The sequence below is a fragment of the Streptomyces sp. NPDC104371 genome (genome assembly GCF_055583785.1).
In genome coordinates this window covers 494,182-606,230 of record NZ_JBVJNF010000004.1, presented here as the reverse complement: position 1 = coordinate 606,230, position 112,049 = coordinate 494,182, and the positions used below count along the sequence as shown (strand labels likewise).

Here is a 112,049-nt window from a genome sequence, read left to right as displayed (position 1 = left end):
GGCGTCGTGGTGCGGTTCGTGGACCGGCCCGAGGAGCTGGCCGACGCCGACCTCGTGATCGTCCCCGGCACCCGGGCCACCGTCCGAGCCCTTCAGTGGCTGCGGGAACGCGGTCTCGCCGACGCGCTCGTCCGCAGAGCCGCCGAGGGGCGGCCCGTCCTCGGGATCTGCGGCGGCTTCCAGATCCTCGGTGAGCGCATCGAGGACGAGGTCGAGAGCGGGCTAGGGGTGGTGGCCGGGCTCGGCATGCTGCCCGTACGGGTGCGGTTCGCCCGGGAGAAGACCCTCGCGCGGCCCGTCGGCGAGGCGCTCGGCGCGCCCGTCGAGGGGTACGAGATCCACCACGGGGTCGCCGACGTCACGGGCGGCGAGCCCTTCCTGGACGGCTGCCGGGTCGGCTCGGTGTGGGGCACGCACTGGCACGGCTCGCTGGAGTCGGACGACTTCCGGCGGGCGTTCCTGCGCGCGGTGGCCGCCACCGCCGGTCGCCGCTTCGTCCCGGCCGCCGACACCTCGTTCGCCGGGCTGCGCGAGGAGCAGCTCGACCGGCTCGGCGATCTGATCGAACAGCACGCGGACACGGACGCGTTGTGGCGGCTCATCGAGTCCGGCGCACCGCTCGGTCTGCCCTACCTTCCCCCGGGAGCGCCTGTATGAGCACGGTGTTGTTGCTGTCCACCGCCGACACCGATCTGCTGGCCGCCCGTGCCTGCGGCGCGGCCTACCGGATCGGCAATCCGACGCGGGTGGATGTCGGCGCGGACCTCGCCGAGCTGGTCGAGGGCGCGGACGTGGCCGTCGTACGGCTGCTGGGCGGCAAGCGCGCCTGGGAGGACGGGCCGGCCCGGCTCAGGGCCCTCGGTATCCCGACCGTGCTCCTCGGCGGAGAGACCGTCCCCGACGCCGAGTTGATGGCGGAGTCGTCCGTGCCCGCGGGCGTGGTGGCCGAGGCGCTGCGCTACCTCGTGGAGGGCGGCCCCGCCAACCTCGCGGAGCTGGCCCGGTTCCTGTCCGACACCGTGCTGCTGACCGGTGAGGGGTTCGAACCGCCGCGTGCCATGCCCGAGTTCGGGGTCCACGGTGAGCGCGCGTCCGTCGCGGGCCGCCCCACCGTGGGCGTGCTCTTCTACCGGGCCCATGAACTGGGCGGCAACACCGCCTTCGTGGACACCCTGTGCGACGCGATCGAGGCGCGGGGCGCCAACGCCCTTCCGGTGTACTGCGGTTCGCTGCGCGGCGCGGACGCCGGACTGTACGAGCTGCTGGGCCGGGCCGACGCTCTCGTCACCACCGTGCTGGCCGCCGGGGGCGCGCACGCCGCGGAGGCGTCGGCGGGCGGGGCCGAGGAGTCGTGGGACGTCGGAGCCCTCGCGGAGCTGGACATCCCGGTGCTGCAAGGGCTGTGCCTCACCTCCTCGCGCGCCGCGTGGGAGGCCTCCGATGCCGCGCTGTCCCCGATGGACGCGGCCATGCAGGTCGCGATCCCGGAGTTCGACGGGCGGCTGATCACCGTGCCGTTCTCCTTCAAGGAGGAGGGCCAGGGCGGCGTACCGGTGTATGTCGCCGACCCCGAGCGGGCCGCGCGGGTCGCCGGGATCGCCGTACGCCACGCCCGGTTGCGGCACACGCCGAACGCGGACAAGCGGATCGCGCTCGTCTTCACCGCCTATCCGACCAAGCACTCACGCGTCGGCAACGCGGTCGGCCTGGACACCCCGGCCTCGGCGGTCCGGGTGCTGGACGCGCTGCGGGCGGCGGGGTACACGCTGTCCGACTACCCCGCCGAGGGCGACGAGTTGATCCACCGGCTCATCGAGGCCGGAGGGCACGACGTCGAGTGGCTGACGGAGGAGCAGTTGGCCGCCGCGCCCGCGCGCGTGCCGCTCGCCGACTACCGGGCGTGGTTCGAGACGCTGGATCCGGGGCTGCGGGAGGCGATGACCGAGGCGTGGGGCGAGCCACCGGGCTCCCTGTACGTCGACGGGGACGACATCGTGCTGGCGTCGCTGCGGTTCGGGAACGTCGTCGTGATGATCCAGCCGCCGCGCGGCTTCGGCGAGAACCCGATCGCGATCTACCACGACCCCGACATGCCGCCCTCGCACCACTATCTGGCGGCCTATCGCTGGCTGGAGAACACGTTCCGGGCCGACGCCCTCGTGCACATGGGCAAGCACGGCACGATGGAGTGGCTGCCGGGCAAGGGGCTCGGGCTGAGCCGGGGCTGCGCGCCGGACGCCGTGCTCGGTGACCTCCCCCTGGTCTATCCGTTCATCGTCAACGACCCCGGCGAGGGCACCCAGGCCAAGCGGCGCGGCCACGCCACCGTCGTGGACCACCTCGTGCCGCCGATGGCGCGCGCCGAGACCTACGGCGACCTGGCCAAGCTGGAGCAACTCCTCGACGAGTACGCCCTCGTGTCCGATCTGGACCCGTCGAAGGCGCCCGCCGTACGGGCCCAGATCTGGACGCTCGTCAAGGCCGCGGAGCTGCACCACGACCTGCACATGGACGAGCAGCCGGACGACGCCGAGTTCGACGAGTTCGTGCTCCACATCGACGGCTATCTGTGCGAGATCAAGGACGTGCAGATCCGGGACGGTCTGCACATCCTGGGCGAGGGCCCTGTCGGTGAGCCGCGGGTGAACCTCGTGCTCGCCGTGTTGCGCGCCTCGCAGGTGTGGGGCGGGCGGGCCCACGCGCTGCCGGGGCTGCGGGCGTCGCTGGCCGCGTGTTTCGGGCTGGTGGAGAAGGAGTTGCTGGCCGAGCCGGGGGCGCCGGTGAAGGTGCCGGTGGAGCTGACGGACCTGGTCGCGGGGCCGGCGCGTACGGCCGCCGACGCCGTCGACCTCCTGGAGACGCTGTGCCGTCGGCTCGCGGAGGGCATGGAGGAGCGCGGCTGGGACAGCGCGAGCGCCCCGGCCCTCGTCCGGGAGGTCCTCGGCGTCGAACTCCCCGACGCGGTCGCCGTGTTGGAGTTCGCCTGCACGGAGGTCGTGCCCCGGCTCACCCGGACCACCGACGAGATCGGGCACCTCCGTACGGCACTTGAGGGCGGTTACGTCCCGGCGGGCCCCTCCGGCTCCCCCACCCGCGGCCTGGTCAACGTCCTGCCGACCGGCCGCAACTTCTACTCCGTCGACCCCAAGGCGATCCCGTCGCGGCTGAGTTGGGAGGTCGGCCAGTCGCTCGCGGACTCGCTGGTGCAGCGGTATCTGAGCGACACCGGCGCCTACCCGAAGTCCGTCGGACTCACCGTCTGGGGCACGTCGGCGATGCGCACCCAGGGCGATGACATCGCCGAGATCCTGGCGCTGCTGGGCTGTTGCCCGGTGTGGGACGACGCCTCGCGCCGGGTGACCGGCTTCGAGGTGGTCCCCCTGGCGGAGCTGGGCCGCCCGCGCATCGACGTGACGGTCCGCATCTCGGGCTTCTTCCGGGACGCGTTCCCGCATGTCGTCGCGCTGATCGACGACGCGGTACGGACGGTGGCCGAGCTGGACGAGCCCGCCGAGGCCAACTACGTACGGGCGCACGCCGACGAGGACACCGCCCGGCACGGCGACCGGCGGCGGGCCACGGCCCGGATCTTCGGGTCCAAGCCGGGGGCGTACGGCGCCGGTCTGCTGCCGCTGATCGACGCGCGCAACTGGCGCTCGGACGCGGACCTCGCCGAGGTGTACGCGGTCTGGGGCGGCTACGCCTACGGGCGCGGCCTCGACGGGCGGGCGGCGCGCGGGGACATGGAGACGGCGTTCAAGCGCATCGCGGTGGCGGCGAAGAACGTCGACACCCGGGAGCACGACCTCGTCGACGCGGACGACTACTTCCAGTACCACGGCGGCATGGTCGCCATGGTCCGGCATCTGACGGGCGCCGATCCCCAGGCGTACGTGGGCGACAGTGCCGTACCCGACCAGGTGAAGACGCGGACGCTCGGCGAGGAGACGCACCGTGTCTTCCGGGCGCGCGTGGTCAACCCGCGCTGGATGAGCGCGATGCGACGGCACGGCTACAAGGGCGCCTTCGAGATGGCGGCCACCGTGGACTACCTCTTCGGGTACGACGCCACGGCCGGGGTCGTGGACGACTGGATGTACGAGCGGCTCAGCGCGGAGTACGTCTTCGACGCCGAGAACCGGGACTTCATGCGGAAGTCCAATCCATGGGCGCTGCGGGGCGTGACCGAGCGGCTGCTGGAGGCCGCCGAGCGCGGGCTGTGGGCCGAGCCGGACCAGGAGACCCTGGACCGGCTCCGGGCGACATACCTCGAACTCGAGGGAGATCTGGAGGGCGACGAGTGAGTTCGTATCCGTTCACCGCCATCGTCGGGCAGGACGACCTGCGCCTGGCCCTGCTGCTGAACGCGGTCTCGCCGCAGGTCGGCGGGGTTCTCGTACGCGGCGAGAAGGGGACCGCGAAGAGCACCGCTGTGCGCGCGCTCGCCACGCTGCTGCCCGCGGTGGACGTGGTCCCCGGGTGCCGCTTCTCCTGCGACCCGGCCGCCCCCGACGCGGGGTGCCCGGACGGGCCGCACGAGCCCGGGGCCGGGGCCGAACGACCCGCGCGGATGGTCGAGTTGCCCGTCGGTGCCTCCGAGGACCGGCTCGTGGGGGCTCTCGACATCGAACGGGCGCTGGCCGAGGGGGTGAAGGCCTTCGAGCCGGGGCTGCTCGCCGCCGCGCACCGGGGCATCCTCTACGTCGACGAGGTCAATCTGCTCCACGACCACCTGGTCGACCTCCTGTTGGACGCCGCCGCCATGGGTGCCTCCTACGTCGAGCGCGAGGGTGTCTCCGTACGGCATGCCGCGCGGTTCCTGCTCGTCGGGACCATGAACCCCGAAGAGGGCGAACTGCGACCGCAGTTGCTCGACCGCTTCGGGCTCACCGTGGAGGTGGCCGCCTCGCGCGAGCCCGACCAGCGGGTGGAGGTGGTCCGGCGGCGGCTCGCCCACGACGACGACCCCGCCGGTTTCGCGGCCCGCTGGGCCGACGAGGAGGCCGCCCTGCGGGCGCGGATCGTGGCCGCGCGTGACCTGCTGCCGTCCGTACGGCTCGGGGACGGGGCGCTGCGGCAGATCGCGGCGACCTGCGCGGCGTTCGAGGTGGACGGCATGCGCGCCGACATCGTGATGGCGCGTACGGCGACCGCGCTGGCCGCCTGGGCCGGGCGGACCGACGTCCTCGCCGAGGACGTGCGCCAGGCCGCGCTGCTCGCGCTGCCGCACCGCCGCCGACGCAACCCCTTCGACGCGCCGGGGCTCGACGAGGACACGCTCGACGAGGCCCTGGAGCGGTCCGGTGGCGGCTCGGACGAGGACGATCCGGATCCGGATCCGGACGGGCCGGGTGGCGGCGGTGGACAGCCGTCGCCCGACGACGGCCCGCAGGGCGGTGACACCGCGGCGCGGCCCGAGGCCGGGGAGAACGGGCAGGCGCAGGCCGCCGGTTCCGGGGAGCAGCAGCCCGTACGGGCGTCCGAGCCGTTCCGTACGAAGGTGCTGAGCGTGCCCGGCGTCGGCGAGGGCGCCGCCGGACGGCGTTCGCGCGCCCGGACCGAGCACGGGCGGACCACCGGGGCGCGGCGCCCGCGAGGGGCGCTGACCAGGCTGCATCTGGCGGCGACCGTGCAGGCGGCGGCACCGCATCAGCGGGCGCGCGGGCGGTCCGGGCCGGGGCTGGTGATCCGCCGGGACGATCTTCGGCAGGCGACGCGGGAGGGGCGCGAATCCAATCTCGTCCTGTTCGTCGTCGACGCCTCCGGCTCGATGGCGGCGCGGCAGCGGATGAGCGCCGTGAAGGGCGCCGTGCTGTCGCTGCTGCTGGACGCCTACCAGCGCAGGGACAAGGTGGGGCTGGTGACCTTCCGGGGGTCGGCGGCCGAGGTGGCGCTGCCGCCGACCTCGTCCGTGGACGCCGCGGCGGCCCGGCTGGAGTCGCTGCCGACGGGCGGGCGGACCCCGCTGGCCGCCGGGCTGCTCAAGGCCCATGACCTGCTGCGGATCGAGCGGCTGCGGGATCCCGCGCGCCGTCCGCTGGTCGTGGTGGTGACGGACGGACGGGCCACCGGCGGTCCCGAGCCGGTCGCGCTCGCCGGGCGGGCCGCGCGCCTGTTCGCCGCCGCGGGCGTCGCGTGCGTCGTCGTGGACTGCGAGTCGGGGCCCGTGCGGCTGGGGCTCGCCGGTCAACTCGCGCGGGATTCGGGCGGGTTGGCGGTGACGCTGGACGAGCTGCACGCGGACCGTATCGCGGGCCTGGTGCGGGACGTACAGGGGATGAGGAGGGCCGCGTAGTGCCACAGGGACAGCCGAGTGTCGTACCGGACGACGGCCTGACGACCCGTCAGCGCCGCAACCGTCCGCTGGTCGTCGTGCACACCGGGGTCGGGAAGGGCAAGTCGACCGCGGCCTTCGGGCTCGCGCTGCGCGCCTGGAACCAGGGGTGGCCGATCGGGGTGTTCCAGTTCGTCAAGTCGGCGAAGTGGAAGGTCGGCGAGGAGAACGCGCTGCGGGTGCTGGGGGCGTCCGGGCAGGGCGGCAGCGTCGACTGGCACAAGATGGGCGAGGGCTGGTCGTGGGTGCAGCGCGACGAGCAACTGGACAACGAGGAGAAGGCGCGGGAGGGCTGGGAGCAGGTCAAGCGTGACCTGGCCGCCGAGACGTACCGGCTGTACGTCCTCGACGAGTTCGCGTATCCGATGCACTGGGGATGGGTCGACACCGACGAGGTCATCGACGTCCTGCGCCATCGGCCCGGTACCCAGCATGTCGTGATCACGGGGCGGAACGCGCCGGAGGCGCTGCTCGGCTTCGCGGATCTCGTCACCGAGATGTCCAAGGTCAAGCACCCGATGGATGCCGGTCAGAAGGGGCAGAGGGGCATCGAGTGGTGACACCCTCCGCCTCCCCCGTCCCCCGGCTGGTCATCGCGGCGCCCGCGTCGGGCAGTGGCAAGACCACCGTCGCCACGGGGTTGATGGCCGCGTTCGCCCGGCGGGGGCTGACCGTCTCCCCGCACAAGGTCGGACCGGACTACATCGACCCCGGGTATCACGCGCTCGCGACCGGGCGTCCGGGGCGGAACCTCGACGCGTGGCTGTGCGGGCCCGAGTTGATCGCGCCGCTGTTCCTGCACGGCGCGCGCGGCGGTGAACTCGCCGTGGTCGAAGGGGCGATGGGGCTGTACGACGGTGCCGCCGGGGCGGGCGAGCTGGCCTCCACCGCCCAGGTGGCGAAGCTGCTGCGGGCACCCGTGGTGCTCGTGGTCGACGCGTCCTCGCAGTCACGCTCGGTGGCGGCGCTGGTGCACGGCTTCGTGTCCTGGGACCCGGAGGTGTGGATCGGCGGCGTGATCCTCAACAAGGTGGCGTCCGACCGGCACGAGGCCCTGCTGCGCGAGGCCCTGGAGTCGACCGGGGTGCCGGTGCTCGGGGCCCTGCGCAGGAGTGCGCCCATCGACACGCCGTCGCGCCATCTCGGTCTGGTGCCGGTCGCCGAGCGGCGGGCGGAGGCGGTGGAGGCCGTCGCCGCGATGGCGGCGCGGGTGCGCGAGGGCTGCGATCTGGAGGCGTTGCTGGCGCTGGCGAGGAGCGCGGGGCCGCTGTCGGACGCGCCCTGGGAGCCGCCGGTCGCCCCCGCGAAGGCGCGGGCCGTGGTCGCCGTCGCCGGGGGCGCGGCGTTCACGTTCTCCTATGCCGAGCACGCCGAACTGCTCACCGCCGCGGGGGCCGAGGTCGTTCCCTTCGACCCGCTGCGCGACGAGCGACTCCCGGAGGGCACCCGTGGGTTGGTGATCGGCGGCGGCTTCCCCGAGGTGTACGCGGCCGAGTTGTCCGCCAACGAGCCGCTGCGCGAGGCCGTCGCCGAACTCGCGCGGAGCGGGGCTCCGGTGGCCGCCGAGTGCGCCGGACTGCTCTATCTCTGCCGGGAGTTGGACGGGCGCCCGATGTGCGGGGTGCTCGACGCGCGGGCCCGTATGGGGGAACGGCTCACCCTCGGCTACCGGGACGCGGTGGCCGTCGGCGACAGCGCCCTCGCCCCGGCCGGGACGCGGATGCGCGCCCATGAGTTCCATCGGACGGTCGTCGCGCCCGGTGCGGGAGCGGCTCCCGCCTGGGGGGTGCGCGGCCCCGAGCGGCGCGTCGAAGGCTTCGTGCAACAGGGCGTGCACGCCAGCTACTTGCATACGCACTGGGCCGCCGCGCCCGGTGTCGCCCATCGGTTCGTGGAGAGGTGCCGGACGTCATGAGCAGCAGGCTGATCGGGGTCGGGGTGGGGCCCGGCGACCCCGAGCTGGTGACCGTCAAGGGCGTCCGCGTGCTGCGGGACGCCGATGTCGTCGTCGTCCCCGTGATGGACTCCGGCGAGCGGGGGCGCGCGGAGGCGACCGTGCTGCACTACGTGCCCGAGGACAAGGTCGTACGCGTCGTGTTCGCGCTCAACGAGCGCACCGACCGGGCGCGGCGCGAGGCCGCCTGGGACGCGGCCGGGGAACGGGTGGCCGAGCTGCTGCGGCGGCACACCACCGTCGCCTTCGCCACCCTCGGCGATCCCCATGTGTACTCGACGTTCACCTATCTCGCCCAGACCGTACGGGAATCGGTGCCGGGGACCGAGATCGGGACCGTGCCCGGCATCACCGCGATGCAGGATCTCGCCGCGCGGTCCGGGGCGGTGCTGACCGAGGGCACCGAGCCGCTCACGCTGGTGCCCGTCACCGCCGGGGCCCATGTGCTCAGGGACGCGCTCGACGGGCCCGGCACCGTGGTCGCGTACAAGTTCGGGCGGCAGGCGGGCGAGGTCGCCGAGGCGTTGCGCGCGAGCGGGCGGCTCGAGGACGCGGTGTGGGGTGCGGCGCTCGGGCTGCCCGAGGAGTCGATCCGCCCGGCCGCCGATCTCGACGGCGCGCCCCTCCCCTATCTGTCCACCCTCATCGCGCCCGCCCGCCGCGACGGCACCCGCGGCGGCAAGGTGTGACCGCACCGCCGACTCCCCCGTCTCACACCCCCGTTCGTAGGAAAGGACCCGTTCCCATGGCCGACGCCCCCACCGGCAAGGTGACCTTCGTCGGTGCCGGTCCCGGCGCCGCCGATCTGCTGACCTTCCGTGCCGCCCGCGCCATCGCCGAGGCGGACGTCGTGATCTGGGCGGCCAGCCTGGTGCGGGCGGAGGTCCTGGAGCACGCGCGCGAGGGTGCCGAGATCCTCGACTCGGCGGCCCTGTCCCTGGAGGACGTCGTCACCGTCTACCGGCGCGCGCTGCGGGAGGGCCTGCGGGTCGCCCGTATCCACTCCGGGGACCCGGCGCTGTGGGGCGGCACGCAGGAACAGCTCGACCGGTGCGCCGAGATCGGCATCGAGACGGAGGTCGTGCCGGGTGTCTCGTCGTTCTCGGCCGTCGCCGCCCTCGCCGGGCGGGAGTTGACGATCCCCGAGGTCGCGCAGTCCGTGGTGCTCACCCGGCTCGGCGGCGGCAAGACGCCCATGCCGCCCGGCGAGGAGGTGCGTGAGTTCGCCCGGCACGGCACCACCATGGCTGTCTTCCTCTCGGCGGCCCGCAGCGGGCAGTTGGTACGGGAGTTGCTGGAGGGCGGGTATCCCACGGCCACCCCGGTCATCGTCGCGCACCAGGTGACCTGGCCGGAGGAGCTGGTCGTGCGGTGCACGATCGGGACGCTGGAGGAGACCGTCAAGCGGCACCGCCTGTGGAAGCACACCCTCTTCCTGGTCGGCCCGGCGCTCGACGCGCACGGCACGCGCTCGCATCTGTACCACCCCGGCCACTTCCACGGGCACCGCAAGGCCGACCCCGAGGCCCGCAAGGCCCTGCGCGCACGGGGTGCGGGCACATGATCACGGTCATCGGTATGGGTACGGGCGCGCGTACGGGTACGGGGGCGCCGCTTCCGGCGGACGTTCTCGCCGGGGCGGACCTGGTGGTGGGCGGGCGGCGGCATCTGGACGCCGTACGCCTGCCCGAGGGGGCGCGGCATGTCGTCCTCGGGCGGACCGCGCCCGCGCTCGACGCGATCGAGCGGTCGCTCGGCGAGGGGCGGCGGGTCGTCGTCCTCGCCTCCGGGGACCCCGGGTTCTTCGGGATCGTCCGGCTGCTGGCCGAGCGGTTCGGGCCCGAGCGGCTGGACGTACGGCCGGGCGTCTCCTCGGTGGCCGCCGCCTTCGCGCGGCTCGGGCTGCCGTGGGACGACGCGGTGGTGGTGAGCGCGCACGGACGTGACGCGCGGACGGCGGTGAACGTGTGCCGGGCGCATCCGAAGGTCGCGGTGCTGACCGGGCCCGGTGCCGGTCCCGCCGAGCTGGGGGCGGCGCTCGCGCGGGAGCCGGGTGAGCGGGTCCTCGTCGTGGCGAGCGCGCTCGGCGATCCGGAGCGGGAGCGGGTGGAGCGCGTGACGCCCGCCGAGGCGGCGGTACGGGACTGGGGTGCGGCGGTGAGCGTGGTGCTCTGCCTCGACCCGGCGCGGGCGCTCGGGCCGGTGCGTACGGTCGCCGGGCCGCCGCCGGGTCCCGCGGGGTGGGCGCTGGAGGAGAGCGCCTTCGCCCACCGCGACTCGATGATCACCAAGTTCGAGGTGCGCGCCCTGGCGCTGGCCCGGCTCGGGCCCCGGCGCGGGGAGCTGGTCTGGGACGTCGGCGCGGGCTCCGGGTCGGTGGCCGTCGAGTGCGCCCGGCTGGGCGCGGCCGTCGTCGCGGTCGAGCGGACGGACGACGGGGCGGAGCGGATCCGGGCCAACGCGGCGGCCCACGGTGTGGACGTCCGGGTCGTGCACGGCGCCGCGCCGGACGCGCTGGCCCCGCTCCCCGACCCCGACGCGGTGTTCGTCGGCGGCGGTGGACGCGAGCTGCCGGACATCGTGGCGGTGTGCGCGCGGCGCGCCCGGCGGGCGGTGGTGGTCGCCATGGCGGCGCTCGACCGGGTACCGGCGGCGCGTGCGGCGCTCGTCGCGGCCGGGTTCTCCTGCGACGGCGTGCTGCTGCACTCCTCGCGCCTCGCGCCGCTGCCGGGGGACGTGACCCGGCTCGCGGCGACCAACCCTGTCTTCCTGCTGTGGGGCACGCGGCCCCCGGCGCGTCATGAAGGAGTCGTTCAGTGATCGGCCTGATGTCCGCGAGCGCGGCGGGGGCGGTGGCACGCGACCGGCTGGCCGCGGCCTGGCCGGACCGCACCCGGGTGTACGACGGTCCCGTCGGGGACGCCGTACGGGCCGCCTTCGCGGAGTGCGAGCAGGTGGTGTGCTTCCTGGCGACCGGCGCGGTCGTCCGGCTGATCGCCCCGCTGCTCGGGGACAAGGCGTCCGACCCGGGCGTGGTGTGCGTCGACGAGGGCGGACGCTTCGCGGTGTCCCTCGTGGGCGGCCACGCGGGCGGCGCGAATGAACTCGCCCACGCGGTGGGCGAGGTGCTCGGAGCACACCCGGTGGTGACGACCGCGACGGACAGCGCGAACCTGCCGGGCCTGGACACCCTCGGCTTCCCGGCGGAGGGCGCCGTCGCGCCGGTCTCACGGGCGCTGCTGGACGGGGAACGGGTCGCCCTGCGGGCAGAGGTGCGGTGGCCGTTGCCGCCGTTGCCGGTGAGCGGTGTGGAGGCTGTCGGCGGCGAAGGCGCCGAACCCCCGTACACAATTCGCGTCACCGACCGTGTCGTTCGGCCCGGTGCGCGGGAGGTGGTCCTGCGGCCTCCGACTCTCGTCGTGGGGGTCGGGGCGTCCAAGGGGGTTCCGGTCGCGGAGGTGCTCGCGCTCGTCGACGGGGCGCTGCGGGATGCCGGGCTCTGTGCGCGTTCGGTCGCCGAGTTGGCCACCGTGGACGCCAAGGCCGACGAGCCCGGTCTCGTGGCGGCGGCGGAGCGGCTCGGGGTGCCTCTGGTGACGTACCCCGCCGGGGAGTTGGCGACGGTCGACGTGCCGAACCCGTCCGCCGCGCCGCTGGCCGCTGTCGGTACGCCGTCCGTCGCGGAGGCCGCCGCGCTCGTGCGCGGAGGTGAACTCCTCGTCCCCAAGCGGAAGTCGGCCATGGCCACCTGCGCCGTCGTACGCCGCCCCGGCCGCGGCCGGCTCGCGCTCGTCGGGCTCGGGCCGGGCGCGCGGGACCTGCTGACCCCGCGCGCGAAGGCCGAACTGCGGCGCGCCTCCGTACTCGTGGGCCTTGACCAGTACGTCGACCAGATCCGCGATCTGCTGCGCCCCGGCACCCGCGTCGTGGAGTCGGGGCTCGGCGCGGAGGAGGAGCGGGCGCGCACGGCGGTCGCCGAGGCCCGCGCGGGGCACGCGGTCGCGCTGATCGGCAGCGGTGACGCGGGGGTGTACGCGATGGCGTCGCCCGCGCTCGCCGAGGCGGCCGACGACATCGACGTGGTCGGGGTGCCCGGTGTCACGGCCGCGCTGGCGGCGGGCGCGCTGCTCGGCGCGCCCCTCGGCCACGACCATGTGTCGATCAGCCTCTCCGACCTGCACACCCCCTGGGAGGTCATCGAGCGCCGGGTGCGCGCCGCGGCCGAGGCCGATCTCGTGGTGACCTTCTACAACCCGCGCAGCCGTGGCCGCGCCTGGCAGTTGCCCATGGCCCTCACGATCCTCGCCGGGCACCGGACCCCGACGACGCCGGTCGGTGTCGTACGGAACGCGTCGCGCCCCGACGAGTCCAGCTGCCTGACGACCTTGGCGGCGCTGGACCCGGCGACGGTCGACATGATGACGGTCGTGACCGTGGGCAACACCGCCACCCGCGAGATCGCGGGCCGCATGGTGACGCCGCGCGGCTACCGCTGGCAGGAGGCGGAGAAGTGAACCGTACGGTCCATCCGATCGAGCAGGAGTCCTACCGGCGGCTGCGCGCCCGCCTGGACACCTCGCATCTGCCGCCGCTGACCCGGGCGGTGGTGGAGCGGGTCATCCACTCCGCCGCCGACCTCGCCTACGCGAGCGACCTCGTCCTGAACGAGCGCGAACTCGCCGCCGCACACGCCGCGTTGCACGCGGGCGCGCCCGTCGTGGTGGACGTGGAGATGGTCGCGGCGGGGATCACCCGGCGGGAGACCGTGTGCCGCCTCGAGGACGCCACCTCCGGTCCCGGACGGACGCGTTCGGCGCACGCGGTCCGGCTGGCCTACGAGGAGGTCGGCCCCGGAGCGCTGTGGGTGATCGGCTGCGCGCCGACCGCCCTGGAGGAACTGCTGCGGCTGGACGCCGCGCCCGCGCTGGTGATCGGGCTGCCGGTCGGCTTCGTCGGCGCGGCGGAGTCCAAGGCCGCGCTGCGCGCGAGCGGGCTGCCCGCGGTCAGCAACGTATCGGAGAAGGGTGGTTCGGCGGTCGCCGCCGCCGCGCTCAACGCCCTTCTCTACCACCCCACTTCGAAGGAGACCCCGTGATCACGCCGCCGCCCGCCCTGCTCGTCGCCGGTCATGGCACCCGGGACGAGGCCGGAGCCGAGGCATTCCGCGCCTTCGTACGGGAGTTGGGGCGCCGCCGTCCCGAACTGCCCGTCGCGGGCGGCTTCATCGAGCTGTCGCCGCCGCCGCTGGGCGAGGCGGTGACCGAGCTGGTGGAGCGCGGGGTGCGCCGGTTCGCGGCCGTACCGCTGATGCTGGTGTCCGCCGGGCACGCCAAGGGGGACATCCCGGCGGCGCTGGCCCGGGAGAAGGAGCGGCACCCCGGGATCTCGTACACGTACGGGCGCCCGCTCGGCCCGCACCCGGCGCTGCTGACGGTCCTGGAGCGGCGGCTGGCCGACGCGCTGGACCCCTCCTGGGAGCGGGGCGAGGTCACCGTCCTGCTGGTGGGCCGCGGCTCGACCGATCCGGACGCCAACGCGGAGGTGCACAAGGCGGCGCGGCTGCTGTGGGAGGGGCGCGGGTACGCGGGCGTGGAGACGGCGTTCGTGTCGCTGGCGGCGCCGGATGTGCCGAGCGGCCTGGACCGGTGTGCGCGGCTGGGCGCGCGGCGGGTCGTCGTCCTTCCGTACTTCCTGTTCACGGGGATCCTGCCGGACCGGGTGCGGCGGCAGACCGAGGAGTGGGCGGCGGCGCACCCGGACACCGAGGTGCGCTCGGCCGATGTCATCGGCCCGGAGCCGGAGTTGCTCGACCTGGTGTGGGAGCGGTACGAGGAGGCCGCGGCGGACGGGGTGCGGATGAACTGCGACGCGTGCGTGTACCGGATCGCGCTGCCGGGCTTCGAGGACAAGGTGGGCCTGCCGCAGCAGCCGCACTTCCATCCGGACGACGAGGGCCACGGAGGTCACGGGCACGGCCATGGCGGCCACGGGCATCACCACCACGCCGGGCACGCGCACTGAGATGGGCGACCACGACCTGCGGCACCACGGGGACGCGGAGATCCGTGACGACGGGGCGGCGCTGACGGACCTCGCGGTGAACGTCCGCGCGGGCACGCCGCCGGTGTGGCTGCGCGAGGTGATCGCCGCGTCGCTGGGCGACCTCGCCGCGTACCCCGACGGGCGGGCCGCGCGGGCGGCGGTGGCGGCCCGGCACGGGCTGCCGACCGAGCGGGTCCTGCTGACGGCGGGCGCGGCGGAGGCGTTCGTGCTGCTCGCCCGCGCGCTGAAGGTACGCCGACCGGTCGTGGTGCACCCGCAGTTCACGGAGCCGGAGGCGGCGCTGCGGGCCGCCGGGCACACGGTCGACCGGGTACTGCTGCGCCCCGCGGACGGCTTCCGCCTGGACCCGTCACGGGTCCCGGACGACGCCGACCTGGTGGTGCTGGGCAACCCGACGAACCCCACGTCCGTCCTGCACCCGGCGACCACGCTCACCGAACTGGCCCGCCCAGGACGGACGTTGGTGGTGGACGAGGCGTTCATGGACGCGGTGCCGGGCGAACGCGAGACCCTGGCGCACCGAACGGACGTACCCGGCCTGGTGGTTCTGCGCAGCCTGACCAAGACCTGGGGCCTGGCGGGCCTGCGCATCGGCTACGTCCTGGCCGCCCCGGACACGATCACCCTCCTGGAACAGGCGCAGCCCCTGTGGCCGGTCTCCACCCCCGCCCTCACGGCGGCGGAGGCATGCGTGTCCCCCAGGGCACTCGCGGAAGCGGCCGACGCGGCGGACCAGTCGGCGACGGACCGGGCGTATCTGGTGGCAGGGCTACGGGAGTTCGCGCCGCACGGCCTGACGGTGACCGAACCGGCGGAGGCCCCGTTCGTCCTCGTCCACCTGCCCGAGGCGGCGGCGCTCCGCCACCACCTCCGAGACCTCGGCTTCGCGGTCCGCCGCGGCGACACGTTCCCGGGCCTGGACCACCAGTGGCTACGGCTGGCGGTACGGGACCGGGCGACGGTGGACCGGTTCCTCGGGGCACTGGGCCGGTCTCTCACCCTCCTGCGAGCGCGACGAGCTTGATGAAGACCACGTCGGGATCGACGGTGAGATCCACGGTCTCGTCGAGGTCCTCGACCTGGCGGTCACCGGCCAGCATGAAGAACCCGTTGGCCAGGAAGGCACGCTCGGCGATCTCCGCCTGGCGCTCCCCGTCGATGCGGCGGGGCTCGCGCAGGCGGTAGCCGTTCATCTCCGTCTCGGCGTCGAGAGGACGGACCAGGCCGTTGAAGCGGTCGCTCGGGCGGGCGTTGTGCCGGGCGACCTCCTCGCGGACCCGGAGCCTGATCAGCTCCCGTACGGTCATCCGTTCCGGCAGCCCGGCGACCTCCCACTCGGTGACCGCCCTGCCCGACGCGGTCTCGTCCCGGAATGTCACAGTGGCCATCAGAGTCCTCGCTGGATCTGCGTGAGGATGGATACGTCGGTGATCTTCGTGTCGTCGGCGAGCAGGAGGGCCTTGCTGAGGATCAGGGACAGCCGTTCGTCCTCGAACGGCAGGAACACCCTGCCGTCCTTCGAGCGCCGGTCCGGGACGATGCACAGGTAGCTGTCGTCCGGTCCCATCAGGATGTTGGCCGAGCCGAGGTGGATCCTGTAGGTGCGCAGATCGCCGCGGACGATCAGGAAACGGCCGTCGAGCGAGCACCGGTCGGCGATCTTCAGGCGCGGCAGGATCCGTTCCAGGGCGTCACGACGGATCTCGGCGCTCTCCGTCAGCGCACCGAACGTGGTCGTCCGCCAGTACCCGGTGAAGCGGTCCTCACCGTGGTCGATCCACTCGGGATCGGCGGCGATCGAGGTCACGCCCACGAACAGGTCCACATCGCGCATCGCCTCGCTGAACACCAGCGGCGGCACGTCGGCGAGCGGCGCCTCGCGCCAGGCGCTCCCCACCCGGCGGTCGAACCGCACCTGATCGGTGGAGGCGAGTTCGTCCTCCCCGGCCCGGTCGGCCCAGGTGTGGAAGAAGCGGACCCGCCACTCCCCCGCCGCGAAGGCGCGCTCGGCCTCGTCCCCGTCCTCGCCGTCCCAGGGGCCGATCCGGCGGCTCTTCCACCCTCGGGCCCGGAACAGGGCGGACATCCTGAGGTAGTGGACGAGGTGGGCGGCGAAGCGGTTGGAGTAGACGCGGGTCTGCTCCTCGGCCGGGGTGAGGAGGTAGATCTCGCGGAACGCCTGCTTGAACGGCTGCCGTAGGCACCGCTCAGTGAGCAGGTCCCGCCAGGCCCGTACGGTCTGAGGGTCGGAGCGGAGGGGGTGCCAGAGGCGTACGGAGGCGTGGTCGGGCGCGTCGGGGAGGTGCTCGTCCGTCTCGGGCAGCACGGCCCGCCACTCGCCGGGTGCGACCTCGACCTCCCAGATCAGCCGGCGCACGAGGGTCCGGGCAAGGGGGTGCCCGGCCAGCTCGGTACGCCACCAGCCGTAGGGGTGCACGGCCTCGGCGGTGAAGCCGCCCTCCAACGCCCCCAGCAGGGTGGCGAGTTGGGCATTCACCCGCTTCACCAGGTCGCGCAGTTCCTTGACCACGGCGGCGTGGTCGCGGCGGACCGGCGCCGGGACACCGCGCAGCGGGCGGCCGTCCTTCTCCCAGGTCAGCGTGGCGGTCTCGGCGACCGTGACGACGGCCTCGTAGTCGCCGACCGTCCGGCGCAGGACACCGCCCGCCGCGGAGCCGCTGACGGGTGCGGTCTCGAACTCCAGCCGCGGTAGCCGCAGGGCCACGTCGGTGCGGTCGGCCAGGGCCACATCGACCTTCTTGAGCATCTTGTCGAGCTGCCGGTGCACCCCGGCGTGCCGCACGGTCCGGCGCACGGTGCGGATCGCGGTCACCAGCTCGGGCGTCGGGAACTCCTGTGCCGCGCGGACCACTTCGTACAGCAGCGCCTGCGACGGAAGCGTCTTCGCCCCGGTCGGGGCGAGAGTGACGCCGGGCAGCAGCCGTTCGAACAGCTTCGGCAGCCAGGGCTCGTCGCGCAGCAGCGCCACCCGCAGAGCCTGTCCGAGCGAGGTGATCTCCCGGTCCATGAACGCCTTGTCCGGCCGGTAGGGGATCGCGCCGTCCCGGATCGCGTCGGTGCGGTCGGCCGCCGCCTCCAGCGCGCGCCGGGCGAACGCCACGTACGCGGGGTTGTCGGCCGCCCTGCGCCAGACGTGGGCGTGCGGCGAGTCGACGAACCTGTGGTCCCGGTCGATCTCGGACAGCAGCGCCCGTTCGGCCGGAGCGAGGCCGGCGATGACCGTCATCTCCTCCGCGATGATGGGGCCCACGTCACGGGAGAGGTGTTCCACGGCCGCGCGCAGTGTCTCGTCGCCCGCGAGTCCCGCGATCGCGAGCAGCGCGTACGGCTGGCGTACGGGAGCCTGCTCCAGCCACAACCCGACCAGGGTGCGCACCGGTTCGGACACGTCGGGCAGCGGTCCCGTGCAGTGCTCCAGCGCGTCCAGGCCCTGGGTGAGGTCCACCCAGCCGTGCTGCTCGCACCTCTCGGCGAGCGCCTCGAACATCCGGCGGCACGCGTCGGGCGTGTACCGCGGCTGTCGTCCTGTGGCCACTTCCGCCACGAGCGCCTGGTGGACCACCCTGGTCGCGTGCGTGGCCGAGAGATCCACCCGGTGGTCCGCCACGAGCAGGTCACCGAGGTCCTCGTCGGAGACCCGCGACAGATCGGGGCGCGTGGCCTCGTCCTCGAACGTGAAGTCCGGGTCGGTCAGCGCCCGCATGAGCTGGGCTACGAGGTCCATCAGGCGCCCCTCTTGATCTGCCGGAGGATCGTCCTGTCGGTGATCTTCGTGTCGTCGGCGAGCAGGAAGGCCTTGCTGAGGATCAGGGAGAGCCGGTCGTCCTCGAACGGCAGGAACACCTTGCCGCCGCCCTTGCCGTGTGCCGGGACGATGCACAGGTAGGCGTCGTCCGGTTCCATCAGGATGTTGGCCGAGCCCAGGTGGATCCGGTACGTGCTCAGGTCCCCGCGGACCACCAGGAAGCGGCCGTCGAGCGAGCACCGGTCGGCGATCTTCAGGCGCGGCAGGATCCGTACCAACGCCTCGCGACGGACCTCCGCGCTCGCCGTCAGCTCGCCGAACGTGGTCGTCCGCCAGTACCCGGCATAGCGGTCCTCGCCCCGGTCGGTCCAGTCGGGATCGGCGGCGATCGAGGTCACCCCCACGAAGAGGTCCACATCGCGCATCGCCTCGCTGAACACCAGCGGGGGCACGTCCGCGAGCGGTGCCTCGCGCCAGCGGCGGCCGTTCCGTCGCTCGAAGCGGACCTGGTCCGTCGCGGCGTACTCGGGCGCGTAGCCGCCGCCGTCGTCCGCGGCGGGCTCGTGGTGAAAGCAGACCCGCCACTCGCCACCGCCGAACTCGGCCCGGGTCGCCGCGCGTATCGCCTCTATGCGCTCGTACTCCCCGGGTCCCCGCGCCGCTGCGGCGGAGTCCCACACAGGATCCGTCCGCTGACGCTCCAAGAGGTCGACAAGCCAGCGGACGCGATCGAGCGCGGCGCACCTCACGTCGTCCAGCGAGTCGTTCCTGCGGGATTCGGCCATCAAGGCGTCGTACACCATGGCGGGATGATGGCAGGGGGGACTGACAACGCATGCCGGGCCGCTGATCGGCCGGGGCGGGCTCGGTCGTCACCGGGCCCGCCCCTGCCGGGTCGCTCAGCTACGGCGGCGGCGTGCCAGTACCACCGCTCCTCCGCCCGCCGCCAGCAGAGCCACCGCTCCGCCCGCGATGTACGGCGTCATCGAACTCGAGCCGGTCTCCGCGAGGTTCGTCTCCTTCGCGGGCTCGCCCTGCTCGCCCTGGGCCTTCACGTCGCTCGCGGGTTCCGCCTTCGGCTTCGTGCCGTTCGTGTCGTCCGTGGAGGACTTCTCCGGTGCCGTGGACGCCTCCGGTTCGGTGGCGGCCTGTGAAGGCGACGACGCGGACGGTGCGCCCGCCGGGCTCTCGCAGGTCGCGCTCGCGAGGGTCACCTTGCCCTCGACCTCCGCCACGTTCAGCTTCAACGGGTTGACGGACACGGTGAGTTCGAGGGCGGAGGCCGCCGCCGTGCGGGTGGTGGTGTGGGTCGGCGACAGGGCGAGTCGTACCTCGCCGACGCCCGGCACCTTCACCTCCGTGGTGCCGCTCGCGGACACCGTCACCTTCTTGCCGAGCACGGTCACCGGGCCCAGCAGGTCCGCCGAGGCGACCGGCTTCTGTCCGGCCGCGCAGACCGCCTTCGACGTGACGCCGTCGACCTCGATGAGCGAGAGCAGCGGCAGACCGGGGACATGGACGCGGGCGTGCGCGAGGCGGGTGGTGGCCTCGGCGCGGGTCGCGGTCACCGTGGCCTTCGTCGAGGCGACGTCGGCCTGCAACACGCTGAACGGGCGCCCGCCGTCGACGCCGTCGAGGTGGACCGAGAGCGCGGTCCGGTCGGCGCTCTGCGGTGCCTGGACCTCGTTGAGGGTGACCGCGAGCGGCACGTTCACGCTCTTGTTGAGCAGGGACACATCGAGCCCGGTCCGCAGGACGACGGCACCGGCGCGACCGTGCTCGGTGGTCGCTCCGGCGGGCCCGGCGCCGGCGAGCACCGCGGGACCGGCGGCGAGGGCGGTGGCCACCGCGATGGTGGCCAGACGGCGTGCGGGCATACGGAAGTTGGTGTTCAAGGTGGTGGGACCCCCAGTGAGGACATGCTTGGGACCCCGAAAGAATCACCGGCCGCCGAACACGGCGTCAGCGATATGGCAGCGCTTCACTCCTTCGTGGCGCTCTCGCGAACGCGTTCGGAATTCGCGGCACGCTTGTTCCCGCTCGCCGTCCTCGGCTCACCCGCACCGGGGGCGTACGCAGCGCGTGGTTGACCTGCGGCGCACGGCGGGGCACGCGGCGTGCGCCGCCGCCCGCCTACCCGATCACCCTGCCGTTCACCACCACGAGCCGCGGTGCCGCCAACACCCGTACGTCCGCGCGCGGATCCGTCTCGTACACCACGAGGTCCGCCGGGGCGCCCTCCTCCAGACCGGGACGGCCGAGCCAGGTGCGCGCGCCCCACGCGGTCGCCGACAGCGCCGCGAGCGGCGGGATCCCGGCGGTCACCAGCTCCGCCACCTCCGCCGCCACCAGACCGTGGGGCAGCGAGCCGCCCGCGTCGGTGCCCACGAACACCGGGATCCCGGCGTCGTACGCGGCCCGCACGGTGTCGTACCGCCGCTCGTGCAGCCGTCGCATATGGGCCGACCAGCGCGGGAACTTGGTCTCGCCGCCGTCCGCGAGCTTCGGGAAGGTCGCGATGTTCACGAGCGTCGGGACGATCGCCACGCCCCGCTCGGCGAACAGCGGGATCGTCTCCTCCGTCAGCCCGGTCGCGTGCTCGACGCAGTCGATGCCCGCCTCGACCAGGTCCCGCAGCGACTCCTCCGCGAAGCAGTGCGCGGTGACACGCGCGCCCAGGCGGTGTGCCTCCGCGATCGCCGCCTGGACGGCCTCGCGCGGCCAGCACGCGGACAGGTCCCCGGCCTCCCGGTCGATCCAGTCGCCGACGAGCTTGACCCAGCCGTCGCCGCGCCGGGCCTCCTGGGCGACGTAGGCGACGAGGTCCTCGGGCTCGATCTCCCAGGCGTAGTTGCGGATGTAGCGCCGGGTGCGCGCGATGTGCCGACCGGCTCGGATGATCTTCGGAAGGTCGTCGCGGTCGTCGATCCAGCGGGTGTCGGACGGCGAGCCCGCGTCGCGCAGCAGCAGCGTTCCCGCGTCGCGGTCGGTCAGCGCCTGCTTCTCGGAGACGTCGTCGGGCACCGGGCCGTGGGCGTCGAGGCCGACATGGCAGTGCGCGTCGACCAGGCCGGGCAGGACCCAGCCCTCGACGGTACGGACGTCGCGGGCGCCGACCGGGCGTTCGTAGGCGATCCGGCCGCCGACCACCCACAGTTCGTCGCGGACGTCCTCGGGCCCGACGAGCACCCGCCCCTTCACCTGCAGCACCACGTGATCGCTCATGTATCGCACCCTAGTTCCGCCCCCGCCGGTCCCGTCCACCCGTCGGAGGCCTCTTCTCGGCGGCGGGACGGGCGCCGGATACCCTCGACTCCGTCGAACCCATGACTGAAGAGAGCACCGTCGTGACCCACCCCTTCCTGGACCTCGCACCGCTGAGCGCCGCCCGCTTCGCCTCGATCGAGGACCGCGTGGCCCGGCTGCTCTCCACCACGCAGGACGTCGTGATCATGCAGGGCGAGGCGCTGCTGCCGCTGGAGGGCGCCATCCGCGGGTGCGCCGGGCCCGGTACGACCGCGCTGAACGTGATCACCGGTCCGTACGGGCAGACCTTCGGCGACTGGCTGCGCGACTGCGGCGCCACGGTCCACGACCTTGCGGTGCCGTTCCACACGGCGGTCACCGCGGACCAGGTCCGCGAGGCGCTGGCCGCGCACCCGGAGATCGACTTCGTCTCCCTGGTGCACGCGGAGGCCGCGACCGGGAACACCAACCCGGTGGCGGAGATCGGCGCGGTCGTACGGGAGCACGGTGTGCTGTTCTACCTGGACGCGGTCGCCTCGATCGGCGCCGAGCCGGTGCTGCCGGACGCCTGGGGCGTGGACCTGTGCGTGATCGGCGGGCAGAAGGCGATGGGCGGCCCGGCGGGTGTGTCGGCGGTGTCGGTGAGCGAGCGGGCCTGGGCCCGGATGGCCGCGAACCCGAAGGCGCCGCGCCGCTCGTACCTGTCGCTCCTCGACTGGAAGGAGCGCTGGGTCGACGGCGGTCGCAAGGTCCTGCTGCACGCTCCGGCGCAGTTGGAGATGCTGGCGCTGGAGGCGTGCGTGGAGCGGATCGAGGCGGAGGGCCTGGAGACCGTGATGGCCCGGCACCGGTCCGCCGCGGCGGCGACACGGGCCGGTGCGCTCGCGCTGGGCGGGGGCCTGGAGCCGTACGTGTACGAGGCGACGGAGGCGGCACCGGTCGCCACGACGCTGCGGACGCTGTCCGGCGTGGTCGCCTCGGAGCTGGTCGCGAGCGCCCTGAAGACGGACCCGGCGCTGCCCCTGGCCGCGGGCGGAGGCGCGCTCGCACAGGAGATGATCCGCGTCAACCACTACGGCCCCGACGCGACGCCGAAGACCGTACAGGCATGCCTGACCGCCCTGGGCACCGCACTGGGCGCGTACGGGGTGACGGTGAACGCGGAGGCGGCCCAGGAGGCCGCCGCGGCAGCCTGGAAGTAGAACACGCGGGGGCGGGACCGAAGGGTTCCCGCCCCTGGGAACCCCTGCGGTACACGGGGGCGGGACCAACGGGCCCTCGCCCCCGGAAAACCCTGCGGTGCACGGGAGTTCGCGGCGCGGACGCTCGCCGGGCGGAACCTCGCCGCCCCGCAGCCCGCCGCAGGTGAGTTCGCCGCGCGCTGAACTCGCATGCCCGGCGCCTCCGGATGCCATGCTCGGCCCATGAGTACCCCCACGCCCATGACGCTTCCCGACGGCCGTCGATTCCCCCTGCTGACCGGTGGTGAGCGGCCCATGCTCGAGAGTTGGCTCGACTTTCAGCGGGCCACGCTGGAGTTGAAGTGTGCGGGGCTCGACGACGCCCAGCTTCGGTGCGCTTCGGCCGAGCCCTCGACGTTGAGCCTGCTGGGGCTCCTCCAGCACCTCACCGAGGTCGAACGCAACTGGTTCCAGCGGGCGTTCGGGGACACCAGGATGCCCCCGGTGTTCGAGGAGCAGACGGGCTACCGGCTCAGCCCGGAGCGCGGGATCGAGGAGACGCTCGCCGTGTGGCGGCGTGAGATCGCCCGGGGGCGCGAGGTCTGCGCGGACCGCTCGCTCGACGACGTGGGGCGGATCCCCGACCACAACCCCTGGGCCGGGACGGAGGTCAGCCTCCGCTGGGTGTACGTGCACATGATCGAGGAGTACGCCCGCCACAACGGCCACGCGGACATCGTGCGGGAACGCATCGACGGAGCGACCGGCGTCTGAAATCGGCATTACCCGGCGAGCCCCTTTCCCGTAATTCTCGAATTCCCTTCAGCGTAGCTCCCCGCATTCTTCTGCCCGCTTTCCCGTGCCCTAAACACAGAGATTTCAGACGCTCCGAACAGCGTTATCCGGGCAGCCGCCACACCCGCCCCCAAGGTGTGACCGATACCACAGCACGCCCTGATTGCCGGTTATCTACCGGACAAATCACCATCAATCCCCGGGCTCTCGCGTGGCCGTACGCGCCCGCGTGATAACACACGACCCCTTTGCCCGTAACCCCGCCCGACGATGCGATCTCGCATTTACCTCGGTAAATTCCATTCACATGACCGCCGCACAAGCAGACCTGCAAGCGGAATTCCTGGAATTGCCGGGGGACGTACGGATCGACCGTCCGGAGGTATCGGACGGGGCCGCGCTCTGGCGCCTCGCCAAGGACTCCGAAGCCCTCGACCTCAACTCCTCCTACAGCTATCTGCTGTGGTGCCGTGACTTCGCCGGCACCTCGGCGGTGGCACGGACCGGCGACGGGCGACCCGTCGGATTCGTCACCGCGTATCTGCGGCCCGACCGCCCCCACACCCTGCTGGTGTGGCAGGTCGCGGTCGACGCGGCCCACCGCGGCCACGGGCTCGCGGCGCGCATGCTCGACGCGCTCATGGCACGGGTGGGGTCCGAGCACGGGGTGACCGGGATGGAGACGACGATCACCCCCGGCAACACCGCCTCCGAACGGCTCTTCACCTCCTTCGCCACCCGGCACGGCGCACGGCTGGAGCGCGATGTCCTGTTCGAGGCGCGCCAGTTCCCCGACGGACCCCACGACCCCGAGGTCCTCTACCGCATAGGCCTGCCCGCGGCCACCGCCGCCGCGACCGCCTAGCCCCGCGGGCCCGACCCCCGCCCCGCCCCATCCCACGCCCCCCGTCCCACGCACTCCGTACCTCCCCCACATACCGAGGAGCGTTTCCGCGTGACCATCACCCAGCCAGACCTCAGCGTCTTCGAGACCCTGGAGTCGGAGGTGCGCAGCTACTGCCGCGGCTGGCCCACCGTCTTCGACCATGCGCGGGGCAGCCGCATGTACGACGAGGACGGGCACGAGTACCTCGACTTCTTCGCCGGCGCCGGATCACTCAACTACGGCCACAACAACCCCGTACTGAAACGGGCGTTGATCGACTACCTGGAGCGGGACGGCGTCACCCACGGGCTCGACATGTCCACCGTCGCCAAGCGCTCGTTCCTGCGCGCCTTCAAGGAACTGGTCCTGGCCCCGCGCGAGTTGCCGTACAAGGTCATGTTCCCGGGCCCCACCGGCACCAACGCCGTCGAGTCCGCCCTCAAGCTGGCCCGCAAGGTGAAGGGCCGCGAGTCCATCGTGTCCTTCACCAACGCCTTCCACGGGATGTCCCTCGGGTCCCTCGCCGTCACCGGCAACGCCTTCAAGCGCGCGGGCGCCGGGATCCCGCTCGTCCATGGGACCCCCATGCCCTTCGACCAGTACCTCGACGGCGCGGTCCCGGACTTCCTGTGGTTCGAGCGGCTGTTGGAGGATCAGGGGTCCGGGCTGAACCGGCCCGCCGCCGTCATCGTGGAGACCGTCCAGGGCGAGGGCGGCATCAACGTCGCCCGGCCCGAGTGGCTGCGCTCCCTCGCCGACCTGTGCGCACGGCGCGACATGCTGCTGATCGTCGACGACATCCAGATGGGCTGCGGCCGGACCGGCGCGTTCTTCTCCTTCGAGGAGGCGGGGATCGTGCCGGACATCGTCACCGTGTCCAAGTCCATCAGCGGCTACGGACTGCCCATGTCGCTGTGCCTGTTCAAGCCGGAGCTGGACCTCTGGGAGCCGGGCGAGCACAACGGCACCTTCCGCGGCAACAACCCCGCGTTCGTCACGGCCACCGCCGCGCTGGAGACCTACTGGAGCGACGGGTCGGCCATGGAGAAGCAGACCCGGGCGCGCGGTGAGCAGGTCGAGCAGGAGCTGATCTCGATCACCGAGGAGAACCTCGCCGACGTCAGGGAGTACCGCGGGCGCGGGCTGGTCTGGGGCCTGGAGTTCCACGACCGGACGCGGGCCGAGCGGGTCGCGCGGCGCGCCTTCGACCTCGGGCTGCTGATCGAGACCTCGGGCCCGGAGAGCGAGGTCGTCAAGCTGCTCCCGGCCCTGACCATCACCCCCGACGAGCTGGACGAGGGCCTCGCCGTCCTCGCCCGCGCCGTCCGCGAGACCGCCTGACGCACCGTCAAGGAGCGGCAGGCAGCACCGAACAGGACAAGAACCGAGCAGGACAAGTACCGAGTAGGAGGCGTCGCAGCACCGTGATCGTCCGTTCGTTCAAGGAGATCGAAGGCACCGACCGGCATGTGAAGGCCGCGTCCGGCACCTGGGAGAGCAAGCGCATCGTCCTCGCCAAGGAGAAGGTCGGCTTCTCCCTGCACGAGACGATCCTGTACGCGGGCACGGAGACGACGATGTGGTACGCGAACCACATCGAGGCCGTCGTCTGCGTCGAGGGTGAGGCCGAACTCACCGACCACGAGACCGGGAAGACATACACGATCACCCCGGGGACCATGTACCTCCTCAACGGCCACGAGCGGCACACACTGCGGGTCGCGCGGGACTTCCGCTGTCTGTGCGTCTTCAACCCGCCCGTGACCGGACGGGAGGACCACGACGAGCGGGGCGTCTACCCCCTGCTCACCGAGGAGGTGTGAGCGCGCCGTGACCGCCGATCTGTACCCCACCCGCGGCACCGCCGAGGTGTCCGTCCCGCGCCAGGACCCGGTGGTCTGGGGCGCGCCGGGCACCCCGGGGCCGTTCTCCGTCGCCGACCTCCAGGCGTACGAACGCGACGGCTTCTTCGGTGTCGACGCACTGCTCACGGATGACGAAGTCGCCCACTACCACCGGGAGTTGCAGCGACTCGTCACCGACCCGGCGGTGCGCGCGGACGAGCGGGCGGTGCTGGAGCCGAGGTCGAAGGACATCCGGTCCGTCTTCGAAGTGCACCGGATCAGCGAGGTGTTCGCGGAGCTGGTGCGCGACGAGCGCGTGGCCGGCCGGGCGCGGCAGATCCTCGGCTCGGACGTGTACGTCCACCAGTCGCGGATCAACGTCAAGCCCGGCTTCGGGGCCAGTGGCTTCTACTGGCACTCCGACTTCGAGACCTGGCACGCCGAGGACGGCCTGCCGCACATGCGGACGGTGTCCGTCTCGATCGCGCTGACCGAGAACCACGAAACCAACGGCAGCCTCATGATCATGCCGGGTTCGCACCGGACGTTCCTGGGGTGTGCCGGGGCCACACCGAAGGACAACTACAAGAGGTCGCTGCGGATGCAGGACGCGGGTACGCCGTCGGACGCGGCCCTGACCGCGGTGGCGAGCAGCCACGGCGTCAACTTGTTCACGGGCAGGGCGGGTTCGGCGACCTGGTTCGACTGCAACTGCATGCACGGCTCCGGGGACAACATCACCCCGTTCCCGCGCAGCAACGTCTTCATCGTGTTCAACAGCGTGGAGAACGCGGCGGTGGAACCGTTCGCGGCGCCGGTGCGCAGGCCGGAGTTCATCGGGGCGAGGGACTTCACGCCGGTGCGCTGAGGCGGGCACGCGGTGAGCGGGCCGTCCGTCCCTGACGGGGACCGGCGGCCCGCTCGGCTGTGCGCACGGCTCAGTTGGCCAGGACGTCAAGGAGCCGGTCGACGTCCGTCGGGGTGTTGTAGAGGTGGAAGGCGACCCGCAGGTTGCCCGCGCGGTCCGAGACCTCGACGCCCGCCTGACTCAACTCGCCCTGCCGATGCCCCAGTCCGGGGACGGAGACGATCGGGGAGCCCGGGGCGGGTACCGGTGCGACCTCCAGGGTGCGCAGCCCGTCCCGGAAGCGGTCGGCGAGGGCGAGGTCATGCGCGCGGACCCGCTCCACGCCGAGGTGCTCCAGCAGTTCGAGGGAGCGGCGGGCGCCCGCGTACGCGAAGGGGGCGGGGCTCTCGTCGAACCGGCGGGCGGATTGGGCGAGTTCGGTGATCGGCCCGTAGCAACTGTCCCAGGGTTCCGCACCGGCCACCCAGCCCGCGAAGAGCGGCGTGAGGGATCCGAGGTCGTCCGGGACCACCAGGAAGGTCACACCGCGCGGGCACAGCAGCCACTTGAAGGCGACGGCGGAGACGTAGTCGTACGCGCCCGCGTCGAACTCCAGCCATCCGGCGGCCTGGGACGCGTCCACATACGTCCGGGCGCCGTGCTCGCGGGCGGACGCGCGCAGCGCGGTCAGGTCGGCGACACGGCCGTCGGCGGACTGCGCCGCGCTGACCGCGACGAGCGCCGTACCGGGCCGTACGGACTCGGCGATCCGCTCCAGCGGGACCGTACGGACCGTGAGGTCGCCGCGTACATGGAAGGGGTTCACCAGGGAGCTGAAGTCGCCCTCGGCGGTGAGCACTTCGGCGCCCTTGGGCAGCGAGGCGGCGATCAGCCCGGTGTAGACGGCGACCGAGGCCCCCGCCGCCACCCGCCGGACGGGAACCCCCGCCAGCCGGGCGAAGGAGGCGCGGGCGGCCTCGACGTCGGTGGACATGTCGGTGGGCTGCCCGGCGGCGGCCGACTCCAGCGCGCCCCGCATGCTCTCCACGGTGCGCGCCGGAAGCAGCCCGGTGCTCGCGGTGTTCAGATAGGTGTTCTTCGGAGCGAACTCGGCCTGGACGAGGGTCTCGAAGGTCTCCATGGGTCCACTCTGCGACCCACCGAGCCCAAAGTCCATCACCTACTGCTACACCATTCCCCCAAGAGACGCTTATACGTCCAGCGCAGCAGCGCCTACGGCCCTACGGCAGCGCTACGACACGGCACACCCGTCCGGGCCGCACGCGTCCGCGTCTCCCGGCTCGACCGACTCGACCGACTTCGCCGCCGACCGCTCGTCCCAGGCCCGCGTCAGCGCCTGGGTGAAGACCTCCGCGGGCTGAGCGCCGGAGACACCGTAGGCGCGGTCGAGGACGAAGAACGGCACGCCGTTCGCACCCAGCTCAGCGGCCTCACGCTCATCGGCGCGCACGGCGTCGGCGTACGCGGCGGGGTCGGCGAGGACCCCGCGGACCTCCTCGGCGTCGAGCCCGGCCTCGACGGCCAGTTCCACCAGCCGCTCCTCGCCCTCGGCGAAGACGGACCGCTCCTCGGCGAAGTTCGCCCGGTAGAAGATCCCGATCAGCTCGTCCTGCCTGCCCCGCTCCTTGGCGAGGTGCAGCAGGCGGTGCAGGTCGAAGGTGTTGCCGTGGTCGCGGCCCGTGCTGCGGTACCGAAGCCCCTCGGCGGCGGCCTGCGCGCCCAGGTTGTCCTCCCCGGCCTGGGCCTGCGCCTCGCTCATCCCGTACTTCCTGGTGAGCATGGCGAGCACCGGCTCCACGTCGCCCTTGGCACGGGACGGGTCCAGCTCGAAGGAGCGGTGCACCACCTCGACCTCGTCACGGTGCGGGAAGGCCCGAAGCGCCTTCTCGAAGCGGGCCTTGCCGACGTAGCACCAGGGGCAGGCGATATCGCTCCAGATCTCGACGCGCATGTCTTCGGCTTCTCTCCGGTTCGTACGGTGGTGCGGGGGTTTCCGCCGCGACCTGTGGAAACGTTCGGGCGAACGGTTTCATTCCGCGGGGTTCCCGCCCGAGCGGCCGTTGTCAGGAGCGAGGCCGGGGCCGCGGGCCGACCGCCGGGTCGGCCCGCGGTGCGGTCGGGTCAGCCGACGAAGTACGTCGGGTTCGGGAGCTTGTAGCGCTTGTCGGCGTGGCCGCCGTCGAGGTCGGAGTACTGGTCGCCGAAGTTGGCGATGATGTTGTACCCGAGGGACTCGATGTGCGCGCGGGTACCCGACTTGTACTCCACGGTCGTGCACTTCCACGTGCCCGGCGTGGCGCAGGACTTCAGGTAGGCCGGCGGGTTGGCGGCGTCCTTGAGGAAGATGTGCGCGGCGTCGAGGTTGACGTCCGCGCCGACCTTCTTCAGGTTCTCGACCGCGGAGGCGCGCTGCGACTCGTTCAGGCCGGAGTTGTAGAAGACCTCGACGCCCTTGGCCTTGGCGTAGTTGATCAGGTCCGGGGTGCCGGGGACGGCCGGGCGGTCGGCCTTGGCCACGTAGTCGGCCCAGGTGGCCGAGTTGTAGGTGTAGTTGGTCCTCTTCTCGTAGTCGAGGCTGAGCAGCAGGGTGTCGTCGATGTCGAAGACGACCGCGGGCTTCTGCCCCTTGTGCTGCGCCTTGCGGGACGCCTGGTCGATGTACTTCTTGGCGTCCGCCTCGATACCGGTGAGGTCCTTGACGTACTGGCTGTTCGCGGACGGCTGGTACACGCCGTCGCTGTCGAGCGTGGTGCCGTAGTAGGTGTCGATGTCCTGGACCAGGACGCCGATGTTGTAAGGCTCCTTGGTCGAGTTCGCCGTCGACTGACCGGCGGTGGCGGCACCCGCGCCGTACAGGGCGGCACCGGCCACGGCACAGGCGGCGGCGAGGGACACGAGACGAAGTGGCTTCTGCATGACTGGATTTCTACGCGCGTCACCCCCACGCACGCGAGCCCTGTTGCCCGATCGATATCTCCGGACCGGGGATTCACAGGCTCGTTCACCCGTACGTACGGGGCCGTTCACGACGGTGACGGCGACTCAGCCGACGCGCCGTCACCGACCCGACTTCTAGGGCATCTTCCCGATCCGCGCCCCGGGGCCTCAGCACCACGCTTTCGGCCATGACGATGACGAGGACATGGACCGGTGCGCGTGTGCTGCGCGACCGCAACGCGGGGCTCTATCTGGGCGGGGTGGTGGTCTCCGGCTTCGGCACCTCGGCGATGTGGCTGGCGGCCGGGGTGTGGGTCAAGGACCTCACGGGCTCGAACGGCCTGGCCGCCCTGTGTCTGCTCGCCATGTGGGCGCCGTCCCTGCTCGGCCCCGCCCTCGGCACCCTCGCCGACCGCACCCGCCGCAAGCCGCTGCTGATCTGGACGAACCTGGCCCTGGCGGCCGTCCTGCTCGCCCTCTTCGCCGTCGACTCCCCGGGCCGGGTGTGGCTCGTGTACGCGGTGCTGTTCCTGTACGGCGCGGCGGGCATCGTGCACGACGCGGCCGAGTCGGCGCTGGTCGCCGCCGCCGTCGACAGCTCCCTGCTCGGCGACTTCAACGGGCTGCGGATGACGGCCACCGAGGGCATGAAGCTCGTGGCGCCGCTGGCGGGGGCGGGGGTGTACGCGGTCTACGGCGGCCCGGCCGTGGCGCTCCTGGACGCGGTCACGTTCGTCCTGGCCACCGGCCTGTACGCGGCGCTGCGTGTCCGCGAGAGCCGCCCGGAGCCGCCGACCGCGGGCTGGCGCGCGCAGACGGCCGAGGGCGCCCGCTACCTGTGGGCGCACCCCCGGCTGCGGCCCCTGGTGCTGGCGGGCGGCATCACGATGCTCTGCGCGGGCGTCAACGGCGCGCTGGTCTACGCCGTCGTCGACGGGCTCGGGCACGCCCCCTCGTACGCCGGTGTGCTCGCCGCCGTCCAGGGCCTCGGCTCGGTGGCGGTGGGGCTGGCCTCGGGCGCCGCGCTGCGCCGCCTCGGCGCACGCCGCTTCGCGGCCTTGGGCATCGCCGTGGTGGCCGCCGGGGTGGCGCTGCGGGCGATCCCGTCCGACCCGGTGGCGCTGGTGTGCAGCGCGGCGATCGGAGTGGGCCTGCCCTGCGCCCTGATCGCGGTGTTCACCACGGTGCAGCGCGAGACGCCCGGCCCTCTGCTGGGCCGTACGGCCGCCACGGCGAGCACGCTGGTCTTCGCGCCGAACGCGGTCGGGCTCGCGCTGGGCGCGGGGTCGGTCGATCCGCTCGGCCACCGGGTGGTGCTCGTGGTGCTGGGACTGCTTCTGCCCTGGGCCGCGCTCCCGCTGCGTCAACGCCCGGCTTGGGTAAGGGAACGGCAAAGGGGTGTCGCTCGTTGACCCGGCATGACCGCTATGACCCCCGGCTCGAACATCCCTCTCGCCGTCGCCCGCGTGACGGTGGACGTCGCCGCCCCGGTACGGCTCGACGTGTCGGGCCTGCTGCTCACCGCCGACGGCAAGGTGCGCTCGGACGACGACTTCATCTTCTACAACCAACCGTCAGGACCGGGGGTGACCTACCGCTCGGGCGGCGGCACCGCCCCCGACGCGATCACCGTCGACACGGCCGCCCTGCCCCCGGACATCGAGAAGATCGTCGTCACGGCGAGCCCTGACGCCGCGGGCCAGACCTTCCAGGGCATCGAGCCGACGGCCACGATCCGCAGCGCGGACGACCACGGCGTGCTGGCCACGTTCACCCCGCCCCGGCTCGGCCCGGAGACGGCCCTGGTGGTCGTGGAGATCTACCGGCGCAACGGCCAGTGGAAGGCCCGCGCCGTCGGCCAGGGGTATGCCGACGGACTGGCGGGCATCGCCACGGACTTCGGCGTCACGGTGGAGGAACCCACCCCCGCGCCGCAGCCGATGGCGCCCCCGCCGGCCGTGCCGCAGATGCCGGTGACCGCTCCCCCGCCGCCGTCCGCCCCGCCCACGGTCGGTACCGGCACCGGCTCCGGCGCCGGGAAGATCAACCTCGACAAGGGCCGGGTCAGCCTCCAGAAGAACCAGACGGTGTCCCTCGTCAAGGGCGGCCGGCCGCTGCTCTCCCAGGTGCGCATGGGCCTCGGCTGGGAGCCTGCGTTCCGCGGCAAGGACATCGACCTGGACGCCTCCGTCATCGCGTACGGCCCGCAGCGCAACCACATCGACAGTTGCTACTTCGGCAAGCTGTCGATCCTGAACGGCGCGATCAAGCACTCCGGCGACAACCTCACGGGCGAGGGCGGCGGTGACGACGAGGTGATCGTGGTCGACCTCGGCCGCGTGCCGCAGGACGTCACGGGCCTGGTCTTCACCGTGAACTCGTTCTCCGGACAGAAGTTCACGGAGGTCGCCAAGGCCTACTGCCGCCTGGTCGACGCCGCCTCCGACGAGGAGCTCGTCCGCTTCGACCTCACGCGGACCGAGCCCCAGACCGGCGTGATGATGGCCAAGCTCATCCGCACGTTCACCGGCGAGTGGGAGATGACGGCCATGGGCGACTACCTCAAGGCCCGTACGGTACGGAACATGGTGAAGCCCGCGTCGCAGGCGCTGTGACCGGCCGTCCGCGGTAACCCGCCATCATCGAGCGTCGACGCGAAGGGGCCCGCACCATCGTCGTGGTGCGGGCCCTTTCAGCGGTCGGTCGCTCAACTCCCGTGCTGGGAGCGCGCCTTGAACGCGGCCTTCCGGGCCGCCTTCGCCACCTTCTTGTCGGGGTGCAGCCGCCCCATCGCCTCCAGGACCTCCGCGGTGGCCGGGTGGTCCACCCGCCAGGCCGTCGCGAAGAAGCCGCTGTGCTGGGCCGCCAACCCCTCGACCAGGGCCTGTAGTTCCTCGGAGTTGCCCTCGGCGGCCAGTTGCGCGGCCACCGTGTCGACGGTCAGCCAGAAGACCATCGCCTCGGAGGGCGCGGGCACGTCCGCCGCGCCGTTCTCGGTGAGCCAGACCCGCGCGAGACCGCCCAACTCCTGGTCGTCCAGCACCTCGCGCAGCGCGGGCTCGGCCTCCGCGCCGACCAGCGAGAGCGCCTGCTGACAGCGCAGCCGACGCAGCGGCGCGCCCAGGTCCGACCCGCGGGCCGCCGCGAGCAACTCCCGGGCCGCGGCGAGCGGTTCGCGCCGCGCCAGCCACTGCTCCGTCTCCGCCTGCGCCGCGGCGGCCGGGAAGACGGACGTGCTGTCGAGCAGCGCGTCCGCGCCCTTGTCCGCCAGCTCGCCGACCATCGGCGCGCTCACTCCGGCCTCCTCCAGCCGGGTCCGCACCCCGTACAGCCCGAGCGGGGTCAGCCGCACCATCCCGTACCGGCTGACATCGGTGTCGTCCACGGGGGCCGCGGGCTCCTCGTCGATGTCGGCCATCAGCGCCTCGTCCACCGGCTGGAAGTCCACGAGCCCGGTCGGCTCCAGCAGCCGGAACTGGTCGTCGAGACGCATCATGGCGTCCGACACCTGCTCCAGGACGTCGTCGGTGGGCTCGCCCATGTCGTCGGGCACGATCATCGACGCGGCGAGGACGGGCAGCGGCACCGGACCGTCGCCGGGGCCGTCCTCGCTGACGGTCAGCAGATAGAGGTTGGCGAGGACGCCGTCGAGGAACTCGGCCTCCGCCTCCAGGTCCCAGTCGAGGGAGGAGAGGTCGATCTCCCCGTCCTCGTCCACGGCGTCGACCAGGTCGTCGAGGTCGGGCACGCTCGCGTCGGCGAGCACGGTCTCCAGCGCGCCGAGCCACACGCCGAGCACCTCGCCGGGGCTGCCGCTGGTCAGCAACGCGAGGTCGGCGCCCTGGGCGACCGTCCCCTCCTCCTCGTCGACGACCTCGACGAGTCCGGTGTCGATGGCGACGCGCCAGGCCTCGGCGGTCCAGGCGGCGGCGTCCTCGCCGCTCAGCCCGAGCGTCTCGGCCGCGGCGGGCACCTGCTCCTCCACCAGTTCACCCCCGGCGTCGACACGGGTGTCCGGACCGGCCCAGCGGGCGAGCAGGGCGGCGCGGGAGAGCAGCGGTGCGGCAAGCGCGTCCCGCGCGAGCTCCGCTTCGGAGCGCAGCCGAACCGGCGGCAAGGGCGAGCTGTCTGACATCTGCGGGATCTCCTCGGGCCATACGGAGTCACGGGGGCGGCGCCCCGAAGCACACAGGTCAGCCTAGACGGATTTCCGCCCATGCCGCCCGGTTCCCCTCCAGAACCGGCGCCGCAGCGGCCGTGGCGTTGGCAACAGGCCTGACCGCAGCGGCGGTTGACGCCCGCGGCGACGGCGGGATCGCGTCGATCCGGCTTGACCCGGCGCACCCTCGATTCAGCGTTGCTGATCAATACTGTGCAGAAGATGTAAGTAGCGCTTCACGGTCGCGTTGCCGAGACTACTGCCATGACGACACCGGCCCTTCCCGCCCCTCCCTTCGGTCGCGCCCTGTGCGCGATGATCACGCCCTTCACCGACGCGGGCGCCCTCGACCTGGACGGAGCGCAGTCGCTCGCCGACCGGCTGATCACCCACGGCTGCGACGGCCTCGTGCTCTCGGGGACCACGGGCGAGTCACCGACCACGTCCGACGCCGAGAAGTCCGCGCTGGTGCGGGCGGTGCGCGAGGCGGTCGACGGGCGGGCGTCGATCGTGGCGGGGGTCGGCACGTCGGACACCCTGCACACCGTGGAGCTGGCGCGGGCGGCGGAGAAGGCGGGCGCGGACGGCCTGCTGGTGGTAACTCCGTACTACAGCCGCCCCCCGCAGGACGCGGTGGAGGCCCACTTCCGCGAGGTCGCGGACGCCTCCGGGCTGCCGGTCATGCTGTACGACATCCCGGGCCGCACCGGCACCCGGATCGAACCCGACACGATGATCCGGCTCGCCGGACATCCCCGGATCGTGGCGGTCAAGGACTGCGCGTACGACCTGCTCGGCAGCCAGAAGGTGCTGGGGCGCACCGAGTTGGCGTACTACGCGGGCTGCGACGAGCAGGTGCTCGCGCTGTACGCGGTCGGCGGCACCGGATATGTGAGCACGGTCGCCAATGTCATGCCTCACTGGTTCCGCGCGATCCTGGACGCGTTCGACGCGGGCAGGACGGCCGAGGCCGCCCGGCTTCAGCAACGCGTCGTACGGCTGGTCGAGTTGATGATGGCCTCCGGTCTGCCCGGCACGGTCACCGCGAAGGCCCTGCTCGACGGACTCGGCCTGCCCTCGGGCCCGGTCCGCGCGCCGCTGCGCCCCGCGGACCCGGAGACGGTCGACGCGCTGCTGGACGAGTACGAGCGGCTGATGTACACGAGCGACTGAGCGCCGACGAGGCAGTGGGCTAAGCGTCTTGCCTGACGAGGACGTAGGTGCTGCGTGAGTCCGGGTCGCCGAAGAAGAAGTAGAGCCTGAGCGCGTCCTCGTCGTCGCGCTCCAGCTCGAAGGTCCACGTATAGGTCCTGGGCGGCGGAGGAGCGTCCGCCGCGTCGGACGTCTCCCCGGGCTCCGGCTCGCGCGTCGCCACCCCGGTGCGTGCGGTGAGGGACAGCCGGACATGCTGGCCGTCGTTCCACCCGGCCCGCTGATCGGTCAGCTTCCAGCGCCCCTTGCCCGACAGCCGCCACCGGTGATCGAAGTCGAACTCCTGTCCGTCCAGGAGACGGATGTCAGCCGTTCCGTCGGGCCGCAGGACGACGGTCGTCCGGTCGTAGCAGAGCCAGGTCCCCGGCACCTCCGACCGCTTCGCGTCGTACAGCGCGGGCACGGAGTCGTACATGTGCGGATTGCATCCCACGAGCGCGAGCAGACAGGCGACGAACATCGCACGCTGCACTCTGACCAGGCCTGATGTGTAGAGCGGCACGCTTTCCCTCCCCGAAGAAGCAGCACCGAAGCGACCGCGACACGGCCACTCGTCCACCCTGGCCGGTCATCCTTCCAGCATTTCTGAACATGTTCAAATGTTGAGCCGGGGGCGTGCGAGGACTGGATACGCACGAGCGCCCTCCCGGGCCGCCAGGGGCCGCGGAAGGGCGCTCGTGAGGGAAGTGCGCTCAGCCGGTGGTCAGTTGTGGCTGTGCAGGATCTCGTTCAGACCGTCCCACACCGCGTTGTTCGGACGGGCCTCGACCGCGCCCGTCACGGAGTTGCGGCGGAAGAGGATGTTCGAGGCGCCGGACAGCTCACGGGCCTTGACGATCTCACCGTCGGGCATGGTGACCCGCGTACCGGCGGTGACGTACAGGCCCGCCTCCACGACGCACTCGTCGCCCAGGGCGATGCCCACACCCGCCTCGGCGCCGATCAGGCAGCGCTCGCCGATGGAGATGACCACGTTGCCGCCGCCCGAGAGCGTGCCCATGGTGGAGGCGCCACCGCCGATGTCCGAGCCGTCGCCGACGACGACGCCCGCGGAGATACGGCCCTCGACCATGGAGGAGCCGAGCGTGCCCGCGTTGAAGTTGACGAAGCCCTCGTGCATGACCGTGGTGCCCTCGGCCAGGTGCGCGCCGAGGCGCACCCGGTCGGCGTCGGCGATACGGACGCCCTTGGGGGCGACGTAGTCCGTCATGCGCGGGAACTTGTCGATCGAGGTCACCTGGAGGTGCATGCCCTCGGCGCGGGCGTTGAGCCGTACCGTCTCGACGGTGTCCACGGCGACCGGGCCGAGCGAGGTCCAGGCGACGTTGGCCAGGAAGCCGAACATGCCGTCCAGGTTCTGGCCGTGCGGCTTGACCAGGCGGTGCGAGAGCAGGTGGAGGCGCAGGTACACGTCGTGCGCGTCCAGCGGCTTCTCCTCCAGCGAGGCGATGACCGTACGGACCGCGATCACCTCGACGCCCCGGCGGGCGTCCCTGCCGACGGCCTTCGCGGCGCCGGAACCGAGCAGCTCCACGGCGCGCGCGGCGGACAGCCGCTCGGTGCCGGAGGGACCAGGGCCCTCGGCACTCGCCGTGACGAGTTCGGGCGCGGGGAACCAGGTGTCGAGAACGGTGCCGTCGGCGGCGAGCGTGGCGAGGCCGGCGGCCACGGCACCGGTGGTGCGGGGAGCAGTCGTGTCGGTCATAGGGGAAACCTAACGTGGCGCGGGGCGTGCGGCGAAACCACGCCCAGGTCAGGGGGCACTGCCCAGGACGCGCCCGAGCATCTCGCGCGCGTACGCCTCGTCGTACGGCGCCCCGGTCAGCAGTACTTGCAGACAGATGCCGTCCATCAGCGCGAGCAGGGCGCGCGCGGTGACCGGGTCGGTCCGCCGGGCCAGCCGCTCGGCGGTCTCCTCGGTCCACTCGGCGGCGACGGGGCGCAGGGCGGGGCGCCGCAGGGCCGCGAGATACAGCTCGTACTCCAGCTCGACGCCGGTGTGGTCGCCGCCCAGCCAGGTGCCGAGCACGCGGGCGAGCCCTTCCGCGAGGTCGCCGCCGCCCGTGCCGTCCAGCAGGCCGCTGTCGGTGAGGACCCGGCCGAAGCCCTCGTTGGCCTGCCGCAACGCGGCGACCAGCAGTTCGTCGAGGGTCGTGAAGTGGTAGGTGGTGGAGCCGAGCGGTACGTCGGCCTCGACGGCGACGGAGCGGTGGCTCAGCCCGGCGATGCCCTTGCGGCCGACCACCCGGATCGCGGCGTCGATGATCCGCTGCCGTCGCTCGGGGTCGTAGCGCCGTGACATCAGTGCGCGCCTCCCAGGTTGAGGACCACCACGCCGACGACGATCAGCGTGAGTCCGACGATCTTCGCAAAGCTCATGCCCTCTCCGAAGAGCACCAGTCCGATCCCGGCCACGGCGGCCGTGCCGATCCCCGACCAGATCGCATAGGCCGTGCCGATCGACAGCGTCTTCAGGGTCTGCGCGAGCAGCAGGAACGCGAGGACATAGCCGAGCAGGGTGACCAGCGAGGGCCACGGCCTGCTGAATCCCTCGCTGTACTTCATGGCGGTCGTGGCGACGACTTCGGAGGCTATGGCCCCGGCGAGGAAGGCGAATCCCATGTGTACGAGTGTACGCATCGTTGTGTACGCCCGTACACAACGGCTGGCCTGCGACGATGAACGACGAGGACCCCCGGCGCACTGCCGGGGGTCCTCGCACGATCGTGGCGGTCGACGTCTCAGACGTTGAACCCCAGCGCCCGAAGCTGCTCGCGGCCCTCGTCCGTGATCTTGTCGGGGCCCCACGGCGGCATCCAGACCCAGTTGATGCGCAACTCGCCGACCAGACCGTCCGTGGCGGACTTGGCCTGGTCCTCGATGACATCCGTCAGCGGGCAGGCCGCCGAGGTCAGAGTCATGTCGACGGTGGCGATGTTCGCCTCCGCGTCGACGTGGATGCCGTAGATGAGGCCGAGGTTGACGACGTCGATGCCCAGCTCGGGGTCGACGACGTCCATCAGGGCCTCGCGGAGCTCCTCCTCCGAGACCGGCTTCATCTCCACGGTGTCGCTCATGCCGTCTTCCTTTCGGCGTCGGCTCCGCCCAGCACCTGGGCCGTCGCGTCCTTCCACGCCATCCAGCTCAGGAGGGCGCACTTCACCCGCGCCGGGTACTTGGAGACCCCCGCGAACGCCACCGCGTCCTCCAGGATCTCCTCCATCTCGTCGTCGGGCTCGACCCGGCCCCGGGACTGCATCAGCTCCAGGAAGGTCTCCTGGATCCGCTGCGCCTCGGCCAGGTCCTTGCCGACGAGGAGATCGTTCAGTACGGACGCCGAGGCCTGGCTGATGGAGCAGCCCTGGCCCTCGTAGGAGACGTCCTTGATCGTCGTTCCGTCGTACTTCACGCGAAGGGTGATCTCGTCGCCGCACGTCGGGTTCACATGGTGCACCTCGGCGTCGCCGTCCCGAAGACCACGCCCGTGCGGGTTCTTGTAGTGGTCCAGGATGACGTCCTGGTACATGGAGTCCAGCTTCACGCCTCAGCCCCTCATCCGAAGAAGTTCCGTACGTGCTCCAGGCCGTCGACCAGGGCGTCGATCTCGGCGGGCGTGGAGTACAGATAGAACGACGCTCGGGTGGTCGCAGGAATTCCGTAGCGCAGGCAGACGGGGCGGGCGCAGTGGTGGCCGACCCGGACGGCGATGCCCTGCTCGTCGAGGACCTGGCCCACGTCGTGCGGGTGGATGTCGCCCAGCGTGAAGGAGATCGCCGCGCCCCGGTCCTCGGCCGTGGCCGGACCGATGATCCGCAGGTCGGGGACCTCCAGCAGCCGCTTCACCGCGTACTCGGTGAGCGCGTGCTCATGCGCGAGGACGCGGTCCATGCCGATGGAGTTCAGATAGTCGATCGCCGCGCCGAGACCGACCGCCTGGGCGATCGGCGGCGTGCCCGCCTCGAACTTGTGGGGCGCGGGGGCGTAGGTCGAGGAGTGCATCGACACCGTCTCGATCATCTCGCCACCGCCGAGGAACGGAGGCAGGTCCTCGAGCAGCTCCTGGCGGCCCCACAGCACGCCGATACCCGTCGGGCCGCACATCTTGTGGCCGGTGAAGGCCACGAAGTCGGCCTGGAGGGCCTGGACGTCCAGCGGCATGTGCGGCGCGGCCTGCGAGGCGTCGACGCACACCAGCGCGCCGACCTCCTGCGCCCGGCGCACGATCGCCTCGACGGGGTTCACCGTGCCCAGGATGTTGGACACCAGCACGAAGGAGACGATCTTCGTCTTCTCCGTGATGACCTCGTCGATGTTCGACAGGTCGAGGCGGCCGTCGTCCGTGAGACCGAACCACTTCAGCTTCGCGCCCGTGCGCTGCGCGAGCAACTGCCACGGCACGATGTTGGAGTGGTGCTCCATCTCCGTGATGACGATCTCGGTGTCGCGGTCCACCCGGTAGGGCTCGTCGGCCCAACCGAGCATGTTCGCCACGAGGTTGAGCGATTCGGAGGCGTTCTTGGTGAAGACCACCTCGTCGCGGCTCGGCGCGTTGATGAACGCGGCGACCTTGTCGCGCGCGCCCTCGTACAGCGCCGTGGCCTCCTCGGCGAGCACATGCACACCGCGGTGGACATTGGCGTTGTGCTCTTCGTAGTACTCGGAGAGAACATCGAGCACCTGGCGCGGCGTCTGCGAGGTCGCCGCGTTGTCCAGGTACACCAGCTTCTTCCCGTCGTGGACCTGCCGGTCCAGGATGGGGAAGTCCTTGCGGATCGCCTCGGTGTCGAGGAGGCCCGGCAACTGTGTCACGCGGACGCGCCCCCCTTCACGTAAGCCTCGTAGCCCTCGTTCTCCAGCTTGTCCGCGAGCTCCGGACCGCCGGACTCGACGATGCGGCCACCGGCGAACACATGGACGTAGTCGGGCTTGATGTAGCGCAGGATGCGCGTGTAGTGCGTGATCAGCAGCGTGCCGACCTCGCCGGACTCGCGGACGCGGTTGACGCCCTCGGAGACGATGCGCAGCGCGTCGACGTCCAGACCGGAGTCCGTCTCGTCCAGGATCGCGACCTTCGGCTTGAGCAGTTCGAGCTGGAGGATCTCGTGGCGCTTCTTCTCACCGCCGGAGAAGCCCTCGTTCACGTTGCGCTCGGCGAAGGAGGGGTCCATGTGGAGGCGCTCCATGGCCCCCTTGACCTCCTTGACCCAGGTACGCAGCTTCGGCGCCTCGCCGCGGACGGCGGTGGCGGAGGTGCGCAGGAAGTTGGAGACGGAGACACCGGGGACCTCGACCGGGTACTGCATGGCGAGGAACAGGCCCGCGCGGGCGCGCTCGTCGACGGACATCGCGAGGACGTCCTCGCCGTCGAGCAGCACGGTGCCGCTGGTGATCGTGTACTTCGGGTGACCCGCGAGCGAGTAGGCGAGCGTCGACTTGCCGGAGCCGTTGGGGCCCATGATGGCGTGCGTCTCGCCCTGCTTCACGGTGAGGTCGACGCCCTTGAGGATCTCCTTCGTGGCGTTGTCGGCCTCGACGGTGACGTGCAGGTCTCGGATTTCAAGCGTTGCCATGGGGCCTCAGGACTCCTGGGTGAGGGAGACGAGCACATCGTCCCCTTCGATCTTTACGGGGTATACGGGGACGGGGCGCGTCGCGGGAAGGCCGGACGGCTTGCCGGTGCGGAGGTCGAAGCTGGAGCCGTGCAGCCAGCACTCGATCTGACAGTCCTCCACCTCGCCCTCGGAGAGCGAGACGTTCGCGTGGGAGCAGATGTCGTAGATGGCGAACACCTCTCCCTCGGTCCGCACGATCGAGACCGGCGTGCCGTCGAGTTCCACCCGCTTCGGGGTGCCCTCCTCCAGCTCGCTCAGTCCGCAGACGCGTACGAAGGTCGAGTCCGTCATGCGACCGACGCCTCCAGCTCCTCTTCGATCCTGGCGATCAGGCGCTCCTCGATGTCCTGGACGCCGATCTGCTGGACCAGCTCGGCGAAGAAGCCGCGGACCACCAGTCGGCGGGCCTCGTGCTCCGGGATGCCGCGGGCCATCAGGTAGAAGAGCTGCTCGTCGTCGAAGCGGCCGGTCGCGGAGGCGTGGCCGGCGCCGACGATCTCGCCGGTCTCGATCTCCAGGTTGGGGACCGAGTCGACGCGCGCGCCGTCCGTGAGGACGAGGTTGCGGTTCATCTCGTAGGTGTCGGTGCCCTCGGCCTTGGCCTCGATGAGCACGTCACCGATCCACACGGCGTGCGCGTCGTCGCCCTGGAGCGCGCCCTTGTAGGCGACGTTCGACTTGCAGTGCGGGGTGTTGTGGTCGACGAAGAGGCGGTGCTCCTGGTGCTGGCCCTGGTCGGTGAAGTACAGGCCGTACAGCTCGGCCTCGCCGCCGGTGGCGGCGTACTCCACGCGGGGGTAGAGCCGGACCAGGTCGCCGCCGAAGGTCACGACGACCGACTTGAAGTGGGCGTCCCGGCCGATACGGGCGTTGTGCTGGCCCGCGTGCACGGCCTTCGCGGCCCAGTCCTGGACCGAGACGACGGTCAGCTTGGCGCCGTCGCCCACGACGAAGTCGACGTTCGCGGCGAAGACCGCGTCACCGGTGTGGTCGAGGACGACGACCGCCTCGGCGAAGGCGCCCAGCTCGATCACCTGGTGGCCGTAGGCGACCCCGCCCTCGCCGTGCACCGCGATACGGACCGGTTCGGTGAGGACGGTCTCCTTGGGGACGGTCACGACCGAGGCCGTCTCGAAGGCCGAGTAGGCCTGGGCGGCGACGCGGTCCACGGGGACGCCCGCCTTGCCGAGCCGTGCGTCGTCGCGGCCGACGGTCTCCACGAGGACGCCCTCGGGGGCCTCGACGGTGATCTTCACGCCCGTGCCGTTGGCGACGGCGGTGCCGTCGTGCAGACCGCGCAGCCGCTCCAGCGGCGTGAAGCGCCACTCCTCCTCGCGGCCGTGGGGCACGGGGAAGTCCGCGACGTCGAAGGACGGCGGCGCGCTCATACGGGTCGCGACGGTCGACTCGGCCGCCACCGCGATCTGGCCGGCGGTGGTGGAGCCCACCGGGACCGGGTTCTTCTGAGCCTCAGCCATGGCTGTCGTTGTGCTCTCTTCCTACGTCAGTTGTGATCTTCGGCCCGCCCCGTACGGGCGGGCCATGCCGCGGCGGCCATTGCCGCCAGGAAGGGGGCCGGTCAGCCGACCGCGCCCTCCATCTGCAGCTCGATCAGCCGGTTCAGCTCGAGGGCGTACTCCATGGGCAGCTCCTTGGCGATCGGCTCGACGAAGCCGCGCACGATCATCGCCATCGCCTCGAACTCGCTCAGACCGCGGCTCATCAGGTAGAAGAGCTGGTCCTCGGAGACCTTGGAGACGGTCGCCTCGTGGCCCATGGACACGTCGTCCTCGCGGACGTCGACGTACGGGTAGGTGTCGGACCGCGAGATCGTGTCGACCAGCAGCGCGTCACAGAGCACGTTGGACTTGGAGCCCGGGGCGCCCTCGCCGATCTCGACCAGGCCGCGGTACGAGGTGCGGCCACCGCCGCGCGCCACCGACTTGGAGACGATGTTGGACGAGGTGTTGGGCGCCATGTGGACCATCTTGGAACCGGCGTCCTGGTGCTGGCCCTCGCCCGCGAAGGCGATGGACAGGGTCTCGCCCCTGGCGTGCTCGCCCATCAGGTAGACGGCGGGGTACTTCATCGTCACCTTGGAGCCGATGTTGCCGTCGATCCACTCCATGGTCGCGCCCTCGTAGGCGACGGCGCGCTTGGTGACCAGGTTGTAGACGTTGTTCGACCAGTTCTGGATGGTCGTGTAACGGCAGCGGGCGTTCTTCTTGACGATGATCTCGACGACCGCGGAGTGCAGCGAGTCCGACTTGTAGATCGGGGCCGTACAGCCCTCGACGTAGTGCACATAGGCACCCTCGTCTACGATGATCAGGGTCCGCTCGAACTGGCCCATGTTCTCCGTGTTGATCCGGAAGTAGGCCTGGAGCGGGATCTCCACGTGCACGCCCGGCGGCACGTAGATGAAGGAGCCACCGGACCACACGGCGGTGTTCAGCGAGGCGAACTTGTTGTCACCGGCGGGGATGACCGTCCCGAAGTACTCCTTGAAGAGCTCCGGGTGCTCCTTCAGCGCGGTGTCGGTGTCCAGGAAGATGACGCCCTGCTCCTCCAGGTCCTCGCGGATCTGGTGGTAGACGACCTCGGACTCGTACTGCGCGGCGACACCGGCCACGAGGCGCTGCTTCTCCGCCTCCGGGATGCCGAGCTTGTCGTACGTGTTCTTGATGTCCTCGGGCAGGTCCTCCCAGGACTCCGCCTGCTTCTCCGTGGAGCGCACGAAGTACTTGATGTTGTCGAAGTCGATGCCCGACAGGTCCGAGCCCCAGTTGGGGAGCGGCTTCTTCTCGAAGAGCTTCAGGCCCTTCAGACGCAGCTTGGTCATCCACTCCGGCTCGGACTTCTTCCCCGAGATGTCGCGGACGACGTCCTCATTCAGACCGCGCTTCGCCGCGGCTCCGGCCTCGTCGGAGTCGGCCCAGCCGTATTCGTAGTTGCCCAGACCCTCGAGTTCGGGGTGGGCAGTCTCCGTGGGGAGAGTCATGCGGGGTTCCTCCCGGCCGTGCTGGCAGATGCGTTGTGAGTGGTCTTCTTGGGGTGCTTGGCGTGCTTGGCGTTCTCGGCGCTGTGCGGCGCCTTGGGGATGAACGTCGTACAGACGCCGTCGCCGTGCGCGATCGTCGCGAGTCGCTGGACGTGCGTGCCGAGCAGTTCGGAGAAGACCTCCGTCTCGACCTCGCAGAGCTGCGGGAACTCCTCCGCGACATGGACGACCGGGCAGTGGTGCTGACAGAGCTGCTCGCCGACCGGTGCGCTGCGCGCCGTAGCAGCGTACCCGTCCACGCTCAAGGCCTTGGCCAGCGCTTCGGTGCGTTCCTCGGGGGCGGCTTCCTCCATCGCCCGGCGGTACGCGGTCGCCTGCTCGGCGAGCCGGGCACGCGCGAAGGCGACGACGGCCTCGTCCCCGCCGCACTGCTGCTGGATCCAGCGCAGGGCGTCCGCGGCCAGCTTGTCGTAGGACTGGTCGAAGGCGTCGCGGCCGCAGTCGGTGAGCGCGAAGACCTTGGCGGGACGACCACGCGTCCGCGCCCCGTAGACACGCTGCTCACGGGCTTCCACGACGTCGTCGGCGACCAGTGCGTCCAGATGCCGCCGTACGGCCGCCTGAGTGAGGCCCAACCGCCCGGCCAGCTCGGCGACGGTCGACGGCCCGTGATCCAGGATGGATCGCGCGACGCGGTTGCGCGTGGAGCGCTCACCGGTCGCGAACTCCTCCTGCGGGGGCCCCACGGGGGTCTCCCGAGCCTCGCCGACGTTTTTCACAACGCCATTGTTGCGTAATTCCGCGGACCCTGACAAGCGCCGTCCGGGCGGGCGGCGGTGCCGTGCATCACTTAGGTACACCTAACCTGACCTGCGGAAACGATCTACGGTCGGGCAAATCGCTGGCGGCCCGCGGGGCCCGCGCGGCAGACTCCTCGACCATGTCCACACCCCCTGTGACCGGCCCTCTTGTCACCCGCGCCACGCTGGCGGCCGAGCTGCGCACGCTGGGCGTGCACCCCGGCGAGACGCTCCTGGTGCACTCCTCGCTCCGCTCGCTCGGCTGGGTGTGCGGCGGCGCCGTCGCGGTCGTCCAGGCGCTGCTCGACGCCCTCGGCCCGGACGGCACCCTGGTCGTCCCCACCCACTCCGGCGATCTCTCCGACCCGGCGCTGTGGGGCAATCCGCCGGTCCCCGAGGAGTGGTGGGAGCCGATCCGCGCCGCGATGCCCGCCTACGACCCGCTGCTCACCCCCTCACGCGGGGTCGGCGTGATCCCGGAGACGGTCCGCAATTGGCCGGGCGCCCTGCGCAGCGCCCACCCGCAGACCTCCTTCGCGGCCCTCGGCCCGCGCGCGGCGCAGATCACCGACGGCCACGCGCGCGACTGCCGCCTCGGCGAGCACGGCCCGCCGGCCCGGCTGGAGGCGCTGGGCGCCCGCGTCCTGCTGCTCGGCGCGGGCTACGACAGTTGCACCGCCTTCCACCTCGCCGAATACCGCATACCGGCGCCGTCGACAGAGGTGGGCCGTCCTGGGCCGGACGGCTGGGAGAAGGTCACCGAGGTGTCCATCACCTCCGAGCGGTTCGACGACCTCGGGCACGACTTCGAACGGGACCGCCCCGTCGCCCGGGGAACGGCGGGCGCGGCCGACGTACGGCTGTTCCCGCTGGCGGACGCGGTGGCCTACGCGGAGCGATGGCTGGCCCTGCACCGTCCCCGCGAGGAGTAGTTCCGGAACCCGCCCTCCTGAGGCCCCCGGTCGCTCCTTAGACTCTTGAACCATGCGAAGTGAGCCCGTCGTCCAGGTCCAGGCCCTGGTGAAGCGGTACGGCACGAAGACCGCGGTCAACGGCCTCGACCTGGTGGCCCAGGCGGGTGTGACCGCCGTGCTCGGCCCCAACGGCGCGGGCAAGACGAGCACCATAGAGACCTGCGAGGGGTACCGGAAGCCGGACGGCGGCACCGTGCGCGTGCTGGGCCTCGACCCGATCCGCGAGGCCACGGCGCTGCGCCCCCGGATCGGCGTGATGCTTCAGTCCGGCGGGGTGTACTCGGGCGCGCGGGCGGACGAGATGCTGCGCCATGTCGCCAAGCTGCACGCCCACCCGCTCGACGTGGACGCGCTCATCGAGCGGCTCGGCCTCGGGAGCTGCGGGCGGACGGCCTACCGCCGCCTCTCGGGCGGCCAGCAGCAGCGGCTCGCGCTCGCCATGGCCGTGGTGGGCCGCCCGGAGCTGGTGTTCCTGGACGAGCCGACGGCCGGGCTCGACCCCCAGGCCCGCCGCGCCACCTGGGACCTCGTACGGGATCTGCGCGCCGACGGCGTCTCCGTGATCCTGACCACGCACTACATGGACGAGGCCGAGCAGCTCGCCGACGACGTCGCGATCATCGACGCCGGGCGGGTCATAGCCCAGGGTTCCCCCGAGGAGCTGTGCCGCGGCGGCGCCGAGAACACGCTGCGCTTCACGGGGCGGCCGGGTCTCGACGTGGCGTCCCTGCTGAAGGCGCTCCCGGAGGACTGCACCGCGGCGGAGCTGACGCCGGGCTCGTACCGCGTGGTCGGCAAGGTCGACCCGCAACTGCTCGCGACGGTCACCTCCTGGTGCGCCCAGCACGGCGTGATGCCGGACCGGATCTCCGTCGAACGGCACACCCTCGAAGACGTATTCCTGGAGCTCACCGGTAAGGAGCTGCGCTCGTGACGGCCATCAGTACCTACGCGCCGAAGCCGGGCGCCGCGCCCCTGTTCCGCATGATCGGGGCGCAGGCGGCGCTGGAGACGAAGATGCTGCTGCGCAACGGCGAGCAGCTCCTGCTGACGGTCGTGATCCCGACGCTGCTGCTGGTGCTGTTCAGCTCGGTGGACGTCGTGGACACCGGCTCCGGCAAGTCGGTCGACTTCCTCGCCCCCGGCATCCTGGCCCTCGCCGTGATGTCGACCGCGTTCACCGGACAGGCGATCGCCACGGGCTTCGAGCGCCGCTACGGCGTACTGAAGCGGCTCGCCGCCTCCCCGCTGCCCCGCTGGGGCCTGATGGCGGCGAAGACGGTGTCGGTGCTGGTGACGGAGGTGTTCCAGGTCGTCCTGCTGACCGTGATCGCCTTCGCGCTGGGCTGGTCGCCGCAGGGCAACCCGCTCGCGGTCCTGCTGCTGATGGTCCTGGGCACGGCCGCGTTCTCCGGCCTCGGCCTGCTGATGGCGGGCACGCTGAAGGCGGAGGCGACCCTGGCCGCCGCCAACCTGGTCTTCCTGCTGCTGCTCGTCGGCGGCGGGGTCGTCGTCCCGCTGGACAAGTTCCCCTCCGGCGCGCAGGACGTCCTCGGGCTGCTGCCCATCTCGGCGCTGTCCGAGGGCCTGCGGGACGTGCTCCAGCACGGGGCCGGGATGCCCTGGGGCAACCTCGGGATCCTCGCGGTGTGGGCGGTCGTCGGGCTCGCGGCGGCCGGGAAGTTCTTCCGCTGGGAGTAGCCGGAGGCGCGGTCGGCGGGCCCCTCGTACAGCGGAGACGCGCTCGGCGGGGACCCTCGTGAAACCGTGCACAAGCGGCCCCCTACGATGAGAGGCGTGCCAAACGTGACCCGTGCCGACGCGGAAGCCGCCGTGCGCAACCCGCTCGCCTTCATCGCCGATCGCTGGACCCCGCAGCAGAAGACCGTCCAGCGGGCGGCCCTCATCGCGCTCGTCATGGCGGTCATCATCGTCGTCACGGGCGGCGCGGTCCGCCTGACCGGTTCGGGCCTCGGCTGCCCGACCTGGCCCACCTGTACCGACGACTCACTCGCCACCACACGGGCCATGGGCTTCCACGGTGTGATCGAGTTCGGCAACCGCCTGCTGACGTACGTGCTGTGCGCGGCGGTCGGCTGGGCGATCATCGCCGCGCGCGCGCAGAAGCCGTGGCGACGCAGCCTCACCCGGCTCGGCTGGGTGCAGTTCTGGGTCGTCATGGGCAACGCGGTCCTCGGCGGCATCGTGGTCCTCGTCGGCCTGAACCCCTACACCGTCGCCGCGCACTTCCTGCTCACCACGGCGCTGATCGCCGTGGCCACGGTGATGTGGCAGCGCACCCGCGAGGGCGATGGCGCGCCCCGGCCGCTGGTCGGCAAGGCCGTCGTGCAGTTGGTGTGGTTCCTGGTCGCGGCGAGCGCGCTGCTGATCCTGGTGGGCACGGTGGTGACCGGCGCGGGCCCGCACGCGGGCGACTCCTCGGAGGTCTACCGCATCCCCATCGACTGGGAGACGGTCGCCAAGCTGCACGCCGTGCTCGCCTGGGTCGTGGTGACGCTGACCTTCGCCCTGTGGTTCATCCTCAAGGCCGTCGACGCGCCGCGCGGACCGCTGCTGCGCACCCGCGAGCTGTTCCTGATCCTGCTGGCGCAGGGGGCGCTGGGCTACGTCCAGTACTTCACGCATCTGCCCGAGGTCCTGGTGGGCGCGCATCTGTTCGGCTCGTGCGTGATGTGGATCTGGGTGCTGCGCGTCCTGCTGTCGCTGCGGGAACGCCCCGTCGCCGAGGTCGGCCTCGATGCTCCCGCCCTCTCGGACCGGCCGGTCGAGCACGCGTCGAGCTGACCCGCCGCTCCACAGCCCTTGAAGTGCCCGGTGATCTCACCGGGCACTTCGGCGCTCGCGGGCCGGTCGCCCCGGTCGGTTCAGGCCGCCCGGCCGCCGACCTGGATGCCCGCCATGCGCGTCCATTCGTACGGGCCGGTCTTCACCTTGCCCGCGAACTCGCCGTCGAACGTCTCGTGGACGGTGATGCCCGCCCGCCGCACCGCCTGCTCGGCGATCGCGTAGGTCGGTGCGACGAGGTCGCCCCACACGCCGTCCTCGCCGACGAGCACGATCCGGGCGCCGCGCTGTCCGATGTACGCGATCTGGCCCTCGGCACCGCCGTGCGCCTTGGCGAAGGCGCTGATCTCCTTGGCGAACCGGGCCGCCTTGCGCTCGGCCTTCGCGGCCTGCTTGGCGTCGGTGCCCTCGTCAACCTGCTTGGTGTCTCCCATGGTCAGGATGCTACCGACGAGTAGAGGGATCGGCGACGGGAGGGTCCCGTGGCCTACGACACGGACCTGCTGCACGACGAAGCCCCGCACCCGGTACCGGGTGCGGGGCTTCAAGCCTCGCGAGGCCTCAGCGGCTCAGCGGCTCAGCGCAGGAACGGGTCCACGGCCACCGCGACGAACAGCAGGGAGACATAGGTGATGCTCCAGTGGAACAGCCGCATCTCCTTCAGCTTCACGCCCGTCGCCTCCCCCTTCGCGCGGTTCTGCAGCGCGTGCGCCTCCCACAGCCACCAGCCGCCCGCCGCGACGGCGACCGCGGTGTAGAACCAGCCCGTGTAACCGAGCGGGGTCAGCAGCAGCGAGCACAGGACCATCACCCAGCTGTAGATGACGATCTGCCGGGCGACGACCTTGTTGGAGGCGATGACCGGAAGCATCGGCACGCCCACGCGCGCGTAGTCCTCCTTGACCTTCATGGACAGCGGCCAGTAGTGCGGCGGCGTCCAGAAGAACATGACGAGGAAGAGGATGACCGGCGCCCAGGACATCGAGTTGGTCACGGAGGACCAGCCGATGAGAACCGGCAGACAGCCGGCGATGCCGCCCCACACGATGTTCTGCGACGTGCGCCGCTTGAGGATCATCGTGTAGACGACGACGTAGAAGAGGAGCGCTCCGAGCGACAGCCAGGCGGACAGCCAGTTGACGGTGAAGCCGAACAGCAGCGTCGAGACGATCCCCAGCGTGATGCCGAAGGCGAGACACTCCCGCGGGCTGACCATGCCGGTGACCAGCGGTCGCTGCGCGGTGCGGTCCATCAGCGCGTCGATGTCGCGGTCGATGTACATGTTCAGCGCGTTGGCGCCGCCCGCGGAGAGGTAGCCGCCCAGGCAGGTGAGCAGCACGAGCCTGAGACTCGGCACCCCTTGCTGGGCAAGGAACATCACCGGGACCGTGGTGATCAGCAGCAGCTCGATGATCCGCGGCTTGGTCAGCGCCACGAATGCCTTCACCCGGGCCCCAAGCGGCCGCTGGCCCCGGCTGCTGCTGCTCCCGAGCACCCCCGGCGGACGGGATTCGACGGCCGTCACGTACACCCCTGACAGAGACATGTGAGCGAGCCCCGTTGTGAACGCCCAATAAAGGCTCGCGCGTACCCACGCAACTGTAGACGTAGCCTCCGTCCCGCCCTTCGCGGGGGTGGCCGTGTTGGCGGCGGCCCCGTGGCCTGCTCCTAGGGGCGACTCGAAGCTCTTACGAGCACACACGAAAGGGGGATCCCGACCGTCCTGACAGACCCGGCACAACTCGAAAGGACGCCCGCACCGACGAGGGTAGGCTCAGAGCGGCCGGTGGGCGCCCAGTGCACCGGCGTCCCAAATGTGGAGAGGAGCCCTGACCCAGGGTGAGCACCATGCCGACCACCACAGACCTCGAGTGGACCGCGTTGGACCAGCGGGCCGTGGACACCGCCCGCCTCCTGGCCGCCGATGCCGTACAGAAGGTCGGTAACGGCCATCCGGGTACGGCGATGAGCCTGGCTCCGGCCGCTTACACCCTCTTCCAGAAGGTGATGCGCCATGACCCGGCGGATCCCGACTGGGTGGGCCGTGACCGGTTCGTCCTGTCCGCCGGACACTCGTCCCTGACCCTCTACACTCAGCTCTACCTGGCCGGCTTCGGCCTGGAGCTGGACGATCTGAAGGCGTTCCGCACCTGGGGCTCCAAGACCCCGGGCCACCCCGAGTACGGGCACACCAAGGGCGTGGAGACCACGACCGGGCCGCTCGGCCAGGGTGTCGCCAACGCCGTGGGCATGGCCATGGCCGCCCGCTACGAGCGCGGCCTGTTCGACCCGGACGCCGCGCAGGGCACCTCCCCCTTCGACCACTTCGTCTACTGCGTCGCCGGTGACGGCTGCCTCCAGGAGGGCATCTCCGCCGAGGCGTCCTCCCTCGCGGGGCACCAGAAGCTCGGCAACCTCATCCTGCTGTGGGACGACAACCACATCTCGATCGAGGGCGACACCGAGACCGCGGTCTCCGAGGACACCGTCAAGCGGTACGAGGCCTACGGCTGGCACGTCCAGCGCGTCGCCCCCAAGCCGGACGGCGACCTGGACCCGCACGCCCTCTACAACGCGATCGAGGCGGCGAAGCAGGTCACCGACCGGCCGTCGTTCATCGCGATGCGCTCGATCATCGCCTGGCCCGCCCCGCACGCGCAGAACACCGAGGCGGCGCACGGCTCGGCCCTGGGCGAGGAGGAGGTCGCGGCCACCAAGCGCGTCCTCGGCTTCGACCCGGAGCAGAGCTTCGAGGTCGCCGACGAGGTCATCGCGCACACCCGCGCCGCCGTGGACCGCGGTCGTGAGGCCAGGGCCGGCTGGGAGAAGACCTTCGAGGAGTGGCGCGCCGGGCAGCCCGAGCGGGCCGCCGAGTTCGACCGCGTCGCCAAGGGCGAGCTGCCCACGGGCTGGGAGGAGAAGCTCCCGGTCTTCGAGGCGGGCAAGGGCGTCGCGACGCGTGCCGCCTCCGGCAAGGTGCTCCAGGCCCTCGGCGCGGTGATCCCGGAGCTGTGGGGCGGCTCGGCCGACCTCGCCGGCTCCAACAACACCACCATCGACAAGAACAGCTCGTTCCTGCCGAAGGGCAACCCGCTCCCGGGCGCCGACCCGTACGGGCGCACGATCCACTTCGGTATCCGCGAGCACTCCATGGGCGCGGAGATCAACGGCATCGCGCTGCACGGCAACACCCGGATCTACGGCGGCACCTTCCTGGTCTTCTCCGACTACATGCGCAACGCGGTACGGCTGTCCGCGCTGATGCATCTGCCGGTCACGTATGTGTGGACGCACGACTCCATCGGCCTGGGCGAGGACGGCCCGACCCACCAGCCCGTCGAGCACCTCGCCGCGCTGCGCGCCATCCCCGGCCTGAACGTCGTACGCCCGGCCGACGCGAACGAGACCGCGATCGCCTGGCGCGAGATCTTCAAGCGGTACACCAAGGAGTTCGGCAAGGGCGCCCCGCACGGTCTGGCGCTCACCCGCCAGGGCGTGCCCACGTACGAGCCCAACGAGGACACCGCGCGCGGTGGTTACGTGCTGGCCGAGGCCGAGGGCGGCGAGCCGCAGGCGATCCTGATCGCCACCGGCTCCGAGGTGCACCTCGCCGTCGAGGCCCGCGAGCGGCTCCAGGCGGAGGGCGTGCCCACCCGCGTGGTGTCGATGCCGTGCGTCGAGTGGTTCGAGGAGCAGGACCAGGGGTACCGGGACAGCGTCCTGCCGCCGTCGGTGAAGGCCCGCGTGGCCGTCGAGGCCGGGATCGGCCTGACCTGGTACCGGTTCGTCGGGGACGCGGGACGCATCGTGTCCCTGGAGCACTTCGGCGCGTCCGCCGACGGCAAGGTCCTCTTCCGCGAGTTCGGCTTCACGGCCGAGAACATCGCGACCGCCGCACGGGAATCCCTCGCCGCGGCCCGGCGCTGACGCTCATATACGACACGTAGGAGATGCAATTTCCATGACAGACGCACTCAAGCGCCTCTCCGAACAGGGCGTCGCGATCTGGCTGGACGACCTGTCGCGCAAGCGGATCACGTCCGGCAACCTCGCCGAACTGATCGACCAGCAGCACGTGGTGGGTGTGACCACCAACCCGACGATCTTCCAGAAGGCGATCTCGTCGGGCGACGGATACGAGCGCCAGCTCGCCGACCTCGCGGCCCGCAAGGTGACCGTCGAGGAGGCGGTCCGCATGATCACCACGGCGGACGTCCGGGACGCGGCCGACATCCTGCACCCGGTGTTCGAGGCCACCGACGGCCAGGACGGCCGGGTCTCGATCGAGGTCGACCCGCGCCTGGCCCACAACACGCGGGCCACGGTCGCCGAGGCCAAGCAGCTCGCCTGGCTGGTCGACCGCCCCAACACCCTCATCAAGATCCCGGCCACCAAGGCGGGCCTCCCGGCGATCACCGAGACCATCGGGAACGGCATCAGCGTCAACGTCACGCTGATCTTCTCGCTGGAGCGCTACCGCGAGGTCATGGACGCCTACCTCACCGGCCTGGAGAAGGCCAAGGAGCGCGGCCTGGACCTGTCGAAGATCCACTCGGTGGCGTCCTTCTTCGTCTCCCGGGTGGACACGGAGATCGACAAGCGGATCGACGCGCTCGGCACGCCCGAGGCGAAGGCGCTGCGCGGCAAGGCGGCGCTCGCCAACGCGCGCCTGGCCTACGAGGCGTACGAGGAGGTCTTCAGCGGTGACCGCTGGCTGGCCCTCGACAAGGAGCACGCCAACAAGCAGCGTCCGCTGTGGGCCTCGACCGGCGTCAAGGACAAGGCGTACAAGGACACGCTGTACGTGGACGACCTGGTGGCGCCGAACACGGTGAACACCATGCCGGAGGCCACCTTGACGGCCACCGAGGACCACGGCGAGATCACCGGTGACACCATCACCGGCACCTACGAGCAGGCCCGCGCCGACCTGGCCGCCGTCGAGCGGCTCGGTATCTCGTACGACGACGTGGTCCAGCTCCTGGAGGACGAGGGCGTCGAGAAGTTCGAGGCCTCCTGGAACGACCTGCTCAAGTCGACCGAGGCGGTTCTCGAGCGCCTCGCCCCCACGGAGGGCTGAACCCGTGACATCCGTACACGGAGCGAATCCGCTCCGTGACGCCGCGGACCGACGGCTCCCGCGCATCGCGGGGCCGTCGGGCCTGGTCATCTTCGGCGTCACGGGCGATTTGTCACGTAAGAAGCTGATGCCTGCCGTCTATGACCTGGCGAACCGCGGTCTGCTGCCGCCGGGCTTCTCCCTCGTCGGCTTCGCCCGGCGTGAGTGGCAGGACGAGGACTTCACCCAGGTCGTCCACGACGCCGTCAAGGAGCACGCCCGTACGCCGTTCCGCGAGGAGGTCTGGCAGCAGCTCATCCAGGGGATGCGCTTCGTGCAGGGCACCTTCGACGACGACGACGCGTTCGACCGGCTGCGCGGCACGATCGAGGAGCTGAACAAGGCGCAGGGCACGGGCGGCAACTTCGCGTTCTACCTCTCGGTCCCGCCGAGCTCCTTCCCCGTGGTCATCCAGCAGCTCAAGAAGCACGGCCTGGCCGAGCAGACCGAGGGCGCCTGGCGGCGCGCGGTCATCGAGAAGCCGTTCGGACACGACCTGAAGTCGGCCGAGCAGCTCAACGCGATCGTGCACGAGGTCTTCGCCCCCGACCAGGTCTTCCGGATCGACCACTACCTCGGCAAGGAGACCGTCCAGAACATCCTGGCACTGCGCTTCGCCAACCAGATGTTCGAGCCGATCTGGAACCGGTCCTATGTCGACCATGTGCAGATCACCATGGCCGAGGACATCGGCATCGGCGGCCGGGCCGGCTACTACGACGGCATCGGCGCCGCCCGGGACGTCATCCAGAACCACCTGCTCCAGCTCATGGCGCTCACCGCCATGGAGGAGCCCGCCTCCTTCGGCGCGGACGCGCTGGCCGCCGAGAAGACCAAGGTGCTCGGGGCGGTCCGGCTGCCCAAGGACCTGGGCCGGGGCACGGTGTTCGCGCAGTACGCGGCCGGCTGGCAGGGCGGCGAGAAGGCGGTCGGCTACCTCCAGGAGGAGGGCATCGACCCCCACTCCAAGACCGACACCTACGCCGCGATCAAGCTCGGGATCGACAACCGCCGCTGGGCGGGCGTCCCGTTCTATCTGCGGACCGGCAAGCGGCTCGGCCGCCGGGTCACGGAGATCGCGGTGGTCTTCCAGCGCGCCCCGCACTCCCCCTTCGACACCTCCGCCACCGAGGAACTCGGGCAGAACGCGGTCGTCATCCGGGTCCAGCCCGACGAGGGCGTCACCGTCCGCTTCGGTTCCAAGGTGCCGGGTACATCGATGGAGATCCGGGACGTGTCCATGGACTTCGCCTACGGCGAGTCCTTCACGGAGTCCAGCCCGGAGGCGTACGAGCGGCTGATCCTGGACGTCCTGCTCGGTGACTCGAACCTGTTCCCGCGCACCGAGGAGGTCGAGCTGTCCTGGAAGATCCTCGACCCGATCGAGGAGTACTGGGACAGGCACGGCAAGCCCGCGCAGTACCCGGCCGGCACGTGGGGCCCCGTCGAGGCGGACGAGATGCTGCGGCGAGACGGACGGAGCTGGCGCAGGCCATGAAGATAGACCTTACGGACACCACTGCCAGCAAGATCAACAAGGCGCTGGTGCGCGGGCGCCGCGCCGTCGGCACCCCGGCCGTCGGCATGGTGCTCACCCTCGTCATCGTCACCGACGAGGAGAACGCGTACGACGCCCTGAAGGCGGCCAACGACGCGTCGCGCGAGCACCCCTCGCGCACGCTGGTGGTCATCAAGCGCGTCTCGCGTTCCGCGCGCAACCGCACCACCTCGCGTCTGGACGCCGAGGTGCGGGTGGGCGTGGAGGCGGGCACCGGCGAGACGGTGGTCCTCCGGCTGTACGGCGAGGTCGTCGACCACGCCCAGTCGGTGGTGCTGCCGCTGCTGCTGCCCGACGCCCCGGTCGTCGTCTGGTGGCCGGTGAACGCGCCGCTCGACCCGGCCAACGACCCGCTCGGCGCCCTCGCGCAGCGCAGGGTCACCGACACCTACGCGGCCGAGGAGCCGGTGCGGGAGCTGAACGCGCTCGCCCAGGCCTACACCCCCGGCGACACGGACCTGTCGTGGACCCGCATCACGCCCTGGCGCTCGATGCTGGCCGCGGCCCTGGACCAGGTCACCTGCGAGGTCGACGCGGTCGAGGTGGAGGGCGAGGAGTTCAACCCGAGCTGTGAGCTGCTGGCGATGTGGCTCGCGGACCGCCTCGACGTGCCGGTCAAGCGCACGCTGTCGGCGGGCCCCGGCCTCACCGCCGTACGGATGGGCACGAGCTGCGGCTCGATCGCCCTGGACCGTGCGGACGGCGCCCTGGCCACGCTGTCGATCGAGGGCCAGCCCGACCGCGCGGTGGCGCTCAAGCGCCGCGAGACGGCCGAGCTGATCGCGGAGGAGCTGCGCCGGCTCGACCCGGACGACACCTACGCCTCGGCGCTGCGCTACGGCGTGGACCGGCTGACCGCCGCGGCGGCGGCCCCGGCGGCGGAGTCCCCGGTCGAGGAGAGCGCGGACGACGACGCCGTTCCTGCCGAGGCGCCCGAGCAGGACGCCGCGGCGCCGGCGAAGAAGGCCACCAAGAAGGCCTCGGCGAAGAAGGCGGCCACGAAGTGAGCGCGCCCCAGCTCGTCGTGCACCGCGACAAGGAGCTGATGGCCCAGGCCGCCGCGGCCCGGCTGATCACGAAGGTCGTGGACGCACAGAGTTCGCGCGGCTCCGCGTCGGTCGTGCTCACCGGGGGCCGCAACGGCAACGGCGTGCTCGCCGCGCTCGCGGCGGCACCCGCCCGCGACGCCGTCGACTGGGGCCGGATCGACCTGTGGTGGGGCGACGAGCGCTACCTGCCGGAGGGCCATCCGGAGCGCAATGTCACCCAGGCCCGTGAGGCGCTGCTCGACGCCGTGCCCCTGGACCCGAAGCGCGTGCACGCCATGCCCGCCTCCGACGGCCCGTACGGCACGGACGTGGAGGCGGCGGCCGAGGCGTACGCGGCGGAGCTGGCACGGGCCGCGGGGCCGGAGAACCACGGCGCGGTGCCGTCCTTCGACGTCCTGATGCTGGGCGTCGGCCCGGACACGCACGTGGCCTCGCTCTTCCCCGAACTGCCCGCGGTACGGGAGACCGAGCGGAGCGTGGTCGGCGTGCACGGCGCGCCCAAGCCGCCGCCGACCCGCGTCACGCTCACGCTGCCCGCGATCCGCGCGGCGCGCGAGGTGTGGCTGCTGGCGGCCGGTGAGGACAAGGCGCAGGCCGCGGCGATGGCGCTGTCCGGCGCGGGCGAGGTCCAGGCCCCGGCGGCGGGCGCCTACGGCCGGTCGCGCACGCTGTGGCTGCTGGACGCGGCGGCGGCCTCCGCGCTGCCGAGGTCGCTGTATCCCCCGGCGTCCCCCTGAGGGGCGACCCGGATCGAGCGCACCGTCGAACGCCGGACGGGCCGGGACTTCCTCCCGGCCCGTCCGGCGTTCGTCTTCACCGCTGCGGCTGATACGGCGACGCAGGGCCCGGCGCGTACGGGTTGCCCGCGTACGGGTTACCCGCGTACGGGTTGTCGCCGAAGGGGTTGCCCTGCGGAGGCAGCGGCCCGAGCGGGGGCAGGGTCGCCGGGTGCGCGCTCAGCCGTATGCCGTACCGGCGGCGCAGCCGGTTCATCTCCATCAGCGCTATCGCCGTGACCGTCACGGGCGCGCCCAGGATGAAGACGATGCCCAGGGCGAGACCGAGGCCGTGCAGATCGCCGGTGAGCAGATCCGGGAGCGCCATCAGCCAGCTCGTCACGGTGGCGAGCAGCGGCGGCAGACAGCGGTGCACTCCCGCGGTGCCGAAGAAGTTGCCGCACACATGGACGGCCCCGACGCCCACGAACCAGGTGAGCCAGATCGCCGCGAACCCGATCGGCATCATCACGAACAGGCTGATCGATCCGTTCTGCGTCGACCACAGCGTCACCGTCACGACGACCGAGCCGATGAAGAGCAGCAGCAGTTTGAGCGAGTTCGCCAACGAGGTCCGCAACTGGCGGACGGTTCCGGTACGCCGCCAGACGCAGAGCATGGCACCGACGGTCAACGGCGTGACGCCCAGTACGACGAGACACGCCGTCAGCATGTTCTTCAGCAGCGCGTCGAAGGCGAACCCGCCCTGCACGACGGTGTAGACGCCGACCGCCGCGACCGTGCCGAAGATGATCCGGACCCGCTTGAGCCCTTCCACCGTGGGGTCGAGGGCCGCGGGAACCCATGCCGGATGGAAGACCGCGCGTGCCACTAGCTTGGGTTGGAGACACGTCCTCGCGGTCAGTTGCTCACTGAGCCATCCTCTGCGCGCCTCGGCCAATGCCGCCCCCTACCCCTCGCCGTTCATGATCGCCGAAGAGTCTACGGGAGGGGTACGACAGTGCCGCGCCCCTCCCCGGCCAGGCAGGGCCGGGCCTAACGGCCCCGCAGCTCGCGGTACTTGGCGACCAGGGCCCGGGTGGAGGGATCGAGGCCCGGTACGTCGGCGCCCTCGGTGAGGGCGGGTTCGACGCGCTTGGCGAGGACCTTGCCCAGCTCGACGCCCCACTGGTCGAAGGAGTCGATGTTCCAGATCGCGCCCTGCACGAACACCTTGTGCTCGTAGAGGGCGACGAGTTGACCGAGCACCGACGGGGTGAGGGCGCGGGCGAGGAGGGTGGTGGTGGGGTGGTCGCCCTGGAACGTCTTGTGCGCGACCAGGTCCTCGGGCACGCCTTCCGCGCGTACTTCGTCCGGGGTCTTGCCGAAGGCCAGCGCCTGGGTCTGGGCGAAGAAGTTGGCCATCAGCAGGTCGTGTTGCGCCTTCAGCCCGTCGCTCAGTTCGGCGACCGGCTCGGCGAAACCGATGAAGTCCGCCGGGATCAGCTTGGTGCCCTGGTGGATGAGCTGGTAGTAGGCGTGCTGCCCGTTGGTGCCCGGGGTGCCCCAGACGACGGGTCCGGTCTGCCAGTCGACCTCGCGCCCGTCCCGGCCGACGGACTTGCCGTTGGACTCCATGTCGAGCTGCTGGAGGTAGGCGGTGAACTTGGACAGGTAGTGCGAGTACGGGAGGACGGCGTGCGACTGGGCGTCGTGGAAGTTGCCGTACCAGATGCCCAACAGGCCGAGCAGCAAGGGGACATTGGACTCGGCGGGCGCGGTGCGGAAGTGCTCGTCGACGAGGTGGAAGCCGTCGAGCATCTCGCGGAAGCGGTCCGGGCCGATGGCGATCATCAGCGAGAGGCCGATCGCGGAGTCATAGGAGTACCGGCCGCCGACCCAGTCCCAGAACTCGAACATGTTGGCCGGGTCGATGCCGAACTCGGCGACCTTGCCGGTGTTCGTCGACAGGGCCACGAAGTGCCGGGCGACCGCTTCCTGACCGGCCTTCAGCTCGCCGAGCAGCCAGTCGCGGGCCGAGGTCGCGTTGGTGATCGTCTCGATGGTGGTGAACGTCTTGGAGGCGATGACGAACAGCGTCTCGGCCGCGTCCAGGTCCCTGGTCGCCTCGTGCAGATCGGCGCCGTCCACGTTGGACACGAAGCGGACCGTGATGCCACGGTCGGTGAAGGCGCGCAGGACGTCGTACGCCATCGCCGGGCCGAGATCGGAGCCGCCGATGCCGACGTTGACGACGTTCTTGATGGGCTTGCCGGTGTGCCCGGTCCACGCGCCGGAGCGGACCCGGTCCGCGAACTCGGCCATCTTGTCGAGCACGGCGTGCACCCGCGGCACGACGTTCTCCCCGTCGACCTCGACCACCGCGTCGCGCGGGGCGCGCAGCGCGGTGTGCAGGACCGCGCGGTTCTCGGTGGTGTTGATCTTCTCGCCGCGGAACATGGCGTCCCGGAGGCCGAAGACGTCGCGGGCCGCGGCCAGTTCGCGCAGCAGCCGCAGCGTCTCGTCGGTGACCAGATGCTTGGAGTAGTCGACGTACAGATCGCCGACCTGGAGCGTGTACCCGCTGCCGCGTCCGGCGTCGGCCGCGAACAGGTCCCGCATCCGCACCTCGCCGAGCTGCTCGCGGTGCTGGGCCAGCGCGGTCCACTCGGGGGTCTGGTCGAGCCTGGTACGGCTGTCTGCGTTCATCTCGGACTTCCGCCTTCTTCCTGGCCTGGGCTGCTGCGTACTCGTCCCACTGCCGCCCCCAAACTAGTTCATGGGCAGGCGTGGTGACGCAACGTCACGCCGTTGCGGCTGCGGTGCACCACTGATGAAGCGCCGTCCGGCCGGGGCCGACCACGCCGATCCGGGCAGGAGTCATCGGACATACGACCCCTGGGTCACGGAGTCAACTCTTAGATCTCGCCCCGCAGTTTGGCGAGCGCCTCGGCGAGGATCGCCTCGCCGTCCGCGTCGCTGCGCCGTTCCCGCACATAGGCGAGGTGCGTCTTGTAGGGCTCGGTACGCGGCGGGTCCGGCGGGTTGTCCTGGTCCTGGCCGGCCGGAAAGCCGCAGCGAGGACAGTCCCAGGTCTCGGGAACCTGCGCGTCACTGGCGAAGCTCGGCTGGGTCTCGTGTCCGTTGGAGCACCAGAAGGAGATGCGCAGACGCGGCGCGGACTCGCCACGCTCGGCCTCGCCCATCGGCCCCGCCCCGACCCGGCTTCCTCGGATCGCGTTGCCACTTGCCACGGTCGTAACTCCCTGCGTGATGGTGCCGCGAAGCGAGTCGGCGTTCCGCTTCGCTGCGAGCGCCTCAGTCTACGTAAGGCCCAACGCGCGTCCAGCGATGGGAGTTACCCCCGCCTCCAGACGCAAGCCCCATGATAGGCCGCGTCCGAAGACGCGTACCCATCATGGGGCGTTGCGTGATGTACGGTTCCCCGCTTGCCAGGGACTGATGCGAGAGGCGCTAGTGGCCGGTCTTCATGAGGAGGCCGAGCACCACGATGCAGGCGAGCCAGAGCAGACCGATCACCACGGTGATCCGGTCGAGGTTGCGCTCGGCGACCGAGGAGCCGCCGACGGAGGACTGCATGCCGCCGCCGAACATATCGGAGAGGCCGCCGCCCTTCCCCTTGTGCATCAGCACCAGCAGCATCAGCAACAGGCTGAAGACGATCAGGGCGATCGAGAACCCCAAAACCACGGCTGGACCAACTTCCTCGGATTCGGATGGACGACGGGGCCGACACCGTCTGTGAAACGTCGTGTGGTGAAACGTAACGTTCCGCAGCACAGTCTCGGCCCCGCAAGGGTACGACGGATCGCCCCTACCGCATACTCGCGACGTGTCGGATCACCGTCGCCGGGGTTCTCACTGGTCCCGGAAGCGGATGATCTTGACGAACTCGTCCGCGTCCAGCGAGGCGCCACCGACCAGAGCGCCGTCGATGTCCGGCTTCGACATGATCTCGGCCACGTTGCCCGACTTCACGGAGCCGCCGTACTGGATGCGGACCTGGTCGGCCACCTCCTGCGAGTACAGCTCGGCGATCTTGCCGCGGATCGCCGCACAGACCTCCTGGGCGTCATCGGAGCCGCAGACCTTGCCGGTGCCGATGGCCCAGACGGGCTCGTAGGCGATCACGATGGTCTCGGCCTGCTCGGCCGGGATGTCCTTCAGGCCGCCCTCGACCTGCGCGAGCGTGTGCGCGACGTGGTTGCCCGCCTCGCGGACGGCCAGTTCCTCGCCGACACACAGGATCGGCGTCACGCCGTGCTTGAAGGCGGCCTTGACCTTGGCGTTCACCAGTTCGTCGGTCTCGTTGTGGTACTGCCGTCGCTCGGAGTGGCCGATCACCACATAGGTGCACCTCAGCTTGGCCAGCAACGGCCCGCCGATCTCCCCGGTGTACGCACCGGTGTCGTGCACCGAGATGTCCTGGGCGCCGTACTTGATCTTGAACTGGTCGCCTTCGACCAGGGTCTGCACGGAGCGCAGATCGGTGAAGGGCGGCAGGACGACCACCTCGACGGCCTCGTAGTCCTTGTCCGCCAGGGCGAAGGCGAGCTTCTGCACGTGCGCGATGGCCTGCAGGTGGTTGAGGTTCATCTTCCAGTTGCCCGCCATCAGCGGCGTACGTGTGCTCATCAGGTTCAGTCCTCCAGTGCGGCGAGGCCGGGGAGCGTCTTGCCCTCGAGGTATTCGAGAGAGGCGCCGCCGCCGGTCGAGATATGGCCGAATGCCGACTCGTCGAAGCCCAGGGTGCGGACGGCCGCGGCGGAGTCGCCGCCGCCGACCACCGTGAAGCCCGGGGTGTCGACGAGGGCCTGGGCAACCGCCTTGGTGCCCTCGGCGTAGTCGGGGTGTTCGAAGACGCCCATCGGGCCGTTCCAGAAGACGGTGGCCGCGTCGGCGAGCTTCGAGGCGTACAGATTGCAGGTCTCGGGACCGATGTCCAGTCCCAGTCGGTCGGCCGGGATCGCGTCCGCGGCGACGGTGTCGGGGTGCGTCGGGGCCTTCTCCTTGAGGTCCGGGAACGCGGGGGCGACCAGCACATCGACCGGGAGCAGCAGTTCGACGCCCTGCTTCTCGGCCCGCTCGATGTACTCGGTCACGGCCGGGAGCTGGTCCTCCTGGAGGAGCGAGATGCCGACCTCGTAGCCCTTGGCCTTGAGGAAGGTGTACGCCATCCCGCCGCCGATGAGCAGCCGGTCGGCCTTGCCGAGCAACTGGTCGATGACGGCGAGCTTGTCGGAGACCTTGGCGCCGCCGAGCACGACGGCGTACGGCCGCTTGACGTCCTCGGTGAGCTTCTGCAGGACACCGACCTCGGTGGCGATGAGGTAGCCGGCGTAGTGCGGCAGCCGGGCCGGGAGGTCGTACACGGAGGCATGCATGCGGTGCACCGCGCCGAAGCCGTCGCCGACGTAGACGTCCGCCAGGGCGGCGAGCCGGTCGGCGAACTCGCCGCGCGCGCCGTCGTCCTTCGAGGTCTCGCCCGGGTTGAAGCGCAGGTTCTCGATGACCGCGACCTGACCGGGCCGCAGGCCGTCGACCGTGGCCTGCGCGGCGGGGCCGACGGTGTCCTCGGCGAACGCCACGGGCGCGCCGAGGAGTTCACCGAGGCGCTCGGCGGCGGTCAGCAGCGAGAACGCCGGGTCCGGCGCGCCCTTGGGGCGGCCCAGATGCGAGGCGACGATCACCTTGGCGCCCGCGTCGGCGAGCGCCTTGACCGTGGGCAGGACGGCGCGGATACGGCCGTCGTCGGTGATCCGGCCGTCCGCCAGCGGGACGTTCAGATCGGCGCGGACGAAGACCCGCTTGCCGTCCACGCCTTCGGCGAGAAGTTCATCGATCGTCTTCATAGAGGGGACTCCTGGGGGAGGGGCTCCTGGGGAGGGGGCTCTTGATCGTACGAGGGGCGGTCGGTCCGCATGTGAGGCAGGGCTCGGACAACGCGGTCGCGCGCTGCCCGAGCCCTGCCTCACATCGACGTGCCCGGTTCGGTGATCAGAGGTGGTTGCCGACGAAGACCGTCAGGTCGACGAGGCGGTGGGAGTAGCCCCATTCGTTGTCGTACCAGCCGATGACCTTCACGTTCTTGCCTTCCTGGACCATGGTCAGGGAGGAGTCGAAGGTGCAGGACATCGGGCTGCTGACGATGTCCGAGGAGACGATCGGGTCCTCGGTGTAGTCGAGAAGGCCCTTCAGCTCACCCTCGGAGGCCTTCTGGAAGGCGGCGTTGACCTCTTCCTTGGTGACCTCGCGGCTGAGTTCGACGACCAGGTCGGTGACCGAGCCGGTCGGGACCGGGACGCGCATGGCCATGCCGTCCAGCTTGCCCTTGAGCTGCGGCAGGACCAGGGCGGTGGCCTTGGCGGCGCCGGTGGTGGTCGGGATGATGTTCTCGGCGGCGGCGCGGGCGCGACGCAGGTCCCGGTGCGGGAAGTCCAGGATGCGCTGGTCGTTGGTGTACGCGTGCACCGTCGTCATCAGGCCCCTGACGATGCCGAAGTTCTCGTCGAGCACCTTGGCCAGCGGCGCCACGCAGTTGGTGGTGCACGAGGCGTTGGAGATGACGTGGTGCTTCGCCGGGTCGTACTGGTCCTGGTTGACACCCATCACGACGGTGATGTCCTCGTTCTTGCCCGGGGCCGAGATGAGGACCTTCTTCGCGCCGCCCGCGAGATGCTTCGCGGCGTCCTCGCGCTTGGTGAAGACACCGGTCGACTCGACAACGATGTCAACTCCCAGCTCGCCCCAGGGGATTTGGGCCGGGTCGCGCTCGGACAGCACCTTGATGGTGTGGCCGTCCACGGTGATCGTGTCGGCGGTGTGGGAGACCTCCTGCTTCAGCCGCCCCAGGATGGTGTCGTACTTCAGCAGATGAGCGGTGGTCGCGGTGTCACCCAGGTCGTTGACAGCCACGATCTCGATGTCCGCGCCCTGCTCCAGCAGTGCGCGGAAGTAGTTGCGACCGATGCGGCCAAAGCCGTTGATGCCTACGCGGATCGTCACGAAACCGATCTCCTCGTTAGGTACGCCGGTGATCGACGCCGGCGAGGTGTATGGGATGTCCCCGACCGCCTACGACCCTACTCTTCTGAAGCTCACGAGGTGACGTAGACGGTCATACACAACAGTGCGGCCCGTACCCGCCGGTAGGGGTACGGACCGCACAGGTGGAGGCCTTGCCACCCGATCCGGCGACACCGGACAACCGCCGTTGACCGCCGCCGACTCCACGGGCCCGGAGGCCGGGCGCGCGCCGCGTTCCGCGCGGGTCCGGCGCGTCATCCCGCCAGGTTGTCCGCCATCTCCTCGGTGAGGTTGGACTCCGTGCCCGGGATGCCGAGGTCCGTGGCCCGCTTGTCGGCCATCGCCAGCAGTCGGCGGATACGGCCCGCGACCGCGTCCTTCGTCAGCGGTGGGTCGGCGAGGGCGCCCAGCTCCTCCAGGGAGGCCTGCTTGTGCTCCATGCGCAGCCGCCCGGCCGCCGCGAGATGCTCGGGCACGTCCTCGCCGAGGATCTCCAGGGCGCGCGCGACCCGGGCTCCGGCGGCGACGGCCGCGCGGGCCGAGCGGCGCAGATTGGCGTCGTCGAAGTTGGCGAGGCGGTTCGCCGTGGCGCGGACCTCGCGGCGCATCCGCCGCTCCTCCCAGGCCAGCACGGACTCGTGCGCGCCCAGGCGGGTGAGCAGGGCGCCGATCGCGTCCCCGTCCCGCACGACGACGCGGTCCACGCCCCGTACCTCGCGGGCCTTCGCGGCGATCGACAGCCGACGGGCGGCGCCGACCAGGGCGAGCGCGGCCTCGGGGCCGGGGCAGGTGACTTCGAGGGAGGACGAGCGGCCGGGCTCCGTCAGCGAGCCGTGCGCCAGGAACGCGCCGCGCCAGGCCGCCTCGGCGTCACAGGTGGCCCCCGAGACCACCTGCGGGGGCAGGCCGCGGATCGGACGGCCCCGTCCGTCGACCAGACCGGTCTGGCGAGCCAGTTGGTCACCGCCCGCGACCACGCGCACCACATAGCGCGAGCCGCGGCGCAGACCGCCGGGCGCCATCACGATCAGTTCGGAGCTGTGGCCGAAGATCTCCAGGATGTCCCGCTTGAGCCGCCGGGCCGCCATCGCCGTGTCCAGCTCCGCCTCGATCACGATGCGGCCGCTGACCAGGTGCAGCCCGCCCGCGAACCGCAGGATCGCCGAGACCTCCGCCTTTCTGCAGCAGGTCCGGGTGACGGGAAGCCGGGAGATCTCGTCCTTCACCGCTGCCGTCATCGCCATGGGCCGATCCTTCCATGCATCCGAAAAATACGGTCGTACGCGGCGGCCAACAGCTCTGGGTCGTGCCGCGGGGTTCCGTCGGTACGGGCCACCGGCGCCAGCTCGACCGCGGCTCCGAACCGCTTGGCGGCCTCTTCCAGCAAGGCGCCGTCGGGCACGGCGGCCTGATCGGCCAGCACCACGTCCAGGGCGAGTTTAGGGGCGTGTCGTCCCAAAACCTCCAAATGACGCTGCGGGGAGAAGCCGTCCGTCTCTCCGGGCTGAGGGGCGAGGTTCAAGGACAGCACCCGGCGCGCCTTCGTCTCCATGAGGGCGTCGAGCAGTTCGGGCACGAGCAGATGCGGGATCACCGAGGAGAACCAGGAGCCGGGTCCGAGGACCACCCAGTCGGCGTCCAGGACCGCGGCGACGGCCTCGGGGACGGCGGGCGGGTCGTGCGGCACGACGTGCACGGACTGCACCTCGCCGGGGGTGAGCGCGACCGTCGCCTGGCCGCGTACCGTGCTGGTCTCCTCCGGGTGCTCCGGGTCGTGGCCCTTGACCAGCGCCTGGAGCTCCAGCGGCACGGCGGACATGGGCAGGACCCGGCCATGGGCGCCGAGCAGCCTGCCGACCAGGTCGAGGGCCTGGACGGGGTCGCCGAGCTGCTCCCACAGGGCGACGATCAGCAGATTGCCGACCGCGTGGTCGTGCAGATCGCCCTGGGACTGGAAGCGGTGCTGGATGACCCGGGCCCAGGTCTGGCCCCAGTCGTCGTCACCGCACAGTGCGGCCAGCGCCTTGCGCAGGTCGCCCGGCGGGAGCACGCCCAGCTCGTCGCGCAGGCGTCCGCTGGAGCCGCCGTCGTCCGCCACGGTGACGACGGCGGTGAGGTCGCCGGTGATACGGCGCAGCGCGGCGAGCGAGGAGGACAGGCCCCTGCCGCCGCCGAGGGCGACCACCTTGGGCTGGGTGCCGCGGCGGCGCACCCGGCCGCCGCGGGCCTCGGCGGGCCGGCCGCCGCATCCCTCGGGCACCGCCCGGCGCAGCCGCCGCAGCCGCAGCGTTCTTCCGGTCACTCGCGCCCCATGTCCCGGTGCACGACCACGGTCTCCACGCCCTCCGCGGCCAGGCGCGCGGCGAGCTTCTCCGAGGTGGCCACCGAGCGGTGCTTGCCGCCCGTGCAGCCGATGGCGATGGTCACATAGCGCTTGCCCTCGCGGCGGTAGCCGGCCGCGACGAGCCGGAGCAGCTCGGCGTACCGGTCGAGGAACTCCTTGGCGCCGGGCTGGTTGAAGACGTACGCCGCCACCTCCTCGTTGAGGCCGGTGTAGGGGCGCAGCTCCGGGACCCAGTGCGGGTTGGGCAGGAAGCGCATGTCGGCGACCAGGTCGGCGTCGACCGGGAGGCCGTACTTGAAGCCGAAGGACATGACGGTGGCCCGCAGCTCCGGCTCCTCCTCACCGGCGAACTGGGCGTCCATCTTGGCGCGCAGTTCGTGCACGTTGAGGCTGGAGGTGTCGATCACGAGGTCGGCGTCGCCGCGCAGCTCGCGCAGGAGTTCCCGCTCGGCGGCGATGCCGTCGACGATCCGGCCGTCGCCCTGGAGGGGGTGCGGACGGCGGACGGACTCGAAGCGGCGTACCAGGGCTTCCTCGGAGGACTCCAGGAAGACGATCCGCCGGGTGACGTGCTTCGCCTCCAGGTCGGCGAGGGACTCGCGCAGGTTGTCGAAGAAGCGCCGGCCGCGCACGTCGACGACGACCGCGATCCGGGCGACATTGCCCTGCGACCGCGCGCCCAGCTCCACCATGGTGGGGATCAGCGCGGGTGGCAGGTTGTCGACGACGAACCAGCCGAGGTCCTCCAGGCACTTGGCGGCCGTCGAGCGGCCGGCCCCGGACATGCCGGAGATGATCACCAACTCGGGGATGGCCGATTCAGGAACCCCGGGTGCTTCGATACTCACCTGTTCTCCGTTTTCCTGGACCGCCTGCTGTGTACGGTCCTCGCCCGCTTCCTGCTCGGGCGGCCGGTCCTGTGCTGAGCGTTGTTCCGCGCTCCGGTCGTGCTCGGTCATGTGTCCTGCCCCCGTCGTTCGTCCGGGACGCCCGCGGTCACGGGCTCCCCTGAGGAACCCGGCGTCGCCCCGGGCTCCTCCTCTTCCATGATCTCTCCGGTCGCCGTGTTCACGGCGGGTGCGGCCGGGGCCGCTTGGGCGAGGGCCACGGCGATGGTCTCGGCCGTCTTGCGGCCGATGCCGGGAACCTCCTGGATCTGGTCGATTGTCGCGGATCGCAGCTTGCGCACCGAGCCGAAGTGCTTGATCAACGCCTGTTTGCGCGTGTCACCGAGGCCGGGGACGTCGTCCAGCGGGCTCGTACGGATGCGCTTGGCGCGCTTGGCCCGCTGGTAGGTGATCGCGAAGCGGTGGGCCTCGTCCCGGACCCGCTGGAGCAGATACAGGCCCTCACTGGTGCGGGGCAGGACCACCGGGTCGTCGTCGTCCGGCAGCCAGACCTCCTCCAGGCGCTTGGCGAGACCGCAGACGGCGATGTCGTCGAGGCCCAGCTCGTCCAGCGCCCGCTTGGCCGCCGCGACCTGCGGCTGGCCGCCGTCCACCACGACGAGCTGCGGCGGGTAGGCGAACCGCTTGGGCCGCCCGTCGTCCTCCGTCAGGGCCTGCTCCTGCGCCCACTCCCCCGTCTTCTCCTTCTCGGCGAGGTAGCGCTTGAAGCGGCGGGTGATCACCTCGCGCATAGACCGGACGTCGTCCTGGCCCTCGAAGCCCTTGATCTGGAAGCGGCGGTACTCGCTCTTGCGCTGGAGCCCGTCCTCGAAGACGACCATGGAGGCCACCACGTCCTCGCCCTGGAGATGCGAGATGTCGTAGCACTCGATCCGGAGCGGGACGCTGTCCAGGTCCAGGGCCCCGGCGATCTCCTCCAGGGCGCGCGAGCGCGTGGTCAGGTCGGAGGCGCGCTTGGTCTTGTGCAGCGCGAGGGCCTGCTGGGCGTTGCGCTGCACGGTCTCCATCAGGGCCTTCTTGTCACCGCGCTGCGGGATGCGCAGCGACACGCCCGCCCCGCGGCGGCCGGTGAGCCAGTCCTGTACGGGCTCTATGGGGTCGGGCAGGGCCGGGACGAGGACCTCCCTGGGCACGGAGTCGCCGGTCTCCTCGCCGTAGAGCTGCTGGAGGGCGTGCTCGACGAGGGCGCCCGTGGTGACGTCCTCCACCTTGTCGGTGACCCAGCCGCGCTGGCCGCGGATGCGTCCGCCGCGCACGTGGAAGATCTGTACGGCCGCTTCCAGCTCGTCCTCGGCGACGGCGATGAAGTCGGCGTCGGTCGCGTCGGTGAGCACGACCGCGCTCTTCTCCATGGCCTTCTTCAGGGCCTCGATGTCGTCGCGCAGCCGGGCGGCCCGCTCGTACTCCATCTCCTCGGCCGCCTCGCGCATCCGGTGCTCCAGGCGGCGCAGGTACGTTCCCGTACGGCCGGCCATGAAGGCGCAGAAGTCCTCGGCCAGTTCGCGGTGGTCCTCGGGGGAGATACGGCCGACGCAGGGCGCGGAGCACTTGCCGATGTAGCCGAGCAGACAGGGGCGGCCGGTGCGGGCGGCGTTCTTGAGGACACCGGCGGAGCACGTGCGCACGGGGAACACACGCAGGAGCAGGTCGACCGTGTCGCGGATGGCCCAGGCGTGTCCGTACGGCCCGAAGTACCGCACGCCCTTGCGCTTGTGACCGCGCATCACCTGGACCCGCGGGATCTCCTCGTTCATCGTCACCGCGAGGTACGGGTAGCTCTTGTCGTCGCGGTACTTGACGTTGAACCGGGGGTCGAACTCCTTGATCCAGGTGTACTCGAGCTGGAGCGCCTCGACCTCCGTGGACACCACGGTCCACTCCACGGACGCGGCCGTGGTGACCATGGTGCGCGTGCGCGGGTGGAGGTTCGCCAGGTCCTGGAAGTAGTTCGCCAGCCGCTGGCGCAGGCTCTTCGCCTTTCCGACGTAGATCACCCGGCGGTGCTCGTCCCGGAACTTGTAGACCCCGGGGGAGTCCGGGATCTGTCCCGAGGCGGGGCGGTAGCTGGAGGGATCGGCCATGTCTCACACCCTACTGGCGGGGGCCGACAGCGCGGCGAGCCTGTGGACAAGGCATGAGCGGGCCTGCGCGGGCCTGTGGACAAGTCGAGGGGACGCGCTCGTCTCGACCAGGGCGTTCGTCACCAGGGCGTTCGTCGGCCGAGGGGTGGGAGCGCTCTGCGGGGCGCGCTCCCGGGACGTCAGGCCGCCGGGCCCGCCATGATCTTGCCGTTCTTCACCGCTACGGTCAGCTCGGTCAGCGGCACCGTGGCCGGTGTCTGGAGGACCTTGCCCGTGGTGGCCTCGAAGCGGCTGTGGTGGCAGGGGCAGACAAGGGTCGTGCCCGACAGCTTGTTGATGGGGCAGCCACCGTGCGTGCAGATGGTGCTGTACGCCTTCAGGGAGCCGTCCGCGGCCCGGCTCACGACGACGTTCGCGTCCTCGTAGAGCTTGGCCCCGCCCTTGGGCACCTCGTTCTCGGCGCCCAGGTCGACCGGGGCGGTCGGCAGGGCGGGCGCGCCGCTCTCACCGGGCGAGCAGGCCGTGATGGCGAGCCCGGCGACCGGGGCGAGCGCCGCCCCACGCAGGACGGTACGACGGGTCGCGGAGGGTCGGGTGGACATGAGGTCTCCACTGGTCGGGTCCGGTGCTCGCCGAAGCGGCGGCGTACAGCGACGATACCGGGGGCGCATTCGCCGCCGGGGGCCGGGGCAGGGGGCCGCGGGGCACCTGCGGGGACGTAGAGTCGACCACCCGTCGAGGAGCAGGGCGGGCCTGTCCGCGGCTGCACCCGGCCCCCTCTCGAGAAGGGACCCGTCTCGTGATCGTCGTCGCCGGTGAGGCCCTGATCGACCTGGTCCCCCAGGGCACGGGCGCCCTCGCGCCGCTGCGGCCGGTGCCGGGCGGCGGCCCGTACAACACCGCCGTCGCGCTCGGCCGCCTCGGCTCCCCCACCGCCTTCTGCTCCCGCACCTCCTGCGACGCCTTCGGGGAGGCCCTGCTCGCCGGGCTGCGCGAGGCGGGCGTGGACGTCTCGGCCGTGCAGCGGGGCCCCGAGCCGACCACCCTGGCCCTCGCCACGCTCGACGAGAACGGCTCGGCCGCGTACTCCTTCTACGTCGAGGGCACCGCCGACCGGCTGTTCACCGCCCCCGCGGGCCTTCCCGACGGCACCCGCGCGGTGTCCTTCGGCACCTGCTCGCTCGTCCTGGAACCGGGGGCCGGCGCGTACGAGGAGCTGATGCGCGACGCCGCCGCACAGGGCGTGTTCACGGCGCTCGACCCGAACATCCGCGCGGGGCTGATCCCGGACGCCGACGCCTATCGGGCCCGCTTCAGGCGCTGGCTGCCCTCGGTGTCCCTGCTCAAGCTCTCCGCGGAGGACGCGGAGTGGCTGGGCGGCACCCCGCGCGCGTGGCTGGAGGCAGGCCCCTCGGCCGTGGTGATCACCCATGGCGGCGACGGGCTGACGGCCTTCACCCGTGACGGGGCGGAGTACTCCGTACCGGGGGTGCGGGTCGAGGTCGTGGACACGATCGGAGCCGGGGACACGGTGAACGCGGCCCTGCTGCACGGACTGGCCGCCCGCGGCGCGCTCTCCCTGGCGGCGATGGCCGGTCTGGGCGCCGACGGCTGGACGGATCTGCTGCGCTTCGCCGCCAGCGCCGCGGCGATCACCTGTTCCCGGGCCGGTGCGGAGCCGCCGTACGCGGCCGAGCTGACGGGCCCGTGACGCCGCGCGCCACCCAGGGGTGGCCCGGCCGGTCCGAGGACACGCTCTGAATCGAACGTACCAACGCGCTGTGGGCTGATCGTGGCCGTGTCGCTCCCGGCGTCGGCGTGGTCTCCCCCGCCGTTCCCCGCTTCCCGGACGGTGGACGCATGACTCAGGACATCTCCCCGGAGACCACCGCCGCCCCCGCGCTCCCCCTGTCCCCCGGCGTCTGGGCGCTCGACCCGCTCTGTTCGTCCGTCGGCTTCACCGTCCGCCATCTCGGGATCGCCAAGGTGCGGGGGCGCTTCACCGTGGCGACCGCGGACCTGTACGTCGGGGGGACAGCCGCCGACGTGGTGGTGAGCGCGGAGATCGCTCTCGCCTCCCTCGACACCGGGAACCCCGACCGTGACGCGCACCTCCGCGGCACCGGACTCCTCGATGTCGAGCGGCGTCCGACGATGACGTTCCGCTCGACCAGGATCCGCGGTGAGGGCGCGGACTGGTCGATGGAAGGGGAGATGACCCTCGGGGGCGTGACGCGTCCGGTGACGTTCGCCGTCGGGTTCGGCGGGCTGGTGGACTCTCCCGTGGACGGGAGGAGGCGTGCCGGGTTCGAGGCGACGGGCGAGATCCGGCGCAGTGACTTCGGGCTGGACTTCGGGGCCGGGCTGCTCGGTGATGTGGTCAAGGTCCAACTGGATCTTCAGTTCACCGACGCGCAGGGGCAGGGCGGCTGACACAGCGACGAGCGGCGCCCCACGGGGAGTTCCCCCTGGGACGCCGCTCGCTCGACGGTTCTTCCGGCGTCAGGCCTTGCGCGCCCGCGTGGTCTTCGCGGCTGCCGCCTTCTTCGTCGTACCGGCAGCCTTCTTGGTCGCCGTGTTGTTGGCGGTCTTCACCTCGGTCTTCTTCACCGCGGCCTTCTTCACGGCGGTCTTCTTCGCCGCGGCCGTCTTCACCGCGGTGGTCTTCACCGTGGCCGTCTTCTTCGCCGTCGACGCGGCCGCGACCGCCTTGCGGGCCGTCGTCCCGCGCGGGGACTTCACCGGGGCCGCGTCGCTGACGCGATCGGCGCCGAGGATCTCGCGCAGGAACTTGCCCGTGTGGCTGGTCGGGACCGCGGCCACCTCCTCGGGCGTGCCCTCGGCGACCACGAGGCCGCCGCCCGCACCGCCCTCGGGTCCCATGTCGACGACCCAGTCGGCGACCTTGATGACGTCGAGGTTGTGCTCGATGACGATGACCGTGTTGCCCTTGTCGACCAGGCCGGCGAGCACCTTGAGGAGCTTGCTGATGTCCTCGAAGTGCAGACCGGTGGTCGGCTCGTCCAGCACGTAGACCGTGCGGCCGGTGGAGCGCTTCTGCAACTCGCTGGCGAGCTTGACGCGCTGGGCCTCACCACCGGAGAGCGTGGTCGCGGCCTGGCCGAGGCGGACATAGCCGAGGCCGACGTCGTTGAGCGTCCGCAGATGGCGGGCGATCGCCGGAACGGCCTCGAAGAAGTGCATCGCCTCCTCGATCGGCATGTTCAGGACCTCGGCGATGGACTTGCCCTTGTAGTGGACCTCCAGCGTCTCCCGGTTGTAGCGGGCGCCGTGGCAGACCTCGCACGGGACGTACACGTCCGGGAGGAAGTTCATCTCGATCTTGATCGTGCCGTCGCCCGCGCAGTTCTCGCAGCGACCGCCCTTGACGTTGAAGGAGAAGCGGCCGGGCAGATAGCCCCGGACCTTCGCCTCGGTCGTCTCCGCGAACAGCCTGCGGACATGGTCGAACACGCCCGTGTACGTCGCCGGGTTGGACCGGGGCGTGCGGCCGATGGGCGACTGGTCGACATGCACGACCTTGTCGACCAGGTCGTCGCCGTCCACGCGCGTGTGCCGCCCGGGAACGTTCCTCGCGCCGTTCAGCTCTCGGGCCAGGTGCGTGTACAGGATGTCGTTGACCAGCGTCGACTTGCCGGATCCGGACACGCCGGTGACGGCCGTGAACAAGCCCAGCGGGAAGGACACGTCGATGTCCTGGAGGTTGTTCTCGCGCGCGCCGTGCACGGTGAGCTGCCGGGAGGCGTCGCGCGGGCGCCGGATGTCCGGCAGCGGGATCGACTTCTTGCCCGACAGATACTGACCGGTCTGCGACTCGCTGTTGGCGAGCAGCCCCTTCATGGAGCCGCTGTGCACGACCTTGCCGCCGTGCTCGCCCGCGCCGGGGCCGATGTCGACCACCCAGTCGGCGACCTTGATGGTGTCCTCGTCGTGCTCCACGACGATGAGCGTGTTGCCCATGTCGCGCAGCCGGACCAGGGTCTCGATCAGCCGGTGGTTGTCCCGCTGGTGCAGGCCGATGGACGGCTCGTCGAGGACGTAGAGCACACCGACGAGGCCCGAGCCGATCTGTGTGGCCAGGCGGATGCGCTGGGCCTCACCGCCGGAGAGCGTGCCCGCCGCGCGGTTCAGCGACAGATAGTCCAGGCCGACGTCGACCAGGAACCGCAGCCGTTCGTTGACCTCCTTCAGGACCCGCTCGGCGATCTTCTTGTCCCGGGCGTCGAGCTTCAGCCCCCGCAGGAAGTCCGCGCAGTCGCTGATCGACATCGCGGAGATCTCGGCGATCGACTTCTCCATGAGCGTGACCGCGAGGACGATCGGCTTGAGGCGCGTGCCCTCGCACGTGGGGCAGGGGACCTCGCGCATATAGCCCTCGAAGCGCTCCCGGCTGGCGTCGCTCTCGGCCTCGCTGTGCCGCCGCTTCACGAAGGGGACGGCGCCTTCGAAGGCCGTCGTGTAGACGCGCTCGCGCCCGTACCGGTTGCGGTAGCGGACCTCGATCTGCGTCTTGTGGCCCTGGAGCAGCGCCTTCTTGGCGCGCTGCGGCAGTCCCGCGAAGGGGATGTCGGTACGGAACCCCAGCGCGTCCGCGAGAGCGCCGACGAGGCGGCCGAAGTAGTCCTTGGTGTGTCCGTGCGACCAGGGGTGGATGGCGCCCTCGTCGAGGCTCTTCTCCTCGTCGGGCACGATCAGTTCGGGGTCGACCTCCATGCGCGTGCCGATACCCGTGCAGTCGGGGCAGGCGCCGAAGGGCGAGTTGAAGGAGAAGGAGCGGGGCTCCAGCTCCTCGAAGGACAGATCGTCGTACGGGCAGTAGAGATGCTCGGAGTACATGCGCTCGCGCTCGGGGTCGTCCTCGGGGAGGTCGACGAAGTCGAGCACGACCATGCCGCCGGACAGGCCGAGCGCGGTCTCCACGGAGTCGGTCAGACGGCGCTTGGCGGAGTCCTTGACCGTGAGGCGGTCGATGACCACCTCGATGGTGTGCTTCTCCTGCTTCTTCAGCGTGGGCGGATGGGAGAGCTGGATCGTCTCGCCGTCCACCCGCGCGCGGCTGTAGCCCTTGGTCTGGAGGTCGGCGAAGAGGTCGACGAACTCGCCCTTGCGCTCCCGCACGAGCGGCGAGAGCACCTGGAAGCGGCTGCCCTCCGGCAGTTCCAGCACCCTGTCCACGATGGCCTGCGGCGACTGGCGCGAGATCGGGCGAGCGCACTCGGGGCAGTGCGGCTTGCCGATGCGCGCGAAGAGCAGCCGCAGGTAGTCGTAGACCTCGGTGATCGTGCCGACCGTCGAGCGCGGGTTGCGCGAGGTCGACTTCTGGTCGATGGAGACCGCCGGGGAGAGACCCTCGATGAAGTCGACGTCCGGCTTGTCCATCTGTCCGAGGAACTGCCGCGCGTACGAGGACAGCGACTCGACGTAACGCCGCTGGCCCTCGGCGAAGATCGTGTCGAAAGCCAGCGAGGACTTGCCCGACCCCGACAGGCCCGTGAAGACGATGAGCGAGTCACGTGGCAGGTCGAGCGAGACATTCTTCAGATTGTGCTCGCGCGCGCCACGGATGATGAGACGGTCGGCCACGCCGGTCCGCACCTTTCTTGAGAGAAGCGACAGGGGCGAGGCCCCCGTCTTTCCCAGACTAGGGGGAGCCACTGACAACGCCGGTCGGATTCCTGAGGTTCACAACACTCCCCGGCCATCCAGCATGCCCGACGCCGGACCCGACCATATAGCACGTGCATTCGATTTGCGGGCCTGCTCGGAATCCTTCACCCGAAGGAGTGGTGAGGCTAGGGTCGGCGTCATGATTGATCACGCGCGCGACCTGGCCTCTGTACATGCCGCGACCGAACGACTGCTCCTCGCAGTCGGCGAACTGGACAACGCGGCGTCGGCCGAATCGTCACGGCTGCCCGGCTGGACCCGCGGCCATGTCCTCGCTCACCTCGCGCGTAACGCGGACGCGCTCGTGAACGTCCTCGAGGGACGTCCCATGTACACCTCCGCGCAGGCCCGCGACGCGGACATCGAGCGGGACGCCTCGCGCCCCCTGGACGTCCAGCTCGCCGACCTGCGCGAGAGCGCGGCGCGGTTCCAGGCGGCGGGGGCGGCTCCCGCGGACTGGACGCGCACGGTGGAGCTGCGCAACGGCATCACGGACGCGGCGGCCCGCGTGCCGTTCCGGCGGTGGGCCGAGGTCGCGCTGCACCACGTCGATCTCGGGATCGGATACGAGCTGGAGGATCTTCCCGAGGAGTTCGTCCTGCGGGAGATCGACTTCCTGGCCGCGCGGTTCAGCGGGCACAAGGACCTGCCCACGATCGGACTGGCCGCCACCGGCGACCAGGTCTGGACGACCGGCGGCGGCGCCGAGGGCGGCTCGGTCGCCGTGCGCGGGGCCGCGCCCGAGCTGCTCGGCTGGCTCGCGGGCCGCCGCGACGGAACCGCGCTGAAGGCCGGGGGCGGACCGCTGCCGACGCTTCCCCCGCTCTAGCCGACGGGCGCCCCGTCCCCCGCTATAGGCTGCCGTCATGACGTACAGCGGAGCGGTGAAGGTCGGCGGCCCTGCCGATGTGCACGAGCTGCAAGACCTGATGATCACGAAGATCGCGGTCGGCCCGATGGACAACAACGCCTATCTGCTGCGCTGTCGGGCCACCGACGAGCAGTTGCTGATCGACGCGGCCAACGACGCGGGGACGCTGCTGGGCATGATCGGTGACGACGGCATCGCGTCCGTCGTCACCACCCATCGGCACGGCGACCACTGGCAGGCACTCGCCGAGGTCGTGGCGGCCACCCACGCGCGTACGTACGCCGGACGCGACGACGCCGCGGGCATCCCCGTACCGACCGATGTCCCGGTCGACGACGGCGACACGATCCGCGTGGGGCGCGTGGAACTCATCGCGCGCCATCTGGTGGGCCACACCCCGGGTTCGATCGCCCTCGTCTACGACGACCCGCACGGCCACGCCCATGTGTTCACCGGGGACTGCCTCTTCCCGGGCGGTGTGGGCAACACACACAAGGACCCCGAGGCCTTCGCCAGCCTGATCCGTGACGTCGAGACGAAGATCTTCGACGTGCTTCCGGACGAGACCTGGGTCTATCCCGGACACGGCAACGACACCACGCTGGGCGCGGAGCGACCGCATCTGCCGGAGTGGCGCGCGCGAGGGTGGTGAGCACCCCGGGGCCGCACGCCCCGGGTTTCACGCCTCGGTCCTCACACCTCGGACCTCACGCCTCCGTCCGCGCCGCGCCCGCCAGCGTCGCGACCCGCTCCACCGCGAACGCGTACCCCTGCACCCCGCACCCGGCGATGACCCCGTCGGCGCGCAGGGAGACGTACGAGTGGTGCCGGAACTGCTCACGCTGATGGATGTTGGAGATGTGGACCTCCACCACCGGCAGTCCGTCACAGGTGTTGAGCGCGTCGAGGATCGCGACGGATGTGTGCGAGTAGGCGGCCGGGTTGATCACGATCCCGGCGTGGTGCAGCCGCGCTTCGTGGATCCAGTCCACCAACTCGCCCTCGTGGTTGGACTGCCGGAAGTCCACCGAACCTCCGTACGCAGCCACCGCCTTCACACACAGGGCCTCGATGTCCGCGAGCGTGTCGGAGCCGTAGATGTCCGGCTGACGCTGCCCGAGGAGGTTCAGATTGGGGCCGTTGAGAATCATGATCGGGGCATCGGCGAGGGTGCGGGGCACGGTTCCTCCGGTCCGTTCGGGTCTGCCGGCCCGGGGCGGACCGCTGCACAACAGCCCCTGGTTTATCACGATGCGTCGACAAGTTGACGGCCACTAGCCTCTGGCCATGACGCACCTCACGTACCCGCCCAAGCCCGTGCCCGGCGACCAGGTCGCCGTCGTCTCACCCGCCGCCGGACTCCCCGGCATCCTGCCGCTCCCCTACGAGTTGGGCCTCGATCGCCTGCGCACCGAGTTCGGCCTCGAGGTCGTCGAGTATCCGACGACACGGAAGATGGGGGCGACCCCGCAGGAGCGGGCGGACGATCTGCACGCGGCGTTCGCCGACCCGACCGTCAAGGCCGTGATCGCCTCGATCGGCGGGGACGACCAGATCACCGTACTGCCGCTGCTGGACCGGGAGTTTATACGCGCCCACCCCAAGCCGTTCTTCGGGTACAGCGACAACACCAACCTGCACGCCTTCCTGTGGAACACGGGCATGGTGAGCTATCACGGCGGCAGCGTCATGTGCGAGTTCGGCCGCCCCGGCGCCATGGCGCCGCTCTCCGCCGAGTCCCTGCGGGCCGCGCTCTTCACCTCCGGGGAGTACGAGGTGAGGCCGGCCGACCGCTGGCGCGACATGGACCGGGACTGGAGAGATCCGGCCACCTTCGACGTGGAGCCGGAGACCCGGCCCGGCTCGGGCTGGACCTGGCTGAACGCGAACCGGGTGGTCGAGGGCCGCAGTTGGGGCGGCTGTCTGGAGGTCCTCGGCATGCTGCTCATGGCTGACCGGGAGATCGCCCGCGATACGGCCGTCTACGACGGCGCCGTGCTCTTCCTGGAGACGTCCGAGGAGATGCCGAGCGGCGAGGACGTCTTCCGCACCCTGCGCGGCATGGGCGAGCGCGGGCTGCTCCAGCGCTTCCCCGCCCTGCTTATGGGCCGCCCGAAGACCTCGTCGTTCGACCGGCCCACCAGCCCGGAGGAGGGCGCCCGTTACGCGGCGGAGCAGCGGGAGGCCGTCCTGCGCGCCCTGAAGACCTACGCTCCCGACACCATGGTCGTCTTCGACGTGGACCTCGGACACACCGATCCCCAGGTCGTCATCCCCTATGGCGGCACCGTACGCGTGGACGGTCCCGCCCGGCGTATCACCGTGACGTACTGATCCGGGCGCACGCCCGCCCGCCGACTCGCCCGCGCCGAGCCTCCGCACGCCCCCGTAATCGCCGATCACGGTGGGTAGTTGACGCGGCATGCACGATGTACGCACCGTAAGGACTCCTTCCTTGCTCCGGCTCGCCGCCGCCTCGCTCACCGGGACGGCCATCGAGTTCTACGACTTCTACGTCTACGGGACCGCTGCCGCTCTGGTCCTCGGCCCGCTGTTCTTCCCGACGGTCTCGCCGGTGGCCGGCACGCTGGCGGCCTTCGGGACCTTCGCGGTCGGGTTCGTCGCGCGCCCGCTCGGCTCGGCACTCTTCGGCCACATCGGGGACCGGCGGGGGCGCCGACCGGTCCTCGTCGCCTCCCTGCTGCTGACCGGCACCGCGACCGTGGCGGTCGGCTGTGTACCGACGTACGACACGATCGGCGTGGCCGCTCCCGTCCTCCTGCTCGTCCTGCGCTTCCTCCAGGGGCTCGGGCTGGGCGGCGAGTGGGGCGGCGCGGTCCTGCTGGCCACGGAGCACGCCCCGCCCGGACGGCGCGTGCTGTGGTCGAGCTTTCCGCAGATCGGCCCGCCGCTCGGCTTCCTGCTGGCCAACAGCGTGGTGCTGGGGCTGTCGGCGACGCTGTCGGACGCACAGTTCGCCTCCTGGGGATGGCGTGTTCCGTTCTGGGGGGCGGGTGTGCTCGCGGCGGCGGGACTGTGGCTGCGCAGCTCGCTCACTGAGAGCCCGCGCTTCCTGGAGATCGACGACCACGCGCGCGTGCCGCTCGCCGAGGTCGTGCGCGGCCACTGGCGGCTGGTCCTGCTGACGGCAGGTGCCCTCGCGGTCGGGTACGCGGTCTTCTACACCGTGACGACCTGGTCCCTGGCGTACGCGACGGAGCGGCTCGGGGTGAGCCGTCCGGTCATGCTGACCTGCGTCATGGCCACCGTCGTCGTGACGGGAGCCCTGACCCCGCTGCCGGCGCTCCTCGGCGACCGCTACGGGCGGCGGCCCCTGTGTCTGGCGGGCTGTGCCGGTGTCGTCCTGTGGACGTTCCCGATGATCGCGCTGTTCGCGACGGGTGAGCCCCTGCTGATGTTCCTGGGCTTCCTCGGAGCCATGCTCGCCCTCCTCATGATGTTCGCCGTGATCGCCGCGTATCTGCCGGAGCTGTACGAGCCTCGGCTGCGCTGCACGGGCGCGGCCGTGGGCTACAACCTCGGCGGGGTGCTCGGCGGCGCCCTCACTCCGATCGTGGCCACCACCCTGGCCGCGCACGGCGGCCGGGTGCCCTGGGGTGTCGGCGCCTATCTGACGGCCATGGCCCTGCTCAGCCTGGGCTGCTTCGCACTGCTGCCGGAGACCCGCCCCGCTGCCGCCGCGGTCCCGGAGGCCACGCCGTCTACGGGTTGACGGCCAGCTCCAGGTAGGCCGCGAACAGCACCATATGAACGCCTCCCTGAAGGGGGGTCGCGCGTCCTGGCACCACCGTCAGGGAGCTGACGACGATGGTCAGGGCGAGCAGCACCATATGCAGCGGGCCGAGGCCGAGCACGAGCGGTCCGGACAGCCACAGGGACGCCAGCGCGACGGCGGGGATGGTCAGGCCGATGCTGGCCATCGCGGAGCCGAGGGCGAGGTTGAGGCTCGTCTGCACCCGGTCGCGGCGCGCCGCTCGCACGGCGGCGATCGTCTCGGGCAGCAGCACCAGCAGCGCGATGATCACACCGACGACCGCGGGCGGCATACCGGCGGCTATCACCCCGCTCTCGATGGTGGGTGAGACGCCTTTGGCGAGTCCGACGACTCCGACGAGGGCGATGGCGAGCAGGGCCAGACTGGCTACCGCGGTGCGCGTGGACGGTGCCTCGGCATGGTCGTCCGCGCGGATCACCTCGCCCTGCCGGGTGATCGGGAGGAAGTAGTCACGGTGGCGCACGGTCTGGGTCGTCACGAAGAGGCCGTACAGCACCAGTGAGGAGATGGCGGCGAAGGTCAGTTGCGCCGGGGAGAACTCCGGGCCGGGCTTGCTCGTGGTGAAGGTCGGCAGTACCAGGCTGAGGGAGGCCAGCGTCGCGACGGTGGCGAGGGCGGCGCCGGTGCCCTCGGGGTTGAAGACCGCGGTCTTGTGGCGCAGGGAGGCGACCAGCAGGCTGAAGCCGACGACGCCGTTGCACGTGATCATCACGGCCGCGAAGACCGTGTCGCGGGCCAGCGTCGCGCTCTTGTCGCCGCCGTCCAGCATGAGGGTGACGATGAGCGCCACCTCGATGATCGTGACGGCGATGGCGAGCACGAGCGAGCCGAAGGGCTCACCCACGCGGTGCGCGACCACTTCGGCGTGGTGCACCGCCGACAGCACGGCTCCTGCGAGGAGCACCGTCACCACAGCGACCAGCGCGCCCGGCAGTTCCCTCCCCCAGGTGAAGATCAGCATGACGACCGCGACCACCGGCACCACGGCTGTCCACCGCGAAGCGAGTGACCAGAGCCGAACGATCATGTTGCGATCCTGACAGACACGGACAGCCAACGCATTCCAGACCGCATTCCGGGCCGCATTCCGGGCCGGTCATGGTCGGCGATCAGGGCGGCAGGGTCCACGGTCATCGGGGCCCACAGGGTCACGGGAACATCCACGGTTTGCCTCCGGCAGTACGTCACGGTCGTTTCCACTGGAGGCTTCTCCCGCCCGCGCCGAACGCACGGCGCGGGCGGCTCATGGCTCCCCTCCGTGCGCACAAGACTACCCGAATCACCAAGAGAAGGTAAAGAGCTTGGCAAAGGAAATACCAAGTCCCCTGTTCAGAACGCTTTACTCACCCTTGAGGTTGACCTTGCTCGGTCAGCGGTTCCAGGAGCGCCGGGCCTGACCGACCTGGGTGAGCACCTGCTGAAGCACCTGGCTGCCCGGCGGAACCTGCGGCGGCTCGTACGTCCAGGCATGCCCCACCCAGGGGTCCGCGAGGTGATCGTCGGGCACGGGGGTGAGGCGCAGCAGCGAGCGCCAGAGCGGGTCCAGCAGCGGTCCGTAGGCAGCCGCGTCCTCCCGGTCGGCGACCATCATCAGATGGACACCGACGGCCGGGCCCTCGTCCGCGAGGTAGCGCAACTGAGTGACCGCCCGGTCGTCGAAGCCGTGCGGGAAGTCGTTGACGATCAGGAGGTGTTCCGCCGTGTCGAGGTCGGGTGGCAACGAGTCGGGTGCGCCGGCGCGCACCGCCATCTGCACCAGGTCGACGCGCCGCGTGAGCCGGGTCAGCGCATCGGCCACCCCCGCGGCCCCGACAGCGGGCGCGGCGGCGAGCACACCGGACTGCACCAGGGGTGCGAGCGCCGGGGCGCCAGAGCCGGAGGCGTCGATGACGTGGACCGAGAACTCGCCGGGCGGGTAGACGGCGAGCAGCCGCGCCGCATGCGCCACGGCCGTGGTCAGCGCGAGACGGCGTGACTCATCGGAGTCGACGAGCGCGCCCGTGACAGGCGAGCGACCGCTGTCGATCCACAGTCCGCGCTCCAGCGGCAGCCTGACCAGCATGGGGACGCGCAGGCTCTCGCTCTCGGGCAGATGCAGATCACCGAGGCGCACGGCCATGGGGATCTCCATCGGCACCCGATAGCTGTGCCAGACGGGGTTGTCCCAGCGCGCGACGGCCGGGGACAGCGCGGGCTCGACGACCTCGGCCTCGGCGATGAGCTGGGTGAGGTCCCGGTCGAGCGCGGCCCTGGCCTGATTGACGAGTTGGTCGTGCTTGGCCTCGGCCGCCTCGCGGGCGGCGTCGCCCTGCCCGCCGATACGGCTGCGCGGGTCGGACAGGATCTTGTCCAGCTCCTGTTCCCTGCGCGAGTCCGCGAAGTCCACGGCGCTGCGGTACGCCGCCACCGTGCGCGCCAGATCCTCGAACATGCCCCAGACCTGGTTGTAGAGCCGCTCCTCCATGGACCACCCAGTCGCGTCGCCCGCGACGGGCTGGACGGGCGCTCCGGGCGGGGCCGGGGCGGCGGTCGGCGGGGGCGGCGGCGCGGCGCCCCGTCGGCCGGGGTGGGTGTAGTCGATCGGGCCGCCGGAGGTGAGTGACGCACCGACGTCCGGCGCGCCGACGTCGTAGGGAGATGCCTGCTGCGGCGCGACGGGCGGCTCCTGGCGCGGCGGTTCGGGGTCCAGGGATCCCTGGGGTGCGCCGGGGGCCGCCGCCTGCCGCGCGCGGTCGGCTTCGGGTACGCGTGGCGGGGGCGGGGCGACCGAGCGGGCCAGGCCCTGGACCACCGCTTCATGGATGCTGTCCGCGAGGTGCGCGGCCTCGGGCAGGCCCTGGTCGGCGAGGAGCGCGGCGAGGCCTCCCGCATAGCCCTGGCCGACCGCGCGCACCTTCCAGGCGTCCTGTCTGCGGTAGAGCTCGAGCGCGATGACGGCGGACTCGGAGTCCAGGCCGGTGATGGTGTAGCTGGCCACCTCCGAGCCGTCCAGGCCGGTGACCGCGACGAAGGGCGCGGCGAGGACGCCGAACCGGACCGGGCCGCCGGTCCCCTGCGGCAGGGCGAGCAGCACCGTGACCCGGTCGACGCCCTGCGGCAGGGCGTCCAGATCGAACGCCAGCCGGTGATCGGCCGCGGCCTGCCTGGACACCTCCAGGCCCGGCAGTACGGGCGTACCCGGATGGGCCACCCAATCGACACCGCGCACCGCGCCCCGGTCGTCGCTGAGCGTGGCCCCCGCCACGACCGGCTCGCCGGCCGACACCCGGATCTCGAGTCGGGTCCGGGGCAGCGGATGGTTCTGCCCCCGGACCAGCTCGGCCGTCATCGTCTCGTCCCCCCTGCGTCGCTCTGGTGTACCCGGCCTCCTACAGATGGGGCAGGATCGCCGGCATCAGGTCCTGGAAGGTACGGCCGTTGGCGGCGGTGCCCAGGGCCGTCATCGTCCATCCCGTGCCCGTGCGGTGCACCTTGGCCATGATCTGCGCCGTGTACGGACCGCCGCCCGCCAGCGTGTAGCGGGCCAGCTCCTGGCCGTTGGTCTCGTCGACGAGGCGGCAGAACGCGTTCTGCACCTCCTGGAACGTCTGGCCCGTGAAGGAGTTCACGGTGAAGACGATCTGGTCGATGTGGACCGGGATGCGCTGGAGGTCGACGAGGATCGCCTCGTCGTCGCCGCCCTGGCCCACGCCGCCGACGAGGTTGTCCCCGGTGTGGCGCACCGAGCCGTCGTCGCTGACCAGATGACGGAAGAAGACCACGTCCACGGGCTGCTTGTCCGCGAACAGCACGGCGGAGGCGTCGAGGTCGATCTCACGGGTGCGCGAGCCGAACAGGCCGCGCCGGGGGGCGGCTTGCCAGCCGAGCCCCATGCGCACCGCGCTCAGCGTGCCCCCGTCGTTCTTCTGCAGACTGATGGCCTGACCCTTGGTCAAGTTGACGGTCACGCGCTGTTCCCCTCTCGAGCGGTCCCCAGTTGGTCGCGGACTCCGCGGCTATCAGAACCCTACGCAGCGGCACTGACAGTGCCGAACCCCGGCCCGTGCATTGTGGCGTTCTTGCAACACACCGCATGCGCCTTCGGGATCCGGCCGCGTCGTCAGGCCAGGCCCGCTTCCTTCATCTGGCGCAGTTCCTTCTTCATCTCGGAGACCTCGTCGCGCAGCCGTGCCGCGATCTCGAACTGCAGGTCCGCCGCGGCGGCGCGCATCCGTTCCGTCAACTCCTCGATCTGCCCGGCGAGTTCGGCCGCCGGACGGTCGGTCGGGACCGTCTCCTTGGCCTTCGTGTCCTTGCCGCCCTTGGCCGCCCTGCCGCTGCCCGCGGGCACGGGGGCCTTGGCGCCCTTGGTGTCCTTCGCCTTGCGGTACCCGGTACCGAGCAATTGCTCCGTGTCGATGTCCTCGCGGGCGATCTGCGCCACGATGTCGTTGATCTTCTTGCGGAGCGGCTGCGGATCGATGCCGTTCGCGGTGTTGTACGCGACCTGCTTCTCACGGCGGCGGTTGGTCTCGTCGATGGCCTTCTCCATCGCCGGGGTGATCTTGTCGGCGTACATGTGGACCTGCCCGGAGACATTGCGCGCGGCCCGGCCGATGGTCTGGATCAGCGAGGTGCCCGAGCGCAGGAAGCCTTCCTTGTCGGCGTCGAGGATCGCCACGAGGGAGACCTCGGGCAGGTCGAGGCCCTCGCGGAGGAGGTTGATGCCGACCAGGACGTCGTACTCACCGGAGCGCAGCTCACGCAGCAGCTCCACGCGGCGCAGGGTGTCCACGTCGCTGTGCAGATAGCGCACCTGGATGCCCAGTTCGAGGAAGTAGTCGGTGAGGTCCTCGGCCATCTTCTTGGTGAGGGTGGTGACCAGGACGCGCTCGTCCTTCTCGGTGCGCTTGCGGATCTCGTGCACCAGGTCGTCGATCTGGCCCTCGGTGGGCTTGACCACGACCTCGGGATCGATCAGGCCGGTGGGGCGGATGATCTGCTCGACCTGGCCGTCCGAGCGCGAGAGTTCGTACTGTCCGGGGGTCGCCGAGAGGTACACCGTCTGACCGATGCGCTCCTGGAACTCCTCCCACTTCAGCGGACGGTTGTCCAGGGCGGAGGGCAACCGGAAGCCGTGCTCCACGAGGGTGCGCTTACGGGAGGCGTCGCCCTCGTACATCGCGCCGATCTGGGGCACGGTCACGTGCGACTCGTCGATGACGAGCAGGAAGTCGTCCGGGAAGTAGTCGAGCAGGGTGTTCGGCGGGGAGCCGGGCGCACGGTCGTCGAAGTGCATCGAGTAGTTCTCCACGCCCGAGCACGTGCCGATCTGGCGGAGCATCTCGATGTCGTAGGTCGTCCGCATCCTCAGGCGCTGCTCCTCCAGGAGCTTGCCCTGCTTCTTCAGCTCGGCCAGGCGCTGGTCCAGCTCCTGCTCGATGCCTCTGACGGCTCGGTCCATGCGCTCGGGTCCCGCGATGTAGTGGGAGGCCGGGAAGACGTAGAGCTGCTGGTCGTCGCTGATGACCTCGCCGGTGAGCGGGTGGAGCGTGGAGAGGGCCTCGATCTCGTCACCGAACATCTCGATGCGGACGGCCAGCTCCTCGTAGACCGGGAAGATCTCGATGGTGTCGCCGCGCACCCGGAACGTTCCGCGCGCGAACGCCACGTCGTTGCGCGTGTACTGGATGTCGACGAAGCGGCGCAGCAGCTCGTCGCGGTCGATCTCGTCGCCGACGTTGAGGTTGACCATACGGTCCACGTACTCCTGGGGAGTACCGAGGCCGTAGATGCAGGAGACCGAGGCGACCACGACGACGTCCCGGCGGGTGAGCAGCGAGTTGGTCGCGGAGTGGCGCAGCCGCTCCACCTCCTCGTTGATCGAGGAGTCCTTCTCGATGTAGGTGTCCGACTGCGGGACGTATGCCTCGGGTTGGTAGTAGTCGTAGTACGAGACGAAGTACTCGACGGCGTTGTTCGGCAACAGCTCGCGGAACTCGTTGGCCAACTGGGCGGCCAGCGTCTTGTTCGGCGCCATCACCAGGGTGGGGCGCTGGAGCTTCTCGATCATCCACGCGGTGGTGGCGGACTTGCCGGTGCCGGTCGCGCCGAGCAGGACGACGTCCTTCTCTCCCGCGCGGATGCGCTGCTCCAGCTCGGCGATGGCCGTGGGCTGGTCACCGCTCGGCCGATAGGGACTGACGACCTCGAAGGGCGCCACCGTGCGTTCGATCTGTGAAACGGGCCGCATGTCATCCACCGTACGGCGCCGCACTGACAACGGGGACGGATCACCGGCTCTGCGGGGTGCGCACGCGCCGGGGCGCAGTGCGCCGACGGGCTCGGGACACCGGGCGCCGTCCGCCGTGGGTGGCCTCGGGATGGGCCGGGACACCGGGCTTGCGCTCCACGGGGGTCCAGGCGGGCTTGCCCATGACCATCAGCGGGTCGAACAGCACGACGACGCCGGCCAGGCACAGGAAGGCGAGCGGGCCGATCATCAGCGGGGCGAGCAGGGCGGCGGGCGAGTCGCCGCCGGGGGCGTCGGCGGCGACGGTGTGCAGGTGGACGCTGACGGCGGCCATGCCCGTGTAGTGCATCCCGCTGACGGCAAGGCCCATGAGGAGGCTCGCGCCGACGCTCCACAGGAACCCGCGGATCTGCCCGGCCGCCCACAGAGCGGCGGTGGCGCACGCGACCGCGACGGCCACGGAGACGGCGACGGTGGCGGTGTTGTACTCGAGTACACCGTTCAGGCGCATCCCGGCCATGCCCAGGTAGTGCATCGAGGCGATCCCCAGTCCGGTGATCGTGCCGCCGGTGAAGAGCGCCACCCCGGTGGCTCCCCGGTAGCCGACGATGAAGACGCCGATACCGACCATGAGGACGGCGACGCCGAGACCGGCGAACATGATCGCCCGGTCGTAGTGGACAGCGGTCTGTTCGACGCTGAACCCCGCCATGGCGACGAAGTGCGTGGTCCATATGCCGGACCCGATCGCGGCCGAGCCGAGGGCGAGCCAGCCGGCCCGCCAGGAGTGGGTGACCAGCATCGATCTGGTGACGCAGCGCAGACCGAGCGCGCCGCCGAGACAGGCCATGAGGTACGCCACCACCGGTGTGACGAGTCCGTATCTGAAGCCGTCGACCGTGCCTTGCATGCGCGGCGCCCTTCCCACCCTGATGCGTCTCTGCATTCCGGAACTGCCCCCGTCCCCAGGACCGTGAGGACGGTCAGGGTTGTCGAGAGAGTATGACCCCCACCGGAATGGTCGAATGATTTTCCGGCAAAGAATCACGCCCCCGCCCCACACGTGCGGCGCCTGTGCGCAGTTTTGGGTAACTCCGGGCAAATCCGTGGCCGCTTCTCCCCGGCTCCGTTTGACTCTCTGCTGTCACCCTGATGCTGAACGTCATCGTTCTGACGCAAGGAGTACGCATGCACGCGCGCGTTGTCGTCGTCGCGACCATCGCGGTCTTCGGGCTCGGTGTCGGCCTGCTGCCGACGCCCCCCGCGGGTGCCGCGGGCGGTGACGGTCTGGTGGTCGTCGCCCATCGCGGCGCCTCCGCGTACGCGCCCGAGAACACCCTGGCCGCCGTCGACCGGGCCGCCGCCATGGGGATCGGCTGGGTCGAGAACGACGTGCAGCGCACCAAGGACGGTCGGCTCGTCGTCATGCACGACGACACGCTGGAGCGCACGACCGACGTCAAGCGCGTGTTCCCGCACCGGGCGCCCTGGCGGGTGAAGGACTTCACCGCCGCGGAGATCGCCCGCCTGGACGCCGGCCGCTGGTTCGGCACCCGGTACGCACGCACGCGCGTACCGACGCTGCGGCAGTACATGGAGCGGTTGTCGCGCCACCATCAGAAGCTCGTCCTGGAGATCAAGAGCCCCGAGCTGTATCCGGGTATCGAGCGCGACACCCTCAAGCTGCTGGCCGACGAGGGCTGGCTCGACGCCGAACACCTCAGGAACCGGCTGGTCGTCCAGAGCTTCAGCGCCGCCAGTGTGCGGAGGGTCCACGCCCTCCGGCCGGGGATCAGGACCGCGTTCCTGGGTACGCCCAAGGCGGCGGAACTCCCGGCATACGCACGGTTCGCCGATCAGATCAACGCGGCGTACCCGAAGCTCTCGGCCCGCTACGTCTCCGCGCTGCACGCGGTCCGCGGCCCGCACGGCAAACCGCTGAAGGTCTGCGCCTGGACCGTCAACACCGCGAACGACGCCCGCCGCGTGGCCGGGTTCGGGGTGGACGGCATCATCACGAACGCCCCCGATGTGGTGCGCGCGGCCGTCAGTTCCCCTTGAGCCGGGCGTGCGCAGCGGGGTGCGGACGCACAGCACCGACGGCGTTGTCAGTGCCGCGCCGTACGGTGGGCGCATGGACAGTCATGGGCAGTACGAGCAGCAGGTGGTGTGGACCGTCACCGCCACGGACATCGGTCCGCTGCTGCTGGCCGCCACGCGCGACGGCCTGGTGAACGTGGTGTTCCACGCGACGGACGCCGTGCGCGACAGAGCGCTGGAGCGGCTGGCGTCCCGGCTCGGCGCGGAGCCCGTGGAGGACCCGGGGTCCCCGCTGCTGGCCGAGGGGATACGTCAGGTGGTGGCGTACTTCGCAGGTGAGCGCCGCGACTTCACGCTCCCGCTGGACTGGTCCCTGATCGCCGGGTTCAACCGCCAGGTGCTGCGCGAACTGGCGTCCGGAGTGCCCTACGGCACGGTGGTGGGGTACGGCGACCTGGCCGACCGGGTCGGGCAGCCGGGCGCGGCTCAGGCCGTGGGCGCGGCGATGGGCGCGAACCCGCTGCCGGTGGTGGTGCCGTGCCACCGGGTGGTCGAGAGCGACGGTGGCATCGGCGGGTTCGGGGGCGGGCTGGAGACCAAGCGGAGGCTGCTGGCGCTGGAAGGGGTGCTGCCGGAGCCGCTGTTCTGAGCCCGCGGGCCCGGGGCGCTCAGAGACTGATGTGGTACGCCTTGCGGAGCGTCTCGTGGACCGTCCAGGTCGTACGGTCGCCCTCACGCAGGATCGCCACGTCACCCGGACCGACCTCCAGGACGTCACCACCCTCGACCTCGACGGTGGCGCGACCGCTGACCACCACGAAGAGTTCGTTCGCCTCGGTGTCGGTGACGACACCGGGCGTGATCTGCCAGATGCCGCGCACCTGCTTGCCGTCGGCGGACTCCCAGAGCACCTTGCCGGTCACGACCGGGTCCCCGGAGACGATCTGCGCCGGGTCGAGCGGCTCCGGCTCCAGTTCGGCGTCAGGGATGTGCACGGCGAAGGACGGGGCGGTCTGCGTGTGTGTCGTCATGGCCGGCCACCTTAGCCGCAGGTCCTCGCCGCTCACCGCCCGGGTACGGCCGGCGCCGCGGAGGCCCGTTACGCGTAGTGGCGTGCCTCGATGACGTTCCCGTCCGGGTCGCGGAAGTAGAAGCTGCGCCGGGCCGGACCACGGGCGCCGAAGGAGTCGTACGAGAGGTCCGAGACGGGAACGGCCCGGTCCTCAAGGCGGGTTCTGAGGGCCTCGAAGCCATCTCCGCTCAGGGCCAGACACACATGGTTGACCGGGTGCCCGGCGCTCTCGGCGGCTCCGGGAAGCATCCTCATGCCCTCCATGAGGGAGCGCGGGGCGAGGTCGAGGATGGACTCCTCGTTGATCCGGACCGAGGGGAACGGCGCCTTGCCCGCGGCGAATTCATCGACCCGGAGGGGCTCCAGGCCGACCGTCTCCTCGTAGAAGCCCGCGGCGGCGACCGGGTCCCGCACCCACAGGACGACATGATCGAGAACGAGGCGTGGCGTGGTGTTGGTCATGCCTCCAGGCTGATGCCGTCTTCCCCGGGCGCGCAAGGTCGCCGGGGTCGCGCCGAAGCGCCCTGCTCCCGCCCGGCCGCTGCCGTGCCCCGCTACTCCTTGCGCCCCCATGCCGAGATCATCGGCGCCATCGCCAAGTCCATGGTGCCGGAGGCGACATGGGACAAGTGCTGGTCGATCTCCTCGTCCGTGGTAAGGCCCGCGGCGACGAGCCGGTCCCGGACCTGACGGATCGTGGCGGCCTCGAGGGCCGAACAAGCCGGTGAGGCGACGGGGAAGGAAGCGTCGGCCGCCACGTCGCGCAGGCCCGCCTCGCGGAGCAGACGCGGGAGCCTGCGGCCGTACGAGAGGTCGGCGCCGCGGTCGGCGAGGAGCTTGCGGAAGCCGGTGCGCAGGCGGTTGGCGAGCCGCTGCTCGGGGCCGTACTCGTCCGGGCAGGCGAGCGGCTGGAGTGCCGGGTCGGCGTCCTCGATCAGCAGCCGACCGCCGGGCCGCAGTGCCTTGATCATCGATCGCAGCGCCCGCTCCCGGTCCGGTACGTGGACGAGGACGAGCCGGGCGTGGACGAGGTCGAACCCCTCCTCCGGCGGTTCCTCCGCTCCCACGTCATGGGTGCGGATATCGATCGGAGGGCGGGCGGCGGCCACGGCCCACGAGGTGTCGATGTCGGTCGCGAGGACCGTGCCGGTCGGTCCGACCTTCTCGGCCAGCCAGGAGATGACGGAGGTGCCACCGGCGCCGACTTCCCAGCAGCGCCCGCCGGGTCCGATGCCGAGATCCTCGATGTGGCGGAACGTCGTGGCGTCGAAGAGCGTGGACAGCGCGTCGAACCGGTTGCCCGCCTCGGTCTGCTGGTTGTCGAGGAGATACCCGTCGGATCGTGTCATATGGGGATCATCCCAGGAATCGTCGCGCGGCCCAAGGAGAGGGTCTCTCCACGCCCGTACGACCTCGCACAGCGGAGCGGAACCTTCCGTTCCCACAGGCTTTCCCGAGGCTCGGGCCGGGCTGGCAGACTGATTTGCGGCGGCGCGGAACGCGGCGCGAGGAGATCCACGCAAGGAGATCCAGATGTCCATGGCAGGGAATCTGCGGAAGGTCGCGGGCCTCGGCACGGTCGGCGGCCTCCGCAAGGTGGCACGGTTGGCGCGGCGTCGCACACGCGTCGACCTGAGCCACCCCGCCCGGTCACCGCTGGGCTCCGCGGTGGTCAACTGCGTGACGTACCAGGACGGTGTGCGCGTCGGCGGCGGTGATCTGGTCAGGGCGATCGAGCGGGTCCGCAGGAGTGGCGAGGGCTTCGTCTGGCTCGGGTTGAACGAGCCGACGCAGCACGAGTTCGCGGACATCGCCGAACTCCTCGACCTGCATCCGCTGGCGGTCGAGGACGCGGTGGAGGCGCACCAGCGCCCGAAGCTGGAGCGTTACGGAGACACGCTGTTCGCGGTCCTCAAGACCGTCTGCTACGTGGAGCACAAGGAGTTGACCGCGACGAGCGAAGTGGTGAACACCGGCGAGATCATGGTGTTCCTCGGCGCCGACTTCGTCGTCACGGTGCGGCACGGCCGGCATGGGTCGCTCGGTCCGCTGCGGGAGGAACTGGAGGCCGTCCCGCGCCAGTTGGCCAAAGGGCCCGCCGCGGTGCTGCACGCGATCGCCGACCGCGTGGTGGACGAGTATCTGAGCGTCACGGACGCCATGCAGGCGGACATCGACCAGGTCGAGACGGATGTGTTCACGGAGAACGGCGCGCGCCTGGATCCGGGCCGCATCTACCAGCTCAAGCGTGAACTGCTGGAGCTGAAGCGGGCGGTGGTGCCGCTGGATCGCCCTGTCCAGGAGCTGGCGACCCGGCCGATCCGGGGGATCGCCCCGGAGATACAGGCGTACTTCCGCGATGTCTCCGACCATCTGCAACGGGCCATCGAGCAGATAGCCGCCTTCGACGAGCTGCTCAACTCGATCCTGCAAGCGCACCTCGCGCAGGTGAGCGTCGCGCAGAACGAGGACATGCGGAAGATCACGGCCTGGGCCTCGCTGATCGCGGTACCCACCATGGTCACCGGCATGTACGGCATGAACTTCGACCACATGCCGGAGCTGCGTTGGAGGTTCGGCTACCCGCTGGTTCTGGGCGTGATAGCCGTCGCCTGTCTCGTTCTGTACCGGGGGTTCAAGCGCAACGGCTGGTTGTGATCCCGGCGCGCCCCTCCCCGGGTGCGTACGGCGCTCCTGGCCTGTGGTGGTCGACGGCTGCCGGCCGGGCGGGGCGGTGTCGACGGCTGCCGGGCCGGGCGGGCGGTCGCGCGTCCGGCCGGGCAGGGAGCGGTCGGCAAGCGGACGCGGTCAGCGCGTGGCGCTCTTCGCGTAGACGCTTTCGACCCATTCGGCGATCTGACCCTCCGTCAGATGCTCCGCCAGGTCGGCTTCGCTGATCATGCCGACGAGGCGCTTGTTCTCGATGACGGGAAGCCTGCGGATCTGGTGCCCTTCCATTTCCGTGAGCACCTCGCCGATGTCGGCGTCCGAGTCGATCCAGCGCGGCGTGCCCTGGGCCATCTCGCCCGCGGTGATACGCGAGGGGTCGTGGCCCATGGCCACACAGCCCACCACGATGTCCCGGTCGGTGAGGATGCCACAGAGCCGTTCGTTCTCGTCACTGATGGGCAGCGCACCGACGTTGAGTTCGCGCATCAGTTGGGCGGCGCGGTCCAGGGTCTCGTGAGCGGGGATCCACTGGGCACCGCGGTGCATGATTTCTCCGGCGGTGGTCATGAACTACCTCCTGGGCCCGGAAGGCCGGCGCGGCACGGGACGCACCGCATGTCCCGACGCCCTTCATTCTCTCCGTGTCATGAGGGGAACGCACCCGGAGCGCTGCGGGACGGGAGCCTCGCGGGCTCAGCCGCTCCAGGCGGGGTGGCGCGGGTCGTCCGCGCGGATCAGTACGTCGGCGGTGGCGCCCGGATCCGTCTCGGTCTCGTAGCGCTCGAAGGCGGGGAGGGTCCAGTGCTCGGGCTCGGGGGCGTGTCGGCGCAGGGCGCCGGGCGAGAGCCGTACATGGACGCTCAGATCAAAGGGGAACCAATGTCGCAGCAGGAGAGGACCATGGAGCAACAGGAGGCCGCTGGGCGGGAGTTGGACGTAGGGGCTGCGGGTGGCGCGGTCGGTGAGCGGGTCCCGGAGGTCGGGCAGGACACGGCCGTCGCCGCCTGGTTCGAGGGGGCCGAAGACCTCGCGCCACAGGGCGCTGGTGTCGAGCCATCCGTCGTAGTAGGCGTCGGGGTCGCGATGGCCGTGCTCGAAGCGCAGGGAGGCCGGGCGCAGGAAGCCCTCGGCGCCGACGACGAGAGAGGAGCGGCCCCGTATCCGCAGTGCGTCGGACACGCGCCGGGCGAGGTCGCCGGGGCGTGCGGCCGGGGCGCCGTCGAAGGCGATGCGCGGCCAGGGGCTGCCGTCGTCGGGGCTCAGGTCGAGCAGCCGGTCGGCGAGGAGGTCGCCGAGCCGTTCCCAGGTGATCGCTTCGAGTCGCACACGGCCCATGATGCCGTGCCCCGACGGCGGACCCGCGGCGCGGCCGGTGAGGCTGCGCGCGGGAAGGCCGACGTGCGGCGGAGCAGGCGGCACGGACGGTCCGGCCGGGGCCGCCGCGGTCGTCGCGCCGTGGAACGGGAAGGAAGCGGTCATGACACCGGCCCCAACTCCCTCTCCGCTCCGCGGACTTCTCGTGTACCGGCCGATCCGGCGGCGGCACTGCGCCGCGTGCCGGAGGGGGCCGTTGTCCCTGCTGGTACGGGAGCAGGGAGCACCGCGGTGTCTGGACTGCGCGGACCTCGGTCATCTGGTGTTCCTGCCGCGGGGCGACACCGCGCTGACCCGGCGCTCGCAGCAGGCGAGTGCGTTGTGGGCGGTGGTGGTGCGGTTCGACCGGCGCCGCGGCCGGTACGAACGGCAGGGGGTTCTCGTCGAGGAGGCGGCGCTCGCGCTGGCCGAGGAGCAGTGCCAGGCGGACGCGGAGGCGCGACGCGGACGACGGATACGGGACGCCCGGCGGCGGGCGGCGCAGGACACGCGGTTCACGGAGGCGTTCGCGCGCGAGGTCCGGCGGCTGTTTCCCGGGTGCCCGGCGGAGCGGGCGCGGGCGATCGCGGCGCATACGTCGGTGCGCGGCAGCGGGCGGGTCGGGCGCAGCGCGGCGGGCCGGGCGCTGTCGCCGGAAGCGGTGAGCGCGGCGGTGCGGGCGTCCGTACGGCACCTGGAGACGCCGTACGACCGGCTGCTCATGGACGGGGTGCCACGGCCGGCGGCGCGGCGGCGCATCGCGGAGGGGGTGGAGAGCGTGATGCGGGAGTGGAGGCTCCATGAGGCGTCGTGAGGCCGGGCCGCGCGGGCACGGCGGACATGCTGTGCGCATGCGTTCCTCCGGCGCGCGCATGGACATCGGCCCCGTACGCGGCTTCGCTGGTGATCGTGCGCTGAGACCGGAAGGATCTCGGGGGTCGAAGGATCGAAACGGGGGTTCAGATGATCGAAGGGCCGTACTTCACGCTGACCGTGCTGGGGGCACTCGGAACGGGGCTGATGGCGGGGGTGTTCTGCGCGTTCTCGACGTTCGTGATGAGGGGGCTCGGTTCGTTGCCGCCGACCAAGGCGGTCGCGGCGATGAACGCGATCAACCGAGCGGCGCCGAGACCGGCGTTCATGATCGTGTTCGTGGGGTCGGCGGTGCTGTGCGCCGTGCTCGCGGTGGTGACGTTCGTGGTGTGGCCCGAGGGCGCCACGGTCGAACTGCTCGTGGGGAGCGGCCTGTATCTGATAGGCGCCTTCGGGGTCACCGTCACGGCGAACGTGCCCCGCAACGCCGCGCTGCTGAAGCTGGAGCCCGGTTCCGAGGAGGCGAACGCCTACTGGCGCACGTACCTGCGCGAGTGGACGGTGTGGAACCACGTCCGCATGGTCGCGTCGGCGGGTGCGACGCTGTCCTACGTCCTCGCCCTCACCTGAGCCGCTGAGCCGCAGTCGCGCGCGGTCGTGGTCGCACTCGCGCTCGCGCTCGCGTCGTAGCGCGGCACGAGTCGTATCGTGGCACGAACAGACCCCTACGCGTACGCAAGGGGAAGGCCATGGCCGATCCCAAGGGTTTCCTGACCACACCCCGCGAGGAATGGCCCCGCCGCCCCGTCGAGGAACGGGTGCACGACTGGGACGAGGTGTACGTCCCGGGTGCGCTGCTGCCGATCATCAGCCGTCAGGCGAACCGGTGCATGGACTGCGGGGTTCCCTTCTGCCACGCGGCCTGCCCGCTCGGGAACCTGATCCCCGAGTGGAACGGCCTGGTCTCGCGTGAGGACTGGCGGGCGGCGAGCGAGCGGCTGCACGCCACGAACAACTTCCCGGAGTTCACGGGGCGGTTGTGCCCCGCGCCGTGCGAGGCGGGGTGCGTGCTGGCCATCGACCAGCCCGCGGTCACCATCAAGAACGTCGAGGTGGCGATCGCGGACCGGGCCTGGGAGGAGGGGTTCGCGCCGCCGTGTGCGCCGGAGCGGCTGTCGGGGCGGACCGTCGCCGTCGTCGGGTCGGGTCCGGCCGGGCTCGCGGCGGCCCAGCAGCTCACGCGCGCCGGGCACACGGTGGCGGTGTACGAGCGCGCGGACCGCCTCGGGGGCCTCCTGCGCTACGGGATACCGGCGTTCAAGATGGAGAAGCGGCATCTCGACCGGCGGCTGCGGCAGATGCGTGCCGAGGGGACGAAGTTCCGTACGTCGACGACCATCGGAAGGGACATAGGAGCCGAGGAACTGCGGGCGCGCTACGACGCCGTGGTGATCGCGACGGGCGCCACCGCCTGGCGTGACCTGGACGTGCCGGGGCGGGAGTTGGCCGGGATCCAGCAGGCGATGGAGTATCTGCCGCTGGCCGACCGGGTGTGCGAGGGGGACCTGGAGGTCTCGCCGTTGTCGGCGGTCGGCAAGCATGTCGTGATCGTGGGCGGCGGGGACACCGGCGCGGACTGTCTGGGCACCGCGGTGCGCGAGGGCGCCGCGTCCGTGACCCAGCTCGACATCTACCCGCAGCCGGAGGCGGAACGGGACGAGGTCGGCGAGCCGTGGCCGACGTATCCGAAGGTCTACCGGCTCTCCGCCGCGCACGAGGAGGCGCGTGATCTGCGGACGGCGCCCGCGGCGGACGCGGACGCCAGGCTCTTCGCGGCGTCCACGCTCCGCTTCACGGGGGACGCGGACGGGCATGTGCGGGAGCTGCATCTGGTGGAGGTGGACGAACGGCGTCGGCCGCTGCCGGGCTCCGCGCGGACACTTCCCGCCGACCTCGTGCTGCTCGCGCTCGGGTTCTCCGGGCCGGACCGCGCGGACGGTCTGATCGACCAGCTCGGGCTCGCGCTCGACCCGCGCGGAACGATCGCGCGCGACGAGGACTTCGGGACGAACGTCCCGGGTGTGTACGCCGCCGGGGATGCCGCGCGCGGGCAGTCGCTGATCGTCTGGGCGATCGCGGAGGGGCGGGCCGCGGCCGCGGCGGTGGACCGACGGCTGATGGGCGGGGTCTCGCACCTGCCTGCGCCGATCGGGCCGTACGACCGGCCGATGAGGGTGTAGCACGGCCGTACAGCCGGGCGAAGAGCGTGTGGCGCGACCGTATGACCGGCCGGAGAACGTGGCGCGGCCGTACGGGACCCGTCACGCGGTCGTGCGGGACCCGTCACTATGGGCCTTCGAGCTTTCGGGCCTTCGAGCTTTCGCTGTCCGGGAACTACGGCGTGCGGGCCACCGCCCCGTAGCCGGGAATGACTCCGTCGTCCTGGCCGGGAACCGGCTCGCCTAGCTCCGGGTGCCACCGGTGGACCACCTCGACGCCGGGTGCGACGAGGTCGAGTCCGTGGAAGAAGCGGGCGAACTCGTCGCGGGAGCGCAGCGCCAGCGTGATCCCCGCCGCCCTGAGCTTCTCGGTCGCCGCCGCGGACACCTCGGGGGTGAAGTCGGCCGTGGCGTGGGTCATCACCAGATAGCTGCCGGAGGGCAGTTCGGCCAGCAGCCGCTCGACCAGTTCGTGCGCGCCCTCCTCGTCGGAGACGAAGTGCAGCAGCGCGACGAGGGAGAGCGCCACGGGGCGACCGAAGTCCAGGACCCGCTTGGCCCCCTCGACCACGGCGGCCGGGTCGCGCACGTCGGCCTGTAGATACTCGGTCGCACCCTCGGGGGTACCGCGCAGCAGGGCCTCCGCATGAGCCAGCACGATCGGGTCGTTGTCGCAGTAGACGACGCGCGCGTCGGGGGCGACCTCCTGGGCGATCTGGTGAAGGTTCGGCTCGGTCGGGATGCCCGTGCCGATGTCGAGGAACTGACGCACTCCGTTCCGGGCCAGCCAGCGCGTGGCCCGGTGCATGAACGCGCGGTTGACCCGCGCCATCACCGGCACCCTCGGGTCGAGGGCCAGCATCTGCCGACCCATCTCCTCGTCGACGGGGTAGTTGTCCTTACCGCCGAGGTACCAGTCATACATCCGTGCGGGGTGCGGTGTACTCGTGTCGATGACGACCGCGTCCTGGTCGGAACCCTGCCCGGTCATAGAGAACTCCGTAATCCTCTGGGGAAGTCGAGGAAGTCGATGATCAAGTCAAAGCCAAGGTGATGGTGCGGATAACAAGTTCGCTCAGCAGCAAGGGAGTTACGAGAGCAGGAAGTCGGCCTCCCCTGCCTTGGCCCCCTGGATGAACGCGGTCATCTCGTCGGAGGTGTAGATCAGCGCGGGCCCGTCCGGGTCGGTGGACTGGCGGACGGCGATCCGTCCGTCGGCGAGCTTCATCGCCTCCAGGCAGTTGCCGCCGTTGCCCCCGCTCCACGGCTTGTGCCAGCCCTCGCTGCCCAGTTCACGGGCGGGCATGCCGTTGTAGACGCGTTTGCGCGGCGTGATGCGATCCATTTACAGCTCCTTGCGGAGATCCTCCAGGATCTCCTTCGTGCGTTGTGCCGTAGCGGCCTGAGCCGCCATGCGGTCCATGACCTCGAGGTGGGTCGCCACCTCGGCGCGCGCGTCCAGATAGACGGCACCGGTCAGGTACTCGCTGTAGACCATGTCCGGCAGTTCTGACATGGCAAATCGAAACAGGACGAAAGGTCCGTAGGTGCCCGGATGCGGACCCGAGGAGAACTCGAGTACCTGGAGCGTCACATGGGGCAGTTCGGTGACTTCCAGCAGCCGTTCGACCTGGGCGCGCATGACCTCTGGGCCGACAACGGGGCGGCGCAGCACGGTCTCGTCCATCACGGCCCAGATACGGGGCGCGTCCGCACGCGTGAGCAACTCCTGGCGCTGCATGCGCAGCGCGACATGCCGCTCGATGTCCTCGGGCCTGGTCTGCCCGATGGCACCCGACGTCAGGACACCCCTGGCGTACGCGTCGGTCTGCATGATGCCGGGCACGAAGTGGGGCTCGTACTGGCGGATGAGCGTGGCGGCGCCCTCCAGGCTGACGTACATCGAGAACCAGCCCGGCAGGATGTCGTGGAACCGCTGCCACCAGCCCGGCTTGTTGGCGTCCTCGGCGAGCTGGACGAAGGCCTCCGCCTCCTCCTCGCCCACCCCGTACGACTTCAACAGGAGTTGAAGGTAGGGGATCTTGAGGGCGACCTCGGCCATCTCCATACGGCGCACCGTGGCGGGGGCGACCCGCAGGACGCGCGCGGCCTCCTCACGCTTGAGTCCGGCACGTTCACGCAGGTCCAGCAGGCGCCGTCCGAGAACGACCTGGCCGACCGTCGGCGCCGACCGCGGCTCACTCATCTCGCGCCTCCTCCCTTCCTCCGTTGCCTGACCAACCTCCGGCGCCCCGGCAGCCAAGACGGCGCCGTTCGAACCCTTTTCGCACCGTTCCGCGTCCGCGTTCGATTTCGACCGGCGGGCCCTCGACGGGGCCCCGGACGCGAAGTCCGTACCTCAGATCCCAACTGGCGCCGCTCGGCGTGCTGTTGCGAGCAGTGTGCCACGGCGATTCTCGAAGTCACACTGCACTCTGCAATTTTCAGAGTGACTCTTGCCAAGTGTCCACGCCGGGGCGATAGTGGCAAGCGTGATTCCGTCCGCGCCGTTAGGAACAGATGCCGCCGCAGACCGGTTCGACCCGGCCGGCGCCACAGGGCTGCGCCCTGGCGTCGCACTGCGTCGATTCCGCTTCGAGCTGGCCGCCCACCCGCAGTCCGTCGCACGGGCCCGGCAACTGACGCGTGCCCGGCTGACCGGATGGTCGGTAGGCGAGGACGCGTGCGACACGGCGACCCTGATCGTGTCCGAACTGGTCACCAACGCGATCGTGCACACCGCCGGAGCCTCCGTCGTCTGCGAGTTGCAGGACGAGGGGGACGTGGTGCGCATAGCGGTACGTGACGAGGGATGCGCTCCGGGCGAGCCGCACCCCGTACCGCAGCGATGCGAGGAGGAACACGGCCGAGGGCTGCTTCTCGTCGAGGCCCTGTCCCTGGCCTGGGGAACCCAGAAGGCGGGGGTCGGACTGCTGGTCTGGGCGGAGCTGGCGCGGGCGACCGATCAACGGACGACCGGCCAGCGGACGCCTGGTCTACGGACCACCGACCAGCAGACGACCGATCGGCAGACGACCGGCCAACGGACGACCGACCAGCGGGCAACCGAGCACCGGACGACTGGGCTACGGGCTACTGACCAGCGGGCAACCGACCGACGAACGGCCGATCAGCGGACAACCGGCCAACGGACTACCGACCAGCGGGCAACCGAGCACCGGACGACTGGGCTACGGGCTACTGACCAGCGGGCAACCGACCGACGGACGGCCGATCAGCGGGCAACCGGCCAACGGACTACCGACCAGCGGGCGACCGGCGAGTGTTCCATCCCGGCGCAGCCGTCCCGGGACCTGTCGTGTTCCGGCGACAGGTCCCGGGCGATCGAGGCCGCCCCGGCACGCTACGACCTCGGCTGGAGCGCGAAGAAGCCCCCGGCGGACGGCCAGGGATCCCGGACCGACGCGTCCTGGACCGGAACCGAATGGGTGTGAGGGACATGCGGTCGGCCACAGGAGTCCCCGGCACCACGGCCGTGACCCTGAACTCACTGGTCCGTCTCGGCCGGACCCGCCGGGCGTCCGGACCGGCCCGGCGGCTCCCTCTGCCCGAGGACATGGCGGTGCCGCTCGGCTGCGACGCGGTGGCCGTGCCCGCGGACTACGGGCCGCTGCTGCTGCCCCGGCTGCCACGGGTCGGGTGTGTGTTCGCCGACCGGGCCGAGTGGTGGTGGATCGTGCCGTCCGACTCGGACATGGCCCTCGACTGGCCCGAGCCCGCGCGGTACGCCCCCGGTGCCCTCGTCCCGGACACGCCGATCCTTCCCGGGCTCATCCACCGGCCGCACGACACCATGCCGTACACCCCGCCGATCCCGCTCTATCTCACCCTGTGCCGGATCACGGGCACACCGCCGACGTGGTCGCGCCCGATCAGCGCCTGAGCGTCTCGGTTCCGGGATGCGCCCAGCCCCCCCGTACTCAAAACCCGTACTAATACTCGTCACCCGTCCTAGTACTCGTCGTGGAAGCGGATCGACGCGCTGCCCGCGGGTGCGCCCAGGGTCGACGCCCGTCCTCGGGGCTGCTCCCACTCCTCCTGCCGTCCCAGGGCCGTGAGGTCGAGCAGGCTGGTGGTGGAGCCGAGTCCGTCGAGGCCGCGCTCGTACGTCGAGTAGGTGTGGAAGACCCGGTCGTGGTCCCGTACGAAGCAGCTCACACCGGGACGCTCGACCGACTCGCCCGCGCGGTCCACGGTCACCTGGAAGTCGTGGTTGAAGGGGGTGCCGTGGGACGAGTACCAGGGCATCGTCCAGCCCAGACGTGCCTTGAAGGGCAGGATCCGGGTGTACGGGGCGCGTGACACGACGGCGAACGACGTCCCGCGCGCGTGCAGATGCGCGAGATGCCCGATCTGGTCCAGGAACGCCGCGCAACTGCGGCAGCCCTCGTCCCATTCGGGCGCGAACATGTAGTGGTACACCACGAGTTGGTGCCGCCCCTCGAAGGCGTCGAGGAGAGTGGCCTTGCCGTCGCCGCCCTCGAACACGTACTCCGTGTCGACCTCGACCATCGGCAGCCGCCGCCGCTCGGCGTTGATCGCGTCACGCGCGTGTGTGGCCGCCTTCTCCTTGGCGAGCAGTGCCTCGCGCTCGGCCCGCCACTCCTCGCGCGAGACGATCTCCGGAAGCTTCATCACCCCTCCATGGAAGTCCGTTCTCAGGGGTGGACTGCCAGGGGAAGTAGAACTCATCGCTCGCGCGCGGGATTTCACACCGCGCGATGCCGTGGGCCCCTGCTCGGGTCCGGCGGGGGTGCTCCCGGAACGGGAGCGGGCCCGAGGGCGTAGCCGGCCCCCGGGCCCCAGGAGTGCCGCCATGTGGCACGCCGGCACGCTTGAGAACCCAGGTCAGTCGTTATGCCGCCGCGTCCTGCCTTTGGACCACCGCGCATCGAGCTGCGCGGGCTGGACTTGAACCAGCATCTCGGCGTACTGGGGCCTGGGCCCGGTCGATCCGGCGCTCGGCGGCGAATACTGAGTCTGGAGCAATAGTCTGAGATTGATCGCGGTCTGCCTCTGCCATTGGGCTACCGCGGCCGGAAGATGTGCCGCGGGGAGGGGTCGAACCTCCACTGGAACCGCGTCGTCACGACAAGCTTCAGCTTCAGCTTGCGCTCCTCGCGCACCCCGGCCGGCCTTGTGGCGGCCGGGGAGTTCTTGAGGCTACCCGAACAGGTAGCCGAACACGGCGTCCCCGACCCGCTGGTCGACGACGTCCGCGCCGTTCGCCTCCTCACGGGCGAACTTGACGGCCTGCTGGAGCTTCTCGACCCGGTCGAGCAGCTCGTTCACACGCCGCGCGGGCAGGGCACCGGAGAACTTCACCGTGGTCCAGTACCCGACAGGCACGTCCTCGTAGTACACCTCGACCTGGGCCGGGTGCTTCTCGGTGGCCTCCGCCTTCACATGGTTGCGGGGCACCTTCTTCGTCCGCAGCGTCCGCACCGGCTCGGTCTTCCACGCGTCGGTGGACGGGTCCTGCGTCCAGGACTCGGAGGCGTCGAGGATCGGCAGCTTGCGGACGAAGGTGTTGAGGTCGACGAGCTGCTTCTCCAGGAAGAGCAGATACGCCACGGGGACATCGGCGACGAGCACGCGCCCGTCCACCTTCACATCCGCCTTCGCCGTGCAGTTGGCCCAGTCCTTCGTGGCGGTCACGTCGAACAGCCGCGTGAGCGTCGCCGCGGTCTGCCGCAGTACGTCCTCGGCCTGTACCTGAACCCGCGTGGATTCGGACGGTAGTTGCTCGCCCTCCTCGTCCTTCGGCTGGTACGTCCGCGAGATCCCGGCGAGCAACGCGGGCTTCTGCAAGCCGTGGTGGGCGGCCGTCAGGTCCTGATGGCTCTTGGACTTGATGCCCTTCTCGACTGCGATGATCTGATTGAGTTTCGCCACGTCGCAGACCGTAGCAATGCGAAGGCCGAGGTTTCGAACGATTATCGGTCCGCGATCGCGCGTGTGGCGGAGAGGGCGTCCTCGAAGAGGTCCTCCGCCGACGCGAGCGCCCGCGCGAGCGTCTCGGGGCGGGCCGTCAGCTCCGTCACGATCCCGTCGACGCGCCGCAGCCCCGCCCGCTCCAGCAGCCGCTTCTCGTTGGTCACCCATTCCCCGCGCGCCGCGAGCACGGCGTGGCCTGCGTGCGTGGCGGCCGTGGCAAGGGCTCCGGCGACCTCGGTGAGGCGGCCCTGCGGGGCGTGCTGGGCCTTCGCGTACGCGAGGGTGGCGCGGGCCGTGCCGTACCAGCGTTCGGGCGCGGAGGCGCGCAGCTTCTCCGGGTACGTCCGCGGGCGCGGGAGCGTGCCTCGCAGTACGCGGTTGACGGCGAGTTCGGCCACCAGCAGATACGTGGGGATACCGGCGAGGTGGAAGAGCAGCGGCTCCACCTGGAAGCGGCCTTCCGCCGCCTCCGCCATCTGGTGTTCCACGACGTCGAGATCGCGGTAGTGGACGTCGACGCGGCGGTCCTCGACGGTCAGCCAGGCGCCGCCGTTGAAGACTCCGCCGCCCCAGCCGCCGATCTCCGAGACCTCGCCGGGCCAGCCGACGGCCCGCAGGTCGGCGGGGTCGAACTCCGGGCCCCGGTAGTAGACGGCCAGATCCCAGTCGCTGTCCGGGCCGTGCGTGCCCTGCGCCCGGGAGCCGCCGAGAGCGACGGCGCACACCCCGGGAAGAGCGGCAAGCCGGTCCCTGACGCCCGCCAGGAACACCTCGTCATCCGTACTCGTCGTCCCGCCCATCGCCCGTCCTCCGCCTCGCGGTTACGAAGGCTCACGGTAGCTCGGCGGTGGGCAGCCCCGCCGTGATCGCCGCCGTGCGCAGGACCTCCCGCAGCATCTCCGAGGTGAGTCGGCCGGTGAAGGTGTTGCGCTGGCTGACGTGGAAGCAGCCGAAGAGGTCCAGGCCCTCCAGCGCGACCCGGGCGCCGTGGCCGAACGCGGGGCGTGGCCGGGGGATCGACCAGCCCGCCTCGTCCAGCGCGGTCAGCGCGGCCTGCCAGCCGAAGCCGCCGAGCGCGACCACGCACCTGAGCGTCGGTCGCATCAGCCGCAACTCCTGCACGAGCCACGGTCGGCAGGTGCCCCGCTCCTCGGGCGTCGGCTTGTTGGCGGGCGGAGCGCAGTGCACGGGCGCGGTCACGCGCACGCCGTACAGCTCCAGACCGTCGTCGGCGGAGACCGAAGTCGGCTGTGACGCCAGGCCCACGGCGTGCAGTGCCGCGTACAGCACGTCCCCGGAGCGGTCTCCGGTGAACATCCGCCCGGTCCGGTTGCCGCCGTGGGCCGCGGGCGCGAGACCGATGACGAGCAGCCGGGCATCGGGCGGTCCGAAGCCCGGAACCGGCCGCCCCCAGTACGTCCAGTCGGCGAACGCGGGGCGCTTGGTACGGGCCACCTCCTCGCGCCACGCGACCAGGCGCGGGCAGGCACGGCATCCCGTGATCCGCTCGTCCAATGCGGCGAGGCTGCTGTCCATGCCTCCACGGTAGGCCGGGCCGCGGCAAAACCCGTCGGATCGGCCTGGCGCCGAGAGCTAAGGTCGGACCATGGCTTTCGAAGGTGCGCACGACGACAGGGCGGACGGGCGGTCCGGTACGGACGGGGACGGCGCGGTCCGGGAGACCGCACCGCAGGGCGCATCTCAGGGCTCTGGCGACCCGGTGGCAGCCGCCGAGGCGGCGGGGCCGTCGAGCGGCGAGAGCGTGCGCATCGACAGTTGGATCTGGTCCGTGCGGCTCGTGAAGACCCGCTCGATGGGGGCCACCGCCTGCCGGGGCGGGCATGTACGGCTGAACGGCGAGCGGGTGAAGCCCGCCCACTCCGTGCGCGTGGGCGACGAGGTACGTCTGCGGCACGAGGGCCGGGAGCGGATCGTGGTCGTCAAGCGCGTGATCCGCAAGCGGGTGGGCGCCCCGGTGGCCGTGCAGTGCTACATCGACAACAGTCCGCCCCCGCCGCCCCGCGAGGCCGTCGCCCCGGCGGGCATCCGCGACCGCGGCGCGGGCCGCCCCACCAAGCGGGACCGCCGCGACATGGAACGCCTACGCGGCCTGGGCACGCCACCGGACGCCGACTCCGACACCGAGGGACGGGGCCAGCCCGAGACACGGAGCCGCTCCGAGGGACGCGCCCGGTCCGGCGACCGGTCCCGGTCCCGGCGACGGGGTCGAACCGACGGGTTCTGAGCACGGGGCCCGCAACCAGGGCCTGGCCGCCCCACCGGGCAGCCCTACGGGAAGCCCGTACCGGCGGACGACGAATCCGGCGCCGAGGGCCAGTCCCGGGGACGGGGGCGAACCGGCGGGCCCTGAAGCACGGGGCCCGCAGCCACGGCGTGGGTCGCCCCACCCAGGCAGCTCTACCGGAAGCCCGCACCGGTCCCGACGGCAAGTACCTACCAGCGGACGACGGATCCGGCGCCAAGGTCCAGTCCCAGGGACGGGGGCGAACCGGCGGGCCCTGAGCACGGGGACCCACAGTCACGGCCTGGCGACCCGCCCGGCAGCCCCGCCGGAAGCCCGTACCGGCCCCGCCGGGAAACTCCTACCGGTGGGTGGAGTCAGGCTCGGTGGTGTGTCAGTCGTATCAGCTCCGCTGCCCCGTCCCGGCGGGTGACCGCGATCAGGAGCAACGGGAGCATCAGGATCAGCGGGGTCGCCGCGTTCTCGCCGTCGAAGGCCGTGAGCTGCATGATGAACGCGCCCACCATCAGCGCGGACAGCGCCACCGCCGCGACCGATGCCAGCGCGGGGATCAACAGCCCTACCGCACCAGCCAGTTCGAGCAGACCGATGGTGTACATCCCTCCGCTCCCCCAGCCCATCTTGTCGAAGGACTCCACAGCCGACGGGTGCGCGATCAGCTTGGGCAGTGCGCTCGCGACCGCGAAGAAGAACGCGAGCGCGATCTGCACCGTGCGCAGAGAGATCTCGGCGCGACGGCTCCTTCGGCGACCGCGGCTCTCCGCCACAGAAGCGGGGGCGGCAGGGGCGACGGGAGCGGTGGTCTCGGACACGCGGTCCTCCTGTGAGCAGTGGTTCCAGGGGGTTGTGCTGACGCAGGGGTAGACCCGCCCGCGCCCCTCAACTCATCGGTCCCGAGCAGGATTTCCCACCCTTATCACCTTCCCGCCCCTCCGCTCGGCCGACTACGTCATCGGCACCGCCCGCACCCAGATCCTGTCCTCCGTCAGATACCGGTCCACCTCCAACCCGGCCTCCCCCAGCGCCTCTTCGAACTGCTCCCGGCTCAGCGGTCGGGACAGGAACGTCTGTGTCCATGTGACATCGGGGAACACATACTCCGCGCGCACCGAGTCGACGCCGTCGCCCACCGGCTGCGCCGAGACCATCCGTAGCGTGAAGCCGCTCGGGTCGACTCGCTCGCGCGGCAGGTTCGTGTGGTAGTCCTCGCCCTCCCGCTGGATCAGCACACAGCCGCCGTCCGCCACATGCCGTGCGCACGTCCTCAGCAGGCCTCGCCGCACCTCGACGTCCCCCGCGTGCACCAGGAACGACGCGAGCATCACGACGTCGAAGGTCTCGCCCAGGTCGAGGTCCTCGATCGGGCTGCATATCGTGCGCGCGCCCCGCACCCGCTCCAGCATCTGCGGCGACTCGTCCACCGCCGTGACTGTGAAGCCGCGATCCAGCAGTGCGTGGGTCACCCTCCCGACGCCGCAGCCCAGCTCCAGGATGCGCGCGCTGGGCGGCACCGCTGCGGCGATGATGTCCGGCTCATCCCTGACCGGCAGCCGCGTATACAGGTCGACCGCGCAGCCGTCCGGCGTGATCGCGCCGGGGCCCGTTCCCTCGTATCCCTCTCGCATGTTCTGCCTCATGCCCGTCCAACGGCCGGGCCACGGCGCCTCGTTCCCCCTCACCCCTCACTCGATGGAGTGAAACGTTCGACGAGGGAACTCCTGCTCGACCGACAGCGAATGCCGATCACGGCGGCTCTCCCCGATCCGGTGGCCCCGACCTGGTGAACCCCTGCCAGGGGGGTACTCACACAGGAGGAGCAGTGATGATGATGCGTACAGGCAGTGAACCGACGACAGCACGCAGTGCCCTGCGGGTGCGCTTCTGGCTGAGTGTGTGGGGTCTGGCCTGGGCGAGTTTCGGAACGATCGCGTTCGCGCTCATCGGGCAGACCGGCTGGGCCATCGCGTGCGGCGTCCTGTGGCTGGTCGTCACCGTGGACATGATCATGATCGTGCGGCACATACGCCAGGGTCCGCACTGGCAGCCGGGCCGCGACGTCCCGCCGTACCTCCCACCGAGCGACCGCCGCCACTAGCGGGCAGAAGCGCTACGACTCGAAGCGCGCCGCCTTCACGTACTCGGGGTTCGGATCCAGCGCCGCCGCCAGCCGGAAGTGGCGCGTGGCCTGCTCCGGGCGCCCCTGGCGTTCGTAGGTGCGGCCCAGCGCGAAGTGCGCGAACGCGTTGTCCGGCTCGCGCTCCAGCACGATGCCGAACTCCAGCTCCGCGGCCCGCAGTTGCGCCGCGGCGAAGAAGGCGCGGGCACGCAGCAGCCGCGCGGCCGTGTTCTCGGGGTGCGCGGCTACGACCCCGTCGAGCAGCTTCACCGCGCCGCGCGGGTCCCGTGCGGCGAGCAACTGCTCCGCGGCGCGGAAGTCGATGACATGCGTCCGGGGTGTGGGTCCGGTCGGTTCTCTGGTCTCGGGCACAGCGGAGTCCTTCCCTGGCTGCACCGGTTCAACGCCCGCGGCACCGACCGCTATTCCCGCGTCGACCGCTGCTCCGATACACGCCGCGCCCTGCGCGTGAGGTCGTCCCATACGTCCCTCACGCGCTGCCGCAGCCGCTCCAGCGGGACGTCGTTGTCGATGACGATGTCCGCGATCTCCAGGCGCTTCTCACGCGTCGCCTGGGCGGCCATGCGCGCGCGTGCGTCCTCCTCGGTCATGCCGCGCAGGCGGACGAGGCGGTCGAGCTGCGTCTTCGGGGCGGCGTCGACGACGACCACGACGTCGTAGAGCGGGGCGAGACCGTTCTCGGTGAGGAGGGGGACGTCGTGGACGACCACGGCGTCCTCGGCGGCGGCGGTCTCGAGCGCGCGGGAGCGGGCGCCCACCAGGGGGTGCACGATCGAGTTGAGGACGGCGAGCTTCTCCGGGTCGGCGAAGACGATGGCGCCCAGCTTGGGGCGGTCCAGGCCGCCGTCCGGCCCGAGGACGTCCGGCCCGAAGGCCTCGACGACCGCCGCGAGCCCGGGAGTTCCGGGCGCGACGACCTCGCGCGCGATGCGGTCCGCGTCGATCAGTACGGCCCCGTACTCCACGAGGAGCCGCGACACCTCGCTCTTGCCGGCCCCGATCCCGCCGGTCAGGCCCACGGACAGCATGACCGCGCCTCCCTCTCCTGAACCCCGCAGCGGCGGGGATCCCTGGCTCGGCAGCCTATCGGATCAACTGTCCCGCTCCCGTTCCGCCAGGAAGCGCTCGAACTCCTGGCCGATCTCGTCCGCGGACGGGATCTCGACGGGCTCGGCGAGCATGTTGCCGCGCGTCTCCGCGCCCGCGGCGGCGTCGTACTGGTGCTCGAGGCCCTGTACGAGCGTGACGAGTTCCTCGTCGCCCTCCCGGATCTGCCGGTCGATCTCCGTCTGAGTGCGGTACGCGTCCGTGCGCAGGGAGTGCACGATATCGGGCAGGACGAGCCCCGTCGCGGCCGTGATGGCCTCCAGGACGGTCAGCGCGGCGTCCGGATACGGCGAGCGGGCGATGTAGTGCGGGACGTGCGCGGCGACGCCGAGGACGTCATGCCCGGCTTCCATGAGGCGGTACTCGACCAGGGACGCGGCGCTGCCGGGGACCTGGGCCTCCTCGAAGGGGCTGCGGTGGCCCGGCACCAGGTCGCTGCGGTTGCCGTGCGGGGTGAGGCCCACGGGCCGGGTGTGCGGCACGCCCATGGGGATGCCGTGGAAGTTCACCGCCAGCCGGACCCCGAGGCGCTTCACGATCTGCCGGACGGCCGCGGCGAAGCACTCCCACTCCACGTCCGGCTCGGGCCCGGAGAGCAGCAGGAAGGGCGCCCCGGTGACGTCCTGGACCAGCCGCACCTCGATGCGGGGCACCTCGTAGCCGGTCCAGCGGTCCTGCCGGAAGGTGAGCAGGGGACGGCGGGCCCGGTAGTCGACGAGCCGGTCGTGGTCGAAACGCGCCACGGCCTGGTGGGGCAGGGCGTCGAGCAGCCGGTCGACGATCTGGTCGCCGGTCTCGCCCGCGTCGATGTACCCGTCGAAGTGGTAGAGCATGACCAGTCCGGCCGACTCCTGGGCGAGCGCCATGTCGACGGCGGCCAGGCCCTTCGGCTCCCATGTGTACAAACCCTGCGGATCAAGCACTGTAGACCCCGCCTCCTCGTGTCGTACTGCACAACAGAGGCCAGGGCCTGGTCATTCCCGTCTGCCGCTGCCCGGTTACGGCCCGTCAGGTGCCCGCGTACGGGCCGTCCGTCAGGCGCCCACGTACCGGCCGTCGGGGTGCTCGCGTACACCGGCCCTGTCGGGTGCTCGCGTACGGGCCGCCAGGGGCCCGCGTGACGCGTCAGGCGCCGCCCCAGGTGACTCGGGCGGCGTGGACACGACTGTGGGCCCGCCCCCACAGGAGGGACGGGCCCACAGTCATTGGCTATAGCCAGGCCTCAGTGGCCAGCGATCAGCTCTGGCCGCCGGCCAGCTTCTCGCGCAGGGCCGCCAGGGCCTCGTCCGAGGCCAGCGCACCGGAGGTGTCGCCACCCTCGGAGGAGTACGAACCGCCACCGGACGCGGCCGGAGCGGCAGCCTCGCCACCCTCGGCGGCAGCCGCAGCGTCCGCCTCGCGGGACTTGACGACCTGCTGCTGGTGCTGCTCGAAGCGGGACTGCGCCTCGGCGTACTGGCGCTCCCACTCCTCGCGCTGCTTCTCGTAGCCCTCGAGCCAGTCGTTGGTCTCGGGGTCGAAGCCCTCGGGGTAGATGTAGTTGCCCTGGTCGTCGTAGGACGCGGCCATGCCGTACAGGGTCGGGTCGAACTCGACCGCCATCGGGTCGGCACCGAAGGACTCGTTGGCCTGCTTGAGGGACAGCGAGATCCGGCGACGCTCGAGGTCGATGTCGATGACCTTGACGAAGATCTCGTCGTTGACCTGGACGACCTGCTCCGGGATCTCCACGTGGCGCTCGGCCAGCTCGGAGATGTGGACCAGACCCTCGATGCCCTCGTCCACGCGGACGAACGCACCGAACGGAACCAGCTTCGTGACCTTGCCGGGCACGACCTGGCCGATCTGGTGGGTGCGGGCGAACTGCTGCCACGGGTCTTCCTGGGTCGCCTTCAGCGACAGGGAGACGCGCTCGCGGTCCATGTCCACGTCGAGGACCTCGACGGTGACTTCCTGGCCGACCTCGACAACCTCGGAGGGGTGGTCGATGTGCTTCCAGGACAGCTCGGAGACGTGGACCAGACCGTCGACGCCACCCAGGTCCACGAAGGCACCGAAGTTGACGATCGAGGAGACCACACCGGAGCGGACCTGACCCTTCTGGAGGGTCGTGAGGAACGTCTGGCGGACCTCGGACTGGGTCTGCTCCAGCCAGGCACGGCGGGACAGGACCACGTTGTTGCGGTTCTTGTCCAGCTCGATGATCTTCGCCTCGAGCTCCTTGCCGACGTACGGCTGGAGGTCGCGGACGCGGCGCATCTCGACGAGGGAGGCCGGCAGGAAGCCACGGAGGCCGATGTCGAGGATGAGACCACCCTTGACGACCTCGATGACGGTACCGGTGACGATGCCGTCCTCTTCCTTGATCTTCTCGATGGTGCCCCAGGCACGCTCGTACTGGGCGCGCTTCTTCGAGAGGATCAGGCGGCCTTCCTTGTCCTCCTTCTGGAGGACCAGGGCCTCGATCTCGTCACCGACGGCGACGACCTCGTTCGGGTCGACGTCGTGCTTGATCGAGAGCTCGCGGCTCGGGATGACACCTTCGGTCTTGTAACCGATGTCGAGCAGGACCTCGTCCCGGTCGACCTTCACGATGACGCCGTCGACGATGTCGCCGTCGTTGAAGTACTTGATCGTCTCGTCGATCGCGGCGAGGAAGGCTTCCTCGTTACCGATGTCGTTGACCGCTACCTGCGGGGTGGTGGCGGTGGTCTCGGTGCTGCTCGTCATGTGGGAAAGGGCTCCGGTACGGACATTGAAGTCGTAGGCACTGCTTACGCCGGGAGCCCGTTTCGCTCTGCAGAAGCCGGACAGCCAAGGAAGCGCCACACAGAATCGCTGTGGAGCCTCGACAACCGAGGGGACATACATACAGATGCGAGCGCAGCCTGCTACGTCTGAGGCACGCAGGCTCGCAGCGCAACTTGTAGCATACGGGGGCAGCCGGACAGGGTCAATGCGCGAAGCGCACACCCGGGGCGGATCGCCGCAATTCCGGCACAAGACCCGTGCGACACCCCGCCGCGTTCGGCTGACACGACAGGCCACGCAGGCCTGGGACAGCCGCTTTCGCGACACCGCCGAGGCGGTTGCACGGAAGAGTACGACGAGGGAGCCCATCATCCAAGAGCCCGAACCGTTCGAGCCCGAAGCCACCCGACGCGCGGCCGGCGACGTGGAGAGTTCCCGCGCCAACCGGGGCTGGTGGGACCGGAACGCGGACGAGTACCAGATCGAGCACGGCACGTTCCTCGGCGACGACCGCTTCGTATGGGGCCCCGAGGGGCTCGACGAGGTGGAGGCCGAGCTGCTCGGGCCCGCGCAGGACCTCAAGGGCCGGGACGTCCTGGAGATCGGCTCCGGCGCGGCGCAGTGCTCGCGCTGGCTCGCCGCCCAGGGCGCGCGGCCGGTGGCGCTGGACCTCTCCCACCGCCAGCTCCAGCACGCCCTGCGCATCGGCGTCGCCTTCCCCCTGGTCGAGGCCGACGCGGGCGCCCTGCCCTTCCGTGACGGGTCCTTCGACCTCGCGTGCTCCGCGTACGGGGCGCTGCCGTTCGTCGCCGATCCGGTCGTGGTCCTGCGCGAGGTGCGCCGGGTGCTGCGGCCCGGCGGCCGTTTCGTCTTCTCGGTGACCCACCCCCTGCGCTGGGCGTTCCCCGACGAGCCGGGGCCCGAGGGCCTCTCGGTCGCCGCGTCGTACTTCGACCGCACGCCGTACGTCGAGCAGGACGAGCAGGGGCGGGCGGTGTACGTCGAGCACCACCGCACGCTCGGTGACCGCGTCCGGGACATCGTGGCGGGCGGCTTCCGGCTCGTCGATCTGGTCGAGCCGGAGTGGCCTTCCTGGAACACCGCCGAGTGGGGCGGGTGGTCGCCGCTGCGCGGTGGCCTGATCCCGGGCACGGCGATCTTCGTGTGCGAGCGGGACTGACGCGGAGCGGGACGGACGGCGGTCCGGCCGGTCGGGGGCGCCTGGAACACTGGTGCGGGTGATCCGCCACGACGCCCTCGACCGCCTTCCCGTCCGCCGTGCCGTCCCCGCGCTCCAGGGCGCGCTGGACGAGCGCGGCGTAGCGGTGCTGTGCGCGCCGCCCGGTACCGGCAAGACGACGCTGGTGCCGCTGGTCCTCGCGGGGCTCGTCGGCGGCGGGCCCGCGCGCCGGGTGATCGTCGCCGAGCCGCGGCGGATCGCGGCGCGGGCGGCGGCCCGGCGGATGGCGTGGCTGCTCGGGCAGCGGCCCGGCGAGAGCGTCGGGTACACGGTGCGCGGCGAGCGCGTGGTGGGGCGGCACACACGCGTGGAGGTCGTCACGACCGGCGTGCTGCTGCAACGGCTCCAGCGCGACCAGGAGCTGGCGGGCGTCGACGTGGTCGTGCTGGACGAGTGCCATGAGCGGCATCTGGACGCCGACACGGTCGCCGCGTTCCTGCTGGACGTACGGGAGGCGCTGCGGCCCGAGCTGCGGCTGGTGGCGGCGTCCGCGACGACGGACGCCGAGGGCTGGGCCCGGCTGCTGGGCGGGGCGCCGGTGGTCGAGGCGGCGGGTGTCTCGCATCCCGTCGACGTGGTG

108 protein-coding genes (2 of these 108 only partly in view) are annotated in these 112,049 nt (G+C 71.1%); 48 read left to right on the top strand and 60 right to left on the bottom strand.

The window, feature by feature from the left end; genetic code table 11:
• The 12 genes in view from ACZ60T_RS16835 to cobC are tightly spaced (at most 56 nt apart) and all read left to right on the top strand, a layout consistent with a single transcriptional unit that may run on beyond the window.
• Positions 1–657: the 3' portion of a cobyric acid synthase gene (locus ACZ60T_RS16835; protein WP_469666527.1), read on the top strand. 852 nt of this gene lie to the left of the window's left edge; 657 of the gene's 1,509 nt are visible here — the last part of the coding sequence; the start codon falls outside the window, past its left edge; its stop codon occupies positions 655–657.
• Entirely contained in the window at positions 654–4,304 is a 3,651-nt protein-coding gene (gene cobN / locus ACZ60T_RS16830) for a cobaltochelatase subunit CobN (RefSeq protein ID WP_469666526.1), read from the top strand. The genes ACZ60T_RS16835 and cobN overlap by 4 nt, the downstream gene beginning before the upstream one ends.
• Positions 4,301–6,295, top strand: coding sequence for a putative cobaltochelatase (locus tag ACZ60T_RS16825; protein ID WP_469666524.1), 1,995 nt, complete (start codon positions 4,301–4,303; stop codon positions 6,293–6,295). The genes cobN and ACZ60T_RS16825 overlap by 4 nt, the downstream gene beginning before the upstream one ends.
• The gene (cobO, locus tag ACZ60T_RS16820) at positions 6,295–6,894 is read left to right on the top strand and encodes a cob(I)yrinic acid a,c-diamide adenosyltransferase (RefSeq protein WP_365620768.1); all 600 of its coding nucleotides are present in this window, start codon (positions 6,295–6,297) and stop codon (positions 6,892–6,894) included. The genes ACZ60T_RS16825 and cobO overlap by 1 nt, the downstream gene beginning before the upstream one ends.
• Positions 6,888–8,249, top strand: a complete 1,362-nt coding sequence (locus ACZ60T_RS16815) for a cobyrinate a,c-diamide synthase (protein WP_469666523.1) — start codon at positions 6,888–6,890, stop codon at positions 8,247–8,249. Before cobO ends, ACZ60T_RS16815 begins: the two co-directional genes overlap by 7 nt.
• Positions 8,246–8,977, top strand: a complete 732-nt coding sequence (cobI, locus tag ACZ60T_RS16810; RefSeq protein WP_469666521.1) for a precorrin-2 C(20)-methyltransferase — start codon at positions 8,246–8,248, stop codon at positions 8,975–8,977. Before ACZ60T_RS16815 ends, cobI begins: the two co-directional genes overlap by 4 nt.
• 56 nt (positions 8,978–9,033) lie before the next feature.
• A complete protein-coding gene (cobM, locus tag ACZ60T_RS16805; RefSeq protein WP_469666519.1) occupies positions 9,034–9,852 on the top strand; it encodes a precorrin-4 C(11)-methyltransferase in 819 nt (272 codons plus the stop codon).
• Positions 9,849–11,108: a precorrin-6y C5,15-methyltransferase (decarboxylating) subunit CbiE gene (cbiE, locus tag ACZ60T_RS16800; protein WP_469666518.1), complete on the top strand. Its 1,260-nt coding sequence runs from the start codon at positions 9,849–9,851 to the stop codon at positions 11,106–11,108. Before cobM ends, cbiE begins: the two co-directional genes overlap by 4 nt.
• The gene (gene cobJ, locus ACZ60T_RS16795; protein ID WP_469666516.1) at positions 11,105–12,802 is read left to right on the top strand and encodes a precorrin-3B C(17)-methyltransferase; all 1,698 of its coding nucleotides are present in this window, start codon (positions 11,105–11,107) and stop codon (positions 12,800–12,802) included. Before cbiE ends, cobJ begins: the two co-directional genes overlap by 4 nt.
• Positions 12,799–13,383: a precorrin-8X methylmutase gene (locus tag ACZ60T_RS16790; RefSeq protein ID WP_469666515.1), complete on the top strand. Its 585-nt coding sequence runs from the start codon at positions 12,799–12,801 to the stop codon at positions 13,381–13,383. The genes cobJ and ACZ60T_RS16790 overlap by 4 nt, the downstream gene beginning before the upstream one ends.
• Positions 13,383–14,309, top strand: coding sequence for a sirohydrochlorin chelatase (locus ACZ60T_RS16785; protein ID WP_469666594.1), 927 nt, complete (start codon positions 13,383–13,385; stop codon positions 14,307–14,309). Before ACZ60T_RS16790 ends, ACZ60T_RS16785 begins: the two co-directional genes overlap by 1 nt.
• The gene (gene cobC, locus ACZ60T_RS16780; RefSeq protein WP_469666514.1) at positions 14,266–15,375 is read left to right on the top strand and encodes an Rv2231c family pyridoxal phosphate-dependent protein CobC; all 1,110 of its coding nucleotides are present in this window, start codon (positions 14,266–14,268) and stop codon (positions 15,373–15,375) included. The genes ACZ60T_RS16785 and cobC overlap by 44 nt, the downstream gene beginning before the upstream one ends.
• Here the strand turns inward: cobC and ACZ60T_RS16775 are convergent.
• The 5 genes from ACZ60T_RS16775 to ACZ60T_RS16755 all read right to left on the bottom strand — a co-directional run bounded on the left by ACZ60T_RS16775 (position 15,347) and on the right by ACZ60T_RS16755 (position 21,342).
• Complete coding sequence (locus ACZ60T_RS16775; protein ID WP_469666513.1) at positions 15,347–15,739, bottom strand: hypothetical protein; 393 nt, start codon at positions 15,737–15,739, stop codon at positions 15,347–15,349. The two genes, cobC and ACZ60T_RS16775, sit on opposite strands and share 29 nt — an antisense overlap.
• Complete coding sequence (locus tag ACZ60T_RS16770; protein WP_469666511.1) at positions 15,739–18,096, bottom strand: DUF4132 domain-containing protein; 2,358 nt, start codon at positions 18,094–18,096, stop codon at positions 15,739–15,741. Before ACZ60T_RS16770 ends, ACZ60T_RS16775 begins: the two co-directional genes overlap by 1 nt.
• Positions 18,096–18,920 carry a DUF7737 domain-containing protein gene (locus ACZ60T_RS16765; protein WP_469666509.1) on the bottom strand — a complete coding sequence of 275 codons (825 nt, stop codon included), beginning with the start codon at positions 18,918–18,920 and terminating at the stop codon, positions 18,096–18,098. Before ACZ60T_RS16765 ends, ACZ60T_RS16770 begins: the two co-directional genes overlap by 1 nt.
• 96 nt (positions 18,921–19,016) lie before the next feature.
• Positions 19,017–19,994: an SCO1860 family LAETG-anchored protein gene (locus ACZ60T_RS16760; protein ID WP_469666508.1), complete on the bottom strand. Its 978-nt coding sequence runs from the start codon at positions 19,992–19,994 to the stop codon at positions 19,017–19,019.
• Between the two features lie 256 nt (positions 19,995–20,250).
• Entirely contained in the window at positions 20,251–21,342 is a 1,092-nt protein-coding gene (locus tag ACZ60T_RS16755) for an amidohydrolase family protein (RefSeq protein ID WP_469666507.1), read from the bottom strand.
• A gap of 101 nt (positions 21,343–21,443) precedes the next feature.
• Here ACZ60T_RS16755 and ACZ60T_RS16750 point away from each other — a divergent pair, with 101 nt between their 5' ends.
• The 6 genes from ACZ60T_RS16750 to thpD all read left to right on the top strand — a co-directional run bounded on the left by ACZ60T_RS16750 (position 21,444) and on the right by thpD (position 26,937).
• Positions 21,444–22,565, top strand: a complete 1,122-nt coding sequence (locus ACZ60T_RS16750; RefSeq protein WP_469666506.1) for a pyridoxal-phosphate-dependent aminotransferase family protein — start codon at positions 21,444–21,446, stop codon at positions 22,563–22,565.
• A gap of 222 nt (positions 22,566–22,787) precedes the next feature.
• Positions 22,788–23,318: a DinB family protein gene (locus tag ACZ60T_RS16745; protein WP_469666505.1), complete on the top strand. Its 531-nt coding sequence runs from the start codon at positions 22,788–22,790 to the stop codon at positions 23,316–23,318.
• Positions 23,319–23,646: 328 nt separating this feature from the next.
• Positions 23,647–24,204 carry a diaminobutyrate acetyltransferase gene (gene ectA / locus ACZ60T_RS16740; protein ID WP_469666504.1) on the top strand — a complete coding sequence of 186 codons (558 nt, stop codon included), beginning with the start codon at positions 23,647–23,649 and terminating at the stop codon, positions 24,202–24,204.
• Between the two features lie 90 nt (positions 24,205–24,294).
• On the top strand, positions 24,295–25,566 hold the full coding sequence (gene ectB / locus ACZ60T_RS16735; protein WP_365620722.1) for a diaminobutyrate--2-oxoglutarate transaminase: 1,272 nt from the start codon (positions 24,295–24,297) through the stop codon (positions 25,564–25,566).
• Positions 25,567–25,649: 83 nt separating this feature from the next.
• Positions 25,650–26,048 (top strand): ectoine synthase, encoded by a 399-nt coding sequence (locus tag ACZ60T_RS16730; protein WP_469666503.1) that lies wholly within the window; start codon positions 25,650–25,652, stop codon positions 26,046–26,048.
• A 7-nt stretch (positions 26,049–26,055) separates the two neighbouring features.
• On the top strand, positions 26,056–26,937 hold the full coding sequence (gene thpD, locus ACZ60T_RS16725; RefSeq protein ID WP_469666502.1) for an ectoine hydroxylase: 882 nt from the start codon (positions 26,056–26,058) through the stop codon (positions 26,935–26,937).
• 70 nt (positions 26,938–27,007) lie between these two features.
• Here the strand turns inward: thpD and ACZ60T_RS16720 are convergent, their stop codons facing one another.
• The 3 genes from ACZ60T_RS16720 to ACZ60T_RS16710 form a co-directional block, all read right to left on the bottom strand.
• The gene (locus ACZ60T_RS16720) at positions 27,008–28,057 is read right to left on the bottom strand and encodes an aminotransferase class V-fold PLP-dependent enzyme (RefSeq protein ID WP_469666501.1); all 1,050 of its coding nucleotides are present in this window, start codon (positions 28,055–28,057) and stop codon (positions 27,008–27,010) included.
• A gap of 111 nt (positions 28,058–28,168) precedes the next feature.
• A complete protein-coding gene (locus tag ACZ60T_RS16715; RefSeq protein WP_469666499.1) occupies positions 28,169–28,888 on the bottom strand; it encodes a DsbA family oxidoreductase in 720 nt (239 codons plus the stop codon).
• A 170-nt stretch (positions 28,889–29,058) separates the two neighbouring features.
• A complete protein-coding gene (locus ACZ60T_RS16710; protein WP_365620707.1) occupies positions 29,059–29,853 on the bottom strand; it encodes an HAD family acid phosphatase in 795 nt (264 codons plus the stop codon).
• Between the two features lie 209 nt (positions 29,854–30,062).
• Here ACZ60T_RS16710 and ACZ60T_RS16705 point away from each other — a divergent pair, with 209 nt between their 5' ends.
• Together ACZ60T_RS16705 and ACZ60T_RS16700 are read left to right on the top strand one after the other, a co-directional pair.
• Positions 30,063–31,286 (top strand): MFS transporter, encoded by a 1,224-nt coding sequence (locus tag ACZ60T_RS16705; protein WP_469666498.1) that lies wholly within the window; start codon positions 30,063–30,065, stop codon positions 31,284–31,286.
• A gap of 15 nt (positions 31,287–31,301) precedes the next feature.
• On the top strand, positions 31,302–32,489 hold the full coding sequence (locus ACZ60T_RS16700; RefSeq protein WP_469666593.1) for a TerD family protein: 1,188 nt from the start codon (positions 31,302–31,304) through the stop codon (positions 32,487–32,489).
• Positions 32,490–32,581: 92 nt separating this feature from the next.
• On the opposite strand, the gene ACZ60T_RS16695 is transcribed toward ACZ60T_RS16700, so the two are convergent.
• Positions 32,582–34,009 carry a hypothetical protein gene (locus tag ACZ60T_RS16695; protein WP_469666497.1) on the bottom strand — a complete coding sequence of 476 codons (1,428 nt, stop codon included), beginning with the start codon at positions 34,007–34,009 and terminating at the stop codon, positions 32,582–32,584.
• Between the two features lie 288 nt (positions 34,010–34,297).
• Here ACZ60T_RS16695 and dapA point away from each other — a divergent pair, with 288 nt between their 5' ends.
• Positions 34,298–35,206, top strand: a complete 909-nt coding sequence (dapA, locus tag ACZ60T_RS16690; protein ID WP_469666496.1) for a 4-hydroxy-tetrahydrodipicolinate synthase — start codon at positions 34,298–34,300, stop codon at positions 35,204–35,206.
• 19 nt (positions 35,207–35,225) lie between these two features.
• On the opposite strand, the gene ACZ60T_RS16685 is transcribed toward dapA, so the two are convergent.
• The 12 genes from ACZ60T_RS16685 to ACZ60T_RS16630 all read right to left on the bottom strand — a co-directional run bounded on the left by ACZ60T_RS16685 (position 35,226) and on the right by ACZ60T_RS16630 (position 44,637).
• On the bottom strand, positions 35,226–35,747 hold the full coding sequence (locus ACZ60T_RS16685; protein WP_469666495.1) for a hypothetical protein: 522 nt from the start codon (positions 35,745–35,747) through the stop codon (positions 35,226–35,228).
• A 201-nt stretch (positions 35,748–35,948) separates the two neighbouring features.
• Entirely contained in the window at positions 35,949–36,950 is a 1,002-nt protein-coding gene (gene dapD, locus ACZ60T_RS16680; protein ID WP_469666494.1) for a 2,3,4,5-tetrahydropyridine-2,6-dicarboxylate N-succinyltransferase, read from the bottom strand.
• Positions 36,951–36,998: 48 nt separating this feature from the next.
• Complete coding sequence (locus tag ACZ60T_RS16675) at positions 36,999–37,547, bottom strand: TetR/AcrR family transcriptional regulator (protein WP_365620689.1); 549 nt, start codon at positions 37,545–37,547, stop codon at positions 36,999–37,001.
• Positions 37,547–37,867, bottom strand: a complete 321-nt coding sequence (locus tag ACZ60T_RS16670) for a DMT family transporter (RefSeq protein ID WP_365620686.1) — start codon at positions 37,865–37,867, stop codon at positions 37,547–37,549. The genes ACZ60T_RS16675 and ACZ60T_RS16670 overlap by 1 nt, the downstream gene beginning before the upstream one ends.
• Positions 37,868–37,986: 119 nt before the next feature.
• Positions 37,987–38,322, bottom strand: a complete 336-nt coding sequence (locus ACZ60T_RS16665; RefSeq protein ID WP_365620683.1) for a metal-sulfur cluster assembly factor — start codon at positions 38,320–38,322, stop codon at positions 37,987–37,989.
• On the bottom strand, positions 38,319–38,786 hold the full coding sequence (sufU, locus tag ACZ60T_RS16660; RefSeq protein WP_365620680.1) for a Fe-S cluster assembly sulfur transfer protein SufU: 468 nt from the start codon (positions 38,784–38,786) through the stop codon (positions 38,319–38,321). The genes ACZ60T_RS16665 and sufU overlap by 4 nt, the downstream gene beginning before the upstream one ends.
• 11 nt (positions 38,787–38,797) lie before the next feature.
• Positions 38,798–40,054: a cysteine desulfurase gene (locus ACZ60T_RS16655; protein ID WP_469666492.1), complete on the bottom strand. Its 1,257-nt coding sequence runs from the start codon at positions 40,052–40,054 to the stop codon at positions 38,798–38,800.
• Entirely contained in the window at positions 40,051–40,815 is a 765-nt protein-coding gene (gene sufC, locus ACZ60T_RS16650) for a Fe-S cluster assembly ATPase SufC (RefSeq protein ID WP_365620674.1), read from the bottom strand. Before sufC ends, ACZ60T_RS16655 begins: the two co-directional genes overlap by 4 nt.
• A 6-nt stretch (positions 40,816–40,821) precedes the next feature.
• Positions 40,822–41,148, bottom strand: a complete 327-nt coding sequence (locus ACZ60T_RS16645) for a bifunctional 3-phenylpropionate/cinnamic acid dioxygenase ferredoxin subunit (RefSeq protein WP_252421802.1) — start codon at positions 41,146–41,148, stop codon at positions 40,822–40,824.
• Positions 41,145–42,335 (bottom strand): Fe-S cluster assembly protein SufD, encoded by a 1,191-nt coding sequence (sufD, locus tag ACZ60T_RS16640; RefSeq protein ID WP_469666490.1) that lies wholly within the window; start codon positions 42,333–42,335, stop codon positions 41,145–41,147. The genes ACZ60T_RS16645 and sufD overlap by 4 nt, the downstream gene beginning before the upstream one ends.
• Before the next feature lie 101 nt (positions 42,336–42,436).
• Positions 42,437–43,858, bottom strand: a complete 1,422-nt coding sequence (sufB, locus tag ACZ60T_RS16635) for a Fe-S cluster assembly protein SufB (protein ID WP_365620666.1) — start codon at positions 43,856–43,858, stop codon at positions 42,437–42,439.
• Positions 43,855–44,637 carry a helix-turn-helix transcriptional regulator gene (locus tag ACZ60T_RS16630; protein ID WP_469666488.1) on the bottom strand — a complete coding sequence of 261 codons (783 nt, stop codon included), beginning with the start codon at positions 44,635–44,637 and terminating at the stop codon, positions 43,855–43,857. Before ACZ60T_RS16630 ends, sufB begins: the two co-directional genes overlap by 4 nt.
• A 161-nt stretch (positions 44,638–44,798) precedes the next feature.
• Between ACZ60T_RS16630 and ACZ60T_RS16625 the strand changes: the two genes are divergently transcribed.
• The 4 genes from ACZ60T_RS16625 to ACZ60T_RS16610 all read left to right on the top strand — a co-directional run bounded on the left by ACZ60T_RS16625 (position 44,799) and on the right by ACZ60T_RS16610 (position 48,437).
• The gene (locus ACZ60T_RS16625) at positions 44,799–45,590 is read left to right on the top strand and encodes an AAC(3) family N-acetyltransferase (protein ID WP_469666487.1); all 792 of its coding nucleotides are present in this window, start codon (positions 44,799–44,801) and stop codon (positions 45,588–45,590) included.
• Positions 45,591–45,642: 52 nt separating this feature from the next.
• Positions 45,643–46,566, top strand: coding sequence for an ABC transporter ATP-binding protein (locus ACZ60T_RS16620; RefSeq protein WP_365620658.1), 924 nt, complete (start codon positions 45,643–45,645; stop codon positions 46,564–46,566).
• A 50-nt stretch (positions 46,567–46,616) separates the two neighbouring features.
• The gene (locus ACZ60T_RS16615) at positions 46,617–47,333 is read left to right on the top strand and encodes an ABC transporter permease (RefSeq protein ID WP_365621110.1); all 717 of its coding nucleotides are present in this window, start codon (positions 46,617–46,619) and stop codon (positions 47,331–47,333) included.
• Between the two features lie 87 nt (positions 47,334–47,420).
• Positions 47,421–48,437, top strand: coding sequence for a COX15/CtaA family protein (locus ACZ60T_RS16610; RefSeq protein WP_469666486.1), 1,017 nt, complete (start codon positions 47,421–47,423; stop codon positions 48,435–48,437).
• Positions 48,438–48,517: 80 nt separating this feature from the next.
• Here ACZ60T_RS16610 and ACZ60T_RS16605 read toward each other — a convergent pair whose 3' ends face one another.
• Together ACZ60T_RS16605 and ACZ60T_RS16600 are read right to left on the bottom strand one after the other, a co-directional pair.
• Positions 48,518–48,871 carry a hypothetical protein gene (locus ACZ60T_RS16605; RefSeq protein WP_365620652.1) on the bottom strand — a complete coding sequence of 118 codons (354 nt, stop codon included), beginning with the start codon at positions 48,869–48,871 and terminating at the stop codon, positions 48,518–48,520.
• A 143-nt stretch (positions 48,872–49,014) separates the two neighbouring features.
• Positions 49,015–49,968, bottom strand: a complete 954-nt coding sequence (locus ACZ60T_RS16600) for a heme o synthase (RefSeq protein ID WP_365621107.1) — start codon at positions 49,966–49,968, stop codon at positions 49,015–49,017.
• A 308-nt stretch (positions 49,969–50,276) separates the two neighbouring features.
• On the opposite strand from ACZ60T_RS16600, the gene tkt reads away from it, so the two are divergent.
• From tkt to pgl, 5 genes are read left to right on the top strand one after another with little or no spacing between them, the layout of a single operon-like run.
• Complete coding sequence (tkt, locus tag ACZ60T_RS16595; RefSeq protein WP_469666485.1) at positions 50,277–52,364, top strand: transketolase; 2,088 nt, start codon at positions 50,277–50,279, stop codon at positions 52,362–52,364.
• Between the two features lie 34 nt (positions 52,365–52,398).
• The gene (tal, locus tag ACZ60T_RS16590; RefSeq protein WP_365620646.1) at positions 52,399–53,517 is read left to right on the top strand and encodes a transaldolase; all 1,119 of its coding nucleotides are present in this window, start codon (positions 52,399–52,401) and stop codon (positions 53,515–53,517) included.
• 4 nt (positions 53,518–53,521) lie between these two features.
• Complete coding sequence (zwf, locus tag ACZ60T_RS16585) at positions 53,522–55,054, top strand: glucose-6-phosphate dehydrogenase (protein ID WP_365620643.1); 1,533 nt, start codon at positions 53,522–53,524, stop codon at positions 55,052–55,054.
• On the top strand, positions 55,051–56,121 hold the full coding sequence (opcA, locus tag ACZ60T_RS16580) for a glucose-6-phosphate dehydrogenase assembly protein OpcA (RefSeq protein WP_469666483.1): 1,071 nt from the start codon (positions 55,051–55,053) through the stop codon (positions 56,119–56,121). The genes zwf and opcA overlap by 4 nt, the downstream gene beginning before the upstream one ends.
• Complete coding sequence (pgl, locus tag ACZ60T_RS16575) at positions 56,118–56,900, top strand: 6-phosphogluconolactonase (RefSeq protein ID WP_365620637.1); 783 nt, start codon at positions 56,118–56,120, stop codon at positions 56,898–56,900. Before opcA ends, pgl begins: the two co-directional genes overlap by 4 nt.
• 76 nt (positions 56,901–56,976) lie before the next feature.
• Here pgl and ACZ60T_RS16570 read toward each other — a convergent pair whose 3' ends face one another.
• The 12 genes from ACZ60T_RS16570 to ACZ60T_RS16515 form a co-directional block, all read right to left on the bottom strand.
• A complete protein-coding gene (locus ACZ60T_RS16570) occupies positions 56,977–57,840 on the bottom strand; it encodes a hypothetical protein (RefSeq protein ID WP_469666482.1) in 864 nt (287 codons plus the stop codon).
• Between the two features lie 95 nt (positions 57,841–57,935).
• Entirely contained in the window at positions 57,936–59,588 is a 1,653-nt protein-coding gene (pgi, locus tag ACZ60T_RS16565) for a glucose-6-phosphate isomerase (RefSeq protein WP_469666481.1), read from the bottom strand.
• A 209-nt stretch (positions 59,589–59,797) separates the two neighbouring features.
• Positions 59,798–60,133, bottom strand: coding sequence for an RNA polymerase-binding protein RbpA (locus ACZ60T_RS16560; RefSeq protein ID WP_079060169.1), 336 nt, complete (start codon positions 60,131–60,133; stop codon positions 59,798–59,800).
• A 220-nt stretch (positions 60,134–60,353) separates the two neighbouring features.
• Positions 60,354–60,590, bottom strand: a complete 237-nt coding sequence (secG, locus tag ACZ60T_RS16555) for a preprotein translocase subunit SecG (RefSeq protein WP_365620627.1) — start codon at positions 60,588–60,590, stop codon at positions 60,354–60,356.
• Positions 60,591–60,758: 168 nt separating this feature from the next.
• Positions 60,759–61,535 (bottom strand): triose-phosphate isomerase, encoded by a 777-nt coding sequence (tpiA, locus tag ACZ60T_RS16550; RefSeq protein ID WP_365620624.1) that lies wholly within the window; start codon positions 61,533–61,535, stop codon positions 60,759–60,761.
• 5 nt (positions 61,536–61,540) lie between these two features.
• Positions 61,541–62,752 (bottom strand): phosphoglycerate kinase, encoded by a 1,212-nt coding sequence (locus tag ACZ60T_RS16545; protein ID WP_365620621.1) that lies wholly within the window; start codon positions 62,750–62,752, stop codon positions 61,541–61,543.
• A 145-nt stretch (positions 62,753–62,897) separates the two neighbouring features.
• Positions 62,898–63,905, bottom strand: coding sequence for a type I glyceraldehyde-3-phosphate dehydrogenase (gene gap, locus ACZ60T_RS16540; RefSeq protein ID WP_469666480.1), 1,008 nt, complete (start codon positions 63,903–63,905; stop codon positions 62,898–62,900).
• A 275-nt stretch (positions 63,906–64,180) separates the two neighbouring features.
• Positions 64,181–65,170 (bottom strand): DNA-binding protein WhiA, encoded by a 990-nt coding sequence (gene whiA / locus ACZ60T_RS16535; RefSeq protein ID WP_365620615.1) that lies wholly within the window; start codon positions 65,168–65,170, stop codon positions 64,181–64,183.
• Positions 65,161–66,228: a gluconeogenesis factor YvcK family protein gene (locus ACZ60T_RS16530; RefSeq protein WP_469666479.1), complete on the bottom strand. Its 1,068-nt coding sequence runs from the start codon at positions 66,226–66,228 to the stop codon at positions 65,161–65,163. The genes whiA and ACZ60T_RS16530 overlap by 10 nt, the downstream gene beginning before the upstream one ends.
• Positions 66,225–67,229 carry an RNase adapter RapZ gene (gene rapZ / locus ACZ60T_RS16525; protein WP_365620609.1) on the bottom strand — a complete coding sequence of 335 codons (1,005 nt, stop codon included), beginning with the start codon at positions 67,227–67,229 and terminating at the stop codon, positions 66,225–66,227. The genes ACZ60T_RS16530 and rapZ overlap by 4 nt, the downstream gene beginning before the upstream one ends.
• A complete protein-coding gene (uvrC, locus tag ACZ60T_RS16520; RefSeq protein WP_469666478.1) occupies positions 67,226–69,259 on the bottom strand; it encodes an excinuclease ABC subunit UvrC in 2,034 nt (677 codons plus the stop codon). The genes rapZ and uvrC overlap by 4 nt, the downstream gene beginning before the upstream one ends.
• Before the next feature lie 179 nt (positions 69,260–69,438).
• Positions 69,439–69,861 (bottom strand): Rieske (2Fe-2S) protein, encoded by a 423-nt coding sequence (locus ACZ60T_RS16515; protein ID WP_365620603.1) that lies wholly within the window; start codon positions 69,859–69,861, stop codon positions 69,439–69,441.
• Between the two features lie 197 nt (positions 69,862–70,058).
• Between ACZ60T_RS16515 and ACZ60T_RS16510 the strand changes: the two genes are divergently transcribed.
• Together ACZ60T_RS16510 and ACZ60T_RS16505 are read left to right on the top strand one after the other, a co-directional pair.
• Positions 70,059–70,970, top strand: a complete 912-nt coding sequence (locus ACZ60T_RS16510; protein WP_469666477.1) for a carbohydrate kinase family protein — start codon at positions 70,059–70,061, stop codon at positions 70,968–70,970.
• A 149-nt stretch (positions 70,971–71,119) separates the two neighbouring features.
• On the top strand, positions 71,120–71,692 hold the full coding sequence (locus tag ACZ60T_RS16505) for a YceI family protein (RefSeq protein WP_469666476.1): 573 nt from the start codon (positions 71,120–71,122) through the stop codon (positions 71,690–71,692).
• Between the two features lie 69 nt (positions 71,693–71,761).
• On the opposite strand, the gene uvrA is transcribed toward ACZ60T_RS16505, so the two are convergent.
• Positions 71,762–74,863, bottom strand: coding sequence for an excinuclease ABC subunit UvrA (gene uvrA / locus ACZ60T_RS16500; protein ID WP_469666475.1), 3,102 nt, complete (start codon positions 74,861–74,863; stop codon positions 71,762–71,764).
• A 223-nt stretch (positions 74,864–75,086) separates the two neighbouring features.
• Here uvrA and ACZ60T_RS16495 point away from each other — a divergent pair, with 223 nt between their 5' ends.
• Positions 75,087–75,776 (top strand): maleylpyruvate isomerase family mycothiol-dependent enzyme, encoded by a 690-nt coding sequence (locus ACZ60T_RS16495; RefSeq protein ID WP_469666473.1) that lies wholly within the window; start codon positions 75,087–75,089, stop codon positions 75,774–75,776.
• A gap of 37 nt (positions 75,777–75,813) precedes the next feature.
• Positions 75,814–76,470, top strand: coding sequence for an MBL fold metallo-hydrolase (locus tag ACZ60T_RS16490; RefSeq protein ID WP_469666472.1), 657 nt, complete (start codon positions 75,814–75,816; stop codon positions 76,468–76,470).
• 55 nt (positions 76,471–76,525) lie between these two features.
• Here the strand turns inward: ACZ60T_RS16490 and aroQ are convergent, their stop codons facing one another.
• Positions 76,526–76,999: a type II 3-dehydroquinate dehydratase gene (gene aroQ, locus ACZ60T_RS16485; protein ID WP_365620581.1), complete on the bottom strand. Its 474-nt coding sequence runs from the start codon at positions 76,997–76,999 to the stop codon at positions 76,526–76,528.
• A gap of 106 nt (positions 77,000–77,105) precedes the next feature.
• Here aroQ and ACZ60T_RS16480 point away from each other — a divergent pair, with 106 nt between their 5' ends.
• The gene (locus tag ACZ60T_RS16480; protein WP_469666471.1) at positions 77,106–78,152 is read left to right on the top strand and encodes a S66 family peptidase; all 1,047 of its coding nucleotides are present in this window, start codon (positions 77,106–77,108) and stop codon (positions 78,150–78,152) included.
• Between the two features lie 88 nt (positions 78,153–78,240).
• The gene (locus ACZ60T_RS16475; protein WP_469666470.1) at positions 78,241–79,551 is read left to right on the top strand and encodes an MFS transporter; all 1,311 of its coding nucleotides are present in this window, start codon (positions 78,241–78,243) and stop codon (positions 79,549–79,551) included.
• Here ACZ60T_RS16475 and ACZ60T_RS16470 read toward each other — a convergent pair.
• The 5 genes from ACZ60T_RS16470 to ACZ60T_RS16450 form a co-directional block, all read right to left on the bottom strand.
• The gene (locus ACZ60T_RS16470; RefSeq protein ID WP_469666468.1) at positions 79,541–80,641 is read right to left on the bottom strand and encodes a calcium:cation antiporter; all 1,101 of its coding nucleotides are present in this window, start codon (positions 80,639–80,641) and stop codon (positions 79,541–79,543) included. The genes ACZ60T_RS16475 and ACZ60T_RS16470 overlap by 11 nt on opposite strands.
• A 342-nt stretch (positions 80,642–80,983) precedes the next feature.
• The gene (locus tag ACZ60T_RS16465) at positions 80,984–82,942 is read right to left on the bottom strand and encodes a TerD family protein (RefSeq protein WP_469666467.1); all 1,959 of its coding nucleotides are present in this window, start codon (positions 82,940–82,942) and stop codon (positions 80,984–80,986) included.
• Positions 82,943–82,982: 40 nt separating this feature from the next.
• Positions 82,983–83,561: a TerD family protein gene (locus ACZ60T_RS16460; protein WP_365620566.1), complete on the bottom strand. Its 579-nt coding sequence runs from the start codon at positions 83,559–83,561 to the stop codon at positions 82,983–82,985.
• Positions 83,562–83,713: 152 nt separating this feature from the next.
• The gene (gene uvrB / locus ACZ60T_RS16455) at positions 83,714–85,846 is read right to left on the bottom strand and encodes an excinuclease ABC subunit UvrB (RefSeq protein WP_469666466.1); all 2,133 of its coding nucleotides are present in this window, start codon (positions 85,844–85,846) and stop codon (positions 83,714–83,716) included.
• A 40-nt stretch (positions 85,847–85,886) separates the two neighbouring features.
• Positions 85,887–86,756 (bottom strand): MHYT domain-containing protein, encoded by an 870-nt coding sequence (locus ACZ60T_RS16450; RefSeq protein ID WP_365620560.1) that lies wholly within the window; start codon positions 86,754–86,756, stop codon positions 85,887–85,889.
• Positions 86,757–87,034: 278 nt separating this feature from the next.
• On the opposite strand from ACZ60T_RS16450, the gene ACZ60T_RS16445 reads away from it, so the two are divergent.
• A complete protein-coding gene (locus ACZ60T_RS16445) occupies positions 87,035–87,907 on the top strand; it encodes a glycerophosphodiester phosphodiesterase (RefSeq protein WP_365620557.1) in 873 nt (290 codons plus the stop codon).
• A 73-nt stretch (positions 87,908–87,980) separates the two neighbouring features.
• Complete coding sequence (locus ACZ60T_RS16440; RefSeq protein ID WP_469666465.1) at positions 87,981–88,535, top strand: methylated-DNA--[protein]-cysteine S-methyltransferase; 555 nt, start codon at positions 87,981–87,983, stop codon at positions 88,533–88,535.
• Positions 88,536–88,554: 19 nt separating this feature from the next.
• On the opposite strand, the gene ACZ60T_RS16435 is transcribed toward ACZ60T_RS16440, so the two are convergent.
• The 3 genes from ACZ60T_RS16435 to ACZ60T_RS16425 all read right to left on the bottom strand — a co-directional run bounded on the left by ACZ60T_RS16435 (position 88,555) and on the right by ACZ60T_RS16425 (position 90,307).
• A complete protein-coding gene (locus ACZ60T_RS16435) occupies positions 88,555–88,917 on the bottom strand; it encodes a cupin domain-containing protein (RefSeq protein ID WP_365620552.1) in 363 nt (120 codons plus the stop codon).
• A 68-nt stretch (positions 88,918–88,985) separates the two neighbouring features.
• Positions 88,986–89,420 carry a VOC family protein gene (locus tag ACZ60T_RS16430; protein WP_469666463.1) on the bottom strand — a complete coding sequence of 145 codons (435 nt, stop codon included), beginning with the start codon at positions 89,418–89,420 and terminating at the stop codon, positions 88,986–88,988.
• Between the two features lie 92 nt (positions 89,421–89,512).
• Positions 89,513–90,307, bottom strand: a complete 795-nt coding sequence (locus tag ACZ60T_RS16425; protein ID WP_469666462.1) for a class I SAM-dependent methyltransferase — start codon at positions 90,305–90,307, stop codon at positions 89,513–89,515.
• A 184-nt stretch (positions 90,308–90,491) separates the two neighbouring features.
• Between ACZ60T_RS16425 and ACZ60T_RS16420 the strand changes: the two genes are divergently transcribed.
• Positions 90,492–91,616 carry a magnesium and cobalt transport protein CorA gene (locus ACZ60T_RS16420; RefSeq protein ID WP_365620544.1) on the top strand — a complete coding sequence of 375 codons (1,125 nt, stop codon included), beginning with the start codon at positions 90,492–90,494 and terminating at the stop codon, positions 91,614–91,616.
• A 150-nt stretch (positions 91,617–91,766) separates the two neighbouring features.
• On the opposite strand, the gene ACZ60T_RS16415 is transcribed toward ACZ60T_RS16420, so the two are convergent.
• Both ACZ60T_RS16415 and ACZ60T_RS16410 read right to left on the bottom strand, forming a co-directional pair.
• Positions 91,767–92,195: a CBS domain-containing protein gene (locus ACZ60T_RS16415; protein ID WP_365620541.1), complete on the bottom strand. Its 429-nt coding sequence runs from the start codon at positions 92,193–92,195 to the stop codon at positions 91,767–91,769.
• A gap of 126 nt (positions 92,196–92,321) precedes the next feature.
• Positions 92,322–92,963 carry a nucleoside/nucleotide kinase family protein gene (locus ACZ60T_RS16410; RefSeq protein ID WP_469666592.1) on the bottom strand — a complete coding sequence of 214 codons (642 nt, stop codon included), beginning with the start codon at positions 92,961–92,963 and terminating at the stop codon, positions 92,322–92,324.
• Between the two features lie 142 nt (positions 92,964–93,105).
• Here ACZ60T_RS16410 and ACZ60T_RS16405 point away from each other — a divergent pair, with 142 nt between their 5' ends.
• The 3 genes from ACZ60T_RS16405 to ACZ60T_RS16395 all read left to right on the top strand — a co-directional run bounded on the left by ACZ60T_RS16405 (position 93,106) and on the right by ACZ60T_RS16395 (position 96,034).
• Positions 93,106–93,795 carry a DUF2293 domain-containing protein gene (locus tag ACZ60T_RS16405; protein ID WP_469666460.1) on the top strand — a complete coding sequence of 230 codons (690 nt, stop codon included), beginning with the start codon at positions 93,106–93,108 and terminating at the stop codon, positions 93,793–93,795.
• A 149-nt stretch (positions 93,796–93,944) separates the two neighbouring features.
• Complete coding sequence (locus ACZ60T_RS16400; RefSeq protein WP_252421858.1) at positions 93,945–94,424, top strand: anthrone oxygenase family protein; 480 nt, start codon at positions 93,945–93,947, stop codon at positions 94,422–94,424.
• 119 nt (positions 94,425–94,543) lie between these two features.
• Positions 94,544–96,034, top strand: a complete 1,491-nt coding sequence (locus tag ACZ60T_RS16395; RefSeq protein ID WP_469666459.1) for a glutamate synthase subunit beta — start codon at positions 94,544–94,546, stop codon at positions 96,032–96,034.
• A 154-nt stretch (positions 96,035–96,188) separates the two neighbouring features.
• On the opposite strand, the gene ACZ60T_RS16390 is transcribed toward ACZ60T_RS16395, so the two are convergent.
• The 3 genes from ACZ60T_RS16390 to ACZ60T_RS16380 all read right to left on the bottom strand — a co-directional run bounded on the left by ACZ60T_RS16390 (position 96,189) and on the right by ACZ60T_RS16380 (position 98,219).
• Positions 96,189–97,004: an SAM-dependent methyltransferase gene (locus tag ACZ60T_RS16390; RefSeq protein ID WP_469666458.1), complete on the bottom strand. Its 816-nt coding sequence runs from the start codon at positions 97,002–97,004 to the stop codon at positions 96,189–96,191.
• Positions 97,005–97,103: 99 nt separating this feature from the next.
• Positions 97,104–97,358, bottom strand: coding sequence for a DUF397 domain-containing protein (locus tag ACZ60T_RS16385; RefSeq protein WP_365620528.1), 255 nt, complete (start codon positions 97,356–97,358; stop codon positions 97,104–97,106).
• A complete protein-coding gene (locus tag ACZ60T_RS16380; protein ID WP_252421864.1) occupies positions 97,359–98,219 on the bottom strand; it encodes a helix-turn-helix domain-containing protein in 861 nt (286 codons plus the stop codon). It lies immediately after the preceding gene.
• Between the two features lie 286 nt (positions 98,220–98,505).
• Here ACZ60T_RS16380 and ACZ60T_RS16375 point away from each other — a divergent pair, with 286 nt between their 5' ends.
• Together ACZ60T_RS16375 and ACZ60T_RS16370 are read left to right on the top strand one after the other, a co-directional pair.
• A complete protein-coding gene (locus ACZ60T_RS16375; protein ID WP_469666457.1) occupies positions 98,506–99,468 on the top strand; it encodes an ATP-binding protein in 963 nt (320 codons plus the stop codon).
• A gap of 5 nt (positions 99,469–99,473) precedes the next feature.
• On the top strand, positions 99,474–99,917 hold the full coding sequence (locus ACZ60T_RS16370; RefSeq protein ID WP_252421866.1) for a hypothetical protein: 444 nt from the start codon (positions 99,474–99,476) through the stop codon (positions 99,915–99,917).
• A gap of 68 nt (positions 99,918–99,985) precedes the next feature.
• On the opposite strand, the gene ACZ60T_RS16365 is transcribed toward ACZ60T_RS16370, so the two are convergent.
• From ACZ60T_RS16365 to ACZ60T_RS16350, 4 genes are all read right to left on the bottom strand, one after another.
• Positions 99,986–100,669, bottom strand: coding sequence for a DUF899 domain-containing protein (locus ACZ60T_RS16365; protein WP_469666456.1), 684 nt, complete (start codon positions 100,667–100,669; stop codon positions 99,986–99,988).
• Between the two features lie 528 nt (positions 100,670–101,197).
• Positions 101,198–101,929 (bottom strand): DUF7873 family protein, encoded by a 732-nt coding sequence (locus ACZ60T_RS16360; protein WP_365620512.1) that lies wholly within the window; start codon positions 101,927–101,929, stop codon positions 101,198–101,200.
• A 41-nt stretch (positions 101,930–101,970) separates the two neighbouring features.
• Entirely contained in the window at positions 101,971–102,771 is an 801-nt protein-coding gene (locus ACZ60T_RS16355; protein WP_469666454.1) for a nucleotidyltransferase domain-containing protein, read from the bottom strand.
• 31 nt (positions 102,772–102,802) lie between these two features.
• Entirely contained in the window at positions 102,803–103,507 is a 705-nt protein-coding gene (locus tag ACZ60T_RS16350; protein ID WP_469666453.1) for a uracil-DNA glycosylase, read from the bottom strand.
• 70 nt (positions 103,508–103,577) lie between these two features.
• Here ACZ60T_RS16350 and ACZ60T_RS16345 point away from each other — a divergent pair, with 70 nt between their 5' ends.
• A complete protein-coding gene (locus ACZ60T_RS16345) occupies positions 103,578–104,216 on the top strand; it encodes an RNA-binding S4 domain-containing protein (protein ID WP_469666452.1) in 639 nt (212 codons plus the stop codon).
• 374 nt (positions 104,217–104,590) lie between these two features.
• On the opposite strand, the gene ACZ60T_RS16340 is transcribed toward ACZ60T_RS16345, so the two are convergent.
• Both ACZ60T_RS16340 and ACZ60T_RS16335 read right to left on the bottom strand, forming a co-directional pair.
• The gene (locus ACZ60T_RS16340) at positions 104,591–105,046 is read right to left on the bottom strand and encodes a DoxX family protein (RefSeq protein ID WP_469666451.1); all 456 of its coding nucleotides are present in this window, start codon (positions 105,044–105,046) and stop codon (positions 104,591–104,593) included.
• A 132-nt stretch (positions 105,047–105,178) separates the two neighbouring features.
• Complete coding sequence (locus ACZ60T_RS16335) at positions 105,179–105,859, bottom strand: class I SAM-dependent methyltransferase (RefSeq protein ID WP_469666450.1); 681 nt, start codon at positions 105,857–105,859, stop codon at positions 105,179–105,181.
• Between the two features lie 197 nt (positions 105,860–106,056).
• Between ACZ60T_RS16335 and ACZ60T_RS16330 the strand changes: the two genes are divergently transcribed.
• A complete protein-coding gene (locus ACZ60T_RS16330; protein ID WP_469666449.1) occupies positions 106,057–106,329 on the top strand; it encodes a DUF6343 family protein in 273 nt (90 codons plus the stop codon).
• Positions 106,330–106,341: 12 nt separating this feature from the next.
• Here the strand turns inward: ACZ60T_RS16330 and ACZ60T_RS16325 are convergent, their stop codons facing one another.
• The 4 genes from ACZ60T_RS16325 to rpsA all read right to left on the bottom strand — a co-directional run bounded on the left by ACZ60T_RS16325 (position 106,342) and on the right by rpsA (position 110,208).
• On the bottom strand, positions 106,342–106,722 hold the full coding sequence (locus ACZ60T_RS16325; protein WP_365620493.1) for a tetratricopeptide repeat protein: 381 nt from the start codon (positions 106,720–106,722) through the stop codon (positions 106,342–106,344).
• Positions 106,723–106,772: 50 nt separating this feature from the next.
• The gene (coaE, locus tag ACZ60T_RS16320; protein ID WP_469666448.1) at positions 106,773–107,399 is read right to left on the bottom strand and encodes a dephospho-CoA kinase; all 627 of its coding nucleotides are present in this window, start codon (positions 107,397–107,399) and stop codon (positions 106,773–106,775) included.
• Between the two features lie 63 nt (positions 107,400–107,462).
• Positions 107,463–108,401, bottom strand: coding sequence for a PAC2 family protein (locus ACZ60T_RS16315; RefSeq protein ID WP_365620489.1), 939 nt, complete (start codon positions 108,399–108,401; stop codon positions 107,463–107,465).
• Positions 108,402–108,714: 313 nt separating this feature from the next.
• A complete protein-coding gene (gene rpsA, locus ACZ60T_RS16310) occupies positions 108,715–110,208 on the bottom strand; it encodes a 30S ribosomal protein S1 (RefSeq protein WP_365620486.1) in 1,494 nt (497 codons plus the stop codon).
• A 388-nt stretch (positions 110,209–110,596) separates the two neighbouring features.
• On the opposite strand from rpsA, the gene ACZ60T_RS16305 reads away from it, so the two are divergent.
• Positions 110,597–111,409, top strand: a complete 813-nt coding sequence (locus ACZ60T_RS16305; protein ID WP_469666591.1) for a class I SAM-dependent methyltransferase — start codon at positions 110,597–110,599, stop codon at positions 111,407–111,409.
• Positions 111,410–111,467: 58 nt separating this feature from the next.
• Positions 111,468–112,049, top strand: partial view of an ATP-dependent RNA helicase gene (locus ACZ60T_RS16300; RefSeq protein ID WP_469666447.1) — the 5' end (the start) only. 2,106 nt of this gene lie beyond the right edge of the window; the window shows 582 of its 2,688 coding nt (coding positions 1–582); its start codon is at positions 111,468–111,470; the stop codon falls past the right edge of the window.

Bases quoted from the DNA above. Each gene is read 5' to 3' on its own strand.
- cobM (WP_469666519.1), top strand. From the start codon at position 9,034: ATGGCCGACGCCCCCACCGGCAAGGTGACCTTCGTCGGTGCCGGTCCC.
- opcA (WP_469666483.1), top strand. From the start codon at position 55,051: ATGAAGATAGACCTTACGGACACCACTGCCAGCAAGATCAACAAGGCG.
- cobI (WP_469666521.1), top strand. From the start codon at position 8,246: ATGAGCAGCAGGCTGATCGGGGTCGGGGTGGGGCCCGGCGACCCCGAG.
- ACZ60T_RS16355 (WP_469666454.1), bottom strand. From the start codon at position 102,771: ATGGGCGGGACGACGAGTACGGATGACGAGGTGTTCCTGGCGGGCGTC.
- ACZ60T_RS16425 (WP_469666462.1), bottom strand. From the start codon at position 90,307: ATGACACGATCCGACGGGTATCTCCTCGACAACCAGCAGACCGAGGCG.
- ACZ60T_RS16515 (WP_365620603.1), bottom strand. From the start codon at position 69,861: ATGTCCACCCGACCCTCCGCGACCCGTCGTACCGTCCTGCGTGGGGCG.
- coaE (WP_469666448.1), bottom strand. From the start codon at position 107,399: ATGCTGTCCGTGGGCCTGACCGGCGGGATCGGGGCCGGCAAGAGCGAG.
- ACZ60T_RS16770 (WP_469666511.1), bottom strand. From the start codon at position 18,096: ATGGACCTCGTAGCCCAGCTCATGCGGGCGCTGACCGACCCGGACTTC.
- ACZ60T_RS16370 (WP_252421866.1), top strand. From the start codon at position 99,474: ATGCGGTCGGCCACAGGAGTCCCCGGCACCACGGCCGTGACCCTGAAC.
- ACZ60T_RS16445 (WP_365620557.1), top strand. From the start codon at position 87,035: ATGCACGCGCGCGTTGTCGTCGTCGCGACCATCGCGGTCTTCGGGCTC.
- ACZ60T_RS16705 (WP_469666498.1), top strand. From the start codon at position 30,063: ATGACGATGACGAGGACATGGACCGGTGCGCGTGTGCTGCGCGACCGC.
- ACZ60T_RS16415 (WP_365620541.1), bottom strand. From the start codon at position 92,195: ATGACCACCGCCGGAGAAATCATGCACCGCGGTGCCCAGTGGATCCCC.
- ACZ60T_RS16755 (WP_469666507.1), bottom strand. From the start codon at position 21,342: ATGAGCGATCACGTGGTGCTGCAGGTGAAGGGGCGGGTGCTCGTCGGG.
- ACZ60T_RS16615 (WP_365621110.1), top strand. From the start codon at position 46,617: ATGATCGGGGCGCAGGCGGCGCTGGAGACGAAGATGCTGCTGCGCAAC.
- cobC (WP_469666514.1), top strand. From the start codon at position 14,266: ATGGCGGCCACGGGCATCACCACCACGCCGGGCACGCGCACTGAGATG.
- ACZ60T_RS16695 (WP_469666497.1), bottom strand. From the start codon at position 34,009: ATGTCAGACAGCTCGCCCTTGCCGCCGGTTCGGCTGCGCTCCGAAGCG.
- ACZ60T_RS16450 (WP_365620560.1), bottom strand. From the start codon at position 86,756: ATGCAAGGCACGGTCGACGGCTTCAGATACGGACTCGTCACACCGGTG.
- ACZ60T_RS16345 (WP_469666452.1), top strand. From the start codon at position 103,578: ATGGCTTTCGAAGGTGCGCACGACGACAGGGCGGACGGGCGGTCCGGT.
- ACZ60T_RS16475 (WP_469666470.1), top strand. From the start codon at position 78,241: ATGCACGATGTACGCACCGTAAGGACTCCTTCCTTGCTCCGGCTCGCC.
- ACZ60T_RS16380 (WP_252421864.1), bottom strand. From the start codon at position 98,219: ATGAGTGAGCCGCGGTCGGCGCCGACGGTCGGCCAGGTCGTTCTCGGA.
- ACZ60T_RS16470 (WP_469666468.1), bottom strand. From the start codon at position 80,641: ATGATCGTTCGGCTCTGGTCACTCGCTTCGCGGTGGACAGCCGTGGTG.
- ACZ60T_RS16605 (WP_365620652.1), bottom strand. From the start codon at position 48,871: ATGGGAGACACCAAGCAGGTTGACGAGGGCACCGACGCCAAGCAGGCC.
- ACZ60T_RS16720 (WP_469666501.1), bottom strand. From the start codon at position 28,057: ATGGAGACCTTCGAGACCCTCGTCCAGGCCGAGTTCGCTCCGAAGAAC.
- sufB (WP_365620666.1), bottom strand. From the start codon at position 43,858: ATGACTCTCCCCACGGAGACTGCCCACCCCGAACTCGAGGGTCTGGGC.
- ACZ60T_RS16765 (WP_469666509.1), bottom strand. From the start codon at position 18,920: ATGGTGTACGACGCCTTGATGGCCGAATCCCGCAGGAACGACTCGCTG.
- whiA (WP_365620615.1), bottom strand. From the start codon at position 65,170: ATGGCGATGACGGCAGCGGTGAAGGACGAGATCTCCCGGCTTCCCGTC.
- ACZ60T_RS16545 (WP_365620621.1), bottom strand. From the start codon at position 62,752: ATGAAGACGATCGATGAACTTCTCGCCGAAGGCGTGGACGGCAAGCGG.
- ACZ60T_RS16465 (WP_469666467.1), bottom strand. From the start codon at position 82,942: ATGACGGCCGAGCTGGTCCGGGGGCAGAACCATCCGCTGCCCCGGACC.
- ACZ60T_RS16760 (WP_469666508.1), bottom strand. From the start codon at position 19,994: ATGCCCGCACGCCGTCTGGCCACCATCGCGGTGGCCACCGCCCTCGCC.
- ACZ60T_RS16390 (WP_469666458.1), bottom strand. From the start codon at position 97,004: ATGACCGGGCAGGGTTCCGACCAGGACGCGGTCGTCATCGACACGAGT.
- ACZ60T_RS16700 (WP_469666593.1), top strand. From the start codon at position 31,302: ATGACCCCCGGCTCGAACATCCCTCTCGCCGTCGCCCGCGTGACGGTG.
- ACZ60T_RS16645 (WP_252421802.1), bottom strand. From the start codon at position 41,148: ATGACGGACTCGACCTTCGTACGCGTCTGCGGACTGAGCGAGCTGGAG.
- ACZ60T_RS16420 (WP_365620544.1), top strand. From the start codon at position 90,492: ATGTCCATGGCAGGGAATCTGCGGAAGGTCGCGGGCCTCGGCACGGTC.
- dapD (WP_469666494.1), bottom strand. From the start codon at position 36,950: ATGACCGACACGACTGCTCCCCGCACCACCGGTGCCGTGGCCGCCGGC.
- ACZ60T_RS16505 (WP_469666476.1), top strand. From the start codon at position 71,120: ATGACTCAGGACATCTCCCCGGAGACCACCGCCGCCCCCGCGCTCCCC.
- tal (WP_365620646.1), top strand. From the start codon at position 52,399: ATGACAGACGCACTCAAGCGCCTCTCCGAACAGGGCGTCGCGATCTGG.
- ACZ60T_RS16330 (WP_469666449.1), top strand. From the start codon at position 106,057: ATGATGATGCGTACAGGCAGTGAACCGACGACAGCACGCAGTGCCCTG.
- ACZ60T_RS16750 (WP_469666506.1), top strand. From the start codon at position 21,444: ATGACTGAAGAGAGCACCGTCGTGACCCACCCCTTCCTGGACCTCGCA.
- uvrB (WP_469666466.1), bottom strand. From the start codon at position 85,846: ATGCGGCCCGTTTCACAGATCGAACGCACGGTGGCGCCCTTCGAGGTC.
- ACZ60T_RS16410 (WP_469666592.1), bottom strand. From the start codon at position 92,963: ATGGGCCGTGTGCGACTCGAAGCGATCACCTGGGAACGGCTCGGCGAC.
- ACZ60T_RS16620 (WP_365620658.1), top strand. From the start codon at position 45,643: ATGCGAAGTGAGCCCGTCGTCCAGGTCCAGGCCCTGGTGAAGCGGTAC.
- ACZ60T_RS16430 (WP_469666463.1), bottom strand. From the start codon at position 89,420: ATGACCAACACCACGCCACGCCTCGTTCTCGATCATGTCGTCCTGTGG.
- ACZ60T_RS16350 (WP_469666453.1), bottom strand. From the start codon at position 103,507: ATGGACAGCAGCCTCGCCGCATTGGACGAGCGGATCACGGGATGCCGT.
- ACZ60T_RS16665 (WP_365620683.1), bottom strand. From the start codon at position 38,322: ATGAGCGACACCGTGGAGATGAAGCCGGTCTCGGAGGAGGAGCTCCGC.
- ACZ60T_RS16670 (WP_365620686.1), bottom strand. From the start codon at position 37,867: ATGGGATTCGCCTTCCTCGCCGGGGCCATAGCCTCCGAAGTCGTCGCC.
- ACZ60T_RS16365 (WP_469666456.1), bottom strand. From the start codon at position 100,669: ATGAAGCTTCCGGAGATCGTCTCGCGCGAGGAGTGGCGGGCCGAGCGC.
- sufC (WP_365620674.1), bottom strand. From the start codon at position 40,815: ATGGCAACGCTTGAAATCCGAGACCTGCACGTCACCGTCGAGGCCGAC.
- rapZ (WP_365620609.1), bottom strand. From the start codon at position 67,229: ATGACCGAGCACGACCGGAGCGCGGAACAACGCTCAGCACAGGACCGG.
- ACZ60T_RS16435 (WP_365620552.1), bottom strand. From the start codon at position 88,917: ATGACGACACACACGCAGACCGCCCCGTCCTTCGCCGTGCACATCCCT.
- ACZ60T_RS16715 (WP_469666499.1), bottom strand. From the start codon at position 28,888: ATGCGCGTCGAGATCTGGAGCGATATCGCCTGCCCCTGGTGCTACGTC.
- ACZ60T_RS16395 (WP_469666459.1), top strand. From the start codon at position 94,544: ATGGCCGATCCCAAGGGTTTCCTGACCACACCCCGCGAGGAATGGCCC.
- rpsA (WP_365620486.1), bottom strand. From the start codon at position 110,208: ATGACGAGCAGCACCGAGACCACCGCCACCACCCCGCAGGTAGCGGTC.
- ACZ60T_RS16745 (WP_469666505.1), top strand. From the start codon at position 22,788: ATGAGTACCCCCACGCCCATGACGCTTCCCGACGGCCGTCGATTCCCC.
- pgi (WP_469666481.1), bottom strand. From the start codon at position 59,588: ATGAACGCAGACAGCCGTACCAGGCTCGACCAGACCCCCGAGTGGACC.
- ACZ60T_RS16490 (WP_469666472.1), top strand. From the start codon at position 75,814: ATGACGTACAGCGGAGCGGTGAAGGTCGGCGGCCCTGCCGATGTGCAC.
- dapA (WP_469666496.1), top strand. From the start codon at position 34,298: ATGACGACACCGGCCCTTCCCGCCCCTCCCTTCGGTCGCGCCCTGTGC.
- cobN (WP_469666526.1), top strand. From the start codon at position 654: ATGAGCACGGTGTTGTTGCTGTCCACCGCCGACACCGATCTGCTGGCC.
- sufD (WP_469666490.1), bottom strand. From the start codon at position 42,335: ATGGCTGAGGCTCAGAAGAACCCGGTCCCGGTGGGCTCCACCACCGCC.
- ACZ60T_RS16400 (WP_252421858.1), top strand. From the start codon at position 93,945: ATGATCGAAGGGCCGTACTTCACGCTGACCGTGCTGGGGGCACTCGGA.
- ACZ60T_RS16610 (WP_469666486.1), top strand. From the start codon at position 47,421: ATGAGAGGCGTGCCAAACGTGACCCGTGCCGACGCGGAAGCCGCCGTG.
- ACZ60T_RS16675 (WP_365620689.1), bottom strand. From the start codon at position 37,547: ATGTCACGGCGCTACGACCCCGAGCGACGGCAGCGGATCATCGACGCC.
- ACZ60T_RS16775 (WP_469666513.1), bottom strand. From the start codon at position 15,739: ATGGCCACTGTGACATTCCGGGACGAGACCGCGTCGGGCAGGGCGGTC.
- ACZ60T_RS16625 (WP_469666487.1), top strand. From the start codon at position 44,799: ATGTCCACACCCCCTGTGACCGGCCCTCTTGTCACCCGCGCCACGCTG.
- ACZ60T_RS16440 (WP_469666465.1), top strand. From the start codon at position 87,981: ATGGACAGTCATGGGCAGTACGAGCAGCAGGTGGTGTGGACCGTCACC.
- ACZ60T_RS16405 (WP_469666460.1), top strand. From the start codon at position 93,106: ATGACACCGGCCCCAACTCCCTCTCCGCTCCGCGGACTTCTCGTGTAC.
- ACZ60T_RS16480 (WP_469666471.1), top strand. From the start codon at position 77,106: ATGACGCACCTCACGTACCCGCCCAAGCCCGTGCCCGGCGACCAGGTC.
- cbiE (WP_469666518.1), top strand. From the start codon at position 9,849: ATGATCACGGTCATCGGTATGGGTACGGGCGCGCGTACGGGTACGGGG.
- ACZ60T_RS16495 (WP_469666473.1), top strand. From the start codon at position 75,087: ATGATTGATCACGCGCGCGACCTGGCCTCTGTACATGCCGCGACCGAA.
- ACZ60T_RS16710 (WP_365620707.1), bottom strand. From the start codon at position 29,853: ATGCAGAAGCCACTTCGTCTCGTGTCCCTCGCCGCCGCCTGTGCCGTG.
- ectA (WP_469666504.1), top strand. From the start codon at position 23,647: ATGACCGCCGCACAAGCAGACCTGCAAGCGGAATTCCTGGAATTGCCG.
- ACZ60T_RS16385 (WP_365620528.1), bottom strand. From the start codon at position 97,358: ATGGATCGCATCACGCCGCGCAAACGCGTCTACAACGGCATGCCCGCC.
- ACZ60T_RS16335 (WP_469666450.1), bottom strand. From the start codon at position 105,859: ATGCGAGAGGGATACGAGGGAACGGGCCCCGGCGCGATCACGCCGGAC.
- tpiA (WP_365620624.1), bottom strand. From the start codon at position 61,535: ATGAGCACACGTACGCCGCTGATGGCGGGCAACTGGAAGATGAACCTC.
- uvrC (WP_469666478.1), bottom strand. From the start codon at position 69,259: ATGGCCGATCCCTCCAGCTACCGCCCCGCCTCGGGACAGATCCCGGAC.